This window comes from Streptomyces sp. NPDC012637, from assembly GCF_042954805.1.
In the GTDB taxonomy this organism is placed as follows: domain Bacteria; phylum Actinomycetota; class Actinomycetes; order Streptomycetales; family Streptomycetaceae; genus Streptomyces.
The window spans coordinates 1-96,159 of record NZ_JBIBDS010000013.1 but is presented as its reverse complement, the minus strand read 5'-3'; the positions used below and the strand labels follow the sequence as shown (position 1 = coordinate 96,159).

The following is a 96,159-nucleotide window of genomic DNA, read 5'->3' as shown; positions in this document are numbered from 1 at the left end:
ATGCTCCGCGCCTACAACGCCGAAGCCGACTACGCCGTCCGCACCATGCGACCCCACCGCCTGACCTCACTCGTCGACCGCCTCTACAAGAGCCGCGAGACCATCGCCAAGCTCGGCGCCACCATGCACATCCGCATCTCCGACGCCTACCACGACGCCCGCGTCCGAGAACTGCAGCTGACCGCCGACTTCCTGCAGAAGAAGGACGAGGAGAAGGAAGCACAGCGCGAGGCACGGGCCCGTGAGCGCGAGGAGGCGGCCGCCCAGCGCGAGCTGGACCGCGAACGGGAGAAGCTGAACAAGGAACTCAACCACTACGAAGCCGCCATCGAGCGCCTGCGCGCCCAGGGCGACCACGACGCCGTGCGCGACATGGAGGCCAAACTCGCCGAGATCCAGCAGGCGCTGCAGGACGTCGACGCACGCGCCGCGAACGTCCGCACCGGCTACGTCTACGTCGTCTCCAACATCGGCGCCTTCGGGGACAGCATCGTCAAGATCGGCATGACCCGGCGCCTCGAACCCCTCGACCGCGTCTACGAGCTCAGCGGAGCCGCGGTCCCCTTCCGCTTCGACGTCCACGCCCTGATCTTCAGCAAGGACGCCGTCGGCCTCGAAACCCGCCTCCACCAGGAGTTCGCCGACCGCCGCGTCAACCGCGTCAACAACAGGAAGGAATTCTTCTACGTCACCCCCACCGAAGTACGCACAGCACTGGAACGCTTCGCGGGAGAGCACCTGGTGGAGTTCACCGAGACCCCGCAAGCCCTCGAATGGCGTGCCAGCAGGACAGGCTGACCAGGACGGGACGCTTCATGGCCGAGGAACACCCGAGGTCACGGCTGTGATCCCAGCCGTCTCCACGGCAGCCACGTGACGTTGGTCGGCCCAGACGCTCTCCTGGGACGCGTGCCTCAGTGCGCGTCCTCGCCATGTCCTTGCGCCGTGTCGCCGTTCTGGGCCTGGTCGAACACAGGACGGGCGTTGCGCGAGCCGGCGCAGCACCACGATGGTTGGCCGAGGAGCCTGGCGCCGGGTGACGCCGCCCGCACTCTGTCCGCCCCGCTGGCGGGGTACAGAGCATGCCAATGGGCAGGCCGGAGCCGCTCGGCCCTACTCGGGCGCTCTCTGGGATGGGTCGATCCACATAGGAAGCACGGTGAGCCCGTTGCCGTCGCGGTGCCGCTCCTGCTGCGTGGTGCGGAAACGCTTTGTGATCTCGTGGGCCACGTCCATCACGGCGCTGGTGTCGCTTGCACGTAGCTCGACGCTGACACTGCCTGCGTCTGCGGGGGCAAGTTCGACGGGATGGCTCCCTACCGTGACGGGCACGTGAGTGGCGTCGGCGCAGAAGAATCGGGTGTCCGGGTCTTCAGGATGATCGGGATCAGCCACGAAACCGGCTCCGTGCGTTGAGCATGCTGGGAACGTGTTCTGGACGGCCGTGCAGACGGCTTCGGCAGCTGCGGGGCTTCCGCTGAAGAGGCGAATGCCCACGTGTCTGCGGGGATCAGAGGCTGGGCGCGGCATGGTGACCTCCGGGTGCAGGAGCCCCATACATTCCAGCATCTGCTTGTGCTCGGATATCGGCATGTCGTGCCCCGCCATGGGCAGGCCGACCCCGGCCGACGGCACGCACAAGCCACACCGCCATGGCTCACAGGCCGTGATGGGGCCGGGGACATCGGAACGGACCAGGACCAGCGCCGGTGAAAGACACATCTGCTGTCGGCTCACGCTCGGCGTGCGCCGTGCGGTCTCTTCGCGGATCATGAGGCTATAGCCCGCCCGGCAAGCCGTCGCACGTTGCCCCGGGCGGGCGCCGTCCGACATGGAACGCCGCCAGGTCCGATCAGAGCACGGCGAGGCCTGCCCGCTCTGCTTCAAGGCAGAAGGGCGGCGACCGGCAGGGAAAGCCCAAGACAGGGGTGCCGTCCGGCATGCGCACGCAGATGCCGTGCTTCACAGCGCATCACCGGAGCGAACACACTTCCCTGAAGAGGACCGGACGCCAGCCGGTGATGCGCCCGGGCAGCGGCCAGCAGCGGCCGGGCCCAGTCCGGGACCGCATACACGACGCACGACCGGTGCGCGACGCCGTGAACCTTGATGGCAGACACGTCGCCGGTGATATCGAGATCGCGAGTCCAGCGCAGACTGCCGAGACCGACCCGGGTGAAGGCCAGCACGCTCAGCGCCCCGGCAGCGAGCGGATGCGCGAGAGCCGACACGACCGCTGAGCTTTGCCCACGAACGGCGATCGCAGGCATAACGTGCCCCAGATGCGCCGCCACGCCGCCGCAGTCAGCAGCCGGCCGCCCTCGCCCCGCCGACGCAGGCCCCCGTTCCGGCCCCGCAGACGACCGTCTGGAAACCCCCGCCCCCGCCGTGACACCAGGCCTGCACGCGAGCGGCTCTCCGGGAGGGAAGGACGGGCGTGCGGGGATCGGCCCCGGTTCGGCAAGGAGGGCCTCAAAGCTGTCCCTGCCGCGCAGACGGCGCTCCACCCGTCCCAGTACCGGCGGCAGCTTGCACTCCTTGCCCTGCCACAGCAGCGTCAGCTGCACCCCCGTTGCCGAGCGCCAGGCAAGCAGTTGGTCGATCCGCCGGGGCGTCAGCAGATGGACACGGGAGACCAGCACATGCCGTACCGCGGTGGCCTGGGCCCAGGCGGCTGCCGCACGCCATGCCGCGTCCACCGAGTCCAGCCACCCGTCGGGGGAGTGAGGTCCTCCAGCCAGCCGCTTGCCCAGCGCATACAACACGTCGTGTCCCAGCGCGGCCGGATGGCCACTGGCCGGCGTCGGATGGACCGCGATGCGCCCCTCGCCGGGGCAGTGCGCAGCGAGTGCCGCCTGCGTGTAGAACAGGTCGTCCTCCTCGTCCACCACCACGGTCACATCGCTGTAGCCTGCTGCGGTCACCCTGCTCCCGTCCCTGCCCATCACGCCCACGTGGCCACCATGCCGCCCACCGCTCCACGCGCGGTGTCCTGCACGACTGCCGGCGCCTGTCCTCCACCTGCGCAGGACAGGCGCCGGCACCCACCCGGCACTACATGCCGCCAAGCTTGCTATAGACCCAGTTGACGAGGTCCTGGTTGATCTCGGTCAGTCCCTTCTGCCGCATGCCCCTCATCAGATGCTTGGTGATGGTGGCCCAGTTGCGGAAGTTGCCGTGGGCCGCTGCGCGGTCGATACCCAGGATCGTCTTGCGGTCGGCCCCCTCCCACAGGGAATGGAACGCCGGGAGAGTGGTGACGACCTCGTCCTCGGGCATGCGCGTGAACCTCTGCCAGATGTAGATCCGCGACGCCAGCATCGGCTCACGCTTGAGGACCTTGTAGCAGTTGTCCCCACCGGCGAAGATCAGCGCCATGTCGGTGCGCCGGTCATCCCACAGGTGACGCCAGTACTCGAACGAACTGCGTCCCATCCACTGGGCCTCATCACACACCAGGACCCGGAACTTCTCCGACAGCGCGTCCTTCAAAAGAGTGTCGAACTCGATCGGGCGGGTGGGAGGTTCACCGGACAGCGCCAGGGCGCGGAACAAGCCGTGCCGGATGTCGCGGGGGGTGGGGCCCGACCGCAGCTCGAGACGGTAGGTGATGTCGGGAGCCACCTGTCGCAGGGCGGAGTTCACCGACATCGTCTTGCCGCAGCCGGCAGCTCCGTAGGCGACCATCATGCCTTTGTCCTCGATCGTCGCCTTGACGTTGTCGAGGGTCGTCATGAGTGTGTCCGTGGCCACCAGGTGCGCATCCAGCCGGTGGAAGTGGTCCTCCTTCTCGGAGGGGAGGGTTCCGTAGTAGTCCAGGCTGTCGATCATTCGCCCTCCTCACGGGGGCTCTCCGCAGGCGGAGGCGTGTCTGCCGGGACTGGCCGGGCCCAGCCATCAGGGACCGCAGTGTGCGGGATATAGCCGGGATCAGCACGCCGCAGGGCAGCGGTGGACTGTTCGGCCAGCTCGGCTTCGGCTTCCGCCTCCGTCAGGGATCCAAGACGCCGGGGAGGGGCGGCCGAGGTGACGGCCTCGAACCGGTCACGCCGCAGCCGGGCGGCGGCCTTCAGGTCCGCACGGAGCCGCCGTTCCTTGGCCTTACGGACGTTGCGCACGGCACGGACCTGCTCCTGGCTGGCCTGCTCGGCCAGGACGGCACTTCCGAGATAGGTGCCGTCGAGGCCGAAGACTTCAATGGACGCGTCGTGGTGGGGGAGGTGGCGCACCGCAACGCGGGTGCCGCCCATGCCGACCATCCAGGGGCCGATGTAGTTGTGGTTGCGCCACTGCACGCCGCGGGTGGTGATGACGCGGGTGCTTCCGTCGTCCTCGAGCCCGAAGTGAGCCAGTTGCTGGGCGGGCACGTCATACAGAGGAGTGGGGTCGGCCCGCCACGCCTCCATCGGCGTGAGGCCCTTCAGTCTTTCGGGCTTGTGCTCGTAGTTCCACCACCGCACCCACTCCTGCAGCAGCCCCACGAACGCCTCGAAGGTGAGGGCGGGCTCGTCGGGATCCGCGGTGCGCCCGCCGGGGAGCTTCTGCTGGCCGGTGTAGCGCGGCATGGAGACGAACAGCATCTCCTCGACCGAGTCGTTGAGCGCTTCGATGGTGCCCTTCAGATGCGGGTTGTAGGCGGGCAGGTCGACGACCGGCACGGCGAAGGCACCCAACGCCAAGGTCACGGGCGCGCACAGGAACTCCTTGCCGCGGTCCACCCGGACGAGACCGGGCAGTCCGCCGGCCGGCCCGAATGGCTCGCTGCGGTCCAGCGCTGTGCGCAGCGCCGCCAGCACTGCATCCCTGCTGGCCTCATGGGGCGTCACGGCCCAGCCCATGATGACCTTCCTGGCACAGTCGATGAACCACGTCAGCCACGGCTGTACGAATTCGTCCTCGACCCACACCTTGACGGGCACGCACTTGTGATCGCCCTCCCAGGCCTCGTTGCGGTTCCCGGGCGGACGCTGCCCGAACACATCGAACGCCCGCCGGGCAGCCTCCCCCCGGGCCAGACCGGCCCGGTCACCAGGTGTCAGGTCCCGCCGCAGCGCCCGGTGCAGCGTCGCAAGGGACGGGGCCTTGGGCAGTCGGGGATCGGCCAGGGCCCGCTTCTTCAGCTCACGGTGCACGGCGGAGGCATTGCCTCCCCACAGCGCCAAAAGACGCCGGATCTCCGGTGTGACGCTGAACCGTGTCCGGGGTTTCGTGGTGACCTGGCCGGTGGTGCGCGCCTCCTCGACCCACCGCCACACCGTCCGCTCCGAGCAGCCCACAGTTGCGGCGACCAGCCGTACGTGTCCACTGGTCAGCTGGCCGTGCGTGTCGAGCGCCATGATCCGGGGCATCGCGGCCGGCCGTCCCGAGCGGGCGGTGAAGACGGGTGGGCCGGCGCTGTGCAGGTCGGCAGATGAGTCATTCATGCGGTTCGCTCCTTGCAGACGATGAATTGCGGGGGGGGGGGGGGGGGCTTGGGCCTCGGGCGGGTGAGCAGGGTGAAACAGCGCACGCGGCGGCGTGGGCGTATGGCGGCCGTCGTCGAGGCGCGCAGACGTTGTGCCCGTGGTACTCATGCGTGAAGGCCGCCCCCGCCTGGGGAGGGGCGAGAGCGGGGTCCTTGCGGTCCATGAGTCTCAAGACGGGAAGCCCCGATGAAGGGCTCACAGGAGGTCTGGCCCGGGCGAAGCGGCCGACGACGCAGCGCTGGGGGTGCTCCCCCCGGTCCCGTCGCAGGATGGGTTAGCTGACGGTCTGCGGCTGATACGGCGCCGGGGCGGGGTATGCGAGCAACGCCCGTGGATGCCTGGGCGAGTGCGGCAGAATGCGGTGCACGAGCGCGGGATGAGAAGGGCCTCTGAAGAAGGATCATCAGGGGCTGGAGAGTCTTTCGTTCCGCGCCCGGATGCGGCCGCCCGGGTATGAGCGGCCGCGCCCCGACAGCGCTCAGGTGTAATCCAGCATCTTTCGGATGCCGTCATGGACGATCTGGGTGCGCTCTTCCGGCGTGAGCCATTCGGCTGTGGAGCCCTGGCCGGTCCTTTGGACGAACAGCACGTCGTTGACCGCCTCGGCCACCGGATACAGGTGGCTGATGACTCCGACCGTCTTGTCTCCGGTCACGCTCCCAAGCAGGGCTGAAAGCGTCTGTTCCAGACGGTCGTGGTCCAGTGAAGCGAACCCTTCGTCCAGGAAGAGGCTCTCGAGCCTGTGGTGGCTGTGACTGCGGCTGTGGAGCTCGACGAGTGCCAGTGCCAGGGCAAGGGATGCTTGGAACGTCTCACCGCCAGAGAGGGTCTCTGGGTCACGGGCGAGATTCGTGGCGCAGTCCATGATCTTGAACTTCTCGGTGAAGACGTAGTCACCGTCGGAGATCTGCTTCAGGATCCTGCTGCCGTGACCGAGCAGCGAATGGGTGCGCTGCTCGGTCAAATACCCCAGGAACTTCCCGTCCGTCAGGTGTTCGATCACGCGCCGCCACACTGCGGCCTGCTGCTCTCCGGCTTCGAGGGCTTCGTTCAATGCGTCGGCGTAGGGGATCTGGGACTGTGCCTTGCGCAGGGCGGCCTCTGCGGTTTCGTACGCGTTCTCGGCGTGCTCCGCCTTGCGGCTGAGGGCGTCGAGAACGGAGGGGGCGAGCAGATCGCCCTTGGGAGGCACCCAGAACCCGGGACTGTCATCGATGCCATCGCTCGTGGACCCGGCTTGGAGGACGAGTTCCGCCTTGAACGCCCGGATCTCTTCGAGGGCTTGCTGCGCGACCTGCCTGAGCGCGGCAGCGAGCCGCTGATCCAGTGAGACGAGGGCCAGGCGGTACGTGTCGACGGCGGTCAGGTCTGTCTCGTCCGGTGTGGGCGGCAGTTCCGCCGGTGTCGCCTCGCCGAGAAGCCCCGCGGCGTCGGTGGCCGCGTCTGCCCAGCGCTCGAGCTTCTTGATGAGGCTGCGTGCGGGGGTTTCGATGGTGCGTCGGCGCCGTGCGTTCAGGGCCTGCAGGTTCTCCGTGTGCTCGGCGAGGGCCTGCCTGGTCTCGTCGCGGGCCTGTGTCGTCTGCTCCAGCAGCTCCAGCCGCCGTGCGGCCGCCTCCCGCGCGGTGGTGATGTCGTTGAGGAGGGGGAGCTCCTGCGGGGAGGGCTGGGCAGGGCGGAACGGTTGAGGGAGTTCGCAGACCTCCGTCAGCATCGCCTGCAGCTCCGCGTCGTACTGCTCGCGGGATTTGTCCAGCCGTTTGCGTTCTCTTTGCAGGCGGCCGCGCTGTCGTTTCTCTTCGGCCTGGAGGGCAGCGTGTTCGGCCCGCGCTGCTGCCAAGGCGGTCTGAGCGCCGGTGTGGGCGGCGAGTGTTTCCCCTTCCGCATCGCGCAACGACCGGGTGAGCGACTTGACCGCGCGGGTAATCTGGGCCCGGCCTGCCGGCTCGCCTTCGGCGAGGGCATGAGTCTGTTCGGTCACCAGCCCGGGCAGGGCGCCCAGCGCAGTGGCCGTGACGGGCGAGCAGGCCGGCAACGCCGCGTCCGACAGCTCCTGCACCTGCAGCAGCGCAGCCTTTGTGCGCTCGCCGGCAGCCAGGTGCGCGCGGTGGTACTTCTCGGCAGTCTGCTCCGTCGCCTTGAGCTGTGCGGCGGCTTCCATCTTGGCCGTCTTGGCTTTCTCGGCGGCCTTCTCGCGTTTGGTCACCTCCCGCCGGGCCTGGCTGTGTGCCTTGGCGTCCAGCGGCAAAGGGGGACTGAAGTCGTGCGGGAGGGGCCGGCTGCAGACGGTGCAGGCGTCACCGGCGACCAGACCGGAACCCGCCGTGTGGGCAGCGTCCTCACGCTGCAGTGCCGCCTTGGCCTGTCTGGCCGATTCCAGTGCGACGGCCGCCTCGTCCTGTGCGTCCTGCAGGCTGCTGATCAGGCCCCGCTGTTCCTCCGCCGTCTTGAGAGCTGCGTGGTGCGACTGCAGGGACGAGGCCGCGGCGGCCGCTTCCTGCAGTGCCGCCCGGACGGCCTCGGACACCTGCTCGGTCCGGGCGCGCGACTCGGCCACGGCCTGTTCGGCCCGGACGGCGGCCTCGGCAAGAGCCGCCTCGTTCTGCTTGTGCCCGGCCAGTTCCTGCCGTGCCTGCCTGTGCTCCTGCTCGTGTGCCTCGTACTGAAACCGATCCTGTTCCAGCCGTTGCAGCCTGGAATCCAGGCCGGCCGCACGGTCAGGCAGGTGCGACAGGACAGCCAGTGCGCTGTGCAGGGACGCGACCGTGTCCCCGGTCTGCGCGCACGCGTCCAGTGCCGCCTGCGCCGTGCCCAGCTTCAGGTTCAGCTCACGGCCGACCGCCTCCTCCGTTGCCGTTTCGGCATCGATTTCCTCCCCGGCTCGTGCCAGCGAGACCAGCGTGACACCCGCGTCCGCCACAGCGCGTTCGCGCAGCAGCCGTGAGGCCTTGTCCAGATCGGTCTTGTGCCGCTGGCGTTCGACAGCCTTGTTCTGGCCGGCGCGCAGGGCCTCCAGCCGCTCGCGTCGGCGCAGCGCGATGCCACGAGCGCGTTCCACGTCCCGTACCCCCTGGTCCGCGGCAGCGCGGGGGTTCGGCACCAGAAGGTTGCGGGCCCTGGTGGCCTGGGTGATCTGCTCTTGCAGGTGCTGCAGTTGTTCGCTGGCGTGCTTGCGTACGCGTTCGAGCTCGCTGATGCCGAAGACGTGTCGCAGGATTTTGGTGCGCATGCCTTCGGGCGCCTTGAGGAGGGTGTCGAACTCTCCCTGGCGCGGCATGATCGTGTGAACGAAGCCGTTGCGGTCCATCCCCATGATCTCGGTGACGGCCTCCGTCACCGCCTCCTTGTTGTCGACCTGCAGGTCGGGGGCATCTCCGGACAGGGGCTCGAGCAAGGCCTTCGGCTGCCTCTTGTCGGCGTAGAGGGTGCGGCTCACGTGCCACCAGCGCCCGTTCGCCTTGAACTCCAGGGCCACGTGCATGCTGGAGGAGCCCTGGCTGATCAGTTCGTAGGCAGCCGTGGGTGCCTTCGTCCAGGAACACGTTCCGTACAGGGCGAAGTTGACCGCCTCAAGAATGGTGGATTTGCCTACGCCGGTGGGCCCGAGGATGGCGAACAGGCGTTTGTCGGAGAAGTCGATGACGCAGGTGCCGGAGTAACTGCGCATGCCCGAAAGGGTGAGCCGCCCAAGCTTCACGATGCCTCCGTCCAGGGGTTGTCCAGTGCGGCGCGCAGCAGCTCCTGGGCGGGGACCGGCGGTGGAACCTCGTCGTCGACTTCGTTGAGCAGCCGGGTGAATGCGGCGACCGAGGCCCGTGCATCAGCATCGTTGAGCCCTTCGCGGGCCAGGTAGGCGCGGAACGCGTCGGGCAGATCCGGTTCCTCGCCGGGATCGAAGTCGAGTACGGCGTCGGTGGCCGCTTCCTCGACCAGTGCGGGCTTGACGATGACTGCGTGTGGAACGATCTCGGCGATCTTCTGGTGGAGCGGTACGCCGGGCTCCTCGCCGCTGATCCGCGGATGGAGGAAGGTGCCGTCGTACTCGGCCGCTTCGGCCCTGAGCTGTTCGAGGGTTCCCTCGAACCGGGCCAGCCGGCGGGCGCTGGTGAGCTGGCGGGTCCGCACCCGTACCTGCCGTCCGGGCTCCGCGTCGACGATGACGACGCCCTTGGACTGGTCGGCTTCGCTGAAGTCCATGGCAAGCGGACTGCCCGCGTAGCGGGCGGTGAGCGTGCCGCTCCGTACCGCCTGCGGGAGATGAATGTGCCCGAGAGCTGTGTAGGACACGTCCGGAAGGTCTTCGACAGCGATCTCGAAGGACTGGTCCGTGGTCCGCTCGCTCTTGGAGCGGTCGGCGCCTGTGACGTACACGTGAGCGGTGAAGAAGAGGACGTCCCGCTCGGGGTCGTACTCATCCCGCATGGCCTTCACCAGCCCTGCCTGCAGCCCACGCATTCCCCTGGCGTAGTCGCCGTACGACGGGTCGGCGGAAGACCGCTGCCAGAACCGGTTCGGATGCACGAACGGCAGTGCGGCCAGGCGGATCCGCTCCTGGCCGCCGCAGGCGTCGAACGTGAAGACGCCTCCTTCGTCCGCGGGCCGATACCGGCCGACGAAGAACAGGCCCCGCCCCACGGAGGGCCCGGCCAAGACCTCGAAGAACTCGAAGAACGCGGGGGAGTCGTGGTTGCCCGCCACGACCACGGTGGGGGCGATCGCGGCCAGTTCCGTCAGCGTCCGCGTGGCACGGACCAGGTCCCGGGCGGAAGGCCGGGCGGAGTGGAACAGGTCGCCGCTGTGGACGATCAGATCCGGCTGGGTTTCGCGGGCGATCGCCACGATCTCGGCTAAGACGGCGTCGAAATCCTCGGTACGTGGATGCCCGAACAAGGTGTGGCCCACATGCCAGTCAGAGGTGTGGAGCAGTCTGCTCATGCCTTCATGCGCCCTTTCGGAAGCGAGGCGTAGGAGGGCACCGGTGGTGCCTTACGAGCCCGGGACTGTACACGAAAATCACAGGGCAAAATGAGGCAACATGAGGGCCTGCTAGCATGCGGCCATGCATGAGCACCTGGTCGCACTCGAAAAACGCATGCAGCAGCTGCAGCAGGAGATCCGCCAGGCGCTCACCCAACACGAGACAGCCCAAGCAGAGATTCTGCGAGCAGAACTGAAGCGAATTCAGCTGGCCTGGGACGTCCTGTGCAGCCCGGACGGCACCGCCGACAACACCCAGCCGGAGCCCGCCACACCGCAGACACCCGAACACAGCTGGGAGGGCCGGCCCGCCCGCGAACAGGTCCGCGAAGCACTGACCCTCCTCACGGTCCCCGCTTCACCGAGGCTGCTCAGCCAGGTCCACCAGGCCTTCTTCTCCGGCCCGCTGAACACCGCCCGCCTAACCACCCTGCGCCGCGACGAGGAACGCTCCTTCCGCTCCACCCCCTATGCGCGCCCTTACTACATCTGCTCCGCTCTGACGTCGGACCTGCTCTCACCGGCCCGAGCTCTGCTCGCCTTGAGTACCTGGCCGCTCGAGCAGCGGATCGTGGGACCGCTCACCCAGCGAGTCCACTTCCTCACCTCGGCCCTACGGCTCGCGGACGCCGCCGAAGACCTCGCCGGTGACGCAGAACTGCCGCAACACGCACGGCAGCTCCTGATGTCCTACAGCCGCAATCTCCACACCCACACAAGCCGCCGGCCGCTCGACCTGGATGCGCTGCGCCAAGCCGCAGCAGCCGAACTCGAGATCCACGCCGACGACGACGCCGACACCCGCACCGAAGCGGCCCGCCGGGCCCGTCGGAGCCTCGGCGACGTGGAACAGCATTTCGGCAACACCCTGCGCGACGTCAACCGCCAGCACCGCGCCTCGTAAACCGCCCCTACGACGCACGACCTGTGCTCTGCACACTCAAGGAAGACAGTGAGTTCGCTCGACGCACGACTGGGCGCATTACGCGGATCAGGCCCGCCCCTCCCACACACCGCACGAACCCTGGGAGCCCTCACCGCAAACCCCAGATGCGACCGCCGCTCCATCCTGGACGCCGCCGGCATCGACAAAGACGCCCTCGCCACCCATCTCGGCCTCCCCCGACCACTCAGGAAATCCCAGCTCGCCCTCGACTACGGCATCGCCTTCGAACGCCAGGTCACCGACCAGGGCGCAGCCGCCCTGGTGGCGCTCCTCCGCCAAGCCCTCAAACTGGCCCCGTCCGCGGCGACCTACAAAGACGTCAACAGCGTCGGCAGCGACAACGACAAATCCCCCCTGGGCCTTCGCCACGCCTACACCAGCACACGCATCCTCAGCGCAGCCCATGGCAGGGCCGACCCCTGCAACCTGCTCGACCATCCCGTGCTGAGCCTGACGGTCGCCGGCCGCCAGGCATACCTCGAGCCCGATGTGATCGCCTTCCACGACGAAGGGGTCTTTTACGTCGTGGAAGTCAAATCCTTCCCCGTCATCCACGGACGGCCCGACCCGATGAAGGCCGCCGCAGCACTGACCCAGGCCGCCGCCTACGTCCTGGCCCTGCGCGAGCTCCTCACCGGCGACGGCCTTTCAGCAGAGCGTGTCTCCGACACCGTGGTCCTGGTCAACCCGCTCAACTTCACCCGCCGACCCACCGCCACGCCCTACAACGCCGCCAAGCAGATCCGCCACCTCAGCCGCCACCTCAACAGACTCGAGCGACTGCCCGCACTGGTGGACGACCTCCCTGCAGACACCACCTTCGACCTGCAGCCCGGCGCCGACGGCAGACCGACCCGCCCCCACGGTGAACTCACCGACGCACTTGCCACCACACAGCCCCACTACACGCCCGCCTGCCGCCACCACTGCGAACTGGCCCCCCACTGCCGCACCGAGGCCCGCAACCAGGGCAGCACCGGATTCCTGGGTCCCACAGTCCTCAACGACCTGGCAGGAATCGACACCATCGCCACCGCCCTGGCCCTCACCGACGGACACCTCAACCCATCACGGGACCAAAAGGACACCGTCCGCGCCCTGCGTCACGCACAGCGCGTCCGCACAGACCTCCAGAAAGGCAGCACATGAGCCTTCTGGCCTCATACCTGCGAGCATGCGCCGCATCCACCGGCAACGCCCAGCGTGCCAGCCGACTGCGCCACCTCCACCTCAGCGACCAGCCACTGATGCTGATCACCCTGAAACGAACAGGCCCCGCAGCACGACCGCTGGCCGTCATGCTAGGCACCGATCCGTACCACCCGGAGCTCCTGGTCGCACCTCCCTCAGGAAGCACCGCCCCCATGCTCGCCGCCCTGGCCGACACCGTCATCGCCTACATCGACACCCGCCGGCAGCGAAGCGAGAACCTGCCAGCCACATCCGGCAGACCGGCACGCAAGCGGTACACCGACGCCCCGCAGATCCTCGTGCCCAACCCCCAGACAGTGGAACACCTCAAAACGCTTGGGGCCGACCTGAGACTCCGCCGCGTCGACGACGAGACACCCGGCTCCCGATCCGTCCAGCGCCTGGGACACTGGCTCACCTATCTCACCGACCGCGCACACGACATCCCCGGGTCGGCCGCCCTCATCCCCATGACCGGCTTTCTCGGCATGCACTGGATCACCGGCCAAAGCCCGCTAGAGGACAACGACCTCGCCACCCTGCTGGCATGGATCGACCCACCTCGTCACGCAGACTCCGGGCGCGACGCCGCAGACAAAGCAGCGGACCCCGCCACCCACCGTCCCGCAGGGCCAGCTACCGACGCCGCCTTCGACAACGACCAACTCGCACCCCTGTTCCACGCATACGCCAGGGCCCGCGGCCAGGACCAGACCCGCATCATGGAAGAACTCAACCGCCTGCTCACCGCCTACATGCGTCCCACCTGGGAGCTCATGTGGCACGCCTACACACTCCTGCAGGCTCTCCCCGAAGCCAAGAACACCACACGCCGATGGGACCTTGAGCGCACCGCATTCACCGAAGAATGCACCTACCTGGACCAGGACGGACGACCCCAACCAGCCCGCGAACAAGCCGCCGCCACCGCCGCCCGCCTGGCCCGTATGGAACACGCGGCCATCACCTTCGCCGCCGAACGCGCCGCAGATGACCCCTTCGTACGGGCAGAACTGCGCACCACCGGTGAGGCATTCGCAGGCCACGTCACCACGCTCGAACCGGAACACACCCTTCGCGGGCCCACCGGCCGAGGACTGTGGCGCCCCCGGTTCTCGCTGGCCACTTCAGACCCCGTGGTCCTGGATCCCGGCCGCGCCCTCGCCTGCCACACCCACCCCGGCGCCCGCTACAAAATCCGTACGATCACGCACCCGGACGGCGACACACCGGCCGAGACAAACGGCGAGACACTGGTCGAGGTCGAGATCACCGCAGGCATGGGCACCGTGACCCGCCCCAACCACGCCGTTCTGCCCGAACCAGGTGCTGTCCTCGTCTTCACCCTCGCACCTGACCACTACCGGATGCCGGAATTCCCCACACGCGACCAGACCCCCTGGACCCACGGAGGCCCTCCCGCCGGCCATCCGCACGGCAGAGACGTGGAACGGAGCGAGGACAAGCCGTGACACCGCCCCGCATGCCGTCCGCGCAGCAGCAGGCGGAAAACGCCACCCGCGCCGTCCTGGAACAACTGCCCACCCTCGCCCATCGCGGGCTCGTCGTAAAGGCCCCACCTGGCGCCGGGAAGACCACCCTGGTCGCCCAGGCCGCCGCCACGCTCACCCGGTCCAGCAGCCCCTGCCCCGTCATCGCCCAGACCAACAGCCAGGCCGACCACCTTGTGCGGCGATTCACCGACGACCACCCTCATCTTCGAATCGCCCGGTTCACCGGAGTCGACCACACGGCCCCCCACGACCTGCAGGCACACTCCGGCATCCATGTGAGCACCCGCATCGAAGACCTCGAACCAACTGCGGACATCATCGTGGGAACGGCCATGAAATGGGCCACGGTCACCGACCGACGATGGCCATGGGGGATCATCGACGAGGCCTACCAGATGCGCTCCGACATCCTCCTGAGAACCGCCCACCTCTTCAACCAGGCACTCTTCGTCGGAGACCCCGGCCAGCTCGACCCCTTCTCCACAGTAAAAACCGACCGCTTTGCCGACATGGCCCACGACCCCATGAACAGCGCAGTCGCCGTCGCACTCGCCAACAACCCCGACCTGCCCGTCCACTCCTTGCCTGTGTCCTGGCGCCTGCCGCCCTCAGCCATCCCCCTGATCAGCGAGGCCTTCTACCCCCGCACACCCTTCCAAGCCGGAAGCAACGCATCGGACAGAACCCTCACGTTCCCCAACGCCGGAATGCGCACCCCCGCCGACCGCGTCATCGAGCACGCCGCCCGCACCGGATGGGCACTGTTCGAACTACCAGCACGCACCACTCACCACCTCGACAGCGAAGCCTTCCACGCAGCCCTCCGCATCGCCGAACGGCTGCTGATCCGGGGCGCCACCGCCACCTGCGAGCAAGACCCTGGGGGACACACACTGTGCCCCGGAGACATCGCCATCGGCACGACCCATCGCATCCAGGTCGACCACCTTCGCGCACTCCTGGCCCGCCACTACCCCCGACTCCACGGCATCGCCATCGACACCGCCAACCGGCTCCAAGGCTGCGAACGCAGAGTCACCATCGTCCTGCACCCACTCTCCGGCCGCGGCAATGCCTCCGCCTTCCACCTGGACGCCGGCCGCCTGTGCGTCCTCACCTCACGCCACCGTCACGCCTGCATCATCGTCGCCCGCGCAGGCATCTACGAACTCCTCGACGCCCACCCCTCCAACGACCCCGTACGCCCCGGGCTCATCCCCAAGATCCCCGACGGCTGGGAAGCCCACCACACCGTCCTCGCCCATCTAGCCGAGCACACCATCCCAGCAGCAAGTCGGGACGTGATCCCGATGTGCAGAAGCTGACACCACCCGACAGGAATCGGCAGGACACGATCAGTCGCCGTTCACTACTGTCACATGGGAAAGGATGTGGACATGGCACTGGTCAAAAAGGGATCGCGGCTCATCAACGTGGACGGCACCGCCTACCGGTGGCGACTCCGTGGACGGCCGACCTACGACCAGGGACTGGTCCGGTCACCCCTCACCTACGCGGTCGAACACGCTGACACTCCCGGCACCACACTGGTGGTCACCACCAACCAGCCGCACCCAAGCAACTGGTTCGGAACACAGGGCAGCCCGATCCTGCCCGCCCGGGTGGCTGACAACATCCGCACCGCTCTCACTGACGGCTGGACGCCGGAGAGCCCTGGCTCGCCATTCCACCTCGACCAGTCAGCGGGCTTCGTCGCGTCCCACTGACTCACCCCGCGCTCAAGGACTCACCGACCCAGCGATCGGTGAGTCCTTCTGCTTTCCGCTCCCCACTTTCCCCAGTTGGTTCACTTCGTGAACCAACTGGGGCGAAGAGCAGCAGTGGGGAAAATTCGAGATCGGCATCACCCCCGGTCGGCTGGCAGCCCGACCCTTCGTGGCCGCCTCCCCCTCCGGCTGGCAGCTGTGGTTGGCTGAGTCTCCCGAAGCGGCTGCGGTAGCCGGTGCCATTCCCCACCAGTACGTGCCTCAGCCGGAGGCTCCTGCCGAGAGCAGTTGGACTTGGGGAATCCTGACCACCTCCGACACGGATGCCCTGCCCGGCCAGGACTTCACTCAAAGCCGTCTGAAAGGGCAACTCCCGTACATCTGGCAGGCAATGACGCTAGACATGAGTCATGTCAGCAACAGCGCGCTCACGTCCTCTGATTGCCGTTGTCGGTAGTGCCGACGCGACACGCACCTTCAACCCGCCGCTTCGCGGTGCGGAGGGGGCTCCTGAGGCATGCCGAACCTTGGGGGCAGAGTTATACCGTGCCGGATGCGATCTGGCGGTCTTCTCCAGTAAGAGCACCTACATCGAGGCAGATGTCGTCCACGGCTATGCCGAGGCCGGCACAGCCGATGCCCCCGGCAACGTTTTCGCTTACCCGCCGCGCCATAAGGCCGTTGACTTCGCTCTGCCGCCGGACAGCGCCGTCACGGTCCAGACCGTCAGAGACACAAGCGGAGAGTGGGAGGTGTCGTACTACCGGACCCTGCTGAACTGTGACGGGGTCCTGTTGGTAGGCGGAGGCCAGTCGACCCGCGTCGCAGGGATCGTTGCCCTGTCCCAGGGAATCCCCCTGCTGCCGGTCGCGGCGTTCGGTGGCGGGGCGAGCCAGGTCTGGGTGAACCTCGACAAGGCACGCAACGGTACAGACGATGCCGACATCGCTCTGATGGGGGATGACTGGCAGGTTGATGCGGCGCCCAGGCTGGTCGCCTGCTTGCTGGAGCAGCGTGCCCGTCGGCAGGCCGCCGAAGTCGTGGCACAGCGCGACAGCCGATGGGCAGCCTTGCGTGTGAACGCCAGCCTCATGCTGTCTGTCCTGTGCATGCTCTTGTCGATCGCTGCGATCGCGTTCGCCCCGCCGGCTGGTCCGGCATCGGCGCGGAGTCTGTCGGTTCTTCTTGCTGCTCCCTTGATCGCATCCGTCGCTGGAGCACTCATCCGCCATTCCTTCGAGAGCGGATCCACATCTTTGCGGGCGGCGGTCCGTGGCCTGGGAGCGGGTCTCGTCTCAGTTCTCCTCTATTGCGCATCCCAGTTGCTGACCCTGCCGACCCTGCTGGACGCGCTCGACGTGAGGCGTCTGCTGTTCTTTACGGTGCCGCTTGGCTTCAGCGCCGGATTCACCTTCGATCTTGTTTTCGAACGCTTGCGGGCTGGGGCGGGGCCAACAGTACCGCCGGGTGTCGACCCGCTGGCTGGCTCAGCCCCCGCACCTGCTGTGGGGAGCACAGGCTCGGCGGCGCCTCAGACGGAGTCCGCTCCGCCGAGGTGAGGTTACTTAGGTGCGCCTATCTTTTTCGAGCGCGGGGTAAGCATCAGGGAGCAGCTAGTGAGGATCACTTGCGTGGATTCATCCATAATTGCGCCGTGAGTCAAGGTCCGCTGCGAAGGGGGATGTACGTGCATGGATGAGTTGCTGTCGCCTGCGCTGCTGGTCCGGGTTGCGCTCGGTGTCATCCGAGGAGGGGAGGCCGAGCGGGAGGCGTGGGACCGGTTAGCCGAGCTCGTGGCGAAACCCGCCGCAGATCGGCCCGAGGCCCCACCTGCTGCCCAGCAGGAACTCCGTGCGTTTGAGGCAGTCCCTACGAGCGCCGCTCGGGCTGAAGAGCTCATTCATGCCCTTGGGCAGCGCGCCCGCAAGGAGAGTGCTTTCGACGAGGCATTGAACGCGTGGGTAAGCGACGCCCGGCACCGGTCCTACACCCACAACCACGGAAGCGATGAGAGAGGAGCATCGCTGCACGGGTCGGTTGTCCAGGCGGGCGCCGGCAATCTGGTTACGTTCGTCACCTACGGTCCGCAGCGGCATCCCCTCGATTCCTAGGTTGCAGGCTGCCGGCATGCGCCCCGTCGGCAGTGTGCCCAGCACTCGCCTTCGGAGGGCTATTTAGTCCTCACGCACAGCCTCTCTCAACCGCATGGCCTCCTGGAAGACGGCTCGGGCTTCCCTGTGCTCCCCCGCATCGTTGAGCAGGTCACTCAAAAGGAGCAGCGAGTCGAAGAGGCCCGTAGTGTCACGGCCATGGCGAAACGACTCGGTGGCAGCTCGCAAGTAGTCCAAGGATGAACTGTCGCCTGCGCTGTGTGCTGCACGCCCCAATGCGTGAAGCGCCCGTGCCCGCGAGGTGATATCTCCCAATGCCGTATGGACTTCGGCACTGTAAGACAGTGCACTGTGCGCTGCCTCGACGTCCCCTACCTCCACGTACGACAGCCCCAGATTCAGAAGAGCCTCCGCGAGCGCACGCTGATCCCCAGCAGACCGTAGCTCCGCCACCGCTTGGGAGAGTGCGTAGATTGCCTCGTCGGTCCGCTCCAGACGCCGAAGAGCGTTGCCGACGTTGTTAAGGCACTGCGCGGCCGAGGACCTGTCTCCAATCGTCAGATACCTGTCCCGAGCCCGCTCCAGTTCCAGCAAGGCTGCTCCGTCCTGCTGACTCTCCAGCAGTGCCAGCCCAAGGTTGTTGCCGGCTCGAGCCTCGCCTCCTACATCGCCGAGCTCGCCGTAAGCTGTAACGGCCTTGGCGAACAGGCCTCTCGCTTCTTCGAACTGGCCGACCTCGAGCATTGCCCGCCCCAGACTTTCCAGCACATCAGCATGTCCCGGTGCCTTGCCCATCTGTCCGACTCGCAAGGCAGCTAGTGCCAACGTCTCCATACCTTCCTCAGTGCGCCCCGTTCGCAACTGGGCTGTTCCAAGCGTGGTGAGCAGTACGGCGTTCTCATGCAAGGACACCTGATCTTGCTTCGATAGAGCCTGAGCTTGGCTCAGTTGAGTCAACGCCTCATGAGGCTTGCCCTGCTCCAGCAGAGCGATGGCCAGGTTGCTGAGGATCTGTACTAGGGCAGTGCGCTCGCCGATCTCGGTGCACCGCGTCGCCGCATCGCGCAGGATGCGGACCGCATCCTGCAGCCGTCCTCCCATAAGAAGCGTGGCGCCGAGGTTGCTCATCATCAGCGCGTAAGCCGCAGAGCGTTCGTCGGCCTTGTCGCCGAGCTGTGCCGCGTCCCGCAGCGCCGACATGGCAGCGTCGAAGTCCCCAGTCGTGGCCATGGCGACAGCGAAGTTGTTCAGTGCTGCGGCGCGCGTGTACTGGTTCGCGCCATCAGCGGCTGGCGAGCTGAGTACCGCGTTCATGATGCGCATGAGGTCATCGAACTGCCGGGTCTGGGTCAAGAACTCGGCCAATGCAAGGGCGATGGCAGCCCCGGTTGAGGCCAGACCCTCGCGCAGGCATGCATGGACTGCCGCCACGAGATTCCTGCGCTCTCGCTCCAGCCATTGCACTGCCTGCCTACGTGACGAGAAGGCGATTCGGGGCGCCTCGTGCTCGTCCCGGGTCCAGGCGTCGGCCTCTCGTGCGTGCTGCTCGTAGAACCCCATCAGGCGCCTGAGAGCGAGTGACCGTTCTTCCTTACTTGTCTGCAGGCGGCACTGATCCGCCGCGAACCGCTTGACGATTCCGTGCATCCGCCAGCGGTCAACGTCGTGATGAGCGAGACGTTGCAGCAGATGCAGCCTGAACAGTCTGCGCAGCAGATAATCCGGAGAGGCTCCTAGCAGAGCAAGAGCCGAAGCCTCGCTGAAGTCCTCACCAGGCAGGAGACCTAGGAGACGGAAGGCAGCAGCCTGCGCAGTAGTGAGCTGCTTGTAGGCCCACTCAAGAGCCGCTCGTACAGAGTGATCGGCATCGGAGAGGGCGTCAGCCAGGACTGCAGACCTTTCCAGTCGCTCGACCAGTGAGGCCGGCGTCAGCGTCGGTTCTTTACGGAGAAGGTCAGCAGCCTGGACCAGCGCCAGCGGATGTCCTCCGCACAACTCGCCCAGCATCCGTGTTGCCGCGGGGTTTTCCTCGAGCCTGTTTCTGCCGTCAGCTCCTGGTGGTACTGCCTTGGCCAGCAGGCTCACAGCATCGGCCGTGTCCAAGGGGCCCACCACAGTCCGCGCTGCACTGCGCAGTCCATGGGAGCGAGTGGTGATCAGAACCGACAGCCCCGGAGCGAGATGGGTCAGCGGGGCGTCACCGACGGATGGCGTATCGTCCAGAACCAACATGACAGGCTCACGCCCCGCGCCGGTCACCTGGTGCATGAGCGCCGAACACATCACCCAGGGATCCTCGGCCGAGCTGATTCCCGACTCGGGTACGCCCAACGCGCGCAGGAGTACATCAGCAGTAAACGGGCGTCCACGCAGACTGAGCCAGAGAACTCCGCCGGGGAACCATCCGCGGCCCCTGCCTGCGTGCACTGCTGCTGCTGCCAAAGAGGTCTTGCCCACACCCGGCATCCCCATCAGGACGGCAACCCGTCCCCGGTCCTGTGCGGAGTCAGACCAGTAGGAGAACAGCCGTTGCAGCGTGGAAATGCGCCCGGCAAAGGAAGACTGTTGCTTCGGTAGGTCACTGCGCACAGTCAGCTTGTGTGGAGGCTCAGCGGCCACAGCCCTCGCGATTGTCGTCTCACATGCCACGGATACGGCATCGGCTGATACTGCGGCAGTTTCCCGCCGACCTGTAGCAGCGTGCACGAATGATGCCCGTTCCATGAGCGCTCGGGCGGCCGGCCCCAGACCCACCAAGCCTGCCTCAAAGGGCGCGCCCGTAGCCACCAGCAGTAACGGAGCGAGGGCGCGATCATCAAGCACCTGAGACAATGCGCGCGCCACATCCTCTCCGTCGGCTTGGCGCAGGCATATATCAAGGTCGTCGAGCCACAGCACGGTATGAGAGCCGATCCGGTCCTCAGTGATGGCTTCCAGTAGCGCCTTCGACCGATCGATCAGGGGGGGAGCCCACACCCACCAATCGCTCAGAGCCTGCCGGACAGCCTCCCACGCAGCCCGTGTCCGTCCACTGGAACGCTTGCCTGCCACGACGATCAACTGGCTGCGCTCGGAGGCCTTGCTCATCAGCAGAGGGAGCAGCAGATCACTGGCACGCGGCATGCGCGGAACGAGGTCAGTCTGCACCCGCAGATCCGGTGTCATGTCGGATGAAATAGTGCGGGCCACGGGCTTGATCCGCGCTGCGATGCCGAATCTCAACGCGTCGTGATCTCGAAGCTCGGACACTCTGCTACCCAAGAGGCCACGATGCGGAGTCCCGCCGGCAATGCGCGCTGGATAGGGCAGCACCTCGGACGCACCACGAGCAGCCACCTCGTACACCACGCCCCGAGCGGTCCGGACGTAGACGGGAACGTGCGACACCGGCACTGCCATCTGCGCGCCGCGTGGCACACGCACCTTCTGCGCTTCGTCCAACATCCTTGCGTCACCGGCGATCTCAAGGACACGAGGCTGCGTATCCGGCACCAGAATGCCTACAGCGGGCCAGGACGGGTCGCCGATCGTCAGAGACGATCCGTCATGACGCACGGGCACGACCACATCGTCTACGCCAGCAAGGTGTGCAACGCGACTGGTGCCGATTCCCTGCCGCCCGTGCACGTTTGCTTCGTCAGAAAGCACTCCGAAGAGTTCGAGCGCTGTTGGTGTTTGTCTCACCCGTTCCGGAAAGCGCTGCCACGCCCCTGCGAACCAGCGCCGCAGACCTTGGCGGCGCGCTGGAGCATGCAGAGCTGCCTGCAAGGCACGCTCCAGCATCCGATCGATGCTCACGTCCGCGTCGTATGGCTCCAGACCTGCATCCGCGCATACGGCCGCCCACGTCACCTCTTCTTCCAACGCCAGGGCCGGTGACAGATCACGATGGAGACGCTGAATGACCTGACCCGCTCTGCGAACCGGTGCATCCTCCTGACTTTGAGACAGTTCACTGCACAGCAGGTCTCGAAGTGGCCCGAGAAGCTCGCGCTGTATGGCCATGTAATGACCACTGCTGCGTAGTGCCCACGGACCGAACCAGAGGGCGGACTCGGCAGAGACGTTGAGTTCCGGCCGCACCTCAATCCGGATCGCCCTCAGCAGCTCCGGCTCGATGCGCGTCGCGGTGCACAAGGCGATGGCAAGTAACTGAGCAGCCCCGGGAAGGTCGTCAACCTGTGGCGCACCATGAAGCCTCGGCGTGTCGTGTCCGCTCATGACAGAGCCACGTGGACCCGCGCCGTGGTCGTGCATCGGTCCCACGTCAGCACAGGCATCAATGAGCTCAGCCAGTCCGGCCACAACTCAGATGGTGCCGGCACCAATGCCACAGGCATGCACCCGGCCCGCCGGACCAACCCCACCACCCTTCTCCATTCCGACTGCAACCCGGCAGTTGACGTGCTGGCGTTATTCCCGAAGTCGCTCAAGACAACCACCCGCGCACCCTGAGGCGGCGGTTCGTATGGCCGCCACGTCCATCCGGGCCCGGATCCGCTCTGATGCAGAGGCGACTCCGAGAAGTACTGAACGTCACAACCATGGTGCCCAGTCAACGAGCGAATTCGATCGACCAGCTCCCGCTGATCCCGATAGAAGGGCTGCATACCGACGCCGAGGTCGACCAGCACCTGGACCCCGAAGCGCAAGGTGCGCACAGGCTCACGCGGAAGCTGCGACACAGCGTCACCCCGACAGACCAAGTCCAGCAGACGATCAACATCAACTGCCCCTTCCTGCATGACCCTCGAGAGAAGAAGATGCAAACTGGCACTCTCGGAACTCGGCGGCAACAGAGGCTGGTAGGAGAGCTCGGCCTTCGGTGATGGATCCCGCTGCTGCTCGGCGAGCATCGGCTCAGTCCATTGACGCGCAACCGCCTCATCGCCGGTGCTGATTGGACTGAGCACCGGCAAAGGCTCATCCAGCGTCTCAGGCTGCTGATCGCCGCCTTGGGACACAGGGCGCCCCTTCTCCTGTTGTGTGGCTGCAGGTGTTACTAAGGGAGCCGACCGCCGAGCAGGCGCACTGTCTGGCAGCGGCCGCTCAGGTGCGGCCCACGACATCCCGAGGAGCGCCGCGACCCTCCTCAGCTTTGCATGGTCGGCCGGATCAACGTTCAGAGCCGTGACAGCCCTGGCCATGTCAGCGATCCAGTTCTCCCCGCGGGAGTACCGGCTCTGGTTCTGCTGAGACATCATCGCGCTCACCGCCTAAAATGCTGCGGCTTGACAAGGGTCAACCGGCACACGGCGTCCCAGCGTCCTTCCCCGACCGTGAGGTTCAGCGCACGGCATGCCCACAAGGCATCGAGGTACTCGGCAGTACTCGGTTCGCGTACATTGTTCTTGCGGGCATCCTGTCTCACCCTTCTCAGCTCATGTGCCAGAGCTTCGGCCAGTCGCATGTCGCTGTCTTGGACCGTTCCCAGACGCGCCGTCAGATGTGTGCTGGCGATTTCAACCAGCTGCTCGACGGACGAAGGGGGTGTCAGCTCGGCGATCACGCATCGCCTCAGGAAGGCCTGAGGGAGTTCCCTTTCCTCGTTCGTCGTGATGACGACCAAGTGCTGATGGAACGGACGATCCGACACCGTCCCCTGGCTGGGTTCAATGGCCACTGCCGTTCCTGACTCAGCAACCGTGAACCCATGAGTGCCCAGCGGAACGAGCAGCCCGTTCGGGACGTCCGGATCCGCCTTGTCGATCTCGTCGATAAGGACCACTGAATGACCAGGATCTCGACCCTCATTCCGCTCTTCCATAGGGTGCTTGTCCATCTGCAACCCGCGAACCTGTGCGCTCTGACTAACGTGCCGGCGGGCGGACTCCGGTGCGAATGCCCACCACAGAGGGCCGGGCTCGACGTAGGCATCAGGACCCGGCAGCCTTCTGTTCCGCCACGACCGAGACGCTTGCGCGTCGGCTAGCCGGGCCACGCCGTCGTAAGTCCATTGCAGATCGCGGGCTCGAGTCTGAGACGTCACAACGAAGTTGTAGTATCGCCACTTGCGCTGCTCGGCCACAAAGGGTGCCATGGAACTCTTCCCGGAACCAGGTTTCCCCCGCAGGAGCAAGGGTCTTCCAGCAGCAAGCGCCACTTCGACAGCGAGCTGCAAATCATCTGGCATCACGTAGACGAGACCGTCATCCCGATCAGGCACGTCCGCTTGCTCGGCTGTGGAAAGAGTCATGGAAGGAACTCCCTGTTCAGACGGTGAGTCAGCTGGCCTTGCGAACGACGCTGTCCAGTTCCTGCTTGAAGGCGTGCGCACGCATCTCTATCTCCTGGGGAATACACACAGGAATCGCTCGGGAAAGAGACAGATCGTCCAGCACCTTCTGCTCTGGAATCTCCTCAGGGCAAAGCACCACAATCACGAGCCACTCATAGTCAGCGTGCAAGGCATTCACGACACGAGCCACGTCTCCCAGCTCGTAGCCGCGCGAGTCGATTACGAGATACTCGCGTGTCTTCGGACGCGGATGAACCCGCTCAGGGCAGAGCCCCATACCAGGCGGCACTGCGAAGAGTTCTTCCAGCGCCGCGTGACAGCTCTCCATTAGCGCGTCGTAGGGACTGCTCTCGTCGAGTGGCACGTCCTCACAAGCTGGCAGCGCACGAAGGTGATAGGAACGAGGCGCATTGCAGACAGCACGGCTGATGTGCTGCGTCGCCGACCAGTCCGAGTACGCCCGCAGCAGTACGAGAGGGCCGCAGGCATCCGCCTCTGGGGGATGCGGGGGAGCGAAGTGCTGAGAGTCGTCCGGGTCAGCCCATGAGGGGAGCAGCTCATCAGCGAGTTGGAGCAATTGGCCTGACTCGAGCCCCGATCGTAACGCCGCCAGGGCGTCGGGCAATAAACTCGCGCCCGTATCACGCACTAGCTCTCCCGCTCGGAACATCATGTGCGCGAGGAATAACTCAGCGCCCACGCTGGCCCGTACGTGCAACCTGTCAACAGATGAGCACTGCAATTCCTCCGCGGCGTCGCTGAGCGAGTCCGCGTCCCGTACCCGAGCACTGCGAAGAAAGCTTGCAATGCGCTTAGTCCACTTGAGGAAACCCTGATCGCCCGGTTTCCCGGCAACGGGCGCGAACTCATCAAGAATCCAATCGATGATCCGCTCGGTGAGGGCCTCTTGTGGCAGCGGGTTCCTCTCGCGCTGGCCGAGTTCGGCCTGCAAGGCGAGTAGTGCGCCGAAACCACGCCTGCGGGCCCTGGCCGTGTCCTTCGTCCCGATGAAACACGGAAGCACCGTACGCAAGCTCCGCACGACGTGCCGCGACATCAGCACATCAGCTTCCCGCCGTACCCAGTCCGACTCCTCGATGGTCTGCGGACCCAGCAGCACGACTGCGGCATCACAGAGATACATCTCTTCGAACAAGGCTGGATTCCAAGACTCGCCGACCCGCAACTTCTCGACGTCCACGAACACGTCGTAGCCGCGCTCGGAGAGCCGGGGTTCCAGGATGCTGAGCGCGCGTGCGACCTCCGGGTCCTTGCCGCTCCCGTGACTGACGAAGATCTTCAGCGTGCCCCCCGATTTCCCCGCCGCGATCTCGCGAACGATCGCGGCACGCTCTGTCCAGATGCCCTCTACGCCGATTGTTGCTCGATCTCGTGCGCCTGGGCAGGCGGTTGGTTGAGATCGTATGCCAGCCCCGCGTCAGGCCGGACCGTCCCGCATCGCGTAGGCGCGCTCTCCACAGGCAACACAGTTGGAGACATGCAGGCCGGCCGCACCGCTCAGCAGCGATGACGTGTGCTGTCTACGGCTGTTGATCTGGATGACGGACCAGCCCTTCGCCTTCATGGGTCCGTCAGCCAGGTCACTACCACTGTCGGGCGACACGAGATTGACAGTGATCGGCGACACGGAGTGTGTCAGTGGACCGGCCATGCCGGCTCAAACGAACCGGTACTGCGCACCGCTCATCCGGCAGCCGCACCGTTCAGCGAGTCCCCTTCGCTGTCGTTGAGGAGCCGACGGACTAAGGGTTGTCCCGTATAAGGCTGTGAGCTGAGAGGTCGGTCGGCGCTACTGTCGACCGATGGAGTTTGAGAAGTCGAACGGGTGCCCGCTTCATGGCGGTGGGGCGGCCGCCCAGAGCCTCGTGGGACGCCTGCTGGTGGAGGTCGTCGGATCGCGGCATGTGTATGGCAGCGATGCCCCTGCGGGGCCGCTGGACGTGTGGCTGGTCGATGACCGGGGTGCCACCGTTCACGTCACGACCGGATCGGACGGGTGTCTGATCGTCGAGGAGTCGGAGCCGCACACCGGCTACGACATGGGCGACTGGGGACGCGTCACCGTGGCTGCGATCGGCAACGAGACACCGTTCGCAGATCACATCGGGGAAAGCATTCTGGCGGTGCGGGAAGAGCACGAACCGAACACCGGACGCGTTGCTCTGGAGCTCTCATTCCCCAGAGGTCGCGTCCGCTGCGAGAGCTGGGCTGAGGATCTCCGCCTGACCCTGATGTGATGATCTTGCTGTGGCTGGTGTGATCACGGCGTCGGAGCCGTCCTGGATAGCCCCGTTCACCGGGCTGAGCCCGCGGCAGTTCGGGAAGCTGGTGACGGTGCTGCGGCGCGAGGGCGCGGACACGGCCCGCAGAGGCCGGCCGTGGAGCCTTCCGCTGGAGGACCGGGCCCTGCTCGTCGCGGCTTACTGGCGCACGAACCTGACCATGCGGCAGCTCGCCCCGCTGTTCGGGGTCTCGAAGTCGGCGGCGGACCGGATCATCGATCACCTCGGGCCCATGCTCGCCCTCCAGCCCCGCAAGCGGTTCGCCAAGGGCACCGTGCTCATCGTGGACGGCACCCTGGTCCCCACCCGCGACCACGCCATCGCCGAGCGGTCGAAGAACTACCGGTACTCCACCAACCACCAGGTCGTCATCGACGCCGACACCCGCCTGGTCGTCGTGGTCGGCCGGCCGCTCGCCGGAAACCGCAACGACTGCAAGGCGTGGGAGGAATCCGGCGCCAAGGCCGCCGTCGGCAAGACCCTCACGATCGCCGACGGCGGCTACCCGGGCACCGGACTCGTCATCCCGCACCGCCGCAAGCGCGGCCAGACCGAACTCCCGGCCTGGAAAGAGGAACACAACAAGTCCCATAAGCAGGTCCGAGCCCGCGTCGAGCACGTCTTCGCCCGAATGAAGAACTGGAAGATACTCCGCGACTGCCGCCTCAAGGGCGACGGCGTCCACCACGCCATGCTCGGCATCGCCCGCATGCACAACCTCGCCCTCGCAGGATAGGCAAGCGGGCCACACAGCGGCCAACCACACCCGAGGCGACCCGAAGATCATTTACGGGACAACCCTTAGCCGAACTCACCGGCACCGAGGCCCCCAAGTCCCGCAACCGGTTCCACATCACCAACCGGCTCCTGGACCTGCTCGCCCACCCCCGCCGCCTGGTCGTCGTCGACGAGGCCCAGCGCCTCAACAGCGACTGCATCGAACTGCTGCGGCACCTGCACGACGAGCCGAAGACGAACTTCGCCCTCCTCTACGTCGGCGGCGACGGCTGCTGGGAGGTCCTCTCCCGCGAACCGATGCTCCGCTCCCGCGTCTTCCGCCGCCTGCCCTTCCGCCCCCTGTCCGCCGAGGAAGTCCCCGCCCTCATGCGCGACTACCACCCCATCTACGCGGAGGCCGACGACACGCTGCTGAGGCAGATCGACGAACTGTACGGACAGGGCACCATGCGCGACTGGGCCGCCTTCACCCACACCGCCGCCAGCCTCTGCCAGGACGCCGGCCGCGCCCGCATCGACACCGAGGTCATCGACAACGCCCTCACCCTCCTCGGCGGCGGCGTGTATGCCTGACACCGCCCCCGCGGTCCTCAACCGCGACCTGCCGACCGGGCCCCGCCTGGTCCTGGTCGCCAACCCCGGCGACGACCACCGCATGGTGCGCCGCCTGGCCGCCGTCGAAGGCCCCGGCCGCCTCGTCGTCCGCCCCACCCCCGGCGGCCGCGTCAGCGACCTCGCACTCGACATCCTCACCGCCACCGGCCGCAGCCCCTCCGCCCTGCTCGCCGACCGCATCCCCACCTCCGACGCCTGGGCCCAGGCCGCCGCCCAGCTCACCGCCGACCAGACCCGCCACCTCGTCGTCGACCGCGCCCACCGGCTCCCCGGCGACGCCCTCGAACTCCTCGCCGACCTCGGCCGCCGCGCCGGCGCCACCGTGTGGCTGATCTGGCCGACCACCGAGGACGACAAGCACGTGCCCGCACCGCTGCGCGCCTTCCGCGACGCCGGCTACCGCCTGGACGCCATCGACTTCCGCGCCTTCATGCGCGAGCTGCCGCCCCCGCCGCGCGTCCTGACCGGCGGCCTGCGCGCCGACGCGGAAACCCCGTGGGCCGAAGGCACCGGCCCCGCCCTGCCCATGCAGGACTTCCCCGTCTTCCTCGCGCACTGCCGCGAGAAGCTCCCCGGCAACACCTTCACCGCCGTACGCGCCGTCTACGACCGCGAGGTCCACCTCGCCGACCAGTGGCTCACCCGCCGCGGCCTGACCGGCCACCACACCCACCCCGGCAGCCCGAGGCACACCCGCGCCTTCGCCGCCCGCCTCACCTTCCACCTCCGCGACCACCGCATCGGCCCCGCCCCCGACCAAGCCCACGCCCTCGCCCGGCTCCGCGGCATCCAGACCGCCCTGTTCCTCCGCGGCTACCTGCTGCGCTGGCAGTACGAGACCCTCGGCGCCGGCCCCACCACCCGCCTGCTGTCCCAGCTCACCGCCCGCGTCTGCGACAAGCTCCGCGCCGCCGCCACCATCGAAGACGCCGCCGCGACCGCCCTGTCCATCCACCTCTCCCACGGCCCTACCGGACTCGGCCTGATCACCTGCGGCAACACCGCCCCCGACGGCCACACCATCCACCTGCCGGTCACCGGCAGCCCGTACATCTCCGAGGAGACCCGCTTCCTCACCGTGCCGTGGAAGTGGCGCAGCCACCGCCACCGCCCCATCGAACTGTCCGCGCTCGACGTCCTCCACCTCGAATCCGACGACCCGGTCCTCCTGCCCGACCACGTCGCCCCGCTCATCGCCGCCCACCTCGCCTACCGCCGCCAGCAGGGCGCCACCGACTCCGACCCTCTGTTCGTCCACCCCGACAGCCCCGGCGTCAAAAGCCCCGAGCCCGGCCTACGCGAAGCCGTCCTCCGCACCTGCCACCGCATCCACCTCAACCCGGCCTGGCTCCACCGCTCCCACTGCCGCCACGGCGACGAGGACCAGCGCGACGCCCAGCAGGCTGGATGGATGCATCACCGCGGCCTCGACCTCATCCCCCTCAGCGACCACGTCCGCAGCCGCCTGTGATCAGCAACGATGCCGCCTTCGGCCCCCGCCCCGGCCGCCAAGGACCCCGACGCCACAAGACGGCCCCCAAGAACCACGTCCTCAAGCGGCGACTGCTCGCCGCCGGCATGACCGCCTGGCAGCTCGCCGACCTCCTCGGCGTCCACGAGCACCAGATCGACCTCGCAGAACTCCCCGACCTGCCCGTCCGCGTCCTACTCGAACTCGCCCGCCGCCTCGACATGAACCCCGCGGACCTCATGGCGGGGGCGGACGACCTCTTCGAGCGGCCCCGCCAGCGCGAAGTCCTCGACCGGCGCCCGCCCGGCGCAGCCCGCGACGCCCTCACCCTGATCACTGCGCTCGCGCACGCCGACGGTCCCCTCACCGCCGACGGCATCGCCCTCGCGCTCACCTGGAACAGCTTCCGCCTGACCGCCGCTCTCGACCACGCCCGCACCCATCCCGACGCCGGCGGGGCGCTCGCCCTCCGCCACGTCCCGCCGGACGGCTACACCGCCGCCCCGCGCCTCGACGTCCTGCGGCCCGACCAGGCCGACGCCGTCACCGGACGGAAGAACCCCCGCCCCGACATCCGCGGCCCGATCCAGCCCGTCGAGGCGGAGGTCCTCCTGCGCGTCTGGGTCGACGGCGGTATCGACACCGGCGACGCCGCCCAGCGCCAGGCGCTCGAAGACCTCGCCGCCGCCGACATGGTCACCCGCAGCGACCTCATCGACGTCCTGCCCGACCACGTCGCGTACAGCCTGCGGATGCTCTCCGAGCCGTCACCGCCTACTGACACACCTCATGTCGCCGACCACTGACATCTCACGTCGCGACCCACTGACGTTCTGACGTCGTCCGACAACCACGATCGCGCTTTGGTTGATGAACCGATCCATCCACCGCCCTGGGGCGCTGAAGGGGCGCAGCGACTTCCATCAAACGGGCAATTCAACTATCTGGTACAAGCCAAGTTCACTGTGACGGATGGTGCTCCAGGTGCTCTGGCGGTTACGTTCATGACCGTTCGTAAGGGATCTTGCATCGGCTGACCACCGGGCGATCCCCAACCAGAGCGCCCAGGGGGAGAATTCACCATGAAATCAGCACTCACCGATCGCTAACTGAGCCGCAGCGCCCGGCGCCACGCCGTTCGACGTTCCTCGGCGTGCCCCGCTTACGCCTGCTCACCCGCCGCCGTGCTGGATCTTCTGCGCGCTCTGACCAAGCCAGAGACTGATCCGTTTGCCGCGGCCTTGAACCTTCACGCCTTCACCGGATGACGCCTGCCGACCGCTGCCGGTCCGCTGCCGGGCTGTCGGCCTTCTGCATGAGTCACCCACGCATTCACACCGGTTGCCTACGCGCGCATGCCCATTCCACGTGTGCGCCGCAACCGGCTCCTGAAACGAGAGAAGACGATCTCTATGCCCCCTTCCCCACGCGTGCTTGCCGCCGGCTTAGGCCTGACCGCCCTGCTCGCCCTCGGCGTCAATCCGGCTCACGCCGCCGCTCCTCAGCAGCCATGCGACATGACTTACGCAGGCAACATCGGCTCCTACGCCATGACCTGCAGCGAACCCGGCGAGCCGATGATCGGCGGATTCGCCACCTGGAGAAACGTCCCCATCGCCTTCGACAAGGTCGACACCCCGAACACCACCGTCACCGCGGCGAACTACCTGCGGCTCACCCCCAACACGGAGAGCTCACCGTTCGCCAACAACATCGAGATCGGCCTCTACGCCGAGAAGACGGGCAAGACCACCTCGACCTACGGCCCCAAATGGACCGAGCTCGGCAAGAACGGCGGCAAGACCAAGGCCATCACCGCCGGTGTCGACCCGGCCAAACCGGACGGCCGCAACCACACCTACATGCTGCTGCGCCAGTCCACCGGCGACCAGTGGGACGTCCTGTACGACTTCAACACGGTCGGCACCACCACCGATCAGCTGAAGGTCGTCCCCGGGTCCACGAACCGCATCGACACCGGCCTGGAACTCCTGGGGCACCAGTACATCGACGTCCCACAGATCGCCAACCGCATGCAGTTCATGGACGGCAACAAAACATGGCGCCAGGTCGCCACCAAGAACACGGCGAAAGTCGTCACCCTTCCCGCGTGCAGTGCCACCAAGAAGCCGCCGAACTGCATCAACGCGACACTGACCGACAACACCTCCTTCGCCCAGTGGACCGTGAGCAAGCCGCGCAAGCCCGCCACCGTCGCGCCGCCAGCGACCACCTTCATGGCCCCGCCCCTGGCAGGCGCGACCACCTCGCCGGCGGTGTACAACGGCGTCGACCAGACCGCACTTCAGCAGTGCCTGGCCAACGACCCCGACCACTGCCTCGAGACCGTTGCCGGCCTCGCCGAATGCGTCCGCACCATCGGCCAGTGCAACGCCACTTCGGAGCAGGTCCAGGCCGGCCGCCGCCTCTCCGCCCGCAACAGCTCGGAAGTATCCGCCGACACTGTGATCGAGCAGGCAGCGGCAGCTTTCCACGTCGCCCCTGAGACCATCACTGCCACAGCGACCCAGCCGCAGGCTGCCATGACTGCTGACGGGCCAGCGTGGCAGGTGACCTCCACCCAGCCGACACCCGGCCTGCGACCCACCGGCCACACCTACACCGGGTTCACCGCCCTCTACTCCGCTCAGACAGGCCAGCTCCTCGAAGCCTGCTGGGGCGACATGTGCCACGCCGCCTGACCCACCCAACGGCCACGAAAGCCCTGCCCCGACCCAACCGCGGCACCACACCTGCGCACCTCACGCATAGGAGCGACCTTGCCCACCCACCTCACCAAGCGCTGGACACGCGGCATCACAGCCGCATGCCTTCTCAGCGCCCTACTCATACCCGCCACCGCCAACGCCGCTCAGCCGCGCCCCGATGTCACCCCGACGGGCGTCGACTTCGTCGATGCCAGTACCCTCTCGGCGAGCGAGCTGAAGAAGCTACCCGCACCCGTTCCTCTGGCCGAGTACTTGGGAAAGAGCCGTCCGACGCCCAAGCCTCGGACCGCGGCCTTACTGCCGGCGCAGGAACCCGACCTGCGGGCCGAATGCGCCAAACACGAAGCCGAGGCCAAGTCCAAGACCGGCTGGCTCAAGAGCCGCTTCGAAAGCTGCTACAAGCGCCACTACGACCTGGTCCTCCGCGACAGGAACAAGCCCGAGAACACCCGAGGACGCCTCATCTTCGACTCATGGGTCCTGGGCTTCGCCCATGACGGCACCCGCGAGGTTGACTTCGCCGCCAGCGTGGAGAACATCCAGGTCGCCGCCTCAGGGGACGAGGACGCCAAACAGTGGCGCATCGGCCAGCACTTCAGCACCTCCGTCGACGCCACCTCCAGCGACCCCAACCCCCAGCTCACCCAGCCCACCGACACCAAGCGCGATGAACTGCTCGGCGTCTGGGACTCCAGGCCCACCTGGACACTCGTCTACAGCTCACCCGACCTCGGAGCGCAGTACGCACAGGGCAACCTCCAGCGTGTCTTCACCGTGCTGGACATGACCACCACCGTGAACTCGCCCACCGTGGACCCCTACGTTGAGGTCGGCAGCTTCCAGTCCACCTTCCGCTTCGACTACGCCGGCCCCATCGCCGGCAAGTACAAGGGCGCCGTCTTCACCCAGGCCAGGGCCGAGCTCGTCATGAGCCAGAAGGACCCCGCCGTCAACGAAAGCGCCCTGCACATCTACGACGCACTCAAGCGTCCCGAACGAACCTTCCCCTCCTTCCTCGGCAAGTCAGTACCCGGTGAGAAGGAACCCCTGCACCGCCTCGTCGACACCGACAAAAGCGACAAGCAGCGAGCCAACTCCATCAAGGAGTGCAAGAAGATCTGGGGCGACTACTCCGGCACCCGACTGCAGTGCGACGAGTACCCCTTCGCCAGCACCTACGAAGGATCTTTGAAGGGCAACAACCGCTTCTCCGTCCGCCTCATCGAAGGCACGGACAACGAGGCCGGTGGCCGAATGCTCAACAGCATGTACATCGCCAACCGCATACTCGACGGCGACCCCTTCTACGTGAAGATCACCCCCTGACCCAAGGAGCCCCGCTCGCATGCAGCCCGTCGCCGAGTTCAGCGTCACCGCCCGCCCAGACCGCCGCATCGTCGAGGTCTACGACGCAGACGCCTACCTCGGCGACGAGCAGGCCATGGCCACCTCCCGCCAGCAGGTCGTAGCCGGCAACGGCTACCACCTCTACATCCACACCCTCCAGCCCGACATCCGCGTCCACATCACCATCCGCCTCTGGGACACCCCACCCCCGCCTCCCGCCGAAGCCGAAGGCCACGCGCCCATCACTCTCGACTCGGAGACCGGCATCCTCGTCGTCAACCAGCTCACCCTGGGTCCCGCCGGAGAGATGACGCTGCCCGAGCCCGGCGTCTACGAAGGAACCGCCTGGTGGGCCAGCCGCCAAGCCGCCGCCGACTACTACAACCTCACCCTTCAGGAGATCGAAGAAGACTGGAGCCCAGAGCGTGTCACGCAGGCCTGGGCCGACTGCCCCACCCCCGAGCACTACATCCTCGACCTCAGCTACATCAGGCCGTCACCGGACGATGACGAGTGACAAGCTGCAGGAACGTCCCGCAGGCGTGTGAGGATGACGCGGCACGTGTGCAGGAACTCCAGGTCGAAGGCGATCCCCCACCTCCAGGGTTGTCCGCCGCGGCGTGGCTGAGCGAGAGCCTCCTCGATCTGAGGAAGGGCTGGACGTGCCGCCTGCCCCATGCGGTTCAGACAAGCCGCGCCTCCGCAAGGTGGAATCGTTGTCCTTCCAGGGCGCAGCAGCGCCTGTACGACGATTTCGCCTCCGGGTGGGCCACCGATCTCCCACACGGCCGACGTGACGTGGATAAGGGTTCACGGAAGTCCTGGCGATCGTCCGCCCCGTGACGACATTTGTACAAGACCGAGGGCCGGCAGCCCGGCATCCTCCCGAGTATGGCTATCCACGACGGTAAGCACGTGCACGGGATGCACGTGGTCCACGACGGCCCGCGGGAGGCGCCGCCGCTACTGCTCATCCACGGATCGGGGGCCTCGGGCAGCTCCTGGGGCCCGGTAGTGCCGGCACTGGCCAGCCGGTATCACGTCATCCTGATCGACCTCCCGGGCCACGGTCAGTCCCCGCCCGCGCCGTCCTACGACGTGCCTGAGCAGGCAGCCAGCCTGGCCGCGGCGCTCGACGAGCTCGGCCTTCGTCCAGTCACTGTGGCCGGGCACTCCAGCGGCGGGTACATCGCCACCGCCCTCGCCGAACAGCGCCCGGACCTGGTGGGTTCGCTCGCACTGATCAGCAGTGGCCCGAGTCCCGACGCGCTCCTTCCGCAGCCCGCCCTCCTTCGGGTCCTGATCGACCCGCCGCTCGGCCCGCTTCTATGGAGAGTCCGTTCCAAGGCGATGCTCCGCCGGGGGGTGACCGCGGTGTGCAACCGCCCGGTGGACGTCCCGGACGACCTGATCGCCGACGTACGGGGCATCAACTACCGCACGTTCAGAACGGTGCTGCGCCAAAACGGCGCGTACATCGCCGAGAGGAGCGTACCCGCACGCCTGACCGCACTCGATGTCCCCATTCTGGTGATCTTCGGCGCTGCCGACCCCCGCTGGGATCCGTCTTCGGCGCGCCACTACGACACGGTGCCGAACGCGCGAGTCGAGCAGCTGCCCGACGTCGGGCACTTCCCCATGCTCGAAGCGCCGGAGGAAACCAGGGAGTTGCTGCTGCGCTTCGCAGCGACGGGCCGCTGACACCCATCGCCTAGCCTGTTGCTGTGAAGCCCACCGAATCACCACCTGACTGGGCGTCGGTGGAGGTCGCCGTGCCCCGCCAGCCCGGCCGGCTGCCAGGGGTCAGCATGGCCGGGTTCCGCCAGCGTGCTCCGGCAGACGTGGATATCGCCATGGTCGCGCACTCCTCGGTGACTCTGTTCGTGGACCTGAGCGACGGAGACGGGCTTGTCTACGACGCCCACGGCCGGCGCGAATGCGGCAGCACGGTCGTTGGACTGGTACCGGGCGACCTTCGGCTCGGGGGCCGGGCGGCCGGGGGGATCGAGTGCCTTCAGATCCGGTTGTCGCCGGTCCTGGCGGTTGCGGTGTTCGGAGCATCGACCGACCTTAGCGGGACGGTAGTCTCCCTCGACGATGTCTGGGGCCGCGACGCCGGGAGAACCGAGGAAAGGCTGCGGGCCGCCGCGTCATGGGACGAGAGGTTCACGATCGCAGCGGAAGCCCTCGGCCGACGGATGAGCGCCCGCCCGTCGCTCGATCCAGAGGTGGCCGCCGCTTGGCGGCTGATGCGCACCACCCGGGGACTGGCGCGCGTCGACAACCTGGCGAAAGAGCTGGGATGGAGCCGTCAGCGCCTGTGGTCCCGCTTTCGGTCCCAGATCGGCCTCACTCCCAAGCACGCCGCCCGGCTGGTGCGCTTCGACCACGCCGCCCATCTCCTCGCGGCGGGTAACGCCGCCGCCCAGGTGGCGGCCGCAAGCGGCTACGTCGACCAGGCCCACCTCCACCGCGAGGTCAAAGCGTTCACCGGGGTGACACCCACCGCCATAGCCACTGCGCCGTGGCTTGCCATCGATGACGTCGCGTGGCCGACCGCGTTCGCGAGCCTGACACCGTCGACGTCTTCGATCCATCAGGTTCCGGCGAAGTGAGATCCCACAGGAGACGAGGCATCGTCTCTCAGCACGCGCCCGGATGAGGAGCGGACAGCACAAACGAGAACGGGTGGGAATCGACAGGTTCAACGCGACAGGACAGCTGAGAAAGAACAACCGGCCGGCTTCAAGCCTCGCAGGTGCCAAGAAGCCCGCCCAGGTGACAAGTAGCAGACTTCAGCTCAATGGGGTAATGGTCAACACCTCGTGAACCGCCCTCTACGATCAGGGCGTTCGAAGTGGCTCCGGGCGGAGGTGGTGCCGCGTCGGTTTGGTGAGTACCACCCCCAGCTCTGACGGGCGGGGGAGGGGATCCTCTGTCGATGCCGCACATACCGCACATACGTACCCCAACACTCCCGGAGCCACTGACAGCATCGCACACGGCCCATCAACTCTGCATCGTCTTTGGCTGATGACAGACCTGGCTGCCCAGCGGAGTTATAAGCGGAGATTGCAGTGTGGCTCCGGACTGGCGGCGTCCACCTAACGGCACTACGGGATTGCCGGCTTCTGCGCTTTCAGAGCGGCTGGGGATCGGAACCACAGTGGGCTGTGACCCCAGCGTGAGGATGTCGACCGGGAAGGTGGGTGTCGGTGCAGTGTGAGAATCTCCGGGGCATGAGTTACGACCTGGCTGTCTGGGAAGGCGAGAGGCCGGCGGATGACAAGACCGCCGGCCGGGTCTTCAACGACCTGTACGACCGCTACATTGACAGCGAGGTGGAAGAGCCTCCGTCCGAACGCATAGTGGCCTACGTGACCGCGTTGCTTGAGCGGTGGTGCGACCTCACCGAGGACGAGGAGGACACCTCGCCGTGGTCGACCGGGCCGTTGATCGGCGAGGCCAGTGGCCCGCTGATCTACTTCCCCATGAGGTGGAGCATGGCCGAGGAGGCCTCGGCCTACGCAGCAGCCGTGGCCGAGTCTATGGGGCTGGTGTGTTTCGACGCGCAGCAGAACCGGCTCAGGCCGTGAGGAGAGCCGCCAGCTGGCGATAGCCGATGATGGCTGTGGCTATCCCGAGGCGAGGAAGTGTTTGCGCCCCTGTGTTCGTTGCGGCGGTGGAGTCGTCGGCAGCCGGCCAGGACACGGTTCTCTCGACTACCCAGCGATGCCCGCCCAGCTTTGTGAGGACTCGACGCCACGGTGCGCGAACGATACGTAAGCGTGCGGGCTGCAAGGGGGTCCACCACATGGAGCGCGCCGCAGGCGCGCGGGAGCCGCAGCAAGGTATGTGGAAATCACGCCGGCATCCATGGCTGCGCCTTGTGGTCAGACTTGCCATCCTCCGCAGCGACGGCATGACGTCAGGACGGGCAAGCCCTTTCCCTGAGCTACGTCCAGCCAACGGGTGACTTCGATTCCGTCCAGGTCGGAGACTCTCCATACGCCGCTGCTGTCCACGAGCCTTCCGTCATCCGGGACGACAGGGCATTGCGCGGCGTGGACCGTGACGCGCACGGGGCGTCCTGTGAAGCGGGAGAGCGTGGCCAGCCTGAATCGCCCCCTTGCTGATGGGGGGACTGATGGTGTGGGGGCATTGGCAGGCACTGCTGCACCCTAGTCTTCTGAGTCAGGAATTCTGTGCAGATGTATAAGCTTGGTCTGTGGCGCGTACTGGGCGGCCGAAGGCCGAGTTGATCCTGTCTGGTGAGGAACGGGCCGCGCTCGAGGGGTGGGTGCGGCGTCGTTCCACGCCGCAGGCGTGGGCTCTGAGGTGCCGGATCATCCTGGCCTGCGCGGAAGGTGCTTCGAACAAGGACGTCGCGGCCCGGCTCGGGTCGACTCCGCATGCGGTGGGCCGCTGGCGGGCGAGGTTCGTCGAGCACCGGATCGCTGGCCTGGGCGACCTGCCCCGCTCGGGCGGTCCACGAACAGTGACGGACGAGCAGGTGGCCGCCCTGGTCACCAGGACGCTGGAGTCCACTCCGAAGAACGCTACCCATTGGTCGACGCGCTCGATGGCGAAGGAACTGGGCCTGTCGCAGTCGACCGTGTCCCGGATCTGGCGGGCGTTCGGCCTGCAGCCGCACCGCTCGGAGACGTTCAAGCTGTCGACGGATCCGTACTTCGTCGACAAGGTCCACGACGTCGTCGGCCTCTATCTGGACCCGCCCGAGCGGGCCCTGGTCTTCTGCGTGGACGAAAAGTCGCAGATCCAGGCCCTGGACCGCTCTCAGCCGGTGCTGCCGATGATGCCCGGAGTCCCGCAGCGGACCACCCACGACTACGTACGGGCCGGCACCACCACCCTGTTCGCCGCCCTGGAGGTCGCGACCGGCAAGGTGATCGGCTCACTGCACCGGCGCCACCGGGCCGAGGAGTTCAAGAAGTTCCTCATCAAGCTCGACAAGGAAGTCCCGGCCGGCCTCGAGGTCCACCTGGTGCTGGACAACTACGCCACCCACAAAACCCCTGCCATCAAGTCCTGGCTCCTGGCCCACCCCAGATTCCACCTGCACTTCACGCCGACCGGATCATCCTGGCTCAACCTGGTGGAGCGGTGGTTCGCCGAGCTCACCAACAAGCAGATACGGCGAGGCGTCCACAAGACCGTCCAGGCCCTGGAGCAGGACATCCGAACCTGGATCGCCGCCTGGAACACCGACCCCAGGCCCTACATCTGGACCAGGACCGCGGACGAGATCCTCGAACGCCTCGCCTCATATCTGAACAGAATTCCTGACTCAGAAGACTAGGCCGTGTCTCATAATTGATCTTGTGGGGCGAGGAGAGCTGACCGACGCGGCCTGGGCGCGAATAGAGCCGTTGCTGCCGAAGCATGACGGTGCTGGCCGACCGTGGCGGGACCATCGCCAGGTGGTCAACGGAGTGCTGTGGCGCTTGCGTACTGGGGCGCCGTGGCGTGACCTGCCGTCGCGATACGGTCCCTGGCAGACCGTCTACCGGCGCTTCGCCCAATGGGAGAAGGACGGCACCTGGGCCAAGCTGCTGGAGGAAGTCCAGGCCCGTGACGATGCAGTGGGTGCCGTGGAGTGGACGGTCTCGATCGACTCCACCGTTGCCCGGGCTCACCAGCACGCCGCTGGCGCCCGGAAAAAGGGGATGCGCCCGGGGACGAATCGGATGATCCGGCAGCAGTTGCGCGTCGCGAGGCGCTCGGCCGGTCCCGGGGCGGGCTGACCACGAAGGTCCACCTGGCGGTCGATGGCCGGGGCCTGCCGCTGTCGATCGTGCTGAGCGCGGGCAACACCGCCGACTGCACCATGCTGCCCGCCGTGCTGGACGCGATCCGGGTCCCGCGGGCCGGAAGCGGACGGCCGCGCGCCAGGCCCGACCGGGTCGTGGCGGACAGGGCGTACTCCTCGCGGAAGATTCGCCACCTGCTGCGGCAGCGGAAGATCAGGACGACGATCCCCGAACGGCGCGACCAGATCGCCAACCAGGCTCGCCGAGGCGCACTGGGCGGCCGGCCTCCCGCGTTCGACACCCAGGCTTATCGAGGCCGGAATGTGGTCGAACGCTGCTTCGCACGGTTGAAGCAGTTCCGGGCCGTCGCGACCCGGTTCGACAAGCTGGCCGCCCGCTACCGTGCCTGCGTGCTGATCGCGTCGCTGGTGTTGTGGCTGCGGGACACCGCGACCTGACCCAGCGGCCGAGTAGGGCCGGGTCCGCTACTTGACCAGGTGGAAGTCCGGATGCCGAAGCCAGGCGGCCATGAACTCCACGTCACCGACATGCCGGAACCAGCGGCCGACGCCGCCCGTGTCGTAGGAGACCTCTGCCACCTTCCCCGGCAGGGAAGCCACCAGTGCCCTCGCCTCGGCGAGGTCCGCCTCGTTGCGCGTCTCATCGCGCGGGGTGGGGTAGCCGAGGACGCCGTCGAAGTCGACCAGCGCGCCGAGACGGCGGGCCATGGCGAGGGCCAGGTGACCGAGCAGCAGATGATTCTCCGGCCCCGAACAGCCGGCGCTGAGAACCAGCCCCTGCACCGGTGGCGTCGGGAAGGCCGAGTAGTCCTCGTCATCCGCCGGCAGGTACTCGTCCTCTGACAGGAAGAAGCCGCCGACGCCAGCCGAATCAAAGCCCTGCAGCCCCAAGGGCGAACCGTCTCGCACCCGGAAGGCCAGATCGCCACCGGCCTCGGTCTCGACCGGCTCGCAGAAGGTCTCCAACCACGGGACCACTCCGGCCAGGATGTCCTCGAAGGCGCAGGGTTCGAAGATCCACAGCCCAACTGCTGGTCCCGACACGATGCCTCCAAAACGCATGGTCCGGCACCACACGCGGCTCCGGTTCTACCAGGTCCTGGAGGCATGCGCGTGATCATTTATGAGACACGGCCTAAGCCGCGCGCTGGGTAGAGGTCGATGCTGATTGGGCAGGCGGTCCGTCGTCAGCCCCACATGCCGAGGCTGATTTCCTCGAAGTATCTGCTCCATTCGCCGTCCTCGCTGGCGAACGGTGTCTCGTCGACCTGCGCGATGTTCGTACGGAGCTTTTCCACGGCCTCGGCACGTCCCTGATCGTCGTCGCGGGGGAGCTTCTTGAGGTCGGCGAGGCCGGTCTCGATGACGGTGAGGGCGTGGACAAGTGAAGAGACGTCCTGGTGCATGGGGACGTAGAACTCCTCGCCCTCGGCGAACGAGTAGAGCTGCCCCGTCCTCGGGTCCAGAGCGACGAGGGCGTACTGGAACTCCCCGAGGATCTCCCACTGCTCGGCTTCCTCAGGGAGAGTGGCGCCGTCGGCGTCGAATGCGGCCTTCAGTGTCGGCCGGTGCTCAAGCAGGTCTGTGGCGTCGAGGTCGAGCTTGGTGGAGAAGAGCTTGTCCGACGGCAGTCCCACCGTTGCCAGGAACCGGGCGGTGCCCGCGTGCATGAGGCTGTGGGTGTGCTGGGGGAAGTAGGTGACGCCGGTCAGTCCGAAGGTGCTCAGCACTTGGTCGGGCTGGATGTCGATCAGCACGGTTCAGCCTTTCCTACGGGTGACCCTGGGCTTTATGGCGTTTCTCCAATTCTGCCATGTACTCGCGGTGTTCCTTGTCGCGCTGATAGAGGTTCTTCTGTGACTGGTCGTAGTCGTTGGCGTGTGTGACCTCCAGGTTTGGATTCTTCGATTTGAAGTGGAGGTCTAACCACTGGTCGCACTTGGGGGAGAGCTGGCATGGTTCGCGTTCGGTGTAGACGGCGGCGAGGTTGGCTTCCTTGCCATTCTTGAGCAGCGGGTAGCCGATGGTTCGTTCCGAGTGAGGGCCACCGCTGTCGCCGACGAGGATCAACTCCTTGCCGGTGGCAGGGTCGATGTACCGGCCGGCGGCAAAGTTGGAGCCGCTGTAGTCCTGCTTCGCGTAGCGTGCGATCTCCGTCGCGCGGGACAGGTCGGTGCTGCCGGGGGCGATTTTCGTCGAGGTGACCTTGGGGCCGGTGCGACCGGCAGGCACGTTGAAGCCGTGCTTCTCGCGGGGAGCGGGCCGCCAGACCGTGCCGTCCTTCTCCATGATGTCCCAGATTCCCGAGTCATCAGTGGGGGAGACGCTGCTGGTGGTGCCGTTGTAGTTGAGGACCTTTACCGAACCGTCTGCGTTGAGCAGGTACATCGGGACTTCATCGTCGTCACCGTCGCACTTGAACTTGTCCTTGACGTGGTCGTCGTGGTCCTTGTGGTCCTTCTTGCTCTTGTCGAGCTTGCCGCCGTGGTCCTCGAGAGTCTTGACCATCTCGTCGGCCTTCTTGTCGACGGCGTCCTCGGCCTTGTCCATGACCACGGCCAGCTTGTGGAACCGGCTGTCCTTCTTCACGGACGTCTTGCGGCCGGCACCACCGGTCTTGAACTCGCCCTTCTTCTTGTCGAAGTTGGACGCCGTCTCCTTGTAGCCTCCCGAGGCGCGCTCGAACTCGTCGAACTCGATCACCAGGTCCTGCGCCATGTCCACGCTGCCGGAGGCCATCACGTCATAGGTGCTGCCACCGCCGAGAGCGTCGGAGAACAGCTTCTCGATCTCCGTGAGAACCTTGGCCTCGATCTTGTCGGTGACGATCGAGGTGATCTGCTCGACGGCGTAGTCGATGGCCTCCTGGATGACGATGCGCGCCGCAGCGATGGCCGCCGCCGACAGCAGACCGCTCAGGCCCGCGGAGAAGATCATGCCGACAACACCCGCCGTGGCGGCAGCCGCCGTTGCCGTCAGTTTCGCGATGATCGCGACCTTGCAGCCGACGATCAGATCGGCACACTCATCGAGCGCACCGGCCAGCTTGTCGCATCCATTTGCGAAGGTGGTGAGGTCCCGAGTGGTGAGCTTGCCCCACCGGCGGTCGATCGCCGTGACAGTAGCGCCCTTGCTCTTACCCGCGACGATGTGAGAACAGGCGTTGTTGCCTTCCTTGATCGCGTCGCGGATACCTTCGGCGAGATGCCGGTAGTCCTTGGCAGAGGCCTTGACGTCATCCTCGTCGATCTGAGGCCAGTCGATGCCGATCAGATCCAGGACCTCGACAAGATCGTCAGGCAGCTGCTTTCCCATGCGTGTGCTCCCCCTGCACAGACAAGCCCCGAAGCTTCCACTCTCAGCTGCGAGGTGATGCACCGTCAACTCAGAGGCTGTGAGAGAACCGTGAATCAGTCAGCTCCGCTGACCCGGCACCCCACCTTCCTGCGCGCTGGCTTCCGTCGACAAGAACAAGCAGATCAACGCGTCATCCAGCCCGACCACAACCTCGCCCGTCGGCGTCACCGCTAGACCGCGGACGGGCCGGCCCGGATGAAAACCGCGCACGTGCCCCAACCCTGGTTCATGCAGCTCCACCAGACCGTCCGCCCACGCGATCGCGAGCGCAGGACCACGGGACGTGAGTGCCGCATGTACCGCCACAACCGGACAGCCACGCCTCACATACGGTGCGGCCATCGGCTCACCGCCCGGCGCCCACAGCCGCACCGTGCCATCAGCGCCTCCGCTGTAGACGACAGAGGTCACAGCACCCTCGCCCAACGGCACCGAAACCACCGCAACGCCCGTCACCGGACCGGAATGAAGACAGACCTGATCCTCGACAGCGCCGAGTACACGCACCTCACCCGTCGCGCAGCCCACAGCGACGACGTCCCCGTCCGTACTGGGCGCGGCGGCAAGGGCTGTTCCCTGTTGCCCTTGCAGGACAGCTTCCAGTGAATCCGCGGCGTAGGACTGCTCCTGGACCAGCGACGCGATCCCGCGCGATGCGGACCGCTGTGACCACCTGGTCTCCGCTGCGATGCCCCCTGTGTCCTGCAGGCAGAGAACCGATCCATCCTGGAGCACGCCCAGCGCGGAGGCGGGGGATCCCAGAATCCGCCCCTCAGGTGCACCGTCCTCGAAGGCGACACGACGGATCGTGCCGAAGAGATCGACGACCAGAACCGCACCAGGAAACCGGTCACCGCCAGGGGCAAGAGCCACCACAGGACCAGGCCAGGGCGGCACAAGGTCCCCTCTGCCGAGCACCCAGCGCACGCGCCACGGCGATGCCGCGGCGACCGCCTCGAGCTCTGCCCGCACAGCCGACCCACTGCCATGCTCGAGCGCGGTGAGCAGGACCACAGCTCGCTGCGCAGCGTCCTGGTCGCGGACCAGGGAAGAGCCCGCACGCAGCCACGCGGCACGCAGCCGCTCGTCACCGGCCTTCGGATCGGCCTCAAGGGCCGCGGTCACCGCTTGCGGATCAGCCGCACACACCGCCGCGACATCGCCCAGATCCACCTTGGGAACACGGTGCTTACCTGGCCGGCTGCTCAAGCGGGCAGACGTGGCCGACTCGGAGGAGAGCCACCGCGCATAGGCTTCGGGGTCCGTCCACTGAGGAAGATCCAGGTCCAACACGGCCGCCTGCCGCCCGGCAAGCGCCCCATGAGGAGCGGATCCCGTCCGGCACTCGACGATCACCCGCACCTGTGGCACCGCAGCCAGCGCCACGGCGAGCTCCGCCACCGCAACCTGCTCGACATTCGGCAGCACAACCACAGTACGGCGCCCGTCACCAGCCAGCCGCGCCGTGAGCTCCTCAGCAGACCGGGCGAGCACACCGAGCTGCTCACCCAAAGACCAGACGGTTCCCAGAACAGTCCGCGCCGCGACGGGAACAACGGCGTGAACCATCCGCTCCGATGGCGTGCCGTGACGGCTGCCATGGCGCACCAGCCAGGCCAGCAAAGACGTCTTCCCGCACACTTCGGACCCGGCCACCACACACAGCGGCGGCGCCGACGGATCGGCGAGCCAGCCCAGTAACGCCGCAGCGGCCGGCTCACGGCCCCCCTCTGGCCGACTCCAGGCGGTCACGGCTGACCCGGCTGCCGAGCAGAGTGAACAATCAGTTCCCGCAAGCCCTGCTCACGGGAGTCAGCCGACTCCCCGTAGTCGAAGCTGTGAGTGAACTCAGCCCGAGGAAACAGCTGAGACATCCACACCGCGCAGTAATGCCCCGGCATCAGGCACGGTTCCAACTGGCAGTAGACACGCAGCACCTGCCGCGGCGCGACGCCCTGGGCGGAGAGCCGGCTCCAGATAATCTCCTCGGGGTGCGGCTGGCATGGCCCCGTCGACTCGGTCACGACCTGCCGCCGGCCGGACTCGTCCTCGTACTCGAAAGCCGCGGAGAAAGGGAAGTTCATCGTGTGCCGGAGATCATCCAGCACACGGGGCCACCAACTCTCCCGCTGAGCGAAAGCAGCCGGATCGACCTGCTGTAGTTCCTCGTTGAGACGGCTGAACACCGCAGCCGCCTCAGCCAGACCGCCCGCAGCAAGGACAGCAGGAACCGCCACGTCCAAGGCCTGGAGCGACGCGATGAACGTCGACACATCAGTGTTGACGAACATGTCGTCCAACACGTCCTCCAGCACCACCGCCTGGACCGCGCCATCAGGACGGACACACACATGGGCCAGACCGTCAACGCCGATGCGCGGCCAGGACCCCATCTCGACCGGAGGCCCAGGCTGCCCTGAGCGCGCCGCGAAAGCACCGAGCGAAACCGCATCGCCCTCAGCCGCACCGCGGAAATACGGCAGCACTCCATGTGGCACCCCCGTATCAGTCAGCAGAACCCGGCTTACCCCAGGAAGCCGCGCACCAAGCAGGCTCCCTTGGCCGAACCGGCGCAGTCCGTCACGACCGAAATGCTGCTCAGGTGACGTCATCGGCATCCTCACCCCGATTTCCCTCCAACAATCCTTCAAGACCCTAGCCCCCGGCTCGCGCGCCGCCCCTCCCAGAAGAGCCGCAGATCCGGCCGCTGTCAGGTCCCTGCGAGATGAGGCATGGGCCGAAACCGCGGCTTTGACGTCGCGATCACAGCCCACACAAGATCATCTCAGTGGTTGCCCTGGCGTCCCTGCGCGCTCCCGATACACGGGCCGTGGCTCTACCAGGCCAAGGCCAGTAGAGCCAACGATCCAGGAGCGCCGGCCATAGGAACCCTTCGTAGCTCGTGAACGCTGCAGGGTCGATCTCCTTCAACTCCTCGGCCAGCCTCTTCAGCTGGGGGAGCCTGCTCTTCCTGCTCTTCGCAGAAGAATGCTCCTCTGGCCACCTGACTCGTTGAGAAGCTCCGAGACGGTGACACAACTGCCGTAACGGTGAAGGACGTCGAGCCACATGTCGACACTCGAGTTGGCGAACCAGGCCTCCTCACTGGCCAGGGTGAAGTGGACCCACCGGGAGTTGCCGACACGAGCCGAACGATGACCGCTCGGCCGCCTCACCGGGGCTGGCCCAAGCCCTTTTCGTAGCGCTTGGAGATCACCTGCAACACCAGGTTCGCCTCGGTGTGCTCGAGGGGCTGGTAGCCGACTTCATCGACGACGAGGACGCCGGGCCGGAGGTAGGTTACCGCCCCACCGGGACCTTAACGACAGTGCGGGAGTCCCGAGGGCAGCAGCCAGGCGACTGACCGCAGTACACCGCGGCTGTCGGGCATGTGGCCTGGTCAGTCCCTCAGTCTGTTGCGGGGGAATTCCTGATGGGCAGCACCGGCTGGTGCTGCCAACGGCTCAAATCCCTTATGGCCTCTGGTGTTCCGCGCGGCTCCCCAGCGATGGCTGAGGAGCCGCGCGGGACGTGTCCCTGCAGGTTGGGATCACCAAGGTCCAGGCGGCCGCACATGCCCAGCGCCACCGAGGCCACGGCTGACGCCGGCTCCCTCAGGAACGATCGCCCGTCCATGGCATGCAACGCGCCAGGGGAGCCGGTGGGCATGCCCTGCAGCAGCCCTTCGAGCAAGTGAGGCAGGCAAGCCGCAGCCACAAGGCATCGCGGCCCAATCATGTCGACGGATCTCCGCCTGCGCGACACTCGGCATCTTTCGAATCTCCCGCGGTCCCTTGTAGTGGCCGTGCGGTCCCGAGGCTCTCCAACCGTAGCCGAGGAGCCTCGGAAAATGCTCACGCAGGTTTGCGTCAAAGGGCTCTGAAATTCCTACTCTTCGGACGCCGATCCAGTAATGGAATCGGCATCGCTCGAATGCGTCAACATGGATTGCCGCATTGACTCCTCTTCTGGGTCCCAGTATTTAACGTGTCGCCAGCGTTCGAGATTGTACTCCTCATGCCGCTGCCACGGAGAGGTGAGTGCCCACAAGGTGTTCCATGCTGAAACTACCTGCAGTCGCAGGGCCCGCCCACTATCGGCATCGGCAACCTCCTCTTTGGAAAGGGGTAGTGAGTGCTGCAGAATTCCAATCACGTGCATCAGCGCCGCTCTGACGCTACGTGCCACCTGCCGCTCGTCACTTCCTCGCTGTGCGCTGGCAGGCTGCGCGATTCGCTCGGACAGGAACGAGTTGATCGCTGTTACATCACCAATAGTGATGTCTTTTGCGTAGATGAGCAAACTTCTTTTCGACTCCAGCGCACCCATGAGGGCCTCCTTCGAAACGTACACCTGAAACAACTGCACCCTCTAGGAACGTGCTAGCGGGAAATGGCGTCACCTTTCCCAGATCGGCTCGTCGTATGTGAAGTCAACCTCACCCCATTCATCCTTCTTCCAGATCCGAGTCACGTATTCCCAGGGGATTCCGCCGTCGAAAGCCACTTCCTTTTCGTGTGGCGATGGGCTGAGAGGGCCAAGCTCCTTGTTGACGTCTATGCCCCCTGGAGCCCCTCTAATCTCATACACGTACCCCTCCCGTCCGCCAAAGTACACTGCAGCAATCTCCGCACTCGTCGAGGTTCCAACGAAGCGACTCTTGTTGCGAATATCGCTGGCGTACTCAAGAAGAGAGAACTGACTCGAAGCGTCCTGGGGCTGGAATCCTCCCTCGGCCTGAATCTCCTCCGGAGGCCTTGAATCGCCCCGATAGACGGGTTCACCCTCACCGCACTTGTTGTGAACCAAGATCGGCGTGGATCCTGCCAGCACATAGTACGTGTGGAGTTGGTCAACGGTGAGGTTGTACCGGGTGGCCGTTCCGGGTGTTGTGCGGATGGCTGCGACGTGGACCTTGCGGCCCTCGTCGGTGGTGAGCGCTTCGCCTGGGGTCAGCTTTCCGGCCGGCACCCACGCGCGCGCTTCCGGATCCCAGAATGGGTGCTCCGACGTTGTATGTAGCGTCTTAGTGCTGCCGTCCTGAAGACGGATGCTGAGATCGATCAGGTCGCTGTCGTCGTTAGCCCAGGTGGCCAAGACGGTGCGAGCCCCTTCACCCTTCCCTGTTTCGGGGTCAGCGGTTTCAACCTCGTCACCGGCAGTGACTTCAGCAATCGGCTTGGATGTGCCGTCATCCATCAGTACGGGGGTCTCAGGTGAGAAGCTGCATGTGGTGCCAGCGTTGCCCACGCTAGGCTCGTCCGCCTTCGTGGACGCCGCCGCGGCGGCCGTCGCGCCGTCCTGAACGGTAGCCCTGCTCGGGGCGGCAGCTTTTCCGCCGATCGAATCGATAGCGGCGTCCTTGGCGCCTCCCCGGGCGGCAGCGCCCTTAGGTTCCGTCAGGGCAGCCTCTGCCGAAGCCTTGGCTCCCGCCTTGACAGCGGGTCGGAACTTGCCCTTCACCGAGCCGGCGGGTCGGAACTTGGCGGTTGGTTCCAGGGAGCCCATCCCGCAGTCGCCTGCGTAGTAGGAGCACGTCGCGACGAAGGCTTCCGTACCTGCTGCCACGCATTCCGGGGAGCCGAAGCCCAAGGTGGCCTCGATGCAAATCGATACGGCGGCGAGGTCGACGGTCACGACTAGGGCGAAGACAACTACGTCTGCGACCTCTTGGACGTGGTACCCGACGCAGTCGCTGCCGCATCCGCCGTCACCAGCATCGCCGGAGGAGCTTTGGGTCTGAGTGGCTCCGGGTGTTGAGGGTGTGGCCGTCGGGCAGTTCGAGCCGCAGGGCTTGTTCATGTCCGAGTTGGCCCAGGGGTCCAGGCCGCTCGGGTCGCTGTTGCTGGCGGGGTTGTTCGCCGCGTAGGTGTAGCCGCCCATCTGGTTGGGGTCGCCGGCCTGGAAGATCGGGTCGGGGCTGAGGAATCGGCCTGTCCTGGCGTCGTAGTTGCGTGCGCCCAGCAGGTTGAGGCCGGTCGATGCGTCCAGGGGCTGACCGAGGAAACCTCGATTTTCGTCGGGCGATACCCAGGAGGTTGGCTTGGGCCCTCGTGGGTTGCCGTACGGATCGAAGTAGCGGCGTGTGGCGAGAAGGTTGTTGGCGTCGATCGAAGTGGTCGACGTGCCTTGGGCGTTCGGTATCTGGTAGCTGACGGCTCCCGCGCTGGTGCGTGTGATCGTAGTGCCGTCGGGTCCCTTGTAGTGGCGCAGGCCGGTCCAGGTCTTTGCCGTCACATTCAGGGTGATCTGTTCGGCGCCGCCGAAGAGATACAGGATGCGGGTCTTGTCGGCGCCACCCACCACGCTGGTCTGCATGAGTAGGGCGCCGTCGGCGTCGTACAGGTACTTGCTGGCGGTGCTGGTCGTGCCGGACTGGGTCGTGACCGACGCGGTGCGTCCCTCGGCGTTGTACGTGAGCGTCTGTGTCTGACCGGCAGGGATGGCCCCGGTCGAAGCGGTGCTCCACACCTGTCCGGCGCTGCCGCATGCGGCAATGGTCAGCTGGGTGCCCTTGGTTGCACTCGCTGCGGGGTCGGTGAGACAGACCGCGCTGTTCGCGGCGCTGACGAGGGTTCCTGTGGTCGTGGCCTTCCATTTCTGCGTCGCATCGGCACTGCACGTATCGATCACGACGAGCGACCCGGCGGCCGTGGCGTTGGAGGCGGTGTCCAGGCACATCCCGAGCACCTTGACCGTGCCGTCCGTGCCGATCGTCCATCTCTGTGCCGCACTCGTGGTGCTGCAGGTGTTGATCTGGACCTTGGTGCCCGGTGTGGTGGCGCCGCTGGCGTTTTCCACGCAGAGTTTGCCCCCGCCGGAGATGGCGAAGCCCGTGGACAAGGGTCCTGTGGTGGCGACCTTGCGGGTCATGGTGTTGCCGGCGTTCTTGTTGGCGTACGCCGGATCTGTGTATGTGTTCGTCCAGGTCGCGGTTCCGTTGGTGGGGTTGGCGTCGACGGTGTTGCCTGCCTGGTTGGGCAGGGCCGTGGGCACGGTGCCGTCCACGCCCGGGTAGGCGATGGACTGGGTGGTGTCGGCGAGCGCATTGCCGGCTGGGTCGTGGTTGACCATGCCGGTGCGGTCTCCGAGATGGTCGAAGGTGTAGGTCTGCCAGTAGGCGGCTGGCCCTCCGACTGTTGTGGTCTTGATCTGGCCGCTGCTCGTCGTCTGGACGCGGTTGGTGTTGCATCCGCCGACTGCGCCGACAGGTGCTGCCGTGGGAGTGGTGATCCCTGCAGTGTCGGTCCATGCCTGTGTCAGGCGCTGGAAGGAGTCGTAGGTGAAGCACTGCGTGTCGTGCGTGCTGTTGTTTTGCAGGTCGTCGATCGCGGTGACCTCGCCGACCTGGTTGTACCGGTAGTTCACGACGTCGAGAGCAGTGGCCGAGGTCTGCACCATGCTGGAGGTCTGTGTGACACGACCGGTGGTGCTGTCGTACTGGGCGTATGTCGCCAGCTGCTTGCCGCTGAGGCCGTAGTTGGTCTGCTGGACGCGGCCGAAGGCGTCGTGAACGGTGTTCGACAGATAGACCGGTGTGTTGGCGGCGTTGATGTAGCCGCCGAAGACGTCGAGGTTGCCTTGCTGGGTGTAGCCGTAGTCAACGTCCTCGCGCGGCAGGTTGCCGTCAGCCTGGTAGTGGGTAGTGGACAGCAGCCCGACGGTGGGGGTGTAGTCCGCCGTCATCTTGTAGGTGACGGTGCCGCTGGTAGGCGCCGCGCTCTGGCCCGCTGCCGCGAAGCCGTCCGCGGCAGGGATGGTCAGGGTGCTTCCGAGCGGCTGGTAGGCCGTGTTGTAGCCGGTAACCGCCTTCGTGTACGTCGCTCTGCCGGTGGCGGTGTCGACGTAACGCGTTGACGAAGTCGGGTATCCCTTGGCGAGAGTGTCGAACTCCCAGGACGCCTGAAGCTTGGCCGCGTCCGGAACCGCCTGCCACGCACCGGTGTACGCACCCGTACGGCGGTTGTTCCAGTCATAGGTGTACGACAGGATCTGGCCGCGCGCATCCGTGGTCTGCAACAAGTTGCCGACCACGTCGTACTTGTCGAAGGTCGTGGTGCCCACGTTGGGGTCCGACTGCGAAGTCCTCTGTCCCAGCAGGTTGTACGCGTAGGACCATGTGTTGCCCGCGTTGTCCTTGATCGTACTGACCTGTCCGGCGGGCGTGTACGTGTAGGTGGTCGAGGAGTTCGACGGGGGGACGGCTCCTGCGGTGCCCTGCTTCCAGAGGATGGTGGACCCGTCCGAGGCCACAACTGCGGCAGTCGAGTCATTCCGGACCTGGAAGGTGGCTCCCGTGGTCGCGGAGATGCCCGTCGTCCACTTCACGACACCCGACGTGGTTGTCACCACGAGATTGCCGTCGGTGCCGAGCCGAGCGAAGGCGCCGGGGTTCCCGGAGGTACCGCTGGACCAGATGGTCTTGCCGGTCGAGATCGCGCTGAGGACCAGGTTTCCGTCGGCCTCCATCGCCACCCGGACGCTGTTCGAGGTGAGCGCGGTGCCCGAGGGGATGACGTCTCCGGCTTGCAGAGTCACCGTGGCATCGGTGTTCTTGACCACGGTGCGCACCGTCTGTCCGAGCGCGTTCGTGTAGACCGAGGTGTGACGCCCGCCGGCGGGCGGGGTGGCGTCGGTTTGGTCAGCGCCGGGATAGCGGGTGGTGGTGTGCCATTGTTCGACGGCCTGGTGCCACAACGTGGAGCGGACAGGCCGTCCTTGGCCGTCGTATGTCGTGGTGTTCTCGGCCGGGATCTCGTTCTCGTTGGCGGCGAACAGCGTCCCGGAAGGCCCGGTGGTCGACTCGTAGTAGGGGGCGTAGGACGTGACGGGCCAGCCGTGGGAGTCGTAGAAGGTATCTGCGATGATTCGCCCGGTGTCGCTGTCGCCCTGTGGTGTGGCCTGTGACTGGCGCGGCTGGAGCATGCCGTCGAAGATGTCGACGCTGACGGAGTACGTGCCGTCCTCGCGCAGCGTCTTGGTGGTGACCGACGTCGGTGCTCCGGGCTGCGTCACGGTGTCACCCGGAGCCGCGACAGCTCCCGGGTTGATCGAATAGGAGAAGGTACGGCTCGCGCTCTGGCCTGCGCCCTTGTCACGTCCTGGCAGCCACACGGCCGTGCGGCGACCAAGGGCGTCGTAGGTGACCTCGGTCTTGCGGCCGTTGGCGTCGATGCTCTGTGTTTCCAGACCCCGCAGCGGGGAGTGGGTGGATGTGACCACCCAGTTCTTGCTGTTGGTGGTCTTGACCGTCGTGGGATTGGTGTTGCTTCCGGCGTCGCTCCATGCCGGCGCGTAGTCGGTGTGAGTGTTCTGTCCCGCGGCGTCCACGGAGTCGGTGACGCGGCCAATCGCGTCGTACTTCATGGCCGCGGTTGTCTGCCAGTTCTCCGTCGTTCCGGTGAAGCCGGTGGCGTTGCGCACGGCGGTGGGAAGCGCGGTGTCCGAGACTTCACCGAAGGTGCCAAGACCTGCAGGAGCGATGCTGCCGTCGCCCTTGTAGTAGATCTTCCGGTCCGACAGCAGAGTGGTGGCGCTTACTGGTGTGCCACAGGCTCCGTTGACCAGGGTGACCTGGGACGGATACGAGATCATCTGAGGATTGCTTGCCGGCGCGCTGGCGTACGTCGTGGTCGAGCACTTCCTCTGGCTCGCGTCGCTGACGTCTCCGTACGCCTCCGTTGCGGAGGGGCGGCCCTGTGCGTCGTACGTGCTGTCGGTTCGCGTATGACGCCACGTCCCGTTGGCGAGCCGTGCGTAGCCGTGGCTCTCCGTCTTCTGCATCCGATATGAGGCCAGAGGAGGCAGCGCTGAGAGGGCGGGCTTGGTCTCGCCGGGGTGATCTGTCTGCTCCCAGTCGCTCCAGGCAGTCTGGGCACTGGTGGCAGTGGTGGAGTACGTAATGGGCGCGTTGACGGTGGTGGCGGTGATGCTGCCGCCAGCAGCGGTATAGACGTCCTTCTGCAGCTCCCTTCCCGCGAGCGGGTCGGAGTCGACGACGCTCTGCACGACCGAACCGCCCACCCTGGCGTCCACACTGACCGAGCGGCGGCTGCCGTCGGCCTTGTAGTCGCCGTCCATGCCTTGCAGATAGGTGGAGACGGTCTGGGTGACGGGTTCGGGTGCTCGCCCGGTCTGAACCGTTACCGTGCGGAAACCGCGGAACTGTCCCCAGGTCCTGTACTGGTCATCGGTGAACGGTGAGTCGTCGCGGTGCCAGGCGGCGCCTGCGTAGCTGTAGGTGAAGACCCGCGCGGATGAGCCTGCGGGGGCTGCGCTGCCGCTCGGCTTGTAGCTCCCCGCGATGGTGAGGTCCGACGTGGTGACCGTGCGGACGGTGATCTTGTTGAACCAGTCCTCGATCGGCTTCGATGCACCAGGCACGCGCCAGTACACGGGGTAGCAGGAGTGCGTGTTGGCATCCGCGTTCGCGAAGGACAGTGACTTGCCCGCGCACGGGTCGAGGTTGTAGTCGACGGCGATCGACTCACCGGTCTCCGTCTGGATTGTGGCGATGCGAGGGTGGTAGAGCGGCGGAGCCGATGGCATGACGTCGTTGACGCGGTTGTCGATTTCCGTGCCGGTGAACGCCACCTTGTTCAAGGTGATGTCGCTGTTGCCGTTCGCGTACGTGTCCTTGCCCGTGTGCTGCACGGTCTGGAGCCACATGACTGCCTGCAGGAATCCCGAGTGCTCGGGGTCCACGGACGTTCCCGTGACCGGATCGACCGTGCCGCCGGCGTCCGAGAAGACGTGCCCGAGCTGGTAGGAGTCGACCGGAACGAGCTTGTCGACCTGAGCGTCCGTGTCCTTGACGTGGACCATCGTGGTGATGGAGTCGAGGCGCTTGGTGGACCAGAAGGTGGGGCCTGCGATGACGCAGACGTCCTTGGGAACGGACGTGGCCCCCTCGGGGATGGTGGTCGTGTCGGTGGAGTCGCAGTGCAGGTCCCATGGGACGTCGGGCCAGTGCGATGCCGTCTCGTCCTTGAGGTTGCTGGCCGAGCAGTCCGTGAAGGTGGCGTCGGTCTGGCACCGCTGCTTGGTGTTGAAGACGACCTGTGCCGAGGGCAGCCGCCCGGCCCGGGCGTCTTCCAGTACGTACCCGTAGGAGATCGAAGTCAGCGTGCCGCCTCGCACGTACGAGGTGAGCGTGCCGAACTCGCCGTCTGGAGCCTGCCCGCCGCCAAGACTGTAGTAGTTCGACTCGGGCGAGTAGTCGTATCGCTGGACCAGACCGTTGGGGGAGACAACGAAGTCCAGGTTCCAGCGCCAGCCCTCCGGCTTGGCGCAGCGGGAGCCCTTACCCTTGGCCGAGTCGTAGCAGGGGTCTCCCGACTGCGGGTGAAAGACCGGGGCACCCCAGGCGGAGTCGGTGCTCGCATCGGTGGGCGTGCCGGTCTGTGGAACGGCGGCGACACCGACGCCTGCAGGGGCGTGGTTCGAACCGAAGTAGGCGGCTGTGCCGTCGGTGGTCAGCACGCGGAAGTATGTGCCGTCCTCAAGGCCGTTCTGGGCTCCAGAGAGCTCCTGGACGATCGTGCCGTTGTCACCGCGCAGTCGCCACTGCCGCAGCAGACCTGACACCCCACTCTGCTTCGTATCGGGAACCAGGACACCAGAGTGAGGGCCGAAGGAGAGCTGGGCGTTCGCCCCGCCCCAGCAGCTGTCGCCGGAACCCTTGAGAACGCGGTCGCCGTTGCTGTCGCGGAGTGTTCCGCATGCGCGGTAGGTGCGTTCGACGAATCCGGGATCGTAGCTCCATCCGTCACCGATCCACGAAGACTGCGAGTTGCGAGCGGAGGTCTTCCCGTCGACCTCCTGGGAGTCGTAGGCGAGCGCGACGGAGGGCGCGTTGCCTCCGAGACCGGCCGGCACATTGATCGGATACGAGTAGGTGAAGGAGCCGGTGCCGCTGGTCTGCCACGTACCCGAGGGGTTGAGGGAGGTTGCGGCATAGTCGCCCTGGGAGCCACCGCTGCCCGAGGTGACACCGATCGCGGTGCCCTCGGCCGCCTGGGAGAGCATCGCGGTCCGGGAAGCCAGTCCCGCGGAGGCAGGTGCATCGAGTGACACCGTGGCGGCGAGCTGGTCTGCTGTGCCACGGTTCGCGAAGGGGATCGCCGTCCTCGTGCGGCACTCGGGGCGCTCAGGGGTCCTCAGGGCGCAAGCGGGCATCTGTACCAGCTGGAGACGCGAGCCGTACCCGCCGCCGTACGCCTTGGCGAGTTTGCTGTAGTCGACGACGAGCTGGACCTTACCTGCGGTGGTGTCCGGTCGAGTGGGCGTCAGGGCGAAGAGCATCCCGTTGACCCCTGCTCCAGTCGCCCGCTCATGCGAGGCCATTTCAACGCGGATCTCGGCTGAAGCAGCTGTGCCTGGGCTCCCCGCAGGGGGCGGTGAGGATGCAGACGCCAGCCAGACAGGCAGAGGGCCGGCCTTGGTGAGAGCGCCGGCGTTCTCGGCAGCCCGACCGGTCATGCCCTTGCGGGACAACTTATTCGCAGTGAGTTGGACGGTGGCAGAGCCTGCCTCAGGCCAGACGGCTCGCTGCGATTTGTACTGCTTGAGGGGCCGTTGGCTGGACGGACGTCCCTGACGAGGCCCGGGCGCCAGCGCGTGTCCACCTACACCGGTGATTTCAGAGACCTGCTTGGGGTTCCAGACCTCTCCGTCGAAGCTGTACTGGCCCGCCTGGCCGCCCCGAGTCTCCCAGTCGTCGTCCTCCTGGCTCACTCCAGGGATCTGCAGCCCCAAGCCCTGAGCGAACACCAAAGGCAGAAGCAGTGCCAGTGTGGCCGAAATCGCCACGACCAGGCCTGTTCTACCTCCCCAGAACCGAATTCTGTTGGCCGCAAACCAGCGACGTCTACCAGTCACCTGGCACTCCCCACCCCCCGGCGTCCCACCCAGGACGCCTTGCGTCGATCATGCGACGCGCATGATCGACGGGAGGCTATTGATGTACCTGGGGCTTATCAATACGGTGACTCGCTCATAGGTTCGACAGGAGTGAGGCGCCCGCGATGGTGCGATCCGCCCGCTTCGCGGGGGAGTAAGAGCCAGCTAACCGGGCAAATCGCAGGCGCCTCTCCGGAGGCTCGACTGTCACGCTTGGGGGAATCAATTCCTCCACCTCATTCACCCTTTCAAGGAGCTTGGTAAATGCTTTACCGTCGCGTCCGGCATCCGAGCAGGCTCAGACGCCTGGCATCGATCCGGGGCTTCATATGGTCATTGACCGTTTTGAGCCTGTCTGTTCCCGCCGCCCCTGCCTGGGCAGAGGACGCGCCCCTAGCTGTCGACAGCGACCTGCTTGCGGCGCAACAACAAGCCGTCTCGAGCGGAGACGCCGTGAGAGTCGATGCGCTCACGACAGAGATTTCCGAAGTCGTTGCGAACGCAGACGGAACCTTCACGAACTCGACGAGCATCATGCCCGTTCGAGTCCGCAAAAACGGGAACTGGGTACCCGTCGATGCCACGCTCCGTCAGAACGGCGATGGCAGCTGGTCGCCGACAGCAAGCCCTCACGGGATCGCACTCTCCGGCGGCGGCACCGGACCCATGGTGCAACTGACGCACGAGGACGGTAGCCGACTCGCGTTCACCATGCCCTTCTCCTTGCCCTCACCGACCGTGTCGGGGGATACCGCGCTCTACACCTCCGTGCTGCCCGGCGTCGACCTGTCCGTCTCCGTCACCGACCAGGGCGGGTTCAGCGACGTACTGATCGTGCATGACGCAGACGCCGCTGCCGACCCACGGATCAAGGAACTGAGACTCTCGGTCTCGACCGACGGTCTTCAGCTCACGCCGACCGCGTCCGGAGGCATGGAAGCCAAAACCGCCAACGGAACGCTGAACTACGTCTCCCCACGCCCGATCATGTGGGACTCCTCAACCTCCGGAGCCTCTGCCGCCACCTCTCTGCGGCACGCATTCGTCACCGCGACCGAGGGCCCTGTCCCTGCCTCTACGTCCGTCTCCTCGGTGGACGGCCCGGGAGAGGGCGCCCTCGTCGACGAGGTGCCCATGAGTACCTCGTCCTCTGCAGTCACCCTGCGACCGGCCTCTGCCGTTCTGGACGGCCCCGACACTGTGTATCCCGTGTACATCGATCCGTACACCAACCCCGTATCCAGCAAGTCGGGCCACTTCACCGAGGTCTACTCAAGCCCGCAGTGCGCGGACAGCCCTCAGTACGACAAACCACAGACCAACGGCGAGGGCGTGGGTTACCAGCGCTGGGGTGGCGCCTGCGGAGTAGGTCTCGAGCGGTCCTACTACGCCATCAACACCAGCGGTCTCGCGCCAGAGATGGTTGTCTCCAAGGCGATCATCTCGGTCCCGTCGACATACGCCGCGAGCTGGGACTGCTCGAAGAACCAGCCCATCACCCTGCACACCACAGCTTCGATCAACTCGAGCACCGACTGGAACAACAAGCCGGCCACGGTCGACGGAACGTATCCGCCGGTGACAACCACCATTCCCAGCGCGGCCAACCCGAACAGCAGCTGCAGCAACAGCACAGCCAGCTTCACCGTGACCGGGCAGACTCAGAAGATCGCCGACGCGGGCATCGACTGGTGGACCATCGGGCTCTTCGGCGACGAGACGATCTCCAGCAGCAACGACAACTACCTCCGGTTGTCCACCGTCGTCACCTTGATAACAACCTTCGACATCCCCCCGAACACGCCGACCAACCTGCACACCACGCCGTCGGCGGCCGCCGCCTCCGGCCCTTGTGTCACCAGCGGAGTCGGCTGGGTCGGCGCCACCTCCTACTCAGATGCAGGCAGCAACCTCCAGCTGCACTCCACACTCACCACAAACGTGTCCGGTGAACTCGCCCGCGCCCACTACAACTTCTGGGACCGAACCGTCCTCACCAACGGCAACCCGACCACCATCGCCACGCCTGTCAGCGCCTACGTCGCATCAGGCACCGACGCTGCCGTGCCCGTCGGAGTCACGCTCAAGGACGGCCACGAGTACGGCTGGAACGTCTACGCCGAGGACAACGCCGCCGTACACCTGAAGTCCCCTGTCTCGACTCACTGCTGGTTCCGCACCGACTTCAGCCCGCCGAAGACACCCGACATCGCGCCCAACGCTTCCTTCCCGCAAGTAGGAAACGGGGCTGGTAACCCCGTCGTATATGCGGGACCAGGCAAGACCACGACATTTGACGTGTCCGCCAGCGACCAGACGCCGGCCGCCACCTGCACCCCAGGCCCCTGTCTGACCAGCGGCGTCGACCACTTCCTGTGGCGCCTCGACGCCCAGCCCACCGCTCAGGTCGGAACGCCCGTCCCTGTCAGCGGCACGGACGGCTCCGGCGCCTCGACAGCGACAGTGCAGATCCCCGTCACCGCCTGGGGCGTCCATACGCTCTACGTGGCGGCAGTGGACAAGGCCGGAAACCTCTCCCAGGCACCTGTCGGCTACACCTACGCTGTGCCGTGGGACCCCGACACCAAGATCACCCCTGGCGACATCGGCGGCGACGGCATCCCCGACCTGCTCGCCACCACTCGCACTGGCGACCTGCTTCACATCCCCGGCAACAAGGACGCCGCGCAGCCGGTGACTCCTGCTCCGAGCAGCCCACCGCTCGACCCCACCGCCCCCGCGAGCGGACCCGCGACCGTGGCGACAAGGGCACACACCCCCGACGGAACCGGCTGGGACAACTACCTCATCGCACACCGGGGCAGTCTGCACAGCACCGAAGTGGACGATCTGTTCGCGTACAACAAGCAGTCCCACCAGCTGTACATCGTCAAGAACGACCTCGTCCCGAAGGAGGATGTCGGCGGCACCTTCTCCACCTACGGAGGCTTCATCGGCAAGCGGTTCAACGTCGTCACGAAGGAACCTTGCCAAACCGAGGACTGGGTGCCTGACAGCACTCGCTGCCGCACTGCCGGTTATAACGGCACGACCTGGAACATCGAACAGATCATCACGCCCGGCAATCTGTACCAGAACCCCGCCAACTTTCCTGCAGTGATCACTGTCGAGGACAAGAAGCTGTGGATCTACGCGACCGATGGTGGCGCACACCTCAAGTCCCCGCTCCTGCTCGGTGACGGCGACTGGTCCGGTTTCACACTCATCGCTCCAGGAACAGTGGGCGGCACCCTCGCGACGGTCGACGGCAAGACCACCGTCACAGGCGGGAAGCCGGCGCTGTGGGCACGAGACGATGTCAGCGGGTCGCTGTACACATTCCCCGTCACGGTGGACCAGAACTACATGCCGAACCTTCTGCACGCACCCATACGGACTGCCTTCCCTTCAGCGGTGACAGTCCCCGGTGGCGGCAAAATCTGTATGGACGTTGCCGGAGCTCAGACCACGAATGGCACAAACGTCCAGGTGTACACATGTAATGGATCCCGGGCTCAGTCCTGGACTCGCATGGACGACGGAAGCATCCGCGCGCTAGGCGGCTGCCTCGACGTCAACGGCAACGGCTCCGCCAACGGCACACAGGTCCAGCTGTGGACCTGCAACGGATCCGACGCACAGAAGTGGACACTCGGCACCTCGGGCAGCTTGATACACACAGCCTCCGGCAAGTGCCTGGACGACCCCAACGCAAGCACGGCCAACAGCACCCAGCTGCAGATCTACACCTGTAACGGAACAGTCGCCCAGAACTGGACATCGGCAGCCGCCCCGGGGTGGAAGGACTACCCGCCCACGCCGCTGACCCCAGTCCTGTCGAAGGCACAGTTCCCCTCAGTGATGTCGCCCGGCGATCTGAACAGCCCCACTGGCGGCCCGGACGGCAACCCGGAACTCTACGCCGTCGACAGCAGCGGCCAGCTGGTGGAGTTTGCGGGGCTCCCGCCCCAGGACCCCGAGAAGCCCGTGGCGGCGTTCGCCACCGTCACGTCCCTGGGAGCCGTCGCCAGCACCGCCACACACGGCTGGCGCCTAAACGAGGGAGCAGGGGCCTCGGCCTTGGACTCTCCCGGCGCCCTCACCGCCGCTCTCACGGGTGCTTACAGCTGGGCGTCCGACAGCACGAGAGGAAACGTACTCAAGCTCTCGGGAACCACCGGATACGCAACCACCACCGACCCGGCAGTGAATACCGCCGGCAGCTTCTCCGTCTCCGCCTGGGTGAAGCTCTCCTCGCTGTCCTCAAACTCCACTTTCGTCTCCCAGTCGGACTCCGGTGGCAACGCGAACGGCTTCCAGCTGTACTACTCGTCCGCGGCCAAGGCGTGGGCGTTCGGACGACACCACGACGGGGCCGCAGGTCCCTCTTTCTCCGCCGCCTACGGCACCACAGCAGTGGCCGACCGATGGACACACCTGGTCGGCGTGTTCGACGCCTCCACCAACCAGCTGCTGCTGTACGTCGACGGCCGTCTCTCAGGGGCGAGGACGTATGCCGGCACTTCATGGAACGCTGATGGCGGCATACAGATCGGCCGCCGCCTCTACCAGGGTGCCTACGGCGAATACGCCAACGGCTACGTGAGTGACATCCGGATCCATCCCACAGCGCTGCCAGCCACCAACGCCGCAGTGACCGGTGAGATGCCCAGGTTCACTCAACTGGACTGACGTACCCCACTGCTAGATGACGGGGGGGTAGCGCCCCGGTTGGGCGTTGCCCCACCCCTGGTCTGGCAACCTTTGGCGTTCCGAAAGCTCCTGTCCGGGTGGACAGGGAACACGCCACGCGAACACCTGAGCACCTCGCGCCAACCCGCTTGCGCCTCCTGCCGATCTCACACCACGGCGACACCCGGCCCACCGTCATCTTCCAGGGCGGCGATGCCGCCGTCCTCTGGGCGGCGACGGAGGTCCGCGTCGACCTGTACATGTACCCCGTCCTTGCCAGGAACGCGCCTTGGACGGTAGCTGCTTGAGAGCCACAACTGCGAGATTTGCTTGGCGGCTTCCTGGGCGGTGGCCATGTCAGCGGCCGTGATCCGGATCCGGACCAGGCCAGGGGTCTGCTCGAATACCTCAGTCATGACACTGAGCCTGCCTCCGCCATCCACGTCCTGATCTAGGAACGGCCCCGCACCACACGATCGAGGTGCCTTAGCGCGAGTGCCTGTACGCGGCCATGAACGGCGTGGGCCGCGCGGGGCCCCTTGTCAGACCTGCCCTCTGAGGTTCCGGCTGTCCACGTACAAGCGAAGCGGCAGGGACGGTGTCTTCAACGAAGCTCCGCCTACCCCTTCGTGCGCGCCACCGCACGCCTGGGCTCGCTGCGCTTGCCGCCGTCGGTCGAGCAGGCCGCATGGGGGAGCCGGGCCCACACGGCTTTCCCTGACTCGTTCGGAAGGAGTCGAAACCCCCAAACGCTGCTGAGCTGTTGCACGATGAGCAGCCCGCGCCCTCGTGCGCCGAGCACGTCGTCTGCCAGTAGTCGTGGGGGAGCCAGCGAAGGATCAACGACCGTGCACCAGACCCCCGAGGCTGACTCAGACAGGCTGACCCAGATGCTGCCGCGGCCATCAGGCTGGGGGTAGGCATGGCAAACGGCATTGGCCACTAGTTCGTGGACAACGCTGACGGTATCCCGCAGGAGCGCGGTTTTGCCCCAGCTGCCGAGGGTGCGGCGGGTAAATCTGCGGGCGCCGGCCAGAGCGGTGAGTTCCGGCTTCAGGCGGTGGGCGCTGAAGCGCGGGACCTCGACTCCCAGCGACATGCCCCACGGTCGTTCGAAGGACGTGCCATGCCTGTGCATGCTCTGCTCCTGGTCGCTGGTGCGGGGGAGGGGGAAATGCCAGCAGCCGTGGCCTGCCCATCCCGCAGAGTGCGGAACCCTTTCGGGGGACTTCGCCCGAACGTTGCCGTCGCTAGGCTCCTGCCCACCCCCGCCGTGCAATTGCATACGGGATTGCACCGCACGGCGGAAGTACCGGTTGACCAGCCGAAAGGGGTTTGTGATGGAGTACAGCAACGGCATGCCGGCAGCCCAGTTGAACGGTGTTCGGTGGCGGAAGGCCAGCGCCAGCATCGGCGAGGGGAACTGCGTCGAGGTCGCCCAACTCATCGACGGGAAGGTCGCGATGCGAAACTCCCGCTTCCCCGACGGACCTGCGCTCGTCTACACACCGGAAGAGATCGCGGCGTTCATCGACGGAGCGAAGGCGGGAGAGTTCGACTCCCTCGCTCTTTGACGTGAAGGTGTAAGTGATCGTCGGACGTGCGGGCACGGTTCTGGAAGACTACGAGGTGGTATCCGTCTTCCGCAGGAGTCCGCATGTCCGTCGGCCCCGTGCCGCAGGATCCCGCCCCAGCAACCGTTACCTCGCTGCCCAGGATGAAGTCAGAAACCGCGGCGGCGCGACTGCTCGGCGAACGACTACGCAACGCGCGTATCGAGAAGAACCTCACCCTCGCACAAGCCGCCAAAATCATCCGTGCGTCGACGTCCAAGGTCAGCCGCCTGGAGCGCGGACTCCACCCGCCCAAAGAGCGTGACGTCACCGACCTGGTCCGCTTCTACGACGTGACAGCGGACGAAGAAGCGCAGATCCTCGCCCTGCTGCAGCAGACCCGCAACAGCACCTGGTATCACCAGTACAGCGACGTCACACCCACCTACCTTCGCCAGCTCATCGGCCTCGAGGGGGCCGCCCGCACCATCCGCACCTACGAAAACCAGGTGGTGCCTGGCCTCCTGCAGACCCCCGCCTATGCCAGAGCCGTCGTGGAAGCGGCACTGCCAGGCGCCCCGGACAACGACCGCAGGGTCAAACTCCGCATCGGCCGACAACAACTGCTGCGCAGTCCCTCCCGCCCCCAGGTCGTCGCGCTGCTGGACGAGGGGATCCTTCGCCGCCCCGTCGGCGGCTATCACGTCATGTGCGCCCAGCTCATGCACCTGATCCAAGCCATCGAGATCAGCGACATCAACATCCACATTGTCGAGTTCGAGGCCTCAGCGCTCAGGTCACCCACCTACCCGATCACCCACCTGCTGTTCGACGACGGAGGCCCCTCGGAAGTCGTCTACGTTGAGCACATCGACAGCGCGATGTACCTCACGCGCCCCACCGACGTGGAGCGCTACAGGCATGTGCTCTCTGAGCTCGCCTTTGTCGCAGCCCGGCGTGAGCGCAGCAAGGAGATCCTGCGTGATGCTGTCGACCGATACCGCAGGAAGATCAGGGCAATGGAGAGCGACCCCGATGCGCATCTGGATGCTGACTGAGCGAGTCAGATCTGTGCCACACCGCCCCACTCCTGGAGAGGTCCACTTCTGGTGGGCGCCGGCCGTCCTGCAGGACGCCAGTCCGCGACATTCGCCAGCCCAGGGCTGAGCAGACTCATCCCGTGGAAGAACGCAGCGACCTCGCCCTTGGAACGGACACGTCCCCAGTGCTCGCGAAGGACCTGCTGCATCACGCCGGTGATGTTGTGCCGCACGTCAGGCTGGTCGCTGACCAACTGGCACAGCACAAGGAAACTCCCCGGAGCCAGCCGGTCCACGATTCTCCTGATCATCTCGGCCGGCTCCGCCTCTTCCCCGAAACAGTGCAGAACAGACACCAGCAGGACTGCCGTCGGCTCGTCGTGCCTGATGAGTCGCCGCACGTCAGCATCCTCAAACAGGCGATCGGAATCAGACAGATCCGCCTCGACAACCAACGTGTTGGAGTTCTCCTCCAACATGGTCCGTCCGTGTGCCAGCACAATCGGATCACGGTCGACATACACGACCCGGCAGGTCGGATCCGTATCCCGTGCGATCTGGTGGACGTTGCGCCGGGTCGGCAAACCGGAGCCGAGGTCAAGAAACTGGCGGACGCCGTGCTCAGCGGCGAGAACGCGCACCGCTCTCTCAAGGAAGCCACGGCTGTCGCGCGTCGTCTCGCGGATGTCAGGCGCCACCCGAAGTAACGCGGTGCATGCCGCACGGTCGGACTCGTAGTTCTCAATGCCTCCCAGCAGGAAGTCATGCATGCGCGCCATGCTCGGTGTGGTGATGTCGATGCCCCGGGCACTGGACGCCCCGTAGACCATGCGCATGCATCCCCCTCCGCCACAAGGGCAAAATCGCAGCTCCGCTGCAGGAACCGCCCATGGTAAAGGCGCAGTTCACGGCATGCCAGAACACGTTCGGGGGAAAGCCAGAACAGACGTTGATCAGGTGCGCGGCGGAGAGAAAAGTGTGCCCCCGCGCGCAACGGCGCACACGACGAAGGAAACGATGCTGCGCGAGCGGAACGTCAGTCCGGCGCACCACCTCGAGGAGACGACAGCAAAGCCCGGGCAGCAAGAGGATCTGTGCCCATCAGAGCAGCCGTAGTCTCGATGGGCAGGCCCAGACGGCAGTGCAAGAGCTCCACATCAGCCCCCGGCGGTCTGCTCCCCGTCTCGCAGCCCCCCGACCGCGCCCGGATGGAAACCGCCACGCTCAGAAGGTGCCACGCGAGCGCAGCCAGCCGGTCGCTGCACAGTGCTTCGCTCCAGATGAGCGCCAGGTTGCGAAAAGCCTCGTCGACCGCCTCCCGCGCCACCTGAGCATCGGCCAGCCGCGCCTCGGCGTAGCACCGCCAGACAGGCTGGCTGCTTTCCTTAAGAGCCTGATAGGCGAGCGGCATGGAAGCGACACAGACAACGCTGCTCGGCTGGGACAGCAGGCGCCGAGCACGAGGAGAGAGCGTCACGGCCGGATACACGGCCCTGTCCTTTCAAGACTTGCGAAGCCAGCCTGTCAGGTGGAGGCAGCGCCATCACGGCGCACCAGCAGTCCATCTGCAGGAAAGAGACCTTCATCGGCGACGAACGCGTAGTGCACGTCTTCCCACAGAGGCCGCACGTCGGCCGGCGCCGCCTGCAGGCGCGTCACCAAAAGCGCCGTCGTCGGCCAATCAGGAACGAGATCACCCGCAAGCGCCGCTGTAACGACGGCTGGAACGACATGGGAGCCGGCACAAAGCTCAGCTGGATCGGGACATGAGGCAGCAAGATGCAGCCCCCGCAGCGCACTGCGTAGCCGATCAGCGGCGGCTTCCACCGACAACCGCGACGTAGCCGGCAGCCCTTGAGCCTGCTCCCACAGCAGCCGGACATCCATCGCGGTACCGCCGAAGATGGTCGCCATCATATGGACCACCGACCACGCCGGCAGGCGTTCCCCAGCAAGGATCCGGGAGATGTAGGACGGCGACAGATCGGCCTGTCGCGCTGCCTCGGCGATGGAAACAGGCGACTTGCGCTGCAGATATGACAACGCGGCCGCCAGTTTGCGCCCAGGCGGATTCAGCTCAGCCTCACCAGCCGCCCTGGGCATCACCACGTGCGAGGGCAACGGGGCATGCATCGCCTGCTCAAGCGCACGCCGCTTCAACAGTCGCTTCACCCTGCCCGCACTCCACCGCGTCCGGGCGACCTCCACCGCGGTGCGCGTCGCCTTGGCGATGTCCCTCCAGCTCGCTCCCGCCGACCGTGCATCGTGCACGGCGACGGCGACGAAGTACGCCATCTCGCGCTGCATTCGGTCGGCGAGGTCTATCACCTCCGCCAGGGGAGCCGACGCCAGTTCCGCCTCGACCAGCCGCACCGCCAGCGTGTGCACGTGCTGAGATACCGGCTGCCCCCAGCGCCGCTCCTCCCCGGAGGCCAACGCCCGCTCCGCGTCTCGCTGACGCTGCGCGCGACGCCTGCACGTGGCATCGCAATACGCTCGTCGGCGCCCCGGACCAGGTCGGTGCCGGATGCGACGATCGCAAAAGGCGCAGTACCCAAACCGCGGTGCACTGGAGCCCATACTAATTTCTCCCTCTGATGCCGCATCGTTCGCCCCGACTCAGGGGTGCGAAATGACGACTGTGCATAGCGGCTGCCGTACCCGTTGGCCGAAGACCTGAAGGAGGCACAGCGGGCACGGCAGCCAGGTGATCTCGTGCTACGTCAGCTGGATACGCCGATAGCGCAGGACGGACATGCCCGTCGCCGTGCACAACACGAGCCCCGTGGCGGAAGCCACCAGAGGAGAAACGGGGTCGACGGTGGCCGCGTACACGACCAGTACGAGGATGACGACCAGGCTCAGGGGCACCGTGACTTGCCAGTCACGGAAGCCGCGGAGGGATGCGGCCGGAGAGGCCGGAATGCTAACTTCACCAAAGTCCGAGGGCGCGCTGAAGCCACCTCGGTCACTACGAGCAAGCAAGAGGAACGTACTCCTTTGACTTGGTCGCGCAGCCCTGGAGTGGCCCTACCGCTCCGGGGCTTTTGCGTGTGATGGCGGCCGGTCAGACTGGCCGGCCGCTCCCGACGGCGAAACAGTAAGCGGATCTCCCGCAGCGATTCCAGCCGCTCTTGCCTCGTGCAAAAACATGCCACCCGCAGTCAATGATCGGGTGGATCGCCGACCTCATCGGCCCTCCAGGCCGGTCACGCGGATGAAGGTGCTGCACTGTGCGGAAAATCTTGGCTTGAGCGATGTGAATATGCCGGTCGTTCGATCAAACCTTATGACTTTCCTGTCAAGTTGAAGCTTCGCCTGGCGGAACCCGCTGGATGTGCGTGAAGGGGGCTTGGCTCAATCTTGCTCAAAGCGGCTTGAGTTGTCTCACACGAAAGAGTGAAGATCGACTCCTTCCGTGACCGCGAGTGCACATGCGTATGCAAAATGAATGATCATGAAAGTCCGTGTGGTTCCTCTGACGCAGACCAGGGAGACTGCTGACACGGGGCCCCTGGCCCCCGCACACGTCCGCCCCGGCTTACCGGACCGCAGGTTCGTCTTGACGGAGCTGACCACCCACCCGTGTCCCACCTAACGCTGCGTAGGTCGCTGATGAGACGCGTGTGAACTTCGCTTCACGCCGGTTGCCCGGTGGACAGCCAACCGGACCACTCCACTGTCTGGATGAGGGTGCCAGGCTGCAGCCGGAGCCGGACGAGGCCCACCTGTTCTGCGCCGCAGCTGGGCCGACTTCCGTCCGCGGGCGTATCCATTCTGAGTCGCACGCCCACTCGAGCCTCAAGGCGCCAGTCGTCGAGCCCACCGTCAAGGAGTGTCGAGGCGGCCTCGACGAGCGCGAAGGGCACAAGCGCAAACATGTGGCCCTGATGGGGAGCGACACTCTCACCGAGAGCCAGGACCAGCGGCTGCTTCAGGTCCGGCTCGCCTGCCCTGACATCACCACGGCCTGCGACATCGCCCGTACCTTCGCGACTTGGCCTGTCACCAGCGCGGGTACCTGCTGCTGGAGTGGTCCGGCAATCCGAGCAGGATGCTCCGAAGCCTATGGAGGCTTGATGGGGCTCGTTGAAAAGGGCCACCCCATGTTCGGGTGACCGCACGCCTGCTCGGTGAACCTCCACACCCACCCGGTACCCCATAGGCTGCGCGCTCCCGCCGATCCATTGCGGCCTCTGTGGCGGGCCTGGCGACTCGGAGGCGGCGACAGTGGAACACGTCGCCCAACACGCTGGGTCTGCAACGTCACCTTCGCCGGCTACGACATCGACGACGTCCTCGCCCACTGTCGCGTCCACTGCGTCGAACTTCTCAGCAAGGTTGCACAGTACGAGGACAGCAACGGCTCTTGCATGTCAGCACTGTGAGCCCCGGGTGACGACGGTCAACGCGGCGGAGGCCGCTCGATCGCGCCGCCCCGATGAAGTGTAGGGATGTAGCCCTTCGCCCCAGGTGGCAGAGCGTCGAGGCACGCCTGGGAGCAAGCGTTGACCAGTAGCGGCAGGACGTCGGTCGCCACCACCCGGGAGAGCCAAGCCTGGTGAGGACCCGTCGCCGAGATCGGCCCGGTGCAGACACTGCAGGTGCGGGCCGAGTCGGTTCCCCAGCGGAAGGGAGCCAGGCTGTCGAGTCGATATCGAAGATCCCCATCTTCCTTCGCCAGGATCTTGACGCGGTGACCGCCGGGCTGACTCTGCCCTGGAGCCCCGAGGTCGTCGAGGGGCACGTGAACCGGGTGAAAACGCTCAAGCGAGCCATGTATGGCCGAGCCTCGTTCGCCCTCCTCCGGAGCCGGACTCTCACCCAGCCAGGAGGCTGCGACTCACGCTCGCCTCATGCGACGAGCTTGGTGGCAAAGGCCGCTATCAGGGTGTCCGCCCTCAGCAGCAGCTCAGGGTCAGAAGTTCCCGCCACGCGGACAGAAACCTCATCGCCACCCACGGCCTTGGCAAGGTGCACTTCAAGGTGATGGTCCGATCCGACGAGTGGATAGCTGTACCAGCGATCCGGGTGCTCATCATCGGTGGCTTGAAGGCCGAGCTCGACCGCCTGCCGGTCGGTGGCATTGAAGTGATAGCCGGCGTAACGCGCCAAGAGAGCCAAGAAGGGCTGGACGTTCTCGTTCCAGATCCAGCCCTCTACCGCGCGTTCCCAGTCACTCTCTGCCATCCGGCCAGAGTGCCACATGCGGCACGTTCGCTCCCTGCCACATGTCCGTTCACGGAACTGCGGACAGAGCCATCTCAGCCATCAGCGGGTGCCAAAGTCCCAGCAGGTTCCTCACCGTCGTCTTCTCTGTCCGGGTGAGCGCTGACTGCCGGGTGCCATGACATTCGCCAGGACGTTTCCTCCCCGGCCGAGGCAGTGCTCCACTGAGCCAAGACGCCGACATCCACCAGGAGTTCGAGCTCGGACATCAGCCTCTCTGGCGACAGTCCACAGATTCGGGCCAGCTGCTCGGTGTCGGCACTTCCTTCATGGTCAGTCCGTTGGTCGAGGGCAGTGAGGCTTGTCGTTAGAAGCTGCCCGGTTGCACCGAGCCCGCGCGCGCGTGCGGGGTGGGCTGTTCGCAGCGCCCAGTCGGCGGTACGCCGTCGTGCCGCCCGACAGGGCATCCCCGCCATGGGATCGGTGAGCCGGCCTGTGTAGACCGCCCCCTGATCTGCATCCGGGACGATGAATCGGCTCCTGACAAGCTCGTTCCAGTTCGCTGCGGCTGCGCCCTGGCCCGCGCTGCGGATCAGCCCTTTGGACAGCTTGAGGCGACTGGAGGCGTCCGCACGCAAGACGGCCTGGAGGGCCACTATCCGCGTGGCAGGGGGCGTAGATGCCGGCAGGGAGGCAGCCAGGTAGCTGAGCATCTCCCCGGCCAGCCGTCGGTCTGCACCGCCACTGCGCTTCCGGGCGGGGCGAACGATGAGCAAATGAGCAGGGAGGGGCGCTGGCGAGAGGCTCCTGGTCTCCGGGACGACGGACGCGTTGGTCATTGCGTGCGCGCACGACGCGCAGGCGTCGGTGAGCCGCCAGAGGCGGCCCCCGTGTTCCCGCGCGAGGACGAGCAGGACCGGGCCGGCGCAGCCGCGATGCCGCGGATGCCACGGACAGCCGCGCTCGTGGCACTGACATGTACGCAAGTGCGGCGGGACAGGGCAGGCACGGGCGTGCTGTGCCAGGTGCGCCAGGGCGGCGGACCGCGCGAGTCGGCCGTGGATCGTGGGCCTGGAGGAGCAGTGGAGGCAGATGAGGAGCGGTCCCTGGGGGAGGGGCCGTAGCTCGACGGTCCACGTACGCGGCGCCACAAGGCGCATGGTGCACAGCCTCATCGGCCCCTGGACTCCTTTCCGCCCCTCGGACAGGCCAGGCCAAAGGGCGTCGCTGGGGGAGTGTCATGACGGCCGCACACCGTAGTGCAGACCTCTGCCCTTTGCTCGGCCCCCAGGGCCGCGCAAATAGGGCAGAGGTCTGCACTGACAGGGTGGACGGCTCCGCCGTCGGATGGTCGGGTGACGATCTTGCCGCCCGAGCCGAACTTCGAAGCACTCCGCCTTCGGCTCGCGCAGCTGAGGGGCGAACGCGGCTGGTCTTACGACGACCTCGCCGAAAGGACCGGGAAATCCAGGCGCACCCTCATCGAAATCGAGCAAGGTCGAACCATCGGATCACTCGACACCTGGCACGCCCTCGGCCATGCCTTCGGCGTCTCGTTCGCGGAACTCTTCGCCGCTCTATGTCATGAACACGAGCCGCCGAGCGCCGCCAACTAGCCCCAACTTCCGCCATGCAGGACCACCCGAACCGGTCACGCTCCTCGAACGAAAACCCGACTCTTCGGGCAGGCGAACCCATCCGATGGGCCGAACAGGCGACCCCGCGGCGACAGACGCCGTACTTCCGGTGTGTCACCTGGAACCTTCACACCCATGCACTCCACCCACAGCACAGGCCGCCATTGGGACGGCACCCCCAAGACCCACGGCCGAAGGCGCTCCTTGACCGTCGCCCACGACAGTCCCAGCCGCCTGCTGCGCATCGCCCAGCACTCTCGCTGCCGGGACTGCGGCAACCGAATCAGCTGGCACGCCACCCACGGCCACCAGCCCGTCAGCCTGCATCCCGTCGAGATCCCAGCGGCACTCGTTCCCGCAGGCCACCGATGGCACCTCGCCTCGGGCATCGCCCACCCTGCCGGCGACGGCAGCCCCTGGTGCTACCTCGCACACCTTCCCTTGTGCCCGGTCCGCACCACCCTCGGCGCACTCCCACCCGCCCTGGGCGACATCAGGCGACGCCTCGCACTCAACACCCGCCGCCTGACCGAAGCGGGAATCCTCACCCCAGGGCACAACACCGGGACCGAACCCCACCCCGAGGAGTCCTGCACACCCGCGCGCCCCGTCGTCCAACTCCTCTATGGCCGGTACATCGCCGCCACCGCCATCGAGGACATCCAGTGCGTGGCCCAGACCATGCGACGCACCCGCTGCACCAACCCGGTCCTTGCTCCCGGAACCGCCCCGGGACGCTGGACTCTCACGGCAGCCACCCCACACCGTCGCAGCACCCAACAACTTGCCCTGCCCGCATCCGACATCGCCGTCTATGACCTGGGACACCTCGCGTACAGCGAGCAGGTCCGCTGGCGTACCCAGCGGTGCCCCACCCACGCGGCGACCACTGCAGCCCCCGACCTCGCCCTCGCCGACTGGGAGCCCTTCGACCCGCTGCTTCACCACAAGTACCTGGCCACCCGACTGCCGCGTGCCCCCCGACGCCGCAGCTGAGCACGCCGAACCACCGAAGAGCCGACAGCAGCACCCTGACCCGTCACAGCGTCATCACCCGATCCGGAGCACCCCACGTGTTCACGCCCACCGACGAACAGGCCCAAGCAGCCGACCGCTTCCACGCCGGAGATCACATGGCCCTCCAGGCCGGCGCCGGCACAGGAAAGACCTCCACCCTCGCCTTGCTCGCCCACCGCACCCATCGCTGCGGCCGCTACCTTGCCTACAACCGGGCCATCGCCCAGGAAGCCGCCACCCGCTTCCCACCCACCGTCACCTGCAGAACCGCCCACTCGCTCGCCTACGCAGCCATCGGCCACCGCTACACACGCCGCCTCGGCGCACCCCGCCGCCCCGCCTGGCAGACCGGACAGGACCTCGGCATCACCAAGCCAGCCCGCGTCGCTAAGCACACCCTCATGCCCACCACTCTGTCCAACACCGTCCTGCAGACCGTGACCCGCTTCTGCCATTCCGCAGACACGGTTCTCACCCGCCGCCACGTTCCACCCCTACGCGGCCTCGACAACCCCGAACACCACCGAGAGCTCGCCGACCTCGTCCTCCCCTACGCCAATAAGGCATGGGCCGACCTACAACACCGCGACGGCGGCGCCGTCCGCTTCGACCCCGACCACTTCCTCAAGATCTGGTCACTCACCAACCCGAAAATCCACGCCGACTTCCTCCTCCTCGACGAAGCCCAGGACACCAACCCCGTCGTCGAGCACATCTTCAACAATCAACGCGACCACGCCCAGCTCGTCATGGTCGGTGACTCCGCCCAAGCCATCTACCACTGGCGCGGCGCCAAAGACGTCATGACCGGCTTCCGCGGCACGCACCTCACTCTCTCCCGCTCCTTCCGCTTTGGACCCGCCCTCGCCACGGAAGCCAACCGCTGGCTCACCATCGCCGGAGCCCCTCTGCGACTCACCGGCAGCGACACCACACCCACCGACCTCGGCCCCCTCACCACCCCTGACGCAATCCTGTGCCGCACCAACGTCGGCGCCATGAAACACGTCATGACACTCCTCTCAGCCGGCGCCCGCGTCGCCCTCGTCGGCGGAGGCGACAGCCTGCGCTCCCTCGCTCTCGCCGCCCGCCAACTCCAAGAAGGGCGCCCGACCAGCCATCCCGAACTCGTCCTCTTCCCCACCTGGGGAGCACTGCAGGACTACGCCACGTACGACCCTTCCGGGCGCGACCTGCAGCCCCTGGTCGACCTCGTCGACACCCACGGCACCGGCGCCATCCTGAACGCCGTCAGCCAGCTCACCCAGGAATCGCACGCCCAAGTCACCATCTCCACCGCCCACAAAGCCAAAGGCCGGGAATGGGAACGAGTGAAGATCGGCGAAGACTTCCCCCCGCCCAAGGACACAGACGAGCAAGATGCCCAAGGCAAGTCGACCCCGAGGCCAATCGACCCCGCAGAAGCTCGCCTTGCCTACGTGGCCGTCACGCGTGCACGCCGACACCTCGACATCGGCGGCTTGTCCTGGCTCGACGACCACCCAGACGGAAGCCCCTGAGATTGCGCGCCGACATAGCGTCCCGACACTCCACTGGAGATCCGGCGCAGTCGCAACCAGAAGATCATTTACGGGACAGCCCTTAGCCGCCGTCGGCGATCGTCATGGTCCTGCCGACGGCGGCCTTGGCGCCAGATTCCTCCCACGCCTTGCAGTCGTTGCGGTTCCCGGCGAGCGGCCGACCGACCACGACCACCAGACGGGTGTCGGCGTCGATCACGACCTGGTGATTCGTCGAGTACCGATAGTTCTTGGACTGCTCCGCCACCGTGTGGTCCCGGGTGGGCACCAGGGTGCCGTCCACGATGAGCACAGTGTTCCCGCGGAACCGCTTGCGCGGCCGGAGCGCGAGCAGGGGGCCGATGTGTCTGATGACGCGGTCGGCCGCGGACTTTGATACCCCGAAGAGCGGGGCAAGCTGGCGCAAAGTGAAGTTGGTGCGCCAGTACGTCGTGACCAGCAGCACCCGGTCCTCCAGCGGCAGCCCCCACGGCCGGCCCCGCCGCACCTCGTCGGCTCCCTCGCGGCGCAGCGCGGTCACCAGCTTGCCGAAGCAGCGCGGGCTCAGCCCGGTGAACGGGGCTATCCAGGACGAGGCCGACGCCGTGATCACTCCAGTCACAGCAAGATCATGGCGCCAGCCGGTGGCCTGTTGCACCACCCGGTCAAAGGTCGCCTGGCCAGGGCCTCACCCATAGCTGCACCATGTTCAAGGCACCGCCGGGGCCGGCACGGAGATCTGATGAGGAGCAGGGCGTGGGAAGTCTGTTGAGGAGCCTGTCCGGGGTCCGCTGGGGAGAACTGCGCGACGCGACAGGCGCCGCAGCCAGCGGCATCCCCCCTCTGCTGTCCCGGATCGCATACGGGGACGAGGACACGGCCCGCATCGCCATCGATGACCTGGGCGATGCCATCTGCGCGCTGGGGTTCGTTGTCGGTGAGGCGACAGCTCCCACGGTCCCGTTCCTTCTCGAACTGGCCGGGTCCCCGCATGTGGCTTGCAAGGCCGAGTTGTTGGACCTGCTGGGAAGCATCTACCGGACCGACCAGTGGCACTCCGCCGCTGCGGCGACCCAGGACCGCAAGCACGATGCGAGCTACCGGCAGCAAACCGACTGGGAGATGGCCTCAAGGACAGCCGTGTGCGCAGGCCGGTCAGTCATCGAGGGCGTCGCCTCCTCCGTACGGCCAGAGGAAGCGACACCTGCTCGGAAGTTGTTGCAGGTGATGGACGACACCCTGCCGTTCCCGGAGCTGTAAGGGGTCTTTGCGGGACAGCCCTTAGGCAGCGGGCACGGTAAACCCGGTGGTCACGAGCAGTCGAACCAGTGTCCGATGGGGCGCTCAGGGCACGTGCGGCACTCGAAGATGTAGACGCCTCCGGCGTCGCCGAGGCACAGGCCGGCGGGGTTGTCGGCATCGGCATTCCAAGGCAGGCCATCCGAATCGTTCTCGTCGGCTCGGTCCTCTTCAGGAAGCCACGTGCGCCAGGACTCGCCGTCGAATTCCCAGCTGGCCACGGTCAAGAGGTGCTCCATCCGCCTGCCACACCCTTCGCAGTCGGGCCAGTACGGTTCCTGCGTCCAGCCCGGGTAGCCGCCCAGCTTGATCCCCGGGGCCGCCGCGAGGTGGTAGGAGTACCTCAGGCCCGTTTCTGCGAGCAATGTGTCGAAGCGGGCTCTCAGCGTGTCGTAGACGTCCTCAGGAAGGTCCCCGCTCGGGTACTCGGTCACCTGCTCGGGGTGAACCACACAGGCAGCCGGGTACCAGTCCTCAGGAAGCCCGGCCCCCGGCGCCGGAGTCGGCAGCACGTCGCCGATGACGCCGGAGTCCCGCCAGTGGACCTGAGGCAAGGGGTAGCAGAACTCTCCGTGGGCGTAAGGGCACCACAAGACCTGGAGCAGGTCCGTCCCCCTGGGAAAGGGCACACCGGGCGCGTCGACACGATGGACCTGCACGATGGGAACCAGGGGTACGGCGGGTTCCGGACCACCCCCGGAGTCCATGTCGTAGTGCTCTTCCCGGCACACCGGCCATGGCTCCGCGGCAGGCCAGAGCAAAGGACCTCCGACGGAACTGTCCTTGTAGGTCGGAGAACCGGGACGTGGGTGCAGGCGTACGGACTCGCGGCGGAAGGGGAGCAACTCGGGAAAGAGGCTCTCCACGTCGACCGGACGGCCGGGTGTGTGGCGGGACATATGCCGGACTCTAGAACCCCGGTACGACAACCTGCCCAGCAGGTGCATGACGGCCCGTACATGATCGGCGCCTGTCACCACCTCTGTGTCGCACCGGTGCTCCCGAAACTCGACAACATCCCGCCGCTCTCGACCCAGCGACTGTTCTCCGTACACGACGACAAACGTTCTCGACTCTCACCTACGCAGCCAGGAGTTCTTAGGCCGTCCTGGCTACTGCGGGCTGCCGCCCGAGAGCTCCAGCAGCTCCGTGAGCCGCCAGGGCAGCGAAGAGCAGACTAACCGCGGCCTCGTGAGGGAGAGCTTCAGCGCACCCACGAGGGGCATCTGGACCTCGAACGCTTCCTGCCAGCGGGCAGGATCCATGCTGTGGCCTGCGGCCGCGCCTGGTCTTCTGTCTTCACACACGGATGATCACCGGTGGCCGCGCCGGTTCCCAGACCAGGCCCGATCAGCAAGAATCTGGGCCCCGAGACCAGCTCTGGGATTGAATCGTCTGATGGACATGTCCTCCCGAGAGATCCGCATGCCCCTCAGCGAGGTCGTTGCAGTACTGCAGGACCTGAACGAGTTCGTCGTTTCCCTGGACCGACTCGGATCCCGCCAGGCATCCGGAACCGCCGACGAGTACGCCGTCGGCAAGTTCATCGCCGACTGGGATGTCGCTCGACGATTGGCGCGCGCCCGGCGTGTCATCAGCGTCGCGCTGGATGCACAACTGAGCGAGGAAGACAACGCCGAGATCGACGCCCTGTGCGACCAGGGCCGCTTCTACGGCACGGACAGCGCCATCCACCGCTCCACTGACCAGACCAGCTAAAGAGCGTGATGTCCTGGCGAGGGTGTTTGGTAAGCCAATCGATGATGATGGGTGGGTGTTGGCCAAGACAGAGGCAGTGCAGGCGGCCCGGTCGGGGCCCCTGTTTGTGCGAGTGCACTCGGCAGTGGGCACTGCTGTCGTGCTCTGGCAGGGGGCGCCTCAGACGGTGGGGCGAGACCACTATGTCGAGTGGACGGTGGATGAGGACATCGTCTGGGCGGAGAACTCCTGGCCAGGTACTGATGAGACGCCTGAACTGCGGGAAGACGGTGACTACATCGTCCTTCGTGGACGGCTGAGTCTCGACGAGGACGGTGGGGCGGCCCTGGACGTGGGCGGCTCGGTGATCCTGTTCGATCTTGCCGACTCGCCTCTGCCGGACGGTGTCGATGGGTCGTGGATCGAGGTCCGCGTGGCACCGGGCAACGTCATGGTCTGGCCCTACGAGGTCTGACCGTCGGTGGGCGGTCAGGTGTCGCGCCAGTTCGGGGTGGACTCGCGGCTGAGTCGGCGGCTTATCAAGTCGATCATTGCCAGCTTGATCATGGCTTCTGAGCGGTGCGGGTGGGTTTCGTAGGCGGGGGCAAAGCGTCGGTCATGCATCAGCCAGCCGAAGGTCCGCTCGACGACCCAGCGCCGCGGGATCACCTTGCAGTCTTTCTCTGCCGGGTTTCGGCGAATGACTTCGACATCCATGCCCAGGCGGGCGCCGTGTTCGAAAGATGGATGCCGCCAGCGTTGTCGGAGCGCTGGCGGCGGTGACCAGCACGGCCAGGAGAAGGCCGAGCGTCTCGACGCCGATGTGCCGTTTTGCGGCCTGCAATCTTCTTGCCCGCGTCGATGCCCTGGCCGGCCGCGGGCACGTTGGTTGAGGTCCCTTGTGCTTGGGCGTCCAGGACGCAGGCGCTCGGCTCGGCGTCGTGGCCTTCGGCCCTTCGGACCAGGGGCTGGTCGAAGACGGTGCCATCACCACAGTGGTGGCGTCCTGGACCACATCACCCTAATCCTGAGCTCACCCCCGATCCCGAGGACGTCGCCGCGCTTTACCAGGACGGGAAGAACGAGCCAGAGGCAGCCGACTTCTACTACGGCGAGTGCGAGATGCGCCGGCACGACAAGACCGCCACCAGTCGACGTGAAAGCTTCGCCTGTGTGGGGGCGTCAGGCGGCTCTGGTCCGGCCTGGTGGTGGCTCAGGTGTGTATGGCGGGTGCCTGACCCCGCGGTCCGTCAGGTTGGATGGCACCGTGGCGAGACGACCCAAGACGAAGAAGAAGCGGCCCCCCTTCGCCATACCGAAGAAGATCATCCTGCTGACTGGGCAAGACGTGTGGCCTTACACGTTCATTGCCGACGACTCGGGTGGCGGATGCGGCAAGGTCCCGATGCCCGCAGACACGGCCCTTGAGAAGGTACAGACAGCGATCTTCACACAGCTTGCGGACCTCACCCGCATATTCCACGGCGCTGAGATCGACGTTGAGTGGTCCTCCCTGACACCGGACTCGTGGGTAGGCCACATCCGGCGTGTCACCGCGGAGGAACCCGCTCCGCCGGGCGCGGTACCTGAAGTCGGCTGACAACGGATCGGCTCACCGGGCACCGAAAACGTCCTGCCCTTCAACACCGAATCAGTCGGAACCGAGCCGTGGACGACCGAGGGTCCCGGCCGGTAGGGCCAAGTTCGGGGTGCAGCGCCTCAGAAATCGCGAACTTAGGCGCTATCGTCGGCGACCACATCGGACACAGCACCCGAGCCGAAATCGCCTACGCCCGGTCGCTGGGCATGCAAAATCGAGGTGGCTGCCTCGGGCCCGCGGCTGGGGCGTGACGACCCGATGGTAGGGGTACGAATCGGGGCTCAGCTGTGGGTGGCCTGGATGAACTTGTTCGCGGCCAACTTGGCGAGCGGTTCGAAGCGTTCGTGGCCGGAAGGGTCGCTGGGGGTGTACTGAAAGCTCAGCACCGCGGCTCCGCGGTGCAGAGCGATCACGTCCGCCTGGAGGAACAGGGGTCCGCCTTGGCGCCCCGCTGACAGGCGGAATGTTTCGGAACCGGCCCCGAACGCCGGTGTGGGCAAACGCGAGGTACTCACGTTCACTTTGGTTCCCCTCAGCGACGTGGTGAAGGCAGGGCATCCATCGACCGCGCCGGTGATCCGGATGACGTGGTCCCTTGCTCCGGTGCCCGTGTAGGCCGTGACCCGTGTGCTGATGCGAGCCTCTCCCCGCCCGTGCTGGAACCATGCGCCGACACTCGCCTCCGGCCCCCAGAGCATGTCCTCTAGCAGGCTCACCAAGGGCTGGCACACCGGGTCGCTGACAGGCAAGGCGCTGCGGCCTGCGCCGGGGGCGCGCTTGTGCCACTCGGCTGGCAGGTCGGCTTGGCTCAGCATGGCGGCCTGACGCTGCCCTGCGGGCATGGGTGCCGTTGCGACGGCTGGAGGAGGGGTCGGGAGTGAAGAGGCCGCGGACTGCTGCGTCGACGGCGCGGTGTTCTTGGTCTCTTCGCCGGACGGCCCGGCCGTGCACGCCGTGGCTAGGGCGAGCGCGGAGGCGACGAGGGCAGCGAGTGGACCGCCGCGGGTGTGGGTGTGCATGCTGAGCTGCCTTGACGAAGGCGCGGCTTGCCGCGCATTGGACGTTCGGGCCCTCTCGGACACCCGGAATGGGCGGATCCTAATACAGCCCGTGACAGGTTCCGCCTACCCCCTGCCTCAGTGCCCGTTTCGGCCTGGGCCCCTGCCCCTCGCTTGCGACCCGCGCCTCTGGTCCCGTCTGCCCAGCGCCTGCGGACTCCAGCGCGGAAGGTGGTCTACATCAGCAGTGTGGAGACGATGTAGTACGCGCCGGCGGCGCTGAGCCCGAGGATGAGCAGGGCCGCGGTGAGACAGGACACTCTCCACCCAAGGCCTATGGGGTAAGGGTCTGATCGGTTTGGCCGGTCTGGACTGGCCATCTTGGCCCGGAATTCAGGTGAGACGTCGCGATCAGTGGCGAGCTCAGTGCTCTTGACCAGATAGTCGTTGACGTTGGCGAAAGCGGCGTCGACAGCGGAATGAACTTCGGCGACCTCGTCGGTCGCGGTCGGAGTCTGTATTGCGCGGTGCACAAGGTCACGGACGAGCTGTGAGGCCTCCTCGACCTGGCTGGCCAGAGGTGGTGAGTCGCCGCGGGTGGGTTGGAACTCCTCTGGCTGGCCTGCCAGGCGGTACAGGGCCGACGTGAGCTCCGTGTACCGCTGCGTCTCCTGTTCCTCGTACATGTCGAAGTTGACGGTCCTGGCTGCGCTCAGGTCGGCAATCACCCGTCTTGTGATGGTGAGCCAGCCTCTGGCGGCAGCGCGTGCTGTCGCCACGATCTCGAGCGTGAGGTCTCGCTCGGCGCGCGCGGCGGCAGCCTGTGCGGCTTCGGCGTCGTCGCGGCGCTTCGCCCGCTGGACCAGAATCGCGCCGGCGGCTCCGAGTCCGGCTCCGCCGAGGCCGCTGACTGTCGCGAGGATCGTCTCCAACATCGCCATCGCGTGATCGTCCACCGCGCGCCCGATGGCCACAACGCGTCGGGACGGATCTGGCTGAGAACGTGTGGCGTGGCGGATTCCTAGGCGCCACCGTCCCCATGGCTGGCACCTCTATCGGGATGACTCCCGCCTGCTCGAGCCTGCTCTTCTCGCTCTTGCGATCCTCGCGATCCGGGGCCGCATCAAACGCTGAACGGTCGCGCCCTCTGGTTTCCACCACTCGGGAGGGTGAGCCGTCGGGTCACGCTGCGATCTGGGGAACTTCGCAGATCGGCCGTGCGTCCCTACCGCTGAGGGGTAGTCAAGCCGCGCTCTCCGCCCTCCCCTCGGGCGGGGCCGCACCTGCGGTCGAGCATCTGGCGCCTTCCGGTCACGGAGAGCACCGGATGTGAAGGGTGACAGTGAAGTGGAGTTCTTCTCGGTCGATGACATCGAGATGTGGTGTCGGGTAGCTCGCTACCTTCTGCACGGCTTGCGCGGTGCACTGCATCTCGGGGCCCTCTGGCGTGAACGTCGGAAGGCAGGTCGGAAGTGAATCCAGCTGGGGCCGGACGTGTCCGGCCCCAGCGCCAACCGGTTGGCCACCCCTACCTTTCAGGTGCCCGGTCAGCGCGCATCAGACAGACCGCAGCCCGGGCGGCCCAGCGCGTGATGGGCAGGACGCTGACCCTCCCAGCCGTGACCGGACAGACGGCGCGAGCGAGGGCCGCAGTGACAGACGCGCGACCGCACAGTCGACAGACGCCGTCATCGGCTGGCGCCCTCGGGCCACAGGATGCTACGGGACCCCGGTCCTCTCCGCGTAAGCCACGACGTCCGCCGTGCCGCCGTACGCCCACGCCGGCTTCCCGTCCCAGACAGCGATCAGCTCGTCGACCAGCCCGACGAGAATCTCGGAACCGGCCCGGTGTGCTTCGGAGGTCGACTCGGTCATGCCGGTCTCGTGGATATCGGCCGCGCGGGACATCAGCTGGTCGTACGCGGGGCGGTGCCATTCCGGCGGGTTCTCGCGGTACTCCAGGGCGGGGATGACAACCTCCAGGCTTCCGCCGTGCTGCAGCACGGTCTCGGCGAACCAGGCGTCGGGGCCGTCGGCGATGCACGAGACAGCGACCAGCTCGCACGCCTGGCCCTGGCCGACAGCCTCGACCAGCATCGCCCGCACCTGCTGCTCGACCTCGGGGCTGAGTCCCCGATGCCCCGTAATCCCCACCCGCATGCTGCTCCTCCTACAGGTATACGCCCTGCAGGCGGTCGTCGAAGTCCCGCACCACCTTGGGCGGTGTGCTGGTCGTGAGGGTACGGCGCATCGCGTAGGCCGCCGCGCTCATCGTCATCGCCCACCGCGGCACCCATGAGCCCCCTCACCACGGCCCGGTCCTGCGCCGGTCCGGTGGCGTCGGGCCGGGCTGTGACGGCGGCGTGGTCGGCGTGATGCCTCCGACCATGGCGGATGTGCTCGCGATGGCGAGCGACCAGGTGGCTTTATCGAGCAGTAGCGGGTTCTGGCACAGATCTTGGGGAGCAGTCGCGGAGGGTGACAGGTTCGTTCGATTGCAGGGAGGGGCAGCGATCTCGGAACCCGTCAGCGTTCGCGCACTCTGGTCCACCACCAGCGCGTCGTTGGCCACTCGTTGTAGTTGGGCTCCGGCAAAGTGCGGCGCTCGAATTCCTCATCGATGCGCGTGATCAGTAGACCCAAGTCCCGTTTGGCTCCGGGAGGAAGGTGCAGCATTGCCTGCTCCAGGTCATCACGGGCATCTCCCACCCCGGGCGAATCAAACGCGGAGGCGTCCAGGTAGCGTCCAGGCTGCTTGAAGGCCCACTCGAAACACGAGAGTGCGTTGGCGACCGCGTTGGGCCACATCTCTTGGTCTTCGACCCGGCGGATCGCTGCACGAGTCCGCCCGGAGACACCGTGGACCCTCAGGACCGGATACTGCCATCGTGGCCGCCACCGCTCTGCGCGGACGGCCTTGGGGCGCCTACGCGGCATCGCCCTTTCGGATCAACATGAGGCCATCTTGCCACGGCTGGGCACGTGGGTGATTCCCCTGTCCACACACCCACCGCGGCAAATGTTCCCGCTTCTCGGTTCTGTGCAGATCTCGGGGCGTCTCGGAGTGTCACTGGAGCAGGATCATCTTGCGTAGGAGTTCGAATCCGGCTCGGCCGTAGAGCTGCCGTTTGATCTTTTTGATGCGGTTGACGGCGCCTTCGATGCTTCCGGAGCTCCAGTCGAGAGTGAGGCCGGCTGTCACGGCGTCGAGGTCTCGGAGTAGGTGGAGTGCGAAGCCGGTGAGGCCGGGGTAGCTGGCTAGCGTCGACTGCGTCGATCCAGGCAGGGAGCGTGCCGCCGAGGCGGTCGGTGAGGATTTCTCCGAAACTGCGGACGTGTCCGGCGGCCGTGTCCAGTTCAGGGCAGCGGGCCAGGACCTCCTTCAGGCCGGCCCGGTCGTCCTCGGCCAAGGTCGTGGGGTGGCGGGTGAGCCAGCCGGTCACCTGCCGTACCGTCGGCGGCCGTGGCGGTGCGGCGGCGGGAGCCGCGCGCAAGGTGGCGATGTGAGCTTGCTCGGTAATCAGCTCGCCGTACAGTCGGGTGACGCTGGTGCATCCCTCAGCGAATCGCCGTTCCAGATAGGGCTTGTAGGGGTCCAGTCTGCTGGGTCGGGGCCGGTTTTCGCGGATGGTGTCCTGCCAGCGTGCGGCGTTCGCGTACCGGAGCACGGTGTTGAGGCCCCAGCCCAGGTGCCGGGCGATCGCCCGGCGTGAGTGTCCCTGGGCGAGCAACTCATGGACCAGGGCGTGTGCAGCCTTCTTCCGTTCGGCCCGCCGGCCGAGCGGTGCCGAGTCGCCCTGCGGCCGACCGGAAGCCAGTCGGGTGACCTCCGGCAACATTCCGCTGGGCATCGGGTTGCGCAGGCAGTCGCGGTGGGCGGCGACGCAGGTCTCCACCGCCCGGCCGAGGCCCTGCCACAGATGGAACCGGTCGGCGATCTGCAGCGCATCGGGGGCACCGCGCCGGGCGCCCTCGGCATAGGCGCCCGCCCGGTCCCGGCAGATGATCTCCACGCCGGGATGGCTGATCAGCCAGGCGGCCAGCGGCCCGGCATCACGAGTCGGGAGCACATCGACCACGCGATGGTCTTCGACGCTGGTCAAGACGGTGGAGTAGGTCTGGCCGCGACGGATCGCGAAGTCGTCCACGCCCAGGACCCGCGGCGTGCTGAACCGTGGATCGGGCAAGGCCATGACCCTGCGTAACAGGGTCATTCTTCCCGCGCCGAAGCCCAACTGGGCAGCCAGCCGAGCGCCGGCCCGCCCGGCGAGGGCGAGACCCATCCGCTCCAGAGCGTGGTTGAGCCGCGTGGTGAACCGTGCGTACGGGCGGCCAACCGGGAGAACGGCTCGGCGAACGTCCGGCGCGGGCAGTCCGCCGACCCGCAGATGAAGCGCCGGACTGTCAGCCGGATTACAAAGCCCTGCTCAGCGAGTGGAAGGTCCTTCAGCCTGCGCTGGTATCGGTCGTGGACTCGGTCCGAGAAGCGGCCGCAGTCCGGACACGCTGCCGCGGCCGCCGCGGCCTCTCGCCACCACCTCGACCGTGCCGAAAGCGGCCGAAACAGCCTCGACCTCCACCTAGTCGATCCCGTCGAACACCAGCGAGTCCCAGAACGGTGCATCGGTCTGCATGGCCAGCACCATCACCGTCCACAGCCGGCCAGAGCAGCAAACGGAATAACCTGAGGGAGCGTCACTTCCGGCTGTCAGACGCCAAGGCGTACGCCGTGTCGTACGAGCCAGCCCCTCGCAATCGAACGTCGAGGTAACGCTCCGCGACGGCTCCCCAAGATCTGTGCCAGAACCCCGATCTCGCGTACAGAGCCAGCCGTAGGACCGGGATCAAGATGCCGATGCCCGCACCGGTGTAGCCCTTGTCCGCGAGCGCCAGCAGGCAGTCGGCGGACGGCGGCCGGCTTGGTGCCGGGGGGCGGCGGTTCGACGCCGCCGCGGGGGCGGCCTTACTTGACCGGGATCCGCAGGTGGCCATTCGCTGCCCTGCAGCCCCGCGGTGATGCCGGCGCGCTGCCGCATCCAGCGTCGCAAAAGGTCCTCGGCGTGAACGCCGAGCTCGACGGGGCCGTCCTCGAGCAGGAGGCGGGGCCGCTTCCTCACCTTGGGCGAGAGCCGCAGCGTCGGGGTGAAGCGGCTCGCGGAGCTTTGCACCGGGGCGTCTGGGAGCCGATCGCCGAGGACAGCTCTGAAGCAGCTTGGCCTTTCACGGGCGCGGGTGAGGGCCGGCCGCCCGCGCTCGGGGGCGGGTTGCGGGCGGCCGATCCTTCGGGCTTCCGTCCTGTCGGATGCCATGTTTCAGACTGTACGTCGCGGTGTCCCGAGCGGCCTGGCGGCAGGGCGTTGATCAGGCTGCGCGGGTGATCCGGGGCCGGGTATATGGCGGAGCTGCTCTGCTCTCCCGACTCCCGGAGGGCAGCGAGACGGAGGGCGTTCGCCCCAGAGTCGTCCGTTGCCGCTACCTCACCCCTCCCATCGTCCAGGGCTGGCCGGGCGAGAACGTCATATCCGGTGAGGGGACCGTGCTCAAGCCCAGCCTAGGAGTTGACGCCGAACCTGATCCTCCCCGCGATCTCGCCGCGCGGGGCGTCGTCCACCGGTCTGCCGTCGCCCGGGCCCGTGGGCGACTCGGGCGGCATCTACGAGGTGCTGACGGCGCTCAGGCCGTGGCCTGCCTACGGGGCGACCGTGTAGTGAACGACCTGCTCGTTGCAGGGTCCGCCAACGTAGACGTTGATGGCGTCGATCTCGGCCTGGTCGGCGGACAGGCCCCAGCGCAGCTTGGTGGCGACCCACTCGCCGAGATAGCGGCAGGTCGCGCTCGGCGCCGGGGGCATCCACTCGGCCGGGTCCCGATCAGCCTTCGCCCTGTTCGACCGGGCCGTCACGGCGACGAGGCTGGTGGAGGCTTCCTGGTCGTTGGCGTAGGCCTCCCTCCGCGCGGGCGTCCAGGCGCTGGCGCCCGAGTCCCAGGCCTCGGCGAGCGGGACCATGTGGTCGATGTCGAGCTTGCTGGGGTCGGTGACTTCCTGCTCGTCGTAGTACGACAGCCACTCACCCTCACCGACCTTGCATCCGGCCCCGACCGCAGGCGCCTCTGTCGCCTCGGCCAAAAGCACCTCGTTGCGGGTGTGACAGCCGTCGGCCGGGTCGAGACCAGCGTTCCAGTGCTTGAACTTCGTGCGCGCGTAGCCGTCGCGGGACTCGTCAGCGACGGGGATCTGGTCGATCGCGTATGTCAGGGGCAGGGTCTGGGCGGCACCCGGAGCAGCAACAGCGTGCGCGGATGCCGGGACGGCGAGCGGGGTCAGGGCGAGGGTGAGCGCGGTGAGGCCGCGGGCAATGTTCTTGATCACGAACGCATGGATAGCGGCCCGGGTGGCGCCCTGTCTGGCGATCACCGCAAGACTCGTCCAGGCGGGCGATCCGGTTCACCGGAGAAACGTCCCGCTCCCAGAATTGCGCTGGTCGCCGACCCAAACCGCGTCAGGCGCTACCGCACCACGTCACATTGGCGGCACCGTACCCCTGCCCGACACCACGAAGCCCCGGAGCCATCACTCCGGGGCTTCATGCTGGTCAAGATCGACGTCAGGACAACGACGTGGGCCGGCGAGGAGGAGGCACCTCTCGCAGCAGTTCCCAAAGCGGGCGCGAGCCGCTTGCCCACTCGCCCAGCACGGCGCGGTCGACCAGGTGCAGACGCTGGGAGCGGGCGAACTCCACGGCTGGCTTCGAGAACCGCCCGTTGGTGACGAGCACGACCACGTCGCCCTTGTGCACCGGCCGGCCGGTGCCGTTGAGGACGTGCAGGTCAGGGGTGCCGACCGGGGACCCGGCCAGTCCGGCCTGCCGGTGCTTGCACTGGATCACCCAGCGCCGCCCGTACGGGTCGGTCGCCTTCACGTCCGCGCCGTTGTCCCCGGCACCACCGACTCGGACCGCGTCCGCGCATCCGTCGCGCCGCATCAGGTCCCGCACCGCGTGCTCGAACTGCCGGTGATGCAGGGCGTCCAGCTGCGTCAGCGCGTAACGCAGTCCCTGGGACTTGACCCGCTCCCACTGCGCGGCCCTTTGCCGGGTGACCAGCCAGGCCGTCACCGCCCCGCCGACGAGCAGCACCAGGACGACGAGCACCCATAGGTGGGAGGCCAGGAAGCTGAGCAGGCCCATGAGCAGCGCCCAGGCGATGACCAGGCCGCCGCCCACGAGGACGAGCTGCTCGCCGCCGGATGTCTTCCGTGACCGCCGACGGGCCGGGCGCCGGCGCGCGGGCGGGCGCCGGCTCACCGGGCGCTCGCGCTGCGGTCCCACTTGATCGGGTACGACACGGTGGGCACCGGACGCGGAGCGGTCTCTTTCCATCCGGGCCAGCGGATCGGGTACGACACCGTCGGGGCCGGGCGGGGCGCGGGCTTGTTCCAGCTGGGCCACTTGATCGGATACGTCACCGACGACGAGGACCGCGGGGCCGGTAACCGGTCCGCACCCGCTCCGGTGCCGCTGGCTGGTGTGCCCGAGCTTCCGAAGATGAACACGGCCGCCACGATGACGCCCGCCAGCCCAACCTGCTTACTCGTCCCGGCCGGCGCCCTCCAGTGCCCCCGCACCACTGTCCCGTCCCGCTTGATGTACCTCTCGATAAACGGCAAGGCCGAAGCCCCCTCCCCTTGGTCGGTCGCGCGCATCTGGCGCAACGGACCAATGTAGAGCGCCTCACTGACAGAGCGTCATGCGGCGGTTGCATTTCGTGATCTTGTTCGGAAGTCGTCAGCGGTGACGGGCCGCGTCACCGCCCAGCCGTACGATGACCGCGTGACACGCCGCGCCCTCGGTACGGGACCGCAGGTCCCCGACCGCATCCATGCCGCCCAGGCCGACCTCCTCGACGAGCCCGGCGCTGCCGTTGTGGAGAGCGTGCAGATCGATGACGAGCGCATCGCCGAACCGGGCCTGGTCGTCCTGGAGGTCACGCCGCTGACGAGGAGACAGCTCGCGCTGTGATGGATGGGCTCCAGCAGCGGTGGGCCACCTCCGGCGTCACGTCGGTGTGGCGCGTGCCGGGCGAAGAGGGCGTGCGGGCGCGGGTGTACGCGGACATCCGTCGTCCTGGCCTACCGGACGCGCCGGCTCTCTAAGCCGGGCCCTGCGCGTATGAAGTTCGGCCAGCGCCTGGCCGAACTTCACAGTTTCCACATATTCGGCGCTCCTTGGCTGCGATGATCGCCAGATAGGTCGTTGATGAGCCGTAACGTACGTATTGCTGCGCTCGCTTCCGCCGCACTCAGTGTGGTCGCCCTGGCGACGCCGAGCCAGGCGGCTTCCACCACCGGCGCCCTGATGATCACGCATGTGCGGCCGAACGCTGCCGGAGCCGACACCAGCGGCACCACCCAGCTCAACCTCAATGGCGAGTACTTCGTCATCAAGAACGTCACCAGCCGCACGGTCAACACCGGCGGCTACATCCCCGACATCACCACCAACACCTACGGCCGCGCCCTGCCCACGTACTACCTGCCGGCCGGGGCCAAGGCGTACGTGCACACCGGCAGCGGCCGCAACTACCGTGACAGCAGCGGTATCCACCACAGCTACCGCGGCTACGCCCGTCACATCCTGCCGAACACCAGCACCGTGAAGAATCCGGACCTGCGGCTGAAGAAGCCCGGCAGCCGCGACGACAACACCGCTACCGGCAGCATCAGCACCTGCAACTGGAATACCGCCGCCAACGGCACCACCTACGGCTGCTGAAAACCCCGCGCCCGCAGCAGAATCCAGTTCTGGCGCCAGGCCCTGCTGCGGGCACTGCCTCCCAGGAAGACCCGCTCGCGCACTTGGAGCTCGCGCGGCGAAGACTGCGGCATCATCCGCACCGTCGCCCGCGGCCACGTCACCGCTGTCATCCTCTGCGGCCACGCCACCTCGACGCTCACCGTCCTCACCATCGCGTACGCGGGCACCCGAAACCCAGCAACGCCATGCAGCCTGGCTGCGGCTGCGAGGAACGGCGGGGTGGAAAGCGGCCCTCACGACATGCTCAGAGGACCGACTGGGCTGCCCCAACTGCGTGCCCGGAGCCGCGCCACGACAGCAGCCAAGAAGGCCGCGACGGGCTGCCGGAGCTGGGACGGCATCCGGGCGGAGAAGGGCTGGCTTTGTTCGCGAAAAGGGGGGTCTGGCTCAGGTTCTGTGGTGCGGCCACGTTGCGTGAATGGATTACCTCGGGGCTGACCGATCCCGATGGCGAGAACGAGCCCCGGGTTAGGTTCTGTCCGGCGGATCTAGCGGAGCCGCCTCTTGAGCAGCCTCGATGCAACCGTGTCCGAGGGGTGTGCTGAGATGGGGCCCTTCGACCAGGGAGGGAAGATGGACAGCAGCGCGCACGAAAGCTGTGGCCCGGTGCAGGGTCTCTCCCCTGATGATCACGTCTTCGTGTCCAAACGCGTCTTCCGTGGGCAGCCGGTCATGCGTGTGCACCTCGATGAGGACGGAGACTGGCAGGCATTTTCGGGTGCCGAACCACGCTGGTTCGGACGCCCGCGACTGCTTCACGCAACTCACCTACTGGAGCGCGATCCGTCGTTGGCCAGCCTTCCGGCCCTGCCGCTGGGCCACCTCGCGACCCGCGATGAGGCTTCCGGAACAACCTGGCAGGTCTTCCAGGGGTGATCCATCAGGAACGGAGCCAAAGCCGGACCGCAGCGGCGGTGACGGTGCCGTGGAAGACGTAGGCCCTCTTGTCAAGTGAACGCCGTACCGGGGCAGGCGGTTTAGGGCCGACGCCTGAATCACCTGAGCGTGTTGGGACGACAACGCCTCCGCCAGCCTCACGTGACGACTCACGCTCGGCCTGGAAGAGACGGAGAGAGGGCCGGAGTTGCTCGCGGTGGCGGCCCTACTTGAACACCGCGATTACCACCGCAAGTACGGCGCTGATCACCATCAGAGCCATCGCGAACGCCTTACCCGACGTAGAAACAGACTCGGGCACCGGGCTCCCACCCCAGCGGGCGACAGCGAACGCGATGCCGGCCACCAAGAACGAGAAGACCACCGCCAGGCCGATCGACAACAGCACCACCAGGGTGTGGGTGACGTCCACGACTCCCCTCCAGATTCACTTCGCGGGTTGCGGCACACCGTCGCACCGCACTGAATTGACGATCCACCCCCCACCTGCGCGGATGAACCGGTTGGATGTTGTTTGCGGGACAACGTGGGGTTGTTTGATGAACAACCCGATCCGGAGGGGACGACGTGGGGACAGCAAAGCGGCCCGGGCGGCCGTGGGCGGAGGCTCGTGGGGCGTGCCAGGAGATCAACGAACTCGTTCACATCCTTCGCGGCTGGCTCGACACGTCCAATGTGTCCGTTGCGAAGCTGCACCGTCTCCTGACCCCGGAACACTTCGACGGCAACTCCATCCCGCCGATCTGGCGATTACGTGAGCAGCTCAACGGCGTGGGCTTGACTTGGGAAGTCGCTGAGGCCGTCGCGGACATCTGCTTCCCGGCTGAGACGGGGCAGGAGGCAGCTCACCGGCTCGAGAAGGTTCGGCCGTTGTGGACCGCAGCGAGCACCTCACCTACCACGGCTCGTACTGATCCGGCATACGACCTTGTCGAGGCGCAGCAGCACACGATCCGCGCGTTGGAAGAGCTCAACCGTGTGCGCCAGGCGTACGAGGTAAGCGAACAAGCCCGGCTACAGGCCTTGCAGGTGGCCACGGTCCTGTTCGCGCTGCTCGGCCAGACGCAGGCTCAGGTAGCCCAGCTGACACGGCAGCTCGATGCCATCCGTGCCGCTGGTGGTTCCCGACCCCTCGACACGCTGAGGACCGAGAATCGCCTCGGGCGGGCTCAAAAGCAGGCCGAGGACCTCCGCCTCCAACTTGCACGAGCTGAGGAAGAACGAGACAGGGCACAGCAGGTCGCGGATCTTGCAGCCCGCCAGATCAGCCAACTAGAGGAGGAGCTCCGCGGCCTCAGGCCCGGTACGGAACCCGGCTTCCATGTGCCCAGCGGAGCGGAGGTGGCAGTCCCCGGACCGGCCGGAACCACTACGGACGACGACGCTCTTGACCAGGTTGACGCTGCCCTGCAGAAGGCACGCGACGTTCTCGACCGAGAGCACGAGGCCGTTCGGGAAGCCGCCGAGGACGTCGGATGGTGGGATGGCGAGAATGCCGAACACCAAGGCGGAGTCGTCCCCGGCCAAGTCGTACGAGACGAGCCGACGACACGAGACGACGCCCCGGGGTTGTTCGAGACAACCCCTAATAACCCTCCTACCAGCGCGGCTACACCAGGCGCCGGAGCGGAACTCGTGGTTCGGGGAGCCAGCGACTTCATGCGGTTTGTCGGGGCGGCGACCCGGCGGATCTCGCGCGGCATAGATCTCGACGAGATCGTGCTCGGTCTCTGCCGAGCGTCCGTGCCGACCTTCTCCGACGCGATCCTGGTCTACCTCCGCGACCCGCTCCCGGTGGGCGACGAGCGGCCGGTAGCGCCGTTCGTGCTGAGGCTGCGGCGCGCCGACCGGCTGCGGTTAGATGAGGTGGAGGGCGAGGAGCGCACGCTCGTCCCGGATTCGGACCCCCTCGCGGCCGAACTCTGTGCCGTGCGTTCCGGAGGGGCGCTCGCCGAAGTGTTGCGCGGTGTCCGGCCGGTCTTCGGCGACTCCGCGGCCGCCCGGGCCGCGCTGCTGGAGCTTCTCGGGCCTGAGTATGTCCTGCCAAGTCCTCGCCGGGCGATCCTGGCGCCGCTGAGAGGGCGGCGCCGGGTGATCGGTACCGCTGTCTTCCTGCGCCGCCCCGAGCGCTCGGGCTTCGGGCCGAACGACCTGCTCGGCGCGAATCAGCTCGCCACCCAAACCGCGCTCGGTATCGACAAGGCCGTGCTGTACGGGCGCGAGGCCTCCATCGCCGACGAGCTGCAGCGCAGGATGCTGCCAGCCTCGCTGCCGCAACTGACCGGCGCACGGCTCGTCTCTCGATATCTGCCAGCCGCCGAAACGGCCCGGGTCGGCGGTGACTGGTACGACGCGATCCCGCTCCCCGGTCACCGAGTGGCACTGGTCGTCGGCGACGTCATGGGCCACTCCATGGCCTCCGCTGCGATCATGGGTCAGCTGCGGATGGCCGCGCAGACCCTGGCCGGCCTCGACCTGCCGGCAGACGAAGTCTTGAGGCGTCTCGACCAGCAGGCACAGGCACTGGGCCATGACCGGCTAGCAACCTGCACGTACGTGGTGTACGACCCTGTCTCGCACCGGATCACGATCGCCAACGCGGGCCATCCGCCGCCGATACTGCTCCACCTCGGCGGCCGGGCGGAAGTCCTGCGGGTCCCGTCCGGGACGCCGATCGGCGTGGGCGGGGTCGAATTCGAGGCGGTTGAGTTGGACGCGCCACCCAGCTCCACGTTGCTGCTGTACACGGACGGTCTGGTCGAGTCCCGGCTGCGGGACGTGTGGACAGGGATCGAGCAGCTACGGGAGCGTCTGGCCACCACTGCCCAGCTAACAGGACGGGACCAGCCACCGCCCCTGGAGGCGCTCTGCGACCATGTCCTCGACATGCTCGGCCCCGGCGACCGCGACGACGACATCGCGCTGCTCGCCGCCCGTTTCGACGGGATCGCGCCCAACAATGTGGCGTACTGGTTTCTGGAGCCGGAGGACGCAGCACCAGAAAGGGCCCGGCGGCTCGCCCGGCGGGCGCTGGTCCGCTGGGAATTGGAGGAGATCTCCGACTCTGTCGAGCTGTTGATCAGCGAGGTCGTCACGAACGCCGTACGGTACGCAGAGCGGCCGGTGACCCTGCGGCTCCTCAAGACTGACGTGCTGCGCTGCGAGGTCGGCGACGACTCTCCGCAGTTGCCCCGGCGACGGTGGGCGCGGGACACGGACGAGAGCGGTCGCGGCCTAGCAGTGGTTGAAGCCCTGTCATCACGGTGGGGGGCAGTGCCAACATACGGCGGGAAGGCAGTGTGGTTCGAGGTCGATCTTGCTAGCCCGTGAGCCTTGCGGCGGCGGGCCAGTTCTGGGGCACGACGTCCTTCAGGCCGATGCGCATCCCGGTGGTGCCGACGGAGACGAAGTCGGTGAGGTGGTAGTCGAAGAACATCGTGTGGTCGGACTCCTTGGGGACCGTGCCGCGGATGTAGACGGTGTAGGAGCTGGTGCCGACCTGCCCCGACGACCGGACCCACACGGTGGTGACCTGCAGGGCGGTGCAGACTTCGAACCGGGACTTGAGGTAGAAACTCCATCCACAAGCACTGTCAGTGTCTGTCCTTACGATCACCGCATGCCTGATGCCTTCACCGTCCTGTGGACCCACGACACGTGCCGAGCCCTGCGCAAGGCGGGCCGGGAGGGGGAGCGGCCGTCGGTCGCCTATTCCGGGATCCACCAGTCCCTGCCCGCCTGGTCAGGTGCTCGCGCCGGCGACGAGGTGTACGCGCTGCACGTCAACCGGTGCGAGGTGTTCGTGGTGTCTCGTATGCGGATAGTGGACCGGGAGCACGGCGAATGCTGCGGCGCCGCTCAGGCGACGTGGCAGGATCCGCCGTTCCCGGGGCACGACGACTGGTGGATGCTCGGTGCCGGGGGCTGCGGCGCCAGGCCGGTTCATGTGGACGCGACACCCGTCCGCTTCGACATGCCGATACCCGGCGAGCTGCTGCCAGCGCTCACCTGGCGCAGCGCCCGGGGGAAGACCCGCAACCTGAAGTACGTGGTGGACGGCCGGCTGGAGCGTTCGGTCAGCCTCCAGGGCTTCTACCGGCTCACTGCCGAGTCCGCCGACGCGCTGGCCGGTCTCGTCACTAGCGCCGCGTGAACGGCCAAGACACACACCCAGCGCACCAGTAACCGTACGAACCGAGCGCACTCCTGTGCGCCCCTGAACTCCCGGTCAATGCGGGAGGATGTGGGTCATGGTCACTTCGATCGCGTCCGCTGTCCCTCGCCCTGCTGGCCGTCCTGTGCTGCGTCCGGATCAGGAGCGGGGTCTTGTTGCTGCGGTCAGGCATTTGCGGCGCCCGCGTACCCGGGCTTTGTATGTGGCGGCGACGGGGACGGGTAAGACTCTGGTGTCGATCCGGGTCGCGGACGAGCTCGCGGCGCGTCTGGTTCTGGTCGTTGTGCCCACGTTGGACCTGGCGGCTCAGACGGCGCTGGCGTGGCGCCGTGATGGTCATCTGGAGCACATGGTGATCGTGTCCTCGATGGACACCGGCGCGCACGATGCGCTTGCTGCCCGCCGGGTCGGTTCCACCAGTAGCCCGCAGGCCCTTGCGGCGTTGATGTCGGTGGTGGGGGAGGGGGACGACTGCCTTCCCGCCCTGACGGTTATCTCGACCTATGACTCGCTCGACAAGATCGAGGCGACGCAGCACACCCGCTACACCGTGCCCACTTTCGATCTCGCGATCATGGACGAGGCGCACCGCATCGCCGGCCGGGCGGACAAGAAGTGGGCGATGGTCAACGACGCGGCCCGAATCCATGCCGAGCGCCGTCTCTACATGACGGCCACCCCGCGTAGCTTTGCCGCACCCGACCTCACTGACTCGGCGAACACCGCCCGCCGCCGGCCGCGCCCCGTAACCGAACCGGCGGCGGACGTGGCGGCGAACAGCATGGACAACGAGACCGTCTACGGGAAAAAGGTCTTCGAGTACCCCCTCGCGCAGGCCATCGCCGACAGCGTTGCCGCGGACTACCGCATCGTGGTCCCCACCGTCACCGACACCGAGCTCCGCGCTCGCCTCAACCTCCCCGCCGCCGGCACAACCACGGGTTCGGACCCGCAACCCGAGGGGGCGCTACGCACCACCGCACTCCACCTCGCCGTCCTGAATGCCATGGCCAAGCACTCCATGCGCCGGGTCCTGGTCTTCTTCCACCTGGTCGAGGACTCCGTGCGCTTTACCCGCGAACTGCCCCACACCCTGCGCCGCCTCCGCACAGCAGACCCCGACTGCTTCCCGGGCCTCGACCCCGACGTCTTCCACGTCCACGGCGACCACACCGCCGACCAGCGCGCCGACATCTTCACCCGCTTTGCCGCCTCACCCCGCGCGATCCTCACCAACGCCAAAGTGATCGCCGAAGGCATCGACATCCCCAGCGTCGACGCCGTCGTCTTCGCCGACCCCACCAGCAGCATCACCCGCTGCGTCCAAGGCCTCGGCCGCGCCCTGCGCCTGGACGTCTCCGGCAAGACCGCCAGCCTCATCGTCCCCGTCTACATCCCGCCCAGCGACGACCCCGAGAACATCCTCGGCACCCCATACGAACCGGTCTGGGCCATCACAACCGCCCTGGCCAGCCACGACCACCGCATCCTCGAACGCCTCCCCGACAAGACCAACCGCCTCACCACCGAGACCAGCCGTCTCATCCAGCACCGCTGGCACTTCGACTACACGATCCACCCCGAACGCATCGCCCGAGCCATGGACCTCATCGCGTTCAACCCCCGCGGCGCCCTCACTCGCACCCGCCGCGAAGGCCTCGCCTCCGCCCAAGCCTTCCATGACGCCTACGGCCACCTCGACGTGCCCGCCCGCCACACCGACCCGGCAGGCTTCGAACTCGGCCGCTTCATCACCTCAATGCGCGACGCCGCGACCGCCGGCCGCCTCGAACCCGAGTGGATTGCCGAGCTCGACGCGCTCGGCATGATCTGGGACAAACACCAGGCCGCCTGGCGCGCCCGCCTCACCGCTGCCGCCGACTACCACCAGGCGCACGGACACCTCGCCGCCCCCGCCACCACCCCGATCGGCGCCTGGCTCGCCGAACAACGCTCCCACGCCACCCACCACCGCCTCGACCCCGACCGCACCGCCGACCTGGCGGCCGTCGACCCCGACTGGCAGCTCCCGTACGGCCCGGACTGGCACCGCAAATACCACCAGGTGCGCCGCCACCTCCAGACCGGCCAGCCCCTCACCCCCGACACTCACGCCGGCACAACCAACCTCGGCAGCTGGGCAGCCCGTCAGCTCACCAGCTGGAAGAACCTCGAGCCGGGCCAGCACCGCCTCCTGGCGGCCCTCGGAATCACCCCCGCCACCAGCGATCTCACCCCCCGCCCCACAACCCGGCGGACCTTCGCCCAGACCGTCCAGATCCTCGAACTCTTCCTCCACCGCGAACGCCGCGCACCTGCTGCCCGCGAAACGGTCACCGTCGACGGCGACGCCGTCAAGATCGGTGCCTGGTTCGCCAAGACCCGCACCAAGATGCGCACCGGCCAGCTGGACGCCGAACATGCACGCCTCGTCGCCGCCTTGTTTGACAGCGACTGGACCGAAGAGAACCCCGTACCCGCCTTTGCATGACCTGTCAGGCCGGGCATGCCGTGGCCGCGGTGGAGGCAGGCGGCGCGGCTGATCCCTTCCTGACGAGAGCGGGGCCGTCCCAGGCGGCCTCTCTGCGAAGAACGATGTATCAGCCGACGGGGTTACGGGATTGGCCGACCGTCAAGTAAGCATGAACCCCTAGAGCCACATCGCATCGTGGCGACTACCGCCGCTCCGGCACATGCATCGCCGGCCACGGCGATACACCCCCGCTGCGAGAGGAGCCGGAAGCAAGGAGCCCCGACACCCGCGGCCTGCTGGCCGAGGACGTCGGCCGCCCCCAACAGCCCGGCGAGATGGACGGCTCGAACGACTGCTCGACCGGTATCTGTGCGCCTCCGCGGCTCAGAGACAACGACATGAGATCCGTTGACCGGGCTTGCAAGGCTTCGTTCGAAACCCAGAGTGCTCGACAGCTGTCACACAAGGGTAGAACCGCCAACCAGATGACACGCAATCGCCTGACCATAGTTCATTCTTGACCCAAGCTCTCCTGTGTGGTGGGGTAGGCATGTGACAGCTCCCGCTATCCGCATGACACTTCCGACAGTCGAGGTGCTGAGCCGACTCCTGGAGGCGTCAGCGGATGATCCGCCGTGGGCGGCGAGGATGAGCGCCCAGGCTGGCCTGGGCAAGAGCACGATCTCGCAGATCCTGGCCAGGCTTGTTGCATTGACGTGGGTCGCGCTTCGAGAGGAGCAAGCCCCACACCCGGGTCGCCCACCGCGCATCTTCTGCACTTTGACTGGGGAAGGGCGCCGGCAGGCAGAAGTTGTAGTGGCTGCAAGGAGCGCGAGCCGTCACCCCTGCCCCGAGAAGCCGGCCTCGCCCCGCGAGAACCCGACGCGAAACGATTCCCGCCCAGGTCAACCTGACCCAAGCGCTTCGCCCACCCGCGAAAAGGAAAACCATCAGCAGGACTCACAACCCCGAATGCGAGGCCACTGGCCCATCGACTTCTCAAGGATCAATCTGCACCTCGAAGCAGCAGCTCCCCCTCATGAGGAGGACTGCAACGTTTCAGAAGGGGCATCTGTTGTGCAGCTGGAAGCGCTCAGAGAGGCACACAGGACACTTCGGTCCGTCAACCGGAAGCTCACGAAGGGGTTCATCGGACGGAGCGCAGTCACCTTGGTTCACAGAACTGACCACGAGGAAATCATGCGTGACATCTTGACGGAAGTCATCGACATCCGAAGAAAGGCATTGCGTGCCCACAACTACTGACACTCGCCGAGCTGCCATCACGTTCCGAACGGCGCGACATTAGCTGATCTGTTCAGCTCTTTCCGGTGAATACATTCGAAGACAGTCAAGGTGAGCCCCGAGGTCAGAGCACCACCGTTGAACGGACTACGACGCGTCAGAGGTGACAATGAGATTTGCGGCACGGCGCGGCCTTTGAAAGGCACAGCTTGGCTCTACGAAATCTCAACCCAAGATGCACAACGCAATTGCCTCAGTAGAAAGTCACCGGTATGTCCGATTCGGGCAGATAGGAAGCTGCATAACCCGACGTACATCTCCCGGGACGACCGATCCTGGATTTGTCAACTCTCCCTCAGATTCGCGCATTTTAACTGCGTGCAGAGGCAGGGGGGCTAGAATCCGGATTTCCCGAAAGTGCTCAGCGAAGGAAACTTCCCCCTGCCCTAGCCAGCCGATCCCGCGAAGAAGGGCTCAGGTTCGGAAAAGGAGGTAGCGCGCCAACAAGAGGGAAGGGTTCGGGTGTGGAGCGCAGCGGACGTCCAGTCAGTTTCCCGCAAGCGGAAAACTCCGCTTCAATCTTGAAGAGCGGTCAGTCGGAGCGGGAATAAGCTGGTCTGCTCCGACCCGTCGGGCACCGGCCTCAGGGAAAGGGCCTGGGATCCGGATCCGCCCAAGGTTTTGTCGAGGGAAACGGGCTTCCTTGACCCGCCCAGTGCCACGCTGACCCTTACTGCCCGGCGGAGCCGGTGGGCGGGAGCGCAGCGGACGCCCCGTCAATTCTCGCGAAGCGGGAATTTGACTCCCTTTTAGGATTGGAGCGCAGCGAAAATCTTATCTAGCCCTCCGCGGAGCGGAGGGAATTCGCGCAGCGAATTCTTGCAATGCGCGCAGCGCATTGATACCCGCTCCGCGGG

General features: G+C 66.6%; 71 protein-coding genes and 5 pseudogenes. 39 read left to right on the top strand and 37 right to left on the bottom strand.

Annotated features, from left to right (window positions below):
- Nucleotides 1-798, top strand: a 798-nt coding sequence (locus tag ACFY8W_RS36570) for a DUF4041 domain-containing protein (RefSeq protein WP_391115173.1), incomplete at its 5' end; no start/stop codon positions are given.
- A gap of 315 nt (nt 799-1,113) precedes the next feature.
- On the opposite strand, the gene ACFY8W_RS36565 is transcribed toward ACFY8W_RS36570, so the two are convergent.
- The 6 genes from ACFY8W_RS36565 to ACFY8W_RS36540 all read right to left on the bottom strand — a co-directional run bounded on the left by ACFY8W_RS36565 (nt 1,114) and on the right by ACFY8W_RS36540 (nt 10,397).
- Nucleotides 1,114-1,395 (bottom strand): hypothetical protein, encoded by a 282-nt coding sequence (locus ACFY8W_RS36565; protein ID WP_391115171.1) that lies wholly within the window; start codon nt 1,393-1,395, stop codon nt 1,114-1,116.
- Nucleotides 1,396-1,883: 488 nt separating this feature from the next.
- The gene (locus ACFY8W_RS36560; RefSeq protein WP_391115168.1) at nt 1,884-2,924 is read right to left on the bottom strand and encodes a hypothetical protein; all 1,041 of its coding nucleotides are present in this window, start codon (nt 2,922-2,924) and stop codon (nt 1,884-1,886) included.
- A 130-nt stretch (nt 2,925-3,054) separates the two neighbouring features.
- On the bottom strand, nt 3,055-3,831 hold the full coding sequence (locus ACFY8W_RS36555) for an AAA family ATPase (RefSeq protein WP_391115166.1): 777 nt from the start codon (nt 3,829-3,831) through the stop codon (nt 3,055-3,057).
- The gene (locus ACFY8W_RS36550) at nt 3,828-5,348 is read right to left on the bottom strand and encodes a Mu transposase C-terminal domain-containing protein (RefSeq protein ID WP_391115191.1); all 1,521 of its coding nucleotides are present in this window, start codon (nt 5,346-5,348) and stop codon (nt 3,828-3,830) included. The genes ACFY8W_RS36555 and ACFY8W_RS36550 overlap by 4 nt, the downstream gene beginning before the upstream one ends.
- 595 nt (nt 5,349-5,943) lie before the next feature.
- Entirely contained in the window at nt 5,944-9,159 is a 3,216-nt protein-coding gene (locus tag ACFY8W_RS36545; RefSeq protein WP_391115163.1) for an AAA family ATPase, read from the bottom strand.
- Nucleotides 9,156-10,397 carry an exonuclease subunit SbcD gene (locus ACFY8W_RS36540; protein ID WP_391115161.1) on the bottom strand — a complete coding sequence of 414 codons (1,242 nt, stop codon included), beginning with the start codon at nt 10,395-10,397 and terminating at the stop codon, nt 9,156-9,158. Before ACFY8W_RS36540 ends, ACFY8W_RS36545 begins: the two co-directional genes overlap by 4 nt.
- A 124-nt stretch (nt 10,398-10,521) precedes the next feature.
- Here ACFY8W_RS36540 and ACFY8W_RS36535 point away from each other — a divergent pair, with 124 nt between their 5' ends.
- From ACFY8W_RS36535 to ACFY8W_RS36505, 7 genes are all read left to right on the top strand, one after another.
- On the top strand, nt 10,522-11,343 hold the full coding sequence (locus ACFY8W_RS36535) for a hypothetical protein (protein WP_391115159.1): 822 nt from the start codon (nt 10,522-10,524) through the stop codon (nt 11,341-11,343).
- A 48-nt stretch (nt 11,344-11,391) separates the two neighbouring features.
- Nucleotides 11,392-12,534, top strand: coding sequence for a hypothetical protein (locus tag ACFY8W_RS36530; RefSeq protein ID WP_391115156.1), 1,143 nt, complete (start codon nt 11,392-11,394; stop codon nt 12,532-12,534).
- A 215-nt stretch (nt 12,535-12,749) separates the two neighbouring features.
- A complete protein-coding gene (locus tag ACFY8W_RS36525; protein ID WP_391115153.1) occupies nt 12,750-14,048 on the top strand; it encodes a hypothetical protein in 1,299 nt (432 codons plus the stop codon).
- An 11-nt stretch (nt 14,049-14,059) separates the two neighbouring features.
- The gene (locus ACFY8W_RS36520) at nt 14,060-15,415 is read left to right on the top strand and encodes an AAA domain-containing protein (protein WP_391115150.1); all 1,356 of its coding nucleotides are present in this window, start codon (nt 14,060-14,062) and stop codon (nt 15,413-15,415) included.
- Nucleotides 15,416-15,487: 72 nt separating this feature from the next.
- The gene (locus ACFY8W_RS36515) at nt 15,488-15,817 is read left to right on the top strand and encodes a hypothetical protein (RefSeq protein WP_391115148.1); all 330 of its coding nucleotides are present in this window, start codon (nt 15,488-15,490) and stop codon (nt 15,815-15,817) included.
- Nucleotides 15,818-16,227: 410 nt separating this feature from the next.
- Complete coding sequence (locus tag ACFY8W_RS36510) at nt 16,228-17,376, top strand: hypothetical protein (RefSeq protein WP_391115145.1); 1,149 nt, start codon at nt 16,228-16,230, stop codon at nt 17,374-17,376.
- 132 nt (nt 17,377-17,508) lie between these two features.
- Nucleotides 17,509-17,928, top strand: a complete 420-nt coding sequence (locus ACFY8W_RS36505; protein ID WP_391115143.1) for a hypothetical protein — start codon at nt 17,509-17,511, stop codon at nt 17,926-17,928.
- 63 nt (nt 17,929-17,991) lie between these two features.
- On the opposite strand, the gene ACFY8W_RS36500 is transcribed toward ACFY8W_RS36505, so the two are convergent.
- The 3 genes from ACFY8W_RS36500 to ACFY8W_RS36490 all read right to left on the bottom strand — a co-directional run bounded on the left by ACFY8W_RS36500 (nt 17,992) and on the right by ACFY8W_RS36490 (nt 25,463).
- Complete coding sequence (locus ACFY8W_RS36500) at nt 17,992-22,149, bottom strand: tetratricopeptide repeat protein (RefSeq protein ID WP_391115140.1); 4,158 nt, start codon at nt 22,147-22,149, stop codon at nt 17,992-17,994.
- A 988-nt stretch (nt 22,150-23,137) separates the two neighbouring features.
- Nucleotides 23,138-24,124 (bottom strand): AAA family ATPase, encoded by a 987-nt coding sequence (locus tag ACFY8W_RS36495; protein ID WP_391115137.1) that lies wholly within the window; start codon nt 24,122-24,124, stop codon nt 23,138-23,140.
- 28 nt (nt 24,125-24,152) lie between these two features.
- Entirely contained in the window at nt 24,153-25,463 is a 1,311-nt protein-coding gene (locus ACFY8W_RS36490; protein ID WP_391115188.1) for a TIR domain-containing protein, read from the bottom strand.
- Nucleotides 25,464-25,989: 526 nt separating this feature from the next.
- Between ACFY8W_RS36490 and ACFY8W_RS36485 the strand changes: the two genes are divergently transcribed.
- The 14 genes and pseudogenes from ACFY8W_RS36485 to ACFY8W_RS36420 all read left to right on the top strand — a co-directional run bounded on the left by ACFY8W_RS36485 (nt 25,990) and on the right by ACFY8W_RS36420 (nt 39,598).
- Complete coding sequence (locus ACFY8W_RS36485; RefSeq protein ID WP_391115135.1) at nt 25,990-26,424, top strand: hypothetical protein; 435 nt, start codon at nt 25,990-25,992, stop codon at nt 26,422-26,424.
- 10 nt (nt 26,425-26,434) lie between these two features.
- Entirely contained in the window at nt 26,435-27,205 is a 771-nt protein-coding gene (locus ACFY8W_RS36480; RefSeq protein ID WP_391115132.1) for a transposase, read from the top strand.
- Nucleotides 27,109-27,432, top strand: a pseudogene (locus ACFY8W_RS36475) (AAA family ATPase); the annotation flags it as partial. The gene ACFY8W_RS36480 and the pseudogene ACFY8W_RS36475, both read left to right, overlap by 97 nt.
- A 141-nt stretch (nt 27,433-27,573) precedes the next feature.
- Nucleotides 27,574-27,780 carry a hypothetical protein gene (locus tag ACFY8W_RS36470; RefSeq protein WP_391115129.1) on the top strand — a complete coding sequence of 69 codons (207 nt, stop codon included), beginning with the start codon at nt 27,574-27,576 and terminating at the stop codon, nt 27,778-27,780.
- Entirely contained in the window at nt 27,773-29,293 is a 1,521-nt protein-coding gene (locus tag ACFY8W_RS36465; protein WP_391115126.1) for an ATP-binding protein, read from the top strand. The genes ACFY8W_RS36470 and ACFY8W_RS36465 overlap by 8 nt, the downstream gene beginning before the upstream one ends.
- Nucleotides 29,290-30,099 (top strand): hypothetical protein, encoded by an 810-nt coding sequence (locus tag ACFY8W_RS36460; protein ID WP_391115124.1) that lies wholly within the window; start codon nt 29,290-29,292, stop codon nt 30,097-30,099. Before ACFY8W_RS36465 ends, ACFY8W_RS36460 begins: the two co-directional genes overlap by 4 nt.
- A gap of 711 nt (nt 30,100-30,810) precedes the next feature.
- Nucleotides 30,811-31,995, top strand: coding sequence for a hypothetical protein (locus tag ACFY8W_RS36455; protein WP_391115122.1), 1,185 nt, complete (start codon nt 30,811-30,813; stop codon nt 31,993-31,995).
- Between the two features lie 78 nt (nt 31,996-32,073).
- Nucleotides 32,074-33,348 carry a NucA/NucB deoxyribonuclease domain-containing protein gene (locus ACFY8W_RS36450; RefSeq protein WP_391115119.1) on the top strand — a complete coding sequence of 425 codons (1,275 nt, stop codon included), beginning with the start codon at nt 32,074-32,076 and terminating at the stop codon, nt 33,346-33,348.
- A 19-nt stretch (nt 33,349-33,367) separates the two neighbouring features.
- The gene (locus tag ACFY8W_RS36445; RefSeq protein ID WP_391115116.1) at nt 33,368-33,886 is read left to right on the top strand and encodes a hypothetical protein; all 519 of its coding nucleotides are present in this window, start codon (nt 33,368-33,370) and stop codon (nt 33,884-33,886) included.
- A 374-nt stretch (nt 33,887-34,260) separates the two neighbouring features.
- The gene (locus ACFY8W_RS36440; protein WP_391115113.1) at nt 34,261-35,070 is read left to right on the top strand and encodes an alpha/beta fold hydrolase; all 810 of its coding nucleotides are present in this window, start codon (nt 34,261-34,263) and stop codon (nt 35,068-35,070) included.
- A 107-nt stretch (nt 35,071-35,177) separates the two neighbouring features.
- Nucleotides 35,178-35,984 (top strand): helix-turn-helix domain-containing protein, encoded by an 807-nt coding sequence (locus ACFY8W_RS36435; protein ID WP_391115185.1) that lies wholly within the window; start codon nt 35,178-35,180, stop codon nt 35,982-35,984.
- Between the two features lie 624 nt (nt 35,985-36,608).
- Nucleotides 36,609-36,965, top strand: a complete 357-nt coding sequence (locus ACFY8W_RS36430) for a hypothetical protein (RefSeq protein ID WP_391115110.1) — start codon at nt 36,609-36,611, stop codon at nt 36,963-36,965.
- A gap of 632 nt (nt 36,966-37,597) precedes the next feature.
- Nucleotides 37,598-38,689, top strand: a complete 1,092-nt coding sequence (locus ACFY8W_RS36425; protein ID WP_391115107.1) for an IS630 family transposase — start codon at nt 37,598-37,600, stop codon at nt 38,687-38,689.
- A 22-nt stretch (nt 38,690-38,711) separates the two neighbouring features.
- Nucleotides 38,712-39,598 (top strand): IS5 family transposase gene (locus tag ACFY8W_RS36420; RefSeq protein ID WP_391115105.1). Its coding sequence is split into 2 segments (ribosomal slippage): nt 38,712-39,057 and nt 39,057-39,598, totalling 888 coding nucleotides; the frame shifts between segments, so codons are not numbered across the junction.
- 27 nt (nt 39,599-39,625) lie between these two features.
- Here the strand turns inward: ACFY8W_RS36420 and ACFY8W_RS36415 are convergent.
- The 8 genes and pseudogenes from ACFY8W_RS36415 to ACFY8W_RS36380 all read right to left on the bottom strand — a co-directional run bounded on the left by ACFY8W_RS36415 (nt 39,626) and on the right by ACFY8W_RS36380 (nt 54,820).
- Nucleotides 39,626-40,222 (bottom strand): DUF6368 family protein, encoded by a 597-nt coding sequence (locus tag ACFY8W_RS36415; RefSeq protein WP_391115182.1) that lies wholly within the window; start codon nt 40,220-40,222, stop codon nt 39,626-39,628.
- A 125-nt stretch (nt 40,223-40,347) separates the two neighbouring features.
- Nucleotides 40,348-40,917 (bottom strand): SUKH-4 family immunity protein, encoded by a 570-nt coding sequence (locus tag ACFY8W_RS36410; protein ID WP_391115102.1) that lies wholly within the window; start codon nt 40,915-40,917, stop codon nt 40,348-40,350.
- A gap of 13 nt (nt 40,918-40,930) precedes the next feature.
- Nucleotides 40,931-42,475: a nucleic acid/nucleotide deaminase domain-containing protein gene (locus ACFY8W_RS36405; RefSeq protein WP_391115099.1), complete on the bottom strand. Its 1,545-nt coding sequence runs from the start codon at nt 42,473-42,475 to the stop codon at nt 40,931-40,933.
- A 99-nt stretch (nt 42,476-42,574) separates the two neighbouring features.
- The gene (locus tag ACFY8W_RS36400; protein ID WP_391115096.1) at nt 42,575-44,269 is read right to left on the bottom strand and encodes a hypothetical protein; all 1,695 of its coding nucleotides are present in this window, start codon (nt 44,267-44,269) and stop codon (nt 42,575-42,577) included.
- The gene (locus tag ACFY8W_RS36395; RefSeq protein ID WP_391115093.1) at nt 44,266-45,129 is read right to left on the bottom strand and encodes an SUKH-4 family immunity protein; all 864 of its coding nucleotides are present in this window, start codon (nt 45,127-45,129) and stop codon (nt 44,266-44,268) included. The genes ACFY8W_RS36400 and ACFY8W_RS36395 overlap by 4 nt, the downstream gene beginning before the upstream one ends.
- Before the next feature lie 578 nt (nt 45,130-45,707).
- Nucleotides 45,708-45,818, bottom strand: a pseudogene (locus tag ACFY8W_RS36390) (ATP-binding protein); the annotation flags it as partial.
- Nucleotides 45,819-46,405: 587 nt separating this feature from the next.
- On the bottom strand, nt 46,406-46,846 hold the full coding sequence (locus ACFY8W_RS36385) for a hypothetical protein (RefSeq protein ID WP_391115090.1): 441 nt from the start codon (nt 46,844-46,846) through the stop codon (nt 46,406-46,408).
- A gap of 69 nt (nt 46,847-46,915) precedes the next feature.
- Nucleotides 46,916-54,820: a polymorphic toxin-type HINT domain-containing protein gene (locus ACFY8W_RS36380; protein WP_391115087.1), complete on the bottom strand. Its 7,905-nt coding sequence runs from the start codon at nt 54,818-54,820 to the stop codon at nt 46,916-46,918.
- A 933-nt stretch (nt 54,821-55,753) separates the two neighbouring features.
- Here ACFY8W_RS36380 and ACFY8W_RS36375 point away from each other — a divergent pair.
- Nucleotides 55,754-60,109 carry a ricin-type beta-trefoil lectin domain protein gene (locus tag ACFY8W_RS36375; protein WP_391115084.1) on the top strand — a complete coding sequence of 1,452 codons (4,356 nt, stop codon included), beginning with the start codon at nt 55,754-55,756 and terminating at the stop codon, nt 60,107-60,109.
- Between the two features lie 167 nt (nt 60,110-60,276).
- Here the strand turns inward: ACFY8W_RS36375 and ACFY8W_RS36370 are convergent, their stop codons facing one another.
- Nucleotides 60,277-60,525, bottom strand: a complete 249-nt coding sequence (locus ACFY8W_RS36370) for a DUF6207 family protein (RefSeq protein WP_391115082.1) — start codon at nt 60,523-60,525, stop codon at nt 60,277-60,279.
- A 203-nt stretch (nt 60,526-60,728) separates the two neighbouring features.
- The gene (locus ACFY8W_RS36365; RefSeq protein ID WP_391115079.1) at nt 60,729-61,247 is read right to left on the bottom strand and encodes an ATP-binding protein; all 519 of its coding nucleotides are present in this window, start codon (nt 61,245-61,247) and stop codon (nt 60,729-60,731) included.
- 202 nt (nt 61,248-61,449) lie between these two features.
- On the opposite strand from ACFY8W_RS36365, the gene ACFY8W_RS36360 reads away from it, so the two are divergent.
- Nucleotides 61,450-61,683: a DUF397 domain-containing protein gene (locus ACFY8W_RS36360; protein ID WP_391115076.1), complete on the top strand. Its 234-nt coding sequence runs from the start codon at nt 61,450-61,452 to the stop codon at nt 61,681-61,683.
- An 83-nt stretch (nt 61,684-61,766) separates the two neighbouring features.
- Complete coding sequence (locus tag ACFY8W_RS36355; protein ID WP_384407871.1) at nt 61,767-62,720, top strand: helix-turn-helix domain-containing protein; 954 nt, start codon at nt 61,767-61,769, stop codon at nt 62,718-62,720.
- A gap of 5 nt (nt 62,721-62,725) precedes the next feature.
- Here the strand turns inward: ACFY8W_RS36355 and ACFY8W_RS36350 are convergent, their stop codons facing one another.
- The 5 genes from ACFY8W_RS36350 to ACFY8W_RS36330 all read right to left on the bottom strand — a co-directional run bounded on the left by ACFY8W_RS36350 (nt 62,726) and on the right by ACFY8W_RS36330 (nt 67,892).
- Entirely contained in the window at nt 62,726-63,538 is an 813-nt protein-coding gene (locus ACFY8W_RS36350; RefSeq protein WP_391115073.1) for an SAM-dependent methyltransferase, read from the bottom strand.
- 200 nt (nt 63,539-63,738) lie between these two features.
- Complete coding sequence (locus tag ACFY8W_RS36345; RefSeq protein ID WP_391115070.1) at nt 63,739-64,191, bottom strand: hypothetical protein; 453 nt, start codon at nt 64,189-64,191, stop codon at nt 63,739-63,741.
- A gap of 35 nt (nt 64,192-64,226) precedes the next feature.
- Nucleotides 64,227-65,090: a helix-turn-helix domain-containing protein gene (locus tag ACFY8W_RS36340; RefSeq protein ID WP_391115067.1), complete on the bottom strand. Its 864-nt coding sequence runs from the start codon at nt 65,088-65,090 to the stop codon at nt 64,227-64,229.
- A 330-nt stretch (nt 65,091-65,420) separates the two neighbouring features.
- Nucleotides 65,421-65,573, bottom strand: coding sequence for a hypothetical protein (locus ACFY8W_RS36335; RefSeq protein ID WP_391115064.1), 153 nt, complete (start codon nt 65,571-65,573; stop codon nt 65,421-65,423).
- A gap of 1,983 nt (nt 65,574-67,556) precedes the next feature.
- The gene (locus ACFY8W_RS36330; protein ID WP_391115061.1) at nt 67,557-67,892 is read right to left on the bottom strand and encodes a hypothetical protein; all 336 of its coding nucleotides are present in this window, start codon (nt 67,890-67,892) and stop codon (nt 67,557-67,559) included.
- Between the two features lie 1,334 nt (nt 67,893-69,226).
- Here ACFY8W_RS36330 and ACFY8W_RS36325 point away from each other — a divergent pair.
- The 3 genes from ACFY8W_RS36325 (at nt 69,227) to ACFY8W_RS36315 (ending at nt 72,045) form a co-directional block, all read left to right on the top strand.
- Entirely contained in the window at nt 69,227-69,487 is a 261-nt protein-coding gene (locus ACFY8W_RS36325; protein ID WP_384407861.1) for a helix-turn-helix transcriptional regulator, read from the top strand.
- A gap of 225 nt (nt 69,488-69,712) precedes the next feature.
- A complete protein-coding gene (locus tag ACFY8W_RS36320; RefSeq protein ID WP_391115059.1) occupies nt 69,713-70,504 on the top strand; it encodes a DUF6083 domain-containing protein in 792 nt (263 codons plus the stop codon).
- Between the two features lie 77 nt (nt 70,505-70,581).
- Nucleotides 70,582-72,045, top strand: a complete 1,464-nt coding sequence (locus ACFY8W_RS36315; protein ID WP_391115056.1) for a UvrD-helicase domain-containing protein — start codon at nt 70,582-70,584, stop codon at nt 72,043-72,045.
- Between the two features lie 85 nt (nt 72,046-72,130).
- Here the strand turns inward: ACFY8W_RS36315 and ACFY8W_RS36310 are convergent.
- Nucleotides 72,131-72,667 (bottom strand): annotated as a pseudogene (locus ACFY8W_RS36310) (transposase family protein); the annotation flags it as partial.
- A gap of 134 nt (nt 72,668-72,801) precedes the next feature.
- On the opposite strand from ACFY8W_RS36310, the gene ACFY8W_RS36305 reads away from it, so the two are divergent.
- The gene (locus ACFY8W_RS36305) at nt 72,802-73,305 is read left to right on the top strand and encodes a hypothetical protein (RefSeq protein ID WP_391115053.1); all 504 of its coding nucleotides are present in this window, start codon (nt 72,802-72,804) and stop codon (nt 73,303-73,305) included.
- Between the two features lie 50 nt (nt 73,306-73,355).
- On the opposite strand, the gene ACFY8W_RS36300 is transcribed toward ACFY8W_RS36305, so the two are convergent.
- Entirely contained in the window at nt 73,356-74,243 is an 888-nt protein-coding gene (locus ACFY8W_RS36300; protein WP_391115051.1) for a DUF1963 domain-containing protein, read from the bottom strand.
- Nucleotides 74,244-74,742: 499 nt separating this feature from the next.
- Between ACFY8W_RS36300 and ACFY8W_RS36295 the strand changes: the two genes are divergently transcribed.
- The gene (locus ACFY8W_RS36295) at nt 74,743-75,063 is read left to right on the top strand and encodes a hypothetical protein (protein ID WP_391115049.1); all 321 of its coding nucleotides are present in this window, start codon (nt 74,743-74,745) and stop codon (nt 75,061-75,063) included.
- Nucleotides 75,064-75,259: 196 nt separating this feature from the next.
- Nucleotides 75,260-75,517 (top strand): hypothetical protein, encoded by a 258-nt coding sequence (locus ACFY8W_RS36290; RefSeq protein WP_391115046.1) that lies wholly within the window; start codon nt 75,260-75,262, stop codon nt 75,515-75,517.
- Between the two features lie 14 nt (nt 75,518-75,531).
- Here ACFY8W_RS36290 and ACFY8W_RS36285 read toward each other — a convergent pair.
- Nucleotides 75,532-76,007 (bottom strand): annotated as a pseudogene (locus ACFY8W_RS36285) (IS5/IS1182 family transposase); the annotation flags it as partial.
- Between the two features lie 302 nt (nt 76,008-76,309).
- On the opposite strand from ACFY8W_RS36285, the gene ACFY8W_RS36280 reads away from it, so the two are divergent.
- A complete protein-coding gene (locus tag ACFY8W_RS36280; RefSeq protein ID WP_391115043.1) occupies nt 76,310-76,642 on the top strand; it encodes a hypothetical protein in 333 nt (110 codons plus the stop codon).
- Between the two features lie 281 nt (nt 76,643-76,923).
- Here ACFY8W_RS36280 and ACFY8W_RS36275 read toward each other — a convergent pair whose 3' ends face one another.
- The 8 genes and pseudogenes from ACFY8W_RS36275 to ACFY8W_RS36240 form a co-directional block, all read right to left on the bottom strand.
- Nucleotides 76,924-77,661 (bottom strand): hypothetical protein, encoded by a 738-nt coding sequence (locus tag ACFY8W_RS36275; RefSeq protein ID WP_391115040.1) that lies wholly within the window; start codon nt 77,659-77,661, stop codon nt 76,924-76,926.
- 215 nt (nt 77,662-77,876) lie between these two features.
- Nucleotides 77,877-78,581, bottom strand: coding sequence for a hypothetical protein (locus tag ACFY8W_RS36270; RefSeq protein WP_391115037.1), 705 nt, complete (start codon nt 78,579-78,581; stop codon nt 77,877-77,879).
- 747 nt (nt 78,582-79,328) lie between these two features.
- A pseudogene (locus ACFY8W_RS36265) lies at nt 79,329-79,800 on the bottom strand (hypothetical protein).
- Nucleotides 79,801-80,166: 366 nt separating this feature from the next.
- Nucleotides 80,167-80,448 (bottom strand): hypothetical protein, encoded by a 282-nt coding sequence (locus tag ACFY8W_RS36260; protein WP_391115034.1) that lies wholly within the window; start codon nt 80,446-80,448, stop codon nt 80,167-80,169.
- A 59-nt stretch (nt 80,449-80,507) separates the two neighbouring features.
- Nucleotides 80,508-81,923 carry a transposase gene (locus tag ACFY8W_RS36255; protein WP_391115033.1) on the bottom strand — a complete coding sequence of 472 codons (1,416 nt, stop codon included), beginning with the start codon at nt 81,921-81,923 and terminating at the stop codon, nt 80,508-80,510.
- Complete coding sequence (locus ACFY8W_RS36250) at nt 81,851-82,264, bottom strand: transposase family protein (RefSeq protein ID WP_391115031.1); 414 nt, start codon at nt 82,262-82,264, stop codon at nt 81,851-81,853. The genes ACFY8W_RS36255 and ACFY8W_RS36250 overlap by 73 nt, the downstream gene beginning before the upstream one ends.
- 1,065 nt (nt 82,265-83,329) lie before the next feature.
- On the bottom strand, nt 83,330-84,010 hold the full coding sequence (locus tag ACFY8W_RS36245; RefSeq protein ID WP_391115028.1) for a DUF1524 domain-containing protein: 681 nt from the start codon (nt 84,008-84,010) through the stop codon (nt 83,330-83,332).
- Between the two features lie 235 nt (nt 84,011-84,245).
- Complete coding sequence (locus ACFY8W_RS36240; protein ID WP_391115025.1) at nt 84,246-84,968, bottom strand: restriction endonuclease; 723 nt, start codon at nt 84,966-84,968, stop codon at nt 84,246-84,248.
- A gap of 501 nt (nt 84,969-85,469) precedes the next feature.
- On the opposite strand from ACFY8W_RS36240, the gene ACFY8W_RS36235 reads away from it, so the two are divergent.
- The 4 genes from ACFY8W_RS36235 (at nt 85,470) to ACFY8W_RS36220 (ending at nt 87,329) form a co-directional block, all read left to right on the top strand.
- Entirely contained in the window at nt 85,470-85,658 is a 189-nt protein-coding gene (locus ACFY8W_RS36235; protein ID WP_391115023.1) for a hypothetical protein, read from the top strand.
- Nucleotides 85,658-85,792, top strand: coding sequence for a DUF6207 family protein (locus ACFY8W_RS36230; RefSeq protein WP_391115179.1), 135 nt, complete (start codon nt 85,658-85,660; stop codon nt 85,790-85,792). The genes ACFY8W_RS36235 and ACFY8W_RS36230 overlap by 1 nt, the downstream gene beginning before the upstream one ends.
- 103 nt (nt 85,793-85,895) lie before the next feature.
- A complete protein-coding gene (locus ACFY8W_RS36225) occupies nt 85,896-86,411 on the top strand; it encodes a hypothetical protein (protein WP_391115021.1) in 516 nt (171 codons plus the stop codon).
- Between the two features lie 615 nt (nt 86,412-87,026).
- Nucleotides 87,027-87,329 (top strand): hypothetical protein, encoded by a 303-nt coding sequence (locus ACFY8W_RS36220; RefSeq protein ID WP_391115018.1) that lies wholly within the window; start codon nt 87,027-87,029, stop codon nt 87,327-87,329.
- A gap of 226 nt (nt 87,330-87,555) precedes the next feature.
- Here the strand turns inward: ACFY8W_RS36220 and ACFY8W_RS36215 are convergent, their stop codons facing one another.
- Nucleotides 87,556-87,762, bottom strand: coding sequence for a hypothetical protein (locus ACFY8W_RS36215; protein WP_391115016.1), 207 nt, complete (start codon nt 87,760-87,762; stop codon nt 87,556-87,558).
- A gap of 728 nt (nt 87,763-88,490) precedes the next feature.
- Here ACFY8W_RS36215 and ACFY8W_RS36210 point away from each other — a divergent pair.
- Entirely contained in the window at nt 88,491-90,680 is a 2,190-nt protein-coding gene (locus tag ACFY8W_RS36210) for a SpoIIE family protein phosphatase (protein ID WP_391115176.1), read from the top strand.
- Here the strand turns inward: ACFY8W_RS36210 and ACFY8W_RS36205 are convergent.
- Nucleotides 90,670-90,873: a hypothetical protein gene (locus ACFY8W_RS36205; protein ID WP_391115013.1), complete on the bottom strand. Its 204-nt coding sequence runs from the start codon at nt 90,871-90,873 to the stop codon at nt 90,670-90,672. The genes ACFY8W_RS36210 and ACFY8W_RS36205 overlap by 11 nt on opposite strands.
- A 96-nt stretch (nt 90,874-90,969) precedes the next feature.
- Between ACFY8W_RS36205 and ACFY8W_RS36200 the strand changes: the two genes are divergently transcribed.
- A complete protein-coding gene (locus ACFY8W_RS36200; RefSeq protein ID WP_391115010.1) occupies nt 90,970-91,503 on the top strand; it encodes a hypothetical protein in 534 nt (177 codons plus the stop codon).
- Nucleotides 91,504-91,600: 97 nt separating this feature from the next.
- Complete coding sequence (locus ACFY8W_RS36195; protein WP_391115008.1) at nt 91,601-94,015, top strand: Helicase associated domain protein; 2,415 nt, start codon at nt 91,601-91,603, stop codon at nt 94,013-94,015.
- The last annotated feature ends 2,144 nt before the right edge of the window (nt 94,016-96,159 follow it).

Coding starts and splice junctions, on each gene's coding strand:
- ACFY8W_RS36555 (WP_391115166.1), bottom strand. CDS start 3,831: ATGATCGACAGCCTGGACTACTACGGAACCCTCCCCTCCGAGAAGGAG.
- ACFY8W_RS36550 (WP_391115191.1), bottom strand. CDS start 5,348: ATGCCCCGGATCATGGCGCTCGACACGCACGGCCAGCTGACCAGTGGA.
- ACFY8W_RS36540 (WP_391115161.1), bottom strand. CDS start 10,397: ATGAGCAGACTGCTCCACACCTCTGACTGGCATGTGGGCCACACCTTG.
- ACFY8W_RS36535 (WP_391115159.1), top strand. CDS start 10,522: ATGCATGAGCACCTGGTCGCACTCGAAAAACGCATGCAGCAGCTGCAG.
- ACFY8W_RS36525 (WP_391115153.1), top strand. CDS start 12,750: ATGCTCGCCGCCCTGGCCGACACCGTCATCGCCTACATCGACACCCGC.
- ACFY8W_RS36520 (WP_391115150.1), top strand. CDS start 14,060: ATGCCGTCCGCGCAGCAGCAGGCGGAAAACGCCACCCGCGCCGTCCTG.
- ACFY8W_RS36515 (WP_391115148.1), top strand. CDS start 15,488: ATGGCACTGGTCAAAAAGGGATCGCGGCTCATCAACGTGGACGGCACC.
- ACFY8W_RS36510 (WP_391115145.1), top strand. CDS start 16,228: ATGTCAGCAACAGCGCGCTCACGTCCTCTGATTGCCGTTGTCGGTAGT.
- ACFY8W_RS36505 (WP_391115143.1), top strand. CDS start 17,509: ATGGATGAGTTGCTGTCGCCTGCGCTGCTGGTCCGGGTTGCGCTCGGT.
- ACFY8W_RS36500 (WP_391115140.1), bottom strand. CDS start 22,149: ATGAGCGGACACGACACGCCGAGGCTTCATGGTGCGCCACAGGTTGAC.
- ACFY8W_RS36495 (WP_391115137.1), bottom strand. CDS start 24,124: ATGACTCTTTCCACAGCCGAGCAAGCGGACGTGCCTGATCGGGATGAC.
- ACFY8W_RS36485 (WP_391115135.1), top strand. CDS start 25,990: ATGGAGTTTGAGAAGTCGAACGGGTGCCCGCTTCATGGCGGTGGGGCG.
- ACFY8W_RS36470 (WP_391115129.1), top strand. CDS start 27,574: ATGCGCGACTACCACCCCATCTACGCGGAGGCCGACGACACGCTGCTG.
- ACFY8W_RS36465 (WP_391115126.1), top strand. CDS start 27,773: ATGCCTGACACCGCCCCCGCGGTCCTCAACCGCGACCTGCCGACCGGG.
- ACFY8W_RS36455 (WP_391115122.1), top strand. CDS start 30,811: ATGACTTACGCAGGCAACATCGGCTCCTACGCCATGACCTGCAGCGAA.
- ACFY8W_RS36445 (WP_391115116.1), top strand. CDS start 33,368: ATGCAGCCCGTCGCCGAGTTCAGCGTCACCGCCCGCCCAGACCGCCGC.
- ACFY8W_RS36440 (WP_391115113.1), top strand. CDS start 34,261: ATGGCTATCCACGACGGTAAGCACGTGCACGGGATGCACGTGGTCCAC.
- ACFY8W_RS36435 (WP_391115185.1), top strand. CDS start 35,178: ATGGCCGGGTTCCGCCAGCGTGCTCCGGCAGACGTGGATATCGCCATG.
- ACFY8W_RS36430 (WP_391115110.1), top strand. CDS start 36,609: ATGAGTTACGACCTGGCTGTCTGGGAAGGCGAGAGGCCGGCGGATGAC.
- ACFY8W_RS36415 (WP_391115182.1), bottom strand. CDS start 40,222: ATGCGTTTTGGAGGCATCGTGTCGGGACCAGCAGTTGGGCTGTGGATC.
- ACFY8W_RS36405 (WP_391115099.1), bottom strand. CDS start 42,475: ATGGGAAAGCAGCTGCCTGACGATCTTGTCGAGGTCCTGGATCTGATC.
- ACFY8W_RS36395 (WP_391115093.1), bottom strand. CDS start 45,129: ATGACGTCACCTGAGCAGCATTTCGGTCGTGACGGACTGCGCCGGTTC.
- ACFY8W_RS36385 (WP_391115090.1), bottom strand. CDS start 46,846: ATGGGTGCGCTGGAGTCGAAAAGAAGTTTGCTCATCTACGCAAAAGAC.
- ACFY8W_RS36380 (WP_391115087.1), bottom strand. CDS start 54,820: ATGCTCTTCGCCCTGACGCCCACTCGACCGGACACCACCGCAGGTAAG.
- ACFY8W_RS36370 (WP_391115082.1), bottom strand. CDS start 60,525: ATGACTGAGGTATTCGAGCAGACCCCTGGCCTGGTCCGGATCCGGATC.
- ACFY8W_RS36365 (WP_391115079.1), bottom strand. CDS start 61,247: ATGCACAGGCATGGCACGTCCTTCGAACGACCGTGGGGCATGTCGCTG.
- ACFY8W_RS36360 (WP_391115076.1), top strand. CDS start 61,450: ATGGAGTACAGCAACGGCATGCCGGCAGCCCAGTTGAACGGTGTTCGG.
- ACFY8W_RS36355 (WP_384407871.1), top strand. CDS start 61,767: ATGTCCGTCGGCCCCGTGCCGCAGGATCCCGCCCCAGCAACCGTTACC.
- ACFY8W_RS36350 (WP_391115073.1), bottom strand. CDS start 63,538: ATGCGCATGGTCTACGGGGCGTCCAGTGCCCGGGGCATCGACATCACC.
- ACFY8W_RS36330 (WP_391115061.1), bottom strand. CDS start 67,892: ATGGCAGAGAGTGACTGGGAACGCGCGGTAGAGGGCTGGATCTGGAAC.
- ACFY8W_RS36300 (WP_391115051.1), bottom strand. CDS start 74,243: ATGTCCCGCCACACACCCGGCCGTCCGGTCGACGTGGAGAGCCTCTTT.
- ACFY8W_RS36295 (WP_391115049.1), top strand. CDS start 74,743: ATGGACATGTCCTCCCGAGAGATCCGCATGCCCCTCAGCGAGGTCGTT.
- ACFY8W_RS36275 (WP_391115040.1), bottom strand. CDS start 77,661: ATGCACACCCACACCCGCGGCGGTCCACTCGCTGCCCTCGTCGCCTCC.
- ACFY8W_RS36270 (WP_391115037.1), bottom strand. CDS start 78,581: ATGGCGATGTTGGAGACGATCCTCGCGACAGTCAGCGGCCTCGGCGGA.
- ACFY8W_RS36260 (WP_391115034.1), bottom strand. CDS start 80,448: ATGTGGCCCAACGCGGTCGCCAACGCACTCTCGTGTTTCGAGTGGGCC.
- ACFY8W_RS36255 (WP_391115033.1), bottom strand. CDS start 81,923: ATGGGTCTCGCCCTCGCCGGGCGGGCCGGCGCTCGGCTGGCTGCCCAG.
- ACFY8W_RS36250 (WP_391115031.1), bottom strand. CDS start 82,264: ATGCACCGTTCTGGGACTCGCTGGTGTTCGACGGGATCGACTAGGTGG.
- ACFY8W_RS36230 (WP_391115179.1), top strand. CDS start 85,658: ATGGATGGGCTCCAGCAGCGGTGGGCCACCTCCGGCGTCACGTCGGTG.
- ACFY8W_RS36225 (WP_391115021.1), top strand. CDS start 85,896: ATGAGCCGTAACGTACGTATTGCTGCGCTCGCTTCCGCCGCACTCAGT.
- ACFY8W_RS36220 (WP_391115018.1), top strand. CDS start 87,027: ATGGACAGCAGCGCGCACGAAAGCTGTGGCCCGGTGCAGGGTCTCTCC.
- ACFY8W_RS36200 (WP_391115010.1), top strand. CDS start 90,970: ATGCCTGATGCCTTCACCGTCCTGTGGACCCACGACACGTGCCGAGCC.
- ACFY8W_RS36195 (WP_391115008.1), top strand. CDS start 91,601: ATGGTCACTTCGATCGCGTCCGCTGTCCCTCGCCCTGCTGGCCGTCCT.